Origin of the sequence: Myxococcus sp. RHSTA-1-4, assembly GCF_020037125.1 — a bacterium.
Classification (GTDB): Bacteria; Myxococcota; Myxococcia; order Myxococcales; family Myxococcaceae; genus Myxococcus.
Genome location: NZ_JAIQDG010000013.1, coordinates 115,344 through 230,686, shown reverse-complemented (window position 1 = coordinate 230,686; position 115,343 = coordinate 115,344). Strand labels below are relative to the sequence as shown.

Here is a 115,343-nt window from a genome sequence, read left to right as displayed (position 1 = left end):
GCGAACGCCTCACGGGAAATCCTCCAGTCCTCACCCGACTTCGCGGGTAGCCACAGGACAGAATGATCCACCATTCAAGGAGCCCGCTTCCAACGAAGTCAAGGCGCCCCCTTGGAGGGCGCCGCACCGCGTCAGTGCTCGCGACCGCCGTCACGGCCGTGTCGGTCGACGTAGGCGTCGATCATCCGGCGGTGACGCTCGGTAAGGAGCGTGAAGCGCACGCCGGAGCGCTCGCGCTTCGTCGACGAGGCCTCCACCCACTCCCGCACCACCTCGCCCTCGGCGTAGATGATCTCCTCGGAGCCGGGGAGCTGGAACTGGAGTCCCACGCGCTTCGCCTCGTGCTGGGGCTCGAGCAGGCGAGCGAGGCTCAGCCCCTCCGGGCTGATGTCCGCGGCCCGCGACATGTACGGCACGCCACCCATGTACTTGTTGAGGTAGATGTCGAGGGGCGCCCGCCTGGCCTTACGCTTGTCGCTCATCGCTTCGTCGCCTCCAGTGGTGCAACAGGCTGCTTCGGGGGTGATGCAACCTGGATTCACAGTAGAGGCGCGCGATGAACTCGCAAGAAAACGACCCGCTCCCGGCACGGCGGGCCGGGAGGCCTGCGCCGCCCGTGCTTTCTCGCTGCATTCTTCGCGCTTGCTTGCACCCGCGGCGGCGCTCGCCGTAATGCTGCGGCCCTCCCGTTCACCGGTTCCCATGAAAGGCGGAAGCATGCGTTCGATGTGGATGGCGGCCCTGGTGCTCGCGCTCGGCGCCCCCGTGGCCCAGGCGCAGTCCCCCAAGGCCTCGACGAAGTCCGAGCCCGCGGCCAGGACGCCCCCGGCCGCGCCCCCCGAGCTCGCCTCAGAGGACGCGAAGACCATCTACGCGCTCGGCGTCTCCGTGGGCCGGGACCTCTCCGGCTTCGCGCTCACCCCCGAGGAGGTGAAGATCCTCCAGCGCGGCATCGCGGACAGCATCGCCGGCACCGCGCCCGAGGTGGACGCGAAGGAGTACGGGCCGAAGCTCCAGGCGCTCGCGAAGTCCCGGCAGGCCCAGGCCAACACCGCCGCGCTGGAGCGCAATGCGAAGGAGCCCGGCGCCGTGAAGCTCCCCTCCGGCGTCATCTACCGCGAGACGCAGGCCGGCACCGGCAAGAGCCCCCGCGCCACCGACACCGTGAAGGTCCACTACGAGGGCCGGCTGGTGGACGGCACCGTGTTCGACAGCTCGGCCCGGCGTGGCATCCCGGTGGAGTTCCCGCTCAATGGCGTCATCCCCTGCTGGACGCAGGGGGTCGCGAAGATGAAGGTGGGTGGCAAGGCGAAGCTCACCTGCCCCGGCAACACCGCCTACGGCGAGCGCCCGCCCCCGGGCTCCCGCATTCCGCCCAACGCCGTCCTCGTCTTCGACGTGGAGCTGGTGGACATCCCCGGCGACACGTCCAAGGCGCCGTAGCGTCCGGCGCACCCGGGGCTCCATGACACCGGAGCCCCAGGCGCTCCGTCTGGCGCCGGCCTACCGCTTCAGCGCCGCTTCCGTGGCGCGCAGCAGCGGCTCCGCGCTCACCGGCGCGCCCGTGGCGTGGAGCATCCACTGGTCCGGCGTCACCGCGCCGTGCGAGGCCATCCGCTCGAACTCCGCGCCCAGCGGGCCCTTGCGGTGCAGGTGCTCCTCGATCTGGAACGCGATGAGGTGCCCCAGCGGATAGTCCGGCAGGTAGAGCGGGTAGCTGATCATGTGGCTGTAGATGCCCAGCAGCGCCGTGCCCTTCCCGCCCAGCACCGGCGCGTAGTACCGGTCCCACACGTCACGGGAGATGGCCACCACCGCGTCGCGCAGCTCCGCCGGCTTCGCGTCCGGGTGCTCGTACATCCAGTGCCACACCGCCATGTCCACCAGGGCGACGCCGGCAATCTCCCACGTCTGCCAGAAGTCGTTGAGCACCCGCTCGCGCTCGGCCGCCGCGTCCGGCCTGCCCAGGCCCAGCAGCTCCAGATCGCGCGCCTGGAACACGAAGGCCAGCGCCTCCGTGAAGGCGTTGTTGGGCACTCCCGCCAGCAGCGTGTGGTCCACCGAGTAGAGGCTGAACACCTGCTCCACGTTGTGCCCCAGCTCGTGCACCGCGATGTTGTAGCCCTTGTAGTCCATGCCCCCCTTCTCCACGCGCGTGCGCAGCCGGGGGAAGTCTCCCCGCCGCGCCGCCGGCTGCGCGTGGCCCGCACCGCGTGACGCATCCACCTGGATGCGCGCGGCCAGCCACTCCGCCTTCGCGCGCGTGAAGCCCAGGCCCTGGAGGATTCGGGGCATGTCCTTCGCGAAGGCCTCCGCCGTGGGGTAGCGCTTGCGCGTCAGCGCATCCAGCTCGGACTCCGGCCGCTTCCCTCCCGGCTTGAAGCCCGGGTACCACAGGTCCTGCGGCTCCAGCTTCCGGCCCAGCCGCGCCTCGATCTCCTTCGCCACCCGGGGCACCACCGGCGACTCCAGCACCTGCGTGAGCAGCGCCTTCACCCGCTCCTCCGGCAGCTCGCGCGCCAGCTCGAAGGCCCGGGCAATCCGAGTGGGCGCCACCGGCACATACGGGTCCGCCTTGCGCGCCGCGTGGAAGGTGTCCAGCAGCCGCGCGTAGCGCGTGTCCGGCTCCGGGGCCGCCACCGCCTTCGCCTCGCGCGCCGGCGCATCCGCCTCCACCGTCTCCGGCGGCGCCACCGTCACCGCGTTGGTGAACGGGTTCCAGTCCACTCGCGGGTTGTCGATGACGGCGGCGGGAATCGTCTGCGTGACGATGCGCTCCATCACCTGGAGGATCATCCGCTGCTTCGCCAGCCCGTTCGGGTCCGCGTAGTCCCCCTTCAGCTCGTCGCGCAGGTTCCAGTGGCTGATGAGCCGCAGCCCCTTTGGGAAGGGCCGCCCGCCGTCCGAGTCCACCAGGTGGTGCATCCAGACGTTGTACTCGGCGATGTAGAGGCTCGCGGCGGCGATGGCCCGCGACGACTCCTGCTCAATCTCCGCGGGCACCCGCCGGTTGAAGCGCGAGGCCAGCCGCGCCTCCGCCCACTGCCGCCGCGTCCACTTCGGGCCGTGCTCCATGCGCTCGGCCAGGGTGGTGAGCGGGAAGTTGAGCAGCACCACGAAGCCCACCTTCGCCCGGAACAGGTCCGACGTGACGTTGGTGGACGGGTCGTACGACGCCACCAGCGGCTCCACCGGCAGCAGCGGCCCCAGGTCCAGGTCCGAGTACCACTGCAGCTCGCGGCCCAGCTCGTTCATGTGGCCGTCGAGCTGCTCGAACAGCCGCTCCAGCCGCGCGAAGGTGGCGTCCAGCGCCTTCGGGTCCGACAGGAACTGCTCGCGGATGAAGGCCGCCGCGTCCCCGTCCTCCGGCCTCCACTGCGCCGCCACCTGGTCCACGCCGCGCTCGATGCGCGCCCGGTGCGCTTCGCCGTGCTTCGCGACCAGCTCCGCCTTCAGCGCGGCGGTATCGAACGCGGGCGTCTTCATGGCGGGCTCCTTCTCCGGGGCGGGGGCCTGTCCGCTCGTGTACGCCTCGGGAACGGAGGCGGGGCCCGGCTCCCTCAGCGCCGAGGGGTTGGAGGAGCAGCCGAGCACGGCCAGCAGGGGCAACAGGCGGGCGCGAGGGGCCCGGGGCTTCATCGGGGAGGACACGGTGGGGGCTCCAGAAACACGAAGGGTCCGACCCTGTGTGCAAGGCCGGACCCTCATGATGCATCAGGAAGTCGTTCGAACGACGCCAGCGTCAGGCCGCGCGGACGTTCTGCGCCTGCAGGCCCTTGGGGCCGCGGGTGACCTCGAACTCCACCTTCTGCCCCTCCTGGAGGGTGCGGAAGCCATCCATGTTGATGGCGGTGTGGTGGCAGAACACGTCCTCACCACCGCCGTCCTGGGTGATGAAGCCGAAACCCTTCGCATCGTTGAACCACTTCACGGTACCAGTTGCCATTTGCTTTCTTCTTCTTTCGTCACGGACGCGAAAATCCGTCGTCCGGTCCTATCGAGCGAACCCGCCAAGACCCACGCAATTTATGCGCGGTCCCGGGGAGAGTCCACCCGAGACAGTCACCAGCCGCACTTCTGGCCCTTGTTCTGCTCCTGGAGCCAGGTCCGCAGCGGGCTGAAGTAGTCCAGCAACGGGGTTGCATCGATCTGCCGGGTTCCCGTCATGGCCTGGAGCGCGTCCGGCCAGGGTTTGCTCGCACCCAGCTCCAGGACGGCCTGGAGCCGCTTGCCGGCCTCCTTGTTCCCGTAGATGGAGCACTCGTGGAGGGGGCCCTTGAAGCCGGCCGCCTCGCACATGGCCTTGTGGAACTGGAACTGGAGGATTCGGGCGAGGAAGTACCGGGTGTACGGGACGTTGGCGGGCACGTGGTACTTGGCACCCGGGTCGAAGTCCTCCTCGGAGCGGGCCACCGGCGCGGCCACGCCCTGGTACTTCTCACGCAGCGTCCACCAGGCCTTGTTGTAGTCCGCCGGCTGGGTGCGGCCGGAGAACACCTCCCAGCGCCACTGGTCCACGAGCAGGCCGAACGGCAGGAAGGCCACCTTCTCCAGCGCGTCCTTGAGCTGGAGGTTGATGAGGTTCTTGTCGTTCTTCGGCACGGACTTCAGCAGGCCCACCTGCTGGAGGTACGCGGGGGTGATGCTCAGGGTGAGCGCGTCGCCGATGGCCTCGTGGAAGCCGTCGTTGGCGCCGGCCTGATAGAGCACGGGCAGCGTGTAGTAGTACGTGTAGTAGTAGTTGTGGCCCAGCTCGTGGTGGATGGTGATGAGGTCCTCCTCGGTGGGCTTGATGCACATCTTGATGCGCAGGTCGTTCTCGTAGGTGACGTCCCACGCGCTGGCGTGGCAGACGACCTCACGATCTCGCGGCTTGGTGAACTGCGAGCGCTCGAAGAAGGTCTGCGGCAGCGGCTTGAGGCCCATGGAGGTGAAGAACTTCTCCCCCAGCTTCACCATGCGGATGGGGTCGTAGCCCTGCTTCTTCAGCTCGGAGTCCACGTCCAGGCTGGCCTGGCCGGGGAAGGGCTCCACCAGCGGGTAGATGTTGTTCCACTCCTGCGCCCACATGTTGCCGAGCAGGTGCGCGGGGATGGGCTTGCCGGCGGGCACCTTCGCCTCGCCGTACTGCTTCGCCAGCCGGGCGCGGACGTAGCAGTGCAGCTCGTCGTAGAGGGGCTTCACCTGGCCCCACAGGCGCTGGGCCTCCTTCTCGAACTCGGCCGGGGGCATGTCGTACGCCGAGCGCCACAGCGTGCCCAGGTCGTTGAAGCCGATGTCCTGCGCGCCCGCGTTGGAGATGGACACCAGGTTCTGGTACAGCGGGCGCATGGGGCGGGAGATGGAGTGCCAGCCCTGCCACGCGTCCAGCAGCTCGTCGTAGTTGCGGCTCTTCGCCATGAGCTGGGACAGCACCTCCAGGTCACGGCACTCGCCCTTGCCGTCCTTGCCGCAGTACTTGCCCTTGCCGTAGAGGCCCTCGAGCTTCGCGGCGGTGGCGGCCAGCTCCGCGCGCTTCTGGGCGTCCGCGGGCGCCGGCAGCGTCTGGGAGACCTTGAGCAGGTGCAGCATGCGCGCGGTGTCCGCGTCGAGCTGCAAGCCATCGAAGCGGCTCGCGTTCTTGATGGCGCCGTTGACGTACGCCAGCACCTCTTCGTTGACGTAGGCGGCGTTCCGCTCGGTGTCGTCGGTGATGTACGTGTTCTTGATCCACTCGGCGGTGGCCTGCTTCGTCCACAGCCGCTTCAGGTCCGCGTTGACCTTCTCGACGAACTGCTTCGCCTCTTCCGGCGTGGCCTGGGGAGCGGCGGCCTGGGGCGCGGGCGCGGACTCGCCGGTGGCCGGGGTCTCACGCGTCACTTGCGAGTCCTGGGCGCAACCCAGGAAGGCGGGCAGCGCCACGGCCGCGAGGGCCGTGCGCAGCAGGGGGTGCAGGAGGAGTTTCCGGTTCATGGGGGCGGACCGTAGAGGAACCTCCGCCCGGATGACACCCTGAAAGTAGGGCCTCCAGGCAGCCACCGCGCCCGGGGCTCTCGGTGGCTGACGTCTCACGCCGAGCTGACGCAGCGCGAAAGGGGCACGCTCCCTCCGGGGCGCGTTCCCCGGCTGATGCGATATGACGCGGGCGTGATGATCCGCTCGCGCGTCCTCGTCCCCTCTCTCGCCGCCCTCCTCTCCCTCACCGCCTGTGGCTCCACGGAGCCCGAGCCCGAGGGCTGCGAGCGATTCGACTTCCCGCTGTCGCCCCAGACCGAGGCGCGCCACCTGGAGTCGTGCAGCAGCAGCGCGTGTGGCTCGGGCGTGGACCCGTCGGAGAACCCGCCGAGCTCCGGCCTGCACTGCGGCAGCGTGGCCCGCTGCGGTGTGTATGCCGAGCCCGTCTCCCGCTGCCTCTACATCCACAACCTGGAGCACGGGCACGCGGTGTTCCTCTACAACTGCCCGGACGGCTGCCCCGAGGAGGTCGCGAAGCTCGAAGCGGCCGCGGCCTCGGTACCGGCGGGAGCCAACGGCGTGCGCCGGGCGGTGGTGGCGCAGGACCCTCAGATGCCCAAGCGCGTGGCCGCGCTGCTGTGGCGGCGCTCGTACGTGGTGGACTCGGCCGACCCGGAGGCGCTGCAGTGCCTGCTGGCGATGCAGGATGACGAAGCCCCGGAGCCGGGGCTGGCGTGCCCGGGGCTGTGAGCCAGCATCCTCCCGCGAACACCCGCATCGGCCCCCGGTCGCAGACGGAACTTCCGCCCGAGCGGTTGAATACCCGCCTGTCCTGAAGCGTTCCGAGCAGGTGTTCGGAGGCGGCTCATGGAGCAGGCGAGGCAGTTGGAATGTCGGCACCTGCCCCGGCGTGCGGCGAACAGAGCGCCCGCCGATTGTATCCAGGGTGCCATGCGAACGTTCATTCTCCGCGCCCTCGCGGCGCTGATGCTGACGCTGACTGCCCTGGCCACGGGGCCTGCCTCCGCCCAGACGGCTTCCGGTGTGCAGGGGCCCGTGCCGACAGGGCTTCCCAATCGGCTGCTCATCGGACTCTTCGAGGAGGCCGGGCAGAACTGGATGCGCGATAGCGGCGTGCCGTGGGACGTGCGCTACCGCTACTTCACCAAGGGCTGGGTGGACAACTGGGGCTGGGGCCAGCGCGACGGAAGCTGGGGCGCGGCCTTCATGCAGGAGTCGGCCACCCAGAACTTCATCGCGGCCCCCGTCTTCTACCAACTCTTCGGAGAGCCCGGTGGCGGCGAGGGCGAGTCGCTCGCCAAGCTGGGAAATGCCACGACCATGCGCGGCTACTTCAGCGACTTCAAGCTGCTGATGCAGCGCGCGAAGGAGCACGGCAGGCCCGTGCTCGTGCTCATCGAGCCGGATGCCCTGGGGCTCCTCCAGCAGCAGACGAACTCCAACCCGAACGCGTACGCCGCCGTGGCGGCCACCGGCCTGCCGGAGCTGGCGAGCCTTCCGAACACCGTCGCCGGCTGGAGCCTGGCCTTCCTCCAGCTGCGCAAGGCCGTGGGGGCGAACAACGTCATCCTCGGCATGCACGTATCCGCGTGGGCCAGCGGCAAGGACATCGCCTGCTGCTCGGTGACGGACCCGCTCCAGCCCGAGGTGGACAAGGTCGTCAACTTCCTCAAGCCGGCGGGCCTGGCGACCAACGTCACCGGCACCACCTACGACGTGCTGGTGGGTGACCCGCTCGACCGCGACGCGGACTTCTACAAGCTGACGCGCGGCGAGGACCGCTGGTGGAACGCGAGCGACACCGCGTCCATCTCCTCGCGCTCCTTCAACCGCTACGCGGAGTGGCTGCGGTTGATGAACGTGGCCACCGGCAAGCGCTGGGTGCTGTGGCAGATTCCCCTGGGCAACTCCAACCACCGCAACGTCCACAACGACGGCTCCGCGCGCGCGGGCTACCGCGACAACCGGACGGAGTACTTCTTCGGCACGCTGGGAGACCCGCACCGGAGGAAGTTCGCCAACTCGGGCGTCATCGCGCTCCTCTTCGGTGCCGGGGCCGGCGGGCAGAGCTCCTATCAGAATGACCTCGGCACCGACGGCCAGCCGTACGTCCGGAGCCGTGCCGGGGCCTTCCTGAGCAGCGGCGGCCTGACGCTGCCCGCGGTGGGCACCACCTTGCCTCTCCCCGGTGGCGGGACGGACGGTGGCACGGCTGGTGGCACCGACGCCGGCACGGGCGGTGTGGATGGCGGGGTCGATGGTGGCACGGACGCGGGGACGGATGGCGGCACGAGCGGCACGACACGTGGCTACGGCTTCGAGTCCGGCACCGAGGGTTGGACTGCTTCCGGCGGCCAGCTCCGGGCGGTGAGCACCTCCACCGCGCGCGCCTACGCGGGCACGCGCTCGCTCGCGGTGCCATTCAGCGGCACGTCCGGTACCGGCATGGCGGTGGTCCCCAACGCGTCCGTCCCACGCGGTGCGACGGTGACCTTCCGCGTGTGGATTCCCTCGGGCAGCCGCCTCACGTCCATCCAGCCCTTCGCCCTCGAAGGCGCGGCGGGCGGCTGGCGCTACACGGGACGCTGGACCGCCATCAGCAACCTCAGGACCAATACCTGGAACACAATCACCGTGACGTTGCCGTCCACGAGCACCACGCCGCTGTACCAACTGGGCGTGGAGTTCACCACCAGCGGGAGCTGGACGGGCACGGCCTACATCGACGGCATCTCCTGGTAGTCGAAGCGAAGGCTGCCCTGCCCCTTCTTCCGGAGCGGGCGGGCCCCCGGCCCAGGACGGCTCGCGTCCAGGGGCGTGAAGCTCGTACCAGGACGTGGTGACTACGGCTCCGTGCCCTTTCGACCGGAGCGCTCATGGGCCGCCACCAGGTCATCCGCGGGAAGCTCCTGGCGGCGCAGCGCCACCCGGCACACCGTCGCGCCAGGAGTGGCCTGGGACTCCAGCACCACGAACCGGGCCCCCATCCGGGCGGCTGCCGCCCGGTCGTAGGCCATCAGCCTGTGGCAGGCATGCACATCCCCGGTGCCACGCAGAGGACAGACGGTGCGGATCTCCGCATATGCCGTGGTGGCATCCACGCCCACGAGGGGGACGTGGCGGCGCGACGGGAAGATTCGCTGCCACTGCTCGCCCAGGGCCTGCGGCGAGGAGGCCTCGGTCAGTCCCCGGCGTCGCGCCACGGCTCGCCCCAACTGCCCGAGCGTCCACTCCGCCACCCGCTGCCAGCGCGGGGAGCGCGCCGCGCGTGCCGACACCCGCAACCACGTCATGAAGAGTCGCCCCGCGATTCTGCTCATGAAGCACACCTTACCTCCCCCCGGGGCTCCCGAATGAACAACCCGCCACAGCTCCTGACGGAGCCGGGGTGACAGTTCCGGGCGGCCGTGGTGTTCCACGTCCCGACGCCGGAACTGTTGGCCCTGAACCTGGGAGTCGAGAACATGGACGCAACGCACCGCGGGCACTGGGCGGGCTTATCCCTCCTCGTGACGCTCCTCACCGGATGCGGTCCGCACCTGACCGGAAGCGGCAACGTCATCGCGGAGGAGCGGGAGACCTCCGACTTCGTGGCGGTCGAGATTGAAGATGGTATCGAGGCCACCATCGTGGTGGACCCGACCCAGGCGAGGAAGGTGCGCCTCACCGGCGATGACAACCTCGTGGAGCGGCTGCGAACGGAGGTGGCCGGGGATGACACCCTTCGGATCCACTTCCCTCGGCAGGAGGTGGCCGGATGGACCTCGGACAACCCCCTGCGCGCCGAGGTGACGGTGCCGGATTTGAAGTCGCTCCAGGTCTCGGGAGGCAGCACGCTGGACCTGAGCGGCACCCTCTCCTCGCCCTCCTTCTCGCTCGAAGCCAGTGGAGGTTCCCGGGTGCGCGGGCGAGAGCTCGACGCGGAGTCTCTCCGCCTGGAGCTGAGCGGAGGCTCCGAGGCGGCCCTGGAGGGATATGCCTACCGGGTGACGAGCACGCTCTCCGGTGGGAGCAGGCTCCTGGCACGCGGACTCTCCTCCGAGGAGGCCTCGATGAACTCCAGCGGTGGCAGCACGAACGTGCTTCAGGTTTCGGACACCCTGACGGTGACGGCCTCGGGCGGCAGCACGGTCACCATCATCGGCCGGCCCACCGTGCGCTCCGAGGAGCTCAGCGGCGGCTCGACCCTGAAGTTCGAGTAGCCCTCGCCTGGGCCGCGATCCCCTTCCGGTCCGCGGCCTCCTCCCGCGCCAGGTCCACGAACGCCCGCAGCGCGGGGGAGACCTGCGCGCGGCTGGGGAAGTAGAGGAAGAGTCCCTGCACCACGGCCGCGTAGGCCTCGAGGACCACGCGCAGGGAGCCTCGCTTCAACGGCGCCGACAGCGTCGGCTCGAAGAGGTATGCGAGCCCCACTCCCGCCTCGGCCAGCTCCCGCATCAGGACCTCGTCGTTGGTGACGACGGGCCCCCTCACCGGGATGCGCCAGCTCTGCTGCCCGCGCTCCAGCTCCCACTGATAGAGCCCTCCGGTCGTCGTGGAGCGGATGCAGATGCAGTCGTGCGCCAGCAGGTCCTTCGGCTTCTCCGGAGTCCCCTTCCGTTCGAGGTACGCGGGAGCGCCCGCCACGACGAACCGGCACGCGTCGAACAGCCGCACCTGCACCATGTCGCGTTCGATGGACTCCGTCATGCGGATGCCCGCGTCGAACCCCTCCGTGACGATGTCCACGAGGCGGTTCTCCACCTGGACCTCCACCTCCACCTTCGGGTGCCGCGCGAGCAGCTTCGGAAGCAGGGGCGCGATGATGAACGGCACCGCGATGGACGGCACCGACAGCCGGACCTTGCCCGTCACCTCCCCCGGCTGGGCCGAGGCGTTCTTCAGCGCCTCGAGCGCCTGGTCCACCCCCGGCCCGGCATTCTCCAGCAGGCGCCGCCCGGCATCCGTCAGGGCCACGCTTCGCGACGTCCGGGTGAGCAGCCCGACGCCCAGGCGCTCCTCGAGCTGCCGGACCGACTGGCTCAGCGCGGAGGGTGAGACACCCAGTTCCACGGCGGCCGAGGAGAAGCTGCGCCGGCGCGCGACCGCCAGGAAGGCGTTCAAGGAATTGAGCGGGGTAAAGGCCATCTTGAAGGATTCCTAAACGGCCCATGCGGATCCTGCCAGTTTCGATGGCCGTGCGTGGGCTGCATATCAGGGGACGTTTCCAACCCGGTCCCCTGAAGGAGAGCCCATGCTCAAGACCCACGCCTATGCCGCCGCCTCCGCCGGACAGCCGCTGGCGCCATTCACATTCGAGCAGCGCGAGCCCGGTCCCCATGACGTGCTCATCGACATCCTCTACTGCGGCGTCTGCCACTCCGACATCCACCAGGCCCGCGATGAGTGGGGCGGTGCCATCTTCCCCATGGTTCCCGGCCACGAAATCATCGGGCGCGTCAGTCAGGTGGGCCAGCACGTCACGAAGCTCAAGGTGGGCGACATGGCGGGCGTCGGCTGCATGGTGGACTCCTGCCGGGACTGCCAGCCGTGCCGCCAGGACCTGGAGCAGTTCTGCCTGAAGGGCGTCGCCTTCACCTACAACGGCACCTACATGGACCGGAAGACGCCGACCCGCGGCGGCTACGCGTCCCAGCTCGTGGTCGCCGAGCACTTCGCGCTGAAGGTCCCGGAGGGCCTCGACCCCGCCGCCGCGGCGCCGCTCCTGTGCGCCGGCATCACCACGTACTCGCCGCTCCGCCAGTGGAACTGCAAGAAGGGAGACCGCGTGGCCGTGGTCGGCCTGGGCGGGCTCGGCCACATGGCGGTGAAGTTCGCCGTCTCCATGGGCGCCGAGGTGACGGTGCTCAGCACGTCGCGCTCGAAGGAGGCCGATGCACGCCGCCTGGGCGCCCACGCCTTCGAGGTCACCCGCGAAGAGGGCACCTTCAAGAAGCTGGCGGGCCGCTTCGACCTCATCATCGACACCGTCTCCGCGCAGCACGACTACAACCAGTACCTGGGCCTGCTACGGCCCCAGGGGGCGATGGTGCTCGTCGGCGCCCCGCCCGAGCCCACCCCCGTCGCCGCCTTCGCCCTCATCGGCGGGAACAAGCGGCTGGCCGGCTCCAACATCGGCGGCATCGCCGAGACGCAGGAGATGCTCGACTACTGCGCCCGGCACAACATCGTCTCGGACGTCGAGGTCATCCCCATCCAGAAGATCAACGAGGCCTACGAGCGCATGCTCAAGAACGACGTGCGCTACCGCTTCGTCATCGACCTCGCGTCGCTCAACGCCGCCGCCGCGCGGTAGGGGGCGGCGGCCCCCTCCTCCGCTCAGGTCCGCACGAAGGCGCTCGCGTCGGGAAGCCCGCTTCCCGACGTGTCCACCCCCAGGGCGGTGAGGATGCCCGCGAAGATGTCCGGCTCGTTCGAGGACACCTTGCCCGGCTCCGGCGTCCCGGTGCGTGGGTCGAAGCCGTAGGTCAGCGTGGTGAGCGGGTCGATTCCGCCCAGCACGGTGTTGCCCCGGAGCATCGGCGACAGCATCAGGAAGCCGTTGTTGAGGTCGTGCCCGGTACCGAACTCCGAGGCATCCGGGGCCCGGGAGCGCGTGCGCCCGAAGTCGGTCGCCACGTAGATCAACGTGCGGTCCCACAGGCTCTCCCCCGCCGCCTCGTCGAAGGGCTCCGCCGCGAGCAGGTCGATGAGCTTGTCCACCACGCCCATGACGCGGGCCCACATGAAGGCCTGTCCCGTGCGGTGGTCGTTGTGGCTGAAGTCGAAGGCCAGCGGCGGGTTGGCGATGCCGTTCTCTCCGCCCACGGCCACGTTGAACGAGGGCCCCAGCGTCACCGTCACCGACACCCGGTACTTGAGCAGCAGGAACGCCAGCGCAGCCTGCCCCTGCACCGGGTCCGTGAAGTAGTCCGGGAAGACCGAGCGCAGCCGAGCCGCGTCGGGAGAGCTGGACAGGCCGTACTCCGTCAGGGGAATCCTCGGCGGCAGGTTCGGCAGGATGTTGAGCCGGCTGATGAGCTCCCTCAGCTCCAGCGCCGGCTGCCCCACGCCGCGCTGCTCGTTCCACCGCCGGAGCGCCGCCGCGTTCTCGAAGGTCTGCCCGAAGACCGATTGTGCATCGAGCCCGTCGCGCGTCCGGCGGGCCAGCGCGAGGACGTCCCGCGAGGGCACGTCCTTCAGGCCCTTGCTCCCGTCGAGCCCCAGCGGCCAGAGCGACGGGTTGGTGACCACCTCGCCGTAGCAGTACGTGGGCAGCGAGGCGTCCGTGCCGCGCTCGGCGTAGCCGCCCACGCCCATGTTCACGTTGGGGATGGGGAAGCCCGAGCCGTACTGCAAGGCCACGCATTCCTGCAGCGTACGGCCGCGCCAGGCCGCGTTGCCGGTGAGGCTCCGCTTCTGGGCGATGACGTGGTTCACGGAGGTGCCCACCGACGTGGCCACCAGCATCGAGTCCCTGTGCTTGCGCACGAAGGGGAGCTGGTCCGTGTTCACCGGGATGTTGATGCTGCCGAGCTTCGGGCTGCTCACCCGCACCGCGCGGAACGGAGAGCCATCCACGCCCTGCACCTGCGCGTCCGGGAAGGTGTTGAGCCGGGACGCCTGCGCGCCCGCCTCCGAGGCGCGCACCGCCAGCAGGCTGTCGATGATGGACGCGCCCCCGGCGGCCCCCACCACGATGAGGAAGCGGGGCTTGCCGTCCCCCTGGAGCTGGCGCACACCGCCGCGCTGCTCGAGCGCCTCCGGGGTGTCGAGCGCGTCCCGGCAGCCCGACAGCAGGGGCCCCAGCACCGTCGAGCCCGCCGCGCACATCGACAGCGCCTTCATGAGTTCCCGGCGCGAGAGCCGGCCATCCTTGCGGAGCGACATGGTGTGTTCCCTCAGAAGAAGACGGACTCGGCGGAGGAGAGGATTCCGAAGCAGACCGCGGTCATCCAGTCGCGGCCCGGGCTGGGACTGCCAGCGGCCTCCACGTCCACGGAGAGCCGCACCCACGCGCCCACCTCCGTCTCCGTGGCGTCCCTCAGGAGCCCGCGCTGGTAGAGCGCGGTGATGGCGTCCCTCACCGGCTGGCCGTCGCGGCTGGCCAGCCGTCCCTGCCCGTCCAGGGTGATGCCCCGGAAGATGACGGCGGACGACGGGGCGGCGGCATCCAGGCCCACGCGCCGCGCGCAGGCCGCCAGCGCCACGCGGTCCACGGCGATGGGCGTCGTCACTCCGGTGGCCGGCAGCGGCTCGTAGAGGCCATTGCCATAAGGGTCCACGCCGCCCAGCGTGACGTTGTGGACGAAGGTGGTGCAGGGGTACTGCCCCAGCTCGTTGCAGACCTGGTCCGGGGGCAGCGAGAGCGCCGCCGCGAAGTCGAGCGTCAGGCGCTCGGGCCCCTTGAAGCGCAGGCTGTTGCGCGAGGAGCGCGCCAGGGGCGCGGGGGTTCCGGCGTCGGCCTGCCCGTCGACGGGTGGCGTTCCGGCATCCACCACCCGGGCGTCGGGCTGCTGCGTGCAGGCGGTGAGGAGCCACGCGGAGGCGAGCAGCCCCAGGCGAAGGGATTCAGGGCGCACCGTAGGCCTCCGTGCGAATCAGGTCGTGAAGCATGCGTTGCACGCTGTAGCCGTGCGTGTCCTTGAAGCGCCGCCAGGTGGCGACGAACTCGTCGTTCTCCTCGGCCGTCGGCGCGTGCCCCACCAGCAGCTTCCAGTAGTCGGTGACGGCGGAGATGGCGAAGGCGTCGCTGTCGGCGCCCACCCGGGCCCACTCCATCAGGTCGCGCACCGGCTGGCCGAAGAGGTACCCGGCCTCGGGCGTCTGGGTGATGGTCGGAGCCACGTCACTGAAGAACAGCTCCAGCCGGTCGGGCACGTAGCGCGCCGAAGCGGCGCCCGCGATGCCGTTGTAGTTCCGGAAGGGATAGCTCAGCGGATCCAGCGTCGCGTGGCAGGCCGCGCAGGCCGGCGCCTGCACACCCTTGGCGTCGTAGTCCCGGGGCTCACCGGGCACGCTGTGGAGTCCCTCCTGCTTCGCGATGTCCAACCCCAGGTACGCGCGGTAGCTCTGCGCGGCGGCGTTGCGCGGCAGCGCGGTGAACATGACGAAGGAGATGAGGCTCCACGAGGAGGTGAGATTGCCCGCCCGGCGCGACTCCTCGACGAACTGCGACGGGAGCGACGTCACCGGCGAATAGCGCGTCGGCTGCGTCTGCCGGCGCACGAAGTACTTCGCGGTCATCACCTCGCGCGCGTCGTGGCCGTCGAGCTGTGCGTACGCGTAGAGCGCGTAGTCGTCGTAGTAGTCGGCCAGGGGAATGGGCCCGGCGTCCTCTCCCGCCTTGAGCGAGCCCACCGGGCGGATCTTCGGGTGCGCCAGCTTCCAGAGCTGCCCGTTCTTGCCGCGCCAGAACTCGGTGGTGGTGCAGCGGTCCAGCTCGGAGTCGAGCAGCGCGCGCTGGCCCTCCTCGCTCAGCGCGGCGAAGGCCTTCACCTGCGCGTAGGTGGGCGACATCCCGCAGAAGTCGAGCAGCACGCGCCGGTAAGCGAATCGCGGGTCATAGCGGCACACGTCGTATTGGGAGTTCTCTCCCGTCCCGCAGAGGCCCGGCTCCACCGGCACGCTGGCGGGGTCGGCCGGCAGGGTTCCCCGCTGGATTTCCTCCAGGTTGGACGCGCTGTCCCCGTCCGCGTCCGCCGCCTCCACGGCCCGGAGCGCCGCGGGCAGGGCCATGGAGAAGTCCCCGTCGGAGAGCGGGCGCGCCGCGCCGGGCGCCAGGTGGGGCTCCAGCGAGGCACCGAACACATTCCTCTGGGGCGGCGCGGTATGACACAGGGTGCATGCCGGCTGCCGCCCGGTGCAGGCGGGCGCCGAAGGGTAGGTGTCGCAGAACACACCCGCCGCGGGAGGCTTTGCCAGCGCCTCCCCCGACAGGCAGAGTGCGGCCCCCAGAATGAGTCTTCGAAGCACGAGACCTCCTCGTGGGCGCGGTGCGCCGTTCTCGCGTATGGACACACCAACAGCGCCAGAACGGAAAAGTCTCGGTGCGCTCATGAAGAAAATCGGCCCCCTCCCCTTCCACCCCCTCCCGCCGTGACCCCATCGCCCTCCGGTTCCACCCCCGTGTCCCAGGACCGCGTGCGCGCCATCGACTGGCTGCGCGGCATCGCGGTCCTGTTCATGATCCAGACCCACGCGCTGGCCCTGCTCACGCCGGAGCTGCGCAAGAGCCTCTGGGTGGGACGCCTGCTGAAGGTGGACGGGCTGGTGGCCCCCGCGTTCATCTTCTCCGCGGGCTTCGCCACGGCGCTGCTGATGGTGCGCAGCGCGGCCGGCGGAGTCCTCCGCGAGCGCGTGCGCCGCAACCTCCGCCGCATCGGCGAGGTGCTCGCCGTGGCCACGCTCGTCAACTGGGCGTGGTTCCCGCTGCTGCGCGAGCCGGTGTGGATCCTCCGGATGGACATCCTCCAGTGCGTGGGCGTGTGCCTGCTCATCGTGCTGCCGGTGGCCGCCGCCCTGGCCTCGCGCCCGCGCGCGCTGAGCGCGGTGTCCTTCGTGCTGGCCCTGGCCGTCTTCGCCGTGGCGCCGCTGGGAGAACTGGTACAGGGCCCCTGGGCCACGCTGACGAACAAGTCCTCCTTCGCGCCGTTCCCGCTGCTGCCCTGGCTGGGCTTCGCGTGGCTCGGCGCCTTCTCCGGGACGGTGGCCGGCGCGTGGGGCCGGGCGGGGCTCATCCGGGCGCTCGGGGTGTTGGGGGTCCTGGGCTTCGCGGGGATGGCGGCGGGGGACTTCCTCTACAGCCTGTATCCGCCGCACCGCTTCTTCGTCGCCAACCCCTCGAACTCGGCCGTGCGCTTCGCGTGGGTGTGCACCGTGCTGCTCGGGCTGCTGTGGCTGGAGGGCCGGGTCCCCGTGGGCGCGGCGCCATCACGGCTGCGGCGCTTCATCGAGGTGTTCGGCACCTCGTCACTGTCCGCCTACTTCTTCCACGAGATGCTGCTGTTCTACCGGATTGGCGGCGTCTTCTCCTTCCAGCGCTTCTGGGGTGACCGCAGTGGGTGGCTCCAGTTCTGGCTGCTGCTCGCCGTGCTCATCGGCCTCACCTGGGGGCTCTGCATCGTCACCGACCGCGTGGAGCGCGTGGTGAGGCCCGCGCTCCGGGCCGTGGTGGAGCGAGCGCGCGGCGGAGGCCGGAAGACGGAAGCGCCCGCGTCACGGCCCCGGGTCTGAACGGGGCGTGCGGCCGGCCGCTCCCCCGCCCTGACGCTCATGGATGCCCGGCCCCCGGCGGATGGAGGGCCAGCGGCCGGTCCACCCGCCTCATCGTCCCGGTTGCGTCCCGGCCCCGGAATGCGCTGCCTCCATGCAGGAGGGCGGCGAATTGCGGGAGCGCCCTACCATCAGGGAGGAGCCATGTCCCTCGCAAGGTTCTGCCGGAAGACTGTCGCCGTCATCCAGCCGTCGCAGAGCATCGCCGAGGCCGCCGAGGCGATGCGCAACCGCCACGTGGGCGCGCTCGTCGTGGTGGAGGATGACCTCCGTCCGGTGGGAATGCTGACGGACCGGGACGTCGTCACCCGCGTGGTGGCCGCGCGAAAGGACGCCACCGCCGTCTCCGTGGCCGAGGTCATGACACCCCAGCCCGTCACCGCTCGCGTGGAGGACTCGCTCGACCGCACCCTCTTCACCATGCGGCAGCAGGGCGTCAGGCGCGTGCCCATCGTCGACGCGCACGGGCGTGTCGCGGGGCTGGTGTCACTGGACGATGTGCTGGTCCTCCTGGCCGCCGAGCTGGACCAGACCGCCGCCGCCGTGCGCGACAACCAGGGGCCCTGACGGCTTCGGGCCCCCTCGCCCCGCGGGGCAGGCTCAGTGCCCGCCAGCCGACAGCTTGTCGAACGCGGCGATGACCTCCGGGGGCGCCTGCACCAGTTCGATCAGCACGCCCTCGCCGCTGAACGGGAACTGCTCGTTGCCCTTGGGGTGCACGAAGCAGATGTCGAAGCCCGCCGCGCCCTTGCGGATGCCGCCCGGGGCGAAGCGCAGGCCCTGCGCCTCCAGCCACTTCACCGCGCCGGGCAGGTCGTCCACCCACAGGCCCACGTGGTTGAGCGGCGTCTCGTGGACCCGGGGCTTCGCCTCGGGGTTGATGGGCTGCATCAGGTCCACCTCCACCTTGAAGGGGCCCGCGCCGGCGGTGACGATGTCCTCGTCCACGTTCTCACGCTCGCTGCGGTAGGTGCCGTGGGGCGTCAACCCCAGCAGGTCCACCCAGAGCTTGCGGAGCGGGCCCTTGTCGGCCCCGCCGATGGCGATCTGCTGCACTCCCAGGATGCGGAACGGTCTCGCGGTCTGCATGGGGCGTCACCCTGCCAAACGGGCCCTGCCCAGACAAGGACGGCGGTGCCCCCTGGTCCGGTGCGAGAAAAAATTCACGGGAATAGACCCGATTTCGAGGGTCATGCGTTTCGAGCCGACGACCTACCTGTCGTCCTTGGAGACCGCATGACGCCGACCTCCCTGAAGCGCCGCCTTTCCCTGTGGGGAAGTGCCCTTCTCGTCACCTGCACGCTGCCGGGCTGCATGAAGCAACTGGCCCCGGAGGAGGGCTCCGACGCCCAGGTCCGGGCCACGTCGGAGGCGCGGCCGGCCCAGAAGGCGGACAAGACGGTCGACTTCGACGACGAGATTGTCGAGGGGGAGCTGGCGGCTCCCGAGCCCGCTCAGGCGCCCTCCAGGCCCATGGCCACCGGCGCCGCTGGCGCGGCCCCTGGTGACATGCCGATGGCCCTGGCGGAGCCCATGATGGCCCCGCCCCCGCCGTCCTCGCCGGCCCCGGAGATGAAGCGCCGCGAGGCGCCCGCGAAGGCCGTGGTCGGCCCGCGCATCGCGGGGATGCCAGCCCCGAAGGACGGCATGGACGCGGCGGACCTCGCCTCCTCCGAGCGCGGCAACAGCTTCGAGGCGTGGAAGCCCAACCTCTTCATCGAGACGGCGAAGGACCCGCTGTCCACCTTCGCCGCGGACGTGGACACCGCGTCGTACACGGTGGCCCGCCGCTACCTCGTCCAGGGCAACCTGCCGCCCGCCTCCGCCGTGCGCGTGGAGGAGTTCGTCAACTACTTCAAGTACCGCTACGCCCCGCCGGAGACCGGCGCCTTCACCGTCCACCTGGAGGGCGCGCCCTCCCCCTTCGACTCCAAGCGCCACTTCGTGCGCGTGGGCGTGCAGGGCAAGGTCGTCTCGCGCTCGCAGCGCAAGGCCGCGCACCTGGTCTTCCTCGTGGACACCAGCGGCTCCATGAACTCGCAGGACAAGCTGCCGCTCGCGAAGGAAGCCATCAAGATCGCCGTCAAGAACCTCAACGAGAACGACACGGTGGCCATCGTCACCTACGCGGGCTCCACGCGTGACGTGCTGCCGCCCACGCCGGCCACCGACGTGAAGCGCATCCACGCCGCGCTCGACTCGCTCCAGTCCGGCGGCGGCACCGCGATGGGCTCGGGCATGGAGCTGGCCTACCGCCACGCCGTGAAGAAGGCGTCCGGCAGCGTGGTGTCCCGCGTCGTGGTGCTCACCGACGGTGACACCAACATCGGCCCCAACCTGGGCGCCGAGTCGATGCTGGAGAGCATCCGCAAGTACGTGGCCGAGGGCGTCACCCTCACCACCGTGGGCTTCGGCATGGGCAACTACCGCGACGACCTGATGGAGAAGCTCGCGGACAAGGGCAACGGCAACTGCTTCTACGTGGACAGCTACAAGGAGGCGAAGAAGGTCTTCGAGACCCAGCTCACCGGCACCCTGGAGGTCATCGCCAAGGACGTGAAGCTCCAGGTGGAGTTCAACCCGGTGGCCGTCCGCCGCTACCGCCTGCTGGGTTACGAGAACCGCGATGTCGCCGACAACGACTTCCGCAACGACAAGGTGGACGCGGGCGAGATTGGCGCCGGCCACAACGTCACCGCGGTGTACGAGGTGGAGCTGACGGGCGACACGAAGGAGCCCCTGGCCACGGTGCGCGTCCGCGCCAAGGCGCCCAACGGCACCGAGGCCGCCGAGCAGGCCTTCCCCTTCGAGCGCTCCAAGCTGCGCCAGTCGCTGGAGGCCGCGTCGCCGGACTTCCGCTTCGCCGTGGCCGTGGCGTCCACCGCCGACATCCTCCGCGGCAACCCGGCCGCGGAGAGCTGGAGCCTGATGACCGCGCAGAAGCTGGCCGAGGGCGCCGCCAGCGGTGACGCCGACCGCAACGAGTTCGTCCGGCTCGTGACGCAGGCCCGCGCGCTGATGGGCGCGTCCGCCCGGGGGCACTGAGGCGCGAAGCACGGCTTCAGGGAATCAGCGGGGTGGAAGGTCCGGAGTCTCCGGGCACCTTCCACCCCGTTGCCGTTTCCGGAGTACACACCCGCCGCCGAATCACCGCGCCCGGGGAGAGAGGACGGCGTGGACGCAGACCGCGCTGACGGGCTTCAGGTCCTTCACGCGCACGTCACGGACGGTGTAGCCGTGGGCCTCCAAGGTCCTGGGCGTCGCCTCCGCCCAGGGCCGGACCTTCGCCTCCAGCGGCGGCTGGTGGAACAGGTACAGCGCACCTCGAGGGCCCAGCACCGCACGCAGGGCGTCCAGTGAACGCGCCGGGTCCTTGCGCAGCAGCTCCACGTTCACGGCGAACACCTTGTCGAAGCGCGCGCCGCCGAAGTCCGCGTCCTCCAGCGACACGGCCTCCAGGGTGGCCCGTCCCGATGCGAGGTGCTCGCGGTTGCGCCGGCGCGCCTGGGCAATCATCGCGGCCGAGCGATCGATGGCATGGATGCGCCCGGTGCGCAGCCGCTCACATACCAGTGAAACCGCGACGCCCTGCCCGCAGCCCACCTCGAGCAGCCGGTCCGCGGGGCGGACCTCCAGGGTCTCCACTGCCCATACGAGTCGTGCCGAGGCCGGGTTCATGGGGCTCGCAGTGTAGCGCCCCGCGCCAGTCCCGCTCAGGCGCGCTCGAAGATCAGCACGTACTGGTGTGGGAGATCCCGCTCGCCGACCTTCTTGTACCCGGCGGCGGCCATCTCCTCGTTGACCTTCTCCGGTGCGAGCTTGTGCTCCTTGCGGGGGCCGAGCGGGGAATCGACCTTGAAGTCCACCACGATCACCCGGGCGCCAGGGCGAAGTGAGCCCGCGAGCTTCCGGAAGTACTCCGGGCGCTCGCCGATGTGGTGGTACGTGTCGACGAGGAGCACGCGGTCCACCTGCTCCGGAATCTTCGCGTCGGAGGGCTCACCCAGCACCGCCTTGATGTTGCTCAGGCCCTCCTTCCGCGCGCGCTCGTCGAGGTAGCGAACCATGTCCGGCTCGATGTCCACGCCGTACACCGTCGCATCGGGATGAGCCCGGGCAATCCGCACCGGGAAGTAGCCCGTCGCCGCGCCGATGTCCGCGACCTTGCCCCCGTGAGGGATTTCCATCGCGGCAATCACCACGTCGGGCTTCTGCCACGCGTCGCGCTCAGGGTCCTCGAAGCGCGCCGCCCACTGCTCGGCGTCCTCGAAGCGGTGCGCCGCGGAGCCGCCGTGGTGATGCCCCTCCCCCGCCTGCTGATGATGCCCTTGTTCCGGTGGGGGCTGCGCCGCGGTCTGCGAGGCACAAGCGGAGACGACGAATGCCAGGGACACGAGAAGAGGGATTCGCATGTCCCCGGGAATAGCGCATGTCGAAGTGCAACAGCCACCCGTTTGGTGGTGGCCGCGCAGGACGCGAGGTCCACCCACGGGTGCTACGCGTTGGGGCGAACCATGGAGACCTCGTAGCGCCGGGTGATGATCTTGCCCGAGGCCTCGGTGCCCGCGCGGAACATCTTCCCCGTGGAGTCGTCCACGTAGAAGCGGTTGTTGGGGTTGGCGTCCGAGCCCTTGTCGGTGTGCCGCGTGCCCGGATCATGGAAGGTGTAGTACGTGCGCCCCTGCGCATCCTGGCCCTTGCCCGTGATGACCACGAAGTGGTCCGTCAGCCCGTCCGCGTTGTAGGACGCGTCCTTGTGGCTCACGCCCACCACCACCGGCTTCCCCGCGCTCAACTGCGAATCGATGTAGCTGCGCCCCTCCCTCGCCTTCTCGGGGTTCACGGTGATCTGCCCGAGGCCGTTCTCGCTCGTGGCGACCTGGATGCGCTTGTCGGGGCCCGTCACCCTCGCGCCCGTGGCCGCCGCCATCGCGGTGGCCGCCTTGAAGCATGAGGTATCCCCCGGCGTGAAGCCGTGGCCCGCCTCGTACTGACTATAAAAAGGCACCTGGACCGTCTGTGCACGGGACGCGCTCGGTGCCGTCGGTGCCGGCGGCGCCGGCGAGGCAGCGGGCGCTCCCCCCGTCCGCTCCTTCGCGAGCATGGCGAGGGCGTCCCTGGCCTCCTGCACGAAGCGGTCGGCCACGCCCTTCTGCACCTTCGGCGAGCTCCCCTGGAAGTGGACCAGCACGCCCTTTTCGTCGCGGCGGCCCCGCTCGGCGTAGACGGACTGGATGAGCTCCTCATCGCTCACCTGGGACGGGGAGCGCCCCTTGAGCGCGGCCTTGAAGATGTCATCCGCGCCGTGGGGACCATGCTGGACCGCCGTGGACCAGACCACGTCGCGCAGCGCCTTCGAGCGTGCGCCGACGTCCAACCCCAGCTTCTCGTGAAGCTCACCCGCCGCGACCTCGTAGTACTTCCCCTGGACGGCGTCGTGCTGGGCCTCGAGAAAGCCCTGGGGGTCCTTCCGTGCCAGCTCCTTCCAGGCCGCATTGAACTCCTCCGTGGCGGGCTTCTTGCCCGCGAGCGCCTGGTAGAACTGCGGGTGGGAGTCCTTCAAAGACGCCACGAACCGGTTCACCGAGCCGGACGTCGATTCGAACTGATAGGCGCCATAGGAGACGCCGCCCTTGTCCCCCTTGCCGGAGGACACCGTTGCAGGGTTCCCATTGGATTCGTGCCGGCGGCTCAGGCTGCCCAGCTCCTCTCCCACCGGCGCCCGCGTCGGGGTGAAGGAGTCCTCTCCGGCCGAGGGGCCGAGCGCCCTGCCGGAGCGCTGGGTTTGCTGGGTGTCGAAGCGATCCGGGAGCTTGAGGAGCTGCCCCTCGCGGATGCGGTCCGCATTCTGGATGTTGTTGGCCTTGGCCAACGCGGCCACGGTGACGCCGTTATTACGTGCAATGGTGGAAAGGGTGTCGCCGCTGCGAACGCGGTGACTGCTGACGGAACTCATCTGGGCCTCCTGTTAAGCGCCTCTCCACCAGTCACGTGAGCCCGAAAAAAGTCGCATGTGAATCCCGCGCACGTGGTCGCTTGCGAGCGAACGCTCGTTCCTATAGAGGCCCCTGCGAGCCATGCCTGCATCGCATGACACCTTCGAGCAGGCCCTTCAGTTCGCCGTCCAGCGGGGACGGACGGCCTGGCCGGGGCTGGCGCTCCCTCCCGAGGAGTTCCGCCGGTACCTGAGCGCGAAGCTCCCCCACGAACGGCTCGCGCGCTCCAGTGATGCCGGGCTGCCGGTCGAGGACCTGTACCTGGTCTGCGCCTGCCTCCACGGAGTGAAGGGGGCGCTGGAGGAGCTGGAGCGGGTGCTGGAGCGGGCCGCCCTCGAGGCCCGGCGCGTGGATGGCTCCCAGGGCTTCGTCGACGAGGTCCGGCAGCTCCTCCGGATCCGGCTGCTCGTGCCCGAGGGAAGCCGCCCGCCACGGCTGAACGAATACTCGGGACGTGGCCCGCTGTTGCGCTGGCTCCGGGCCATGGCCGGAGGCGTGGCCCTCAACGCCGCGCGACAGACCCGCATGAACGTGCCACTGGATGACCTGCCCCTGTCGGCCATCCTGGGCGGCGGTGCCCCCGAGCTCGAGTGGCTGAAGGAGCGCTACCTGTCCGAGTTCCAGGCCGCGTTCCACGAGGCGCTGGCGACACTGGACGCCCGCGAGCGCAACCTGCTGCGGCTGAGCTTCGGGCAGGGGCTCGGCATCGACGCCCTGGGCACGATGTACCAGGTCCATCGCTCCACCGCGGCGCGCTGGCTCGTGCAGGTCCGGGAGCGACTGCTCGAGCAGACGCGGGCGGCGCTGTCCTCCCGGCTCCAGCTCGACAGGACCCAGCTCGACAGCGTGATGCGCGCCATCCAGAGCCGGCTGGTGGCCAGCGTGGAATCGCTTCTCGACTCGAAATGAGCTTCCCTCGCATGGATTGTCTGACGGAGAGCCAGCTCGCGGATCTCGCCTCGGGTGACGCGTCCCCCGAGGCGAGACACGACATCGACGTGCACCTGGACGGCTGCGCCGCCTGCCGCGCCCAGGTCGCCATCTACCTGGAAGCGGGTGAGCCGAGGACCGAGCCTTTCAACTGGGGAGAACAGCCCACGGACGTCCTCACGGAGCGCAGAACGCCATCACAAGGCACCTTCCTCCCCCGAGGTACGCGGCTGGGGCGGTACGTGGTCCAGGAGGTGCTCGGCCAGGGCGGGATGGGCGTCGTGTACGCGGCGTACGACCCACAGCTCGACCGGCAGATCTGCATCAAGCTGCTGCGTGCCACGGGGAAGGCCGCCTCGGAAGAGCTGCTGCGGGAGGCCCAGGCCGCGGCGCGGCCGTCCCACCCCCACGTCGTCACCGTGCACGACATCGGCGTGGAGGGAGAGCGCGTCTTCCTGACGATGGAGCGCGTGGAGGGGACAACGCTGCGGGGTTGGCTGAAGGAGCGCCCTCGCGGCGTCGAGGAGATCCTCTCCTTGTTCGAGCAGGCCGGTCAGGGACTGGCCGCCGCTCATGCGGTGGGGCTCGTGCACCGGGACTTCAAGCCGGAGAACGTCCTCGTGGACCGCAACGGCGTCGCCCGCGTCACCGACTTCGGGCTGGCGCGGCTCCTGTCCTCCGGTGCGCCACCGTCGCCGCACGAGCCGGCCCCGGAGGCGCCGGCAGTGAACACGGCGCGCGGCGAGATGACGCTGCGGCTCGCCTCCCGCGTCGAGGGAACACCGGGTTACGTGGCCCCCGAGCTCCTTCGCAGGGAACCCGCCAGCGTGCGCTCGGACGTGTACAGCTTCTGCGTGTCCCTGGACGAGGCGCTCAAAGAGCAGCCGCGCGCGTCCATTCCAGCGGGCGTCCACGCGGTGATCGCGCGGGGGTTGGCGGAGCACCCGGACGCCCGCTACGGCTCGATGGGGGACCTCCTGGCGGACCTCGCGCGAGCCCGCTCGGCGAGGCCCCCGAAGCGGCGCTTCGCGATGGGAGCCGCCGCGCTGCTGTTGCTGATCGCCGGCTCGGCCCTGGCGTGGCGGCTCTGGCACGGGCCGGCGCGGAGGGGCACGGCGGAGCGCCCGACGTTGGCCGTGCTGGCACTGGACAACCGCGCGCGTGCGCCCGAGCAGGCCTGGCTCGGGACGGTGCTCGGGGAGGCGCTCACCGCCGAGCTGTCCGCGGGCGCGGGATTCCGGCTCGTGTCTCCCCAGATGGTGGCCGACCTTCGCCTCCCCGTGACGCCGTCGACCGAGACGCTCCTCCGGCTGCAGGTCGCGACGGGAGCGGAGCTCGCGCTCTCCGGCGGTTTCCGGGTGACGGAGCGTGACTCGGGCGAGCTGCTCCAGGTCGAGCTGGTCCTCCACGACGCCGCCTCCGGAGCCGAGCTGGCACGCGTGAGCGAGTCGGGAGCCAGCGTGGGTGAGGTCCTGGAGCTGGCAAGGCGCGCGGGCAAGGCGCTGCGCGAGGAGCTGAAGCTGAAGGCGCTGACGGAGTCAGAGGCCCGGGAGGCCCGGGACGCCCTTCCGCGGGGAGCCGAGGCCGCGCGTCTCTACGCCGAGGGCCTCGCGGCCCAGCGCCGGCAGGCGGTGCAGGAGGCCCACGAGCTGTTCTCCCGGGCCGCCGAGGCCGAGCCCTCGCACCCCATGATTCACGCCGCGCTGGCCCGGGTGTCCTCCGTGCTGGGGTACAGCTCCGAGGCCAGGGCCTCGGCGGAGCGGGCCATCCAGCTCTCGGGAGGGCTTTCCCGGGAGGCCCGGCTGGCGCTCCAGGGGGAGGTGCTCTCCATTGCCAAGGCCTACCCCGAGGCAGTGAAGACCTTCAGCGCCCTGTGGACCTTCTACCCCGACAACCTGGACTACGGCCTGAGCCTGGCCCGCGCGCAGACCGAGGCGGGCCAGCCTCGGGACGCCCTGGCCACGCTCGAGCGGCTCCGCCAGCTTCCCCCTCCCGCGAACCAGGATCCTCGCATCGGCCTTCAGGAGGCGTCGACACGCCAGGACATGGGGGACTTCCGCGGCCAGCTCGAGGCCACCCGCCGCGGCGAGGCCCACGCGCGGCCGCTGGGAGACACCCGGGTGCTGGCCGAGCTTCTGTACTTCCAGGCCTGGGCCCTGTTCCAACTGGGGCAACTGGACGATGCGCGGGCCTCGCATCACCAGGGCCTGGAGACGTGCGAGCGGCTCCAGCTGGACGGGTGTCTCGCGAGGGGCGCGGACATGCTGGGCGCCATGGACTTCCAGCAGGGGCGGCTCGACGAATCCGCCGAGTCCCATCGGACGGCCGTCGCCCTCCAGCGGAAGATTGGCAACGTCCGAGGTGAAGAGCAGGCCCTGCACAACCTGGCGAACACCCTGAGGCGGAAGGGGGAGCTCACCGAGGCGTTGCAGATCCTGGAGCGTCTCGTGGAGGCCTCCGCGCGGCGCAGCGCCCCGAATGACGAGATGCGGGCACGTGGCAGTCTGGCCAATGTCCTGGTGGCCCTGGGAGAGCTGCCGGCGGCCGAGACCCAGCTCGAAAAGGCGCTGACGCTCGCGCGGAAGACGGGGGAGCGGCCCGGGCTCACCGCCACGTTGATCAACCTCGGCAACGTCCACCACGGGCGCGGAGAGCTGGCGCGCGCGGAGGAGCGCCTCGTCGAGGGACTGCGCCTCTGCCGCGAAGCGGGCCTGGACGTCTGCGGGGCCTACGCGCTCGCGGGCCTGGGAGGCGTCTACCGGGACCGGGGGGACGTTCCGCGTGCCCGGCAGCACCTGGAGGAAGCACTCGTCCTCTTCCACGAGGCCCAACGCCCCGGTGACGTCAACAACGCCCGCCTCATGCTGGCGCGGCTCGCGCTCGATGAGCGGAAGCCCGCAGTGGCGGAAGCGCTGGCGCGCGAGGGACAGCAATCCTTCACGGAGCAGAAGGCGCCCGAGGCCCTCGCGGAGGCCCATATGGTGCTGGGCCAGAGCCTGCTCGCCCGGAAGGACCTGGTGGGAGCCCGGGCCGAGCTCGACAAGGCCCGAGCCGTGGCCCAGTCCGACCTCCTCCGGCACCAGTTGACGGTGGTCGAGGCACAGCTCTGGACGGCATCGGGTGAGCCTTCCCGAGCGCTCGGCGCATTCCGGGAGGCGCTCCCCTTCTTCGAGGAGAAGGGACACGTGCTCCGGGGGCTCGAGGCGCGGCTGGCGCAGGCCCGGGCCCAGGTGGCCGCGGGGCGAACGGCCGACGGGACGGAGCTGCTGCGCGTCGTCGACCGCGAGGCGAAGGCCCGGGGCGCCGGGCGAATCGAGAGGCTTGCCCGCGCTCCAGGCCGCTAGCAAAACCCAGGACTCCGGAGACGGACTGCCTCATGACAGAGCCCTGGTCCGCGGAACACGTTGTCGACGCGGCGCTCGCGCGAAAACACCGCGGCCCATCCGTGTCCCTGGACGGGCCGCGTGCACGCTTCAGTTGCGCAGCATCTGGCGCGTGGCTTCCTTGAGCTGCTCCATCAGCTCCGGCTGGCGCAGCTCGGTCATGTCACTGCGGATGGCGGCGTTGAAGCTCCAGGGGTGGCTCGACAGATAGAAGAGCTTCTCCGCGCCACCCTGCTCCACCAGGAGCAGCTTCGCCTGGGTCTGCGCCTGGATGACGACCTTCATCCGGGTGCCCGCCTTCGCGTAGCGCGCCGTCAGCCCGGCGAGCGCCGGGCCCAGGTCGGCCTGGCCGAAGCCGGCGAACTGCCAGGTGCCCTCCAGCTTCGCCAGCCACATCACCAGCCGCGCCTTCCCGTTCACCAGCACCGGGAAGTACAGCTCGTCCATCGGCGTGAGCAGCGGGGTGATGGCCTTGCCCGGCGCGTACGCCTCCAGGCCCTTCGGGTCCAGCCGGTACGCCTCGATGGGCGCGCCCACCTGGAGCTTCTGCAGCTCACCGCGGTCCTGGATGCCGAACTCCGCGAGGCCCGAGGCCTCACGCTCCAGGATGCGCTGGACCTCCTTGAGGCCGAAGGCCACCTGCTCGTCGATGCGCGCCTTGTCGGCGTCGGCGGCGAAGGAGGGAGTGCCCGCCAGGAGCGCCAGGGCCACACACGTGGAAACGAAAGTCTTCATCGCGTTCATGGGATTCACCTGTCGTTGTCCGAGGGGACTACTTGCGGATGTTCCAGACGGTGTGCGTCCAGTTCCAGCTGCTGTTGCTCTTGAAGTACGTGTACGTCACCCAGGAGGAGGTGGAGCCCGTCCCCACCGGCAGCGGGTTGTTGTACTTGACGTACTGCCCCGCATCGTCCACGCCGCGCATCACCATGAGGTGGCCGCCACCGCTCGTCCAGCCGATGCGCGGGATGAAGGGCCGGTTGTACGTGTAGATGTCCGAGAAGGACTGGGCGAACGTCAGGGGCGCGTAGGCCACGGTGCACTGGTAGCCCATGCCTTGCAGACCCGTACACGTCTGGCCGATGGTGGACGTGGGCGAGTTGGGACAGGTCGTGGTGCCGAACTCCTTCTTCACGATGTCACACTGGGTCCAGTAGCTCTCGCCCCAGTACGTGGCAATCATGTCGATGGAGGCCGCGTGGCACCACTGGTCGTACTGCTGGCCGATGAGCGTCACCGGCCGGTCGACCCACGCGGCCGAGGCCGCGCCGGACAGCAGCAGGCTGGCGAGCAACATCTTCTTGTTGAGCATGGTTTCTCTCGAAGGAGGCTCTGGGCGCACAAGCGCGCCAGCCTGTTCTTATCCCTCGTCAAAACCATGACTCAATGTAATCTACGCAAAATCCGCATTCGCTACTCAACGACGAAGGTGGTGTGGTCCACCCCGGCGTTGCCGGTGGCGGGGTCGAACGCAATCACCGTGACTTCGTAGGCGCCCTTCTGCTGCACGGACAGCTCGCCCTCGAAGGTGCTGGTCTTCCCCGCGTACTTCAGGGGCACCTGGCTGAGCGGCTTGCCGTTGTGCTTCACCGTGGCCTGCAGCTCGTACCGGCTGGAGTCCCAGAGTCCCTTGGGCTCGGTGGGGCAGCCGCACATGAGCGTGAGGTTGGCGCGGAGGGGAATGGTGAGCTTCTTGTCGCCCGCGAGCTTGAGGAACTCGTGTGCGGAGGGGGCCAGCACATCCACCACGAAGCCGGGCAGCTCCAGGATGAGGCCATCACCCTCGAGGTGCTTGCCGGGCAGCAGCCAGAGCTGGGTGGTGCTGGTGGCGAGCGCCTGCCGCTGCGCCAGGGGCCCTGACACCTCCACCGTCACCAGCCGCGGCTCGGCGAGGTCCACCGTGGCGGTGAACTTCGCGGACGCCTCGTCCGCGAGCGGCGCGCCCCGGGCTTGCGGCTGCTTCATCAGCGTCTGGGTGTTGCCGGTAGAGCCGGCGGTGACGCCTCTGGCCAGCACCTGGCCGGTCTGGGTGTCCCGGACCACGACCTGCACGCCTCCCATCGACGTCCCGACGAACTTGCCGTCCCGGGCGCGAGCCCTCACCACCAGCCGCGTGTCGGTTGCCTGGGCCACCGTGGAGGCCAACAGCAGGGTCCAGAGGATGAGGCTCCGCATGACTTGCTCCTTTCAAAAAGGTTCCAGAACGTACTCCGCGATTTCCTTGGAGCCGAAAACGAATGGAGGGGATTCATCGCGGGCCGGACACCGGCGCCAGGAAGTGAATCCTCCCGGCGCCTCCCTGGCTCCAACAGGCACCACTTCTTTTCAGGAGCCTCCCGCCATGGCCAGCACCCAGGAACTCGTCGTCACCCTGCCCGGCGGCCGCCGCATCGACGCGCGCGTCGGCAACCACGTCATCCACACCGACCAGCCCGCCAGCCTCGGCGGCGAGGACAGCGCTCCGGCCCCCTTCGACGTCTTCCTCGCCGCCATCGGCACCTGCGCGGGCGTCTTCGTCCAGGGTTTCTGCGCCAAGCGCGGCATCCCCACGGAGGGCATCCGCCTCACGCAGCGGCAGGAGTACGGTGAGGACGGCACCTTGCGCGCCGTGGACCTGGACATCCACCTGCCCGAGGACTTCCCCGAGAAGTACCGCGGCGCCGTGGTGCAGGTCGCGGAGAAGTGCTCGGTGAAGAGGGCCATCGCCGCCCACCCGGAGTTCCGGGTCCGCGCCAGCGCTGGCTGAGGACACTGCCCTCCGGTGCAGGAGCCCCCGCCTCCAATCGCGGCGCCATTTGCGGGTATGATTCCGAGCGTATGCACCCACTCCGCTCCCAGTCCCGATTCCTCCTCCTCCCCCTGGCCGCCGCCTTCCTCGCCTGTGGCGGCTGCAGCGACGACCCGTCCGGCGGCGGAACGCCGCTGGGCGAGGAGCAGCAGGGCATCGCCACGTACTACGACGCCACCGGCGCCGGTAACTGCAGCTACGAGCCGAACGGCGACCTGATGGTCGCGGCCATGAACACGCCGCAGTACAACGGCAGCGCCGCGTGTGGCATGTGCGTGGACGTCCAGGGCCCCAAGGGCAGCGTCCGCGTGCGCATCGTGGACCGCTGCCCGGAGTGCGACACCGGCCACCTGGACCTGAGCCGCGAGGCGTTCGCGAAGATCGCCGAGATGCAGCAGGGCCGCGTCAGCATCACCTGGACGCCCGTGTCCTGCGACGTGGCCGGCAACCTCGAGTACCACTTCAAGAACGGAAGCAATCCGTGGTGGACCGCCATCCAGGTCCGCAACAGCCGGCTGCCCATCCAGAAGCTGGAGTGGCGGCGCGGCACCGGCGGCTGGAACAACATCCCCCGCGAGGACTACAACTACTTCGTCAACGATAGCGGCATGGGCGACGGCAGCTTCCAGCTCCGCGTCACCGCCTCGGACGGGCAGACGGTGGAGGACACCCTCCAGCGCGTGCTCGACAACGACTCCGCCGAGGGCGCCAGCCAGTTCCGCTGAGGCCCCACCCGGGCCTCCGGAGGTCACCGGAGGCCCTACCCGCCCGGCGGGACGGCCCTACCGCCGCAGCATGGAGCGCAGCAGCTCCAGGGCCTCCGTCACGTTCTGCCAGACCTGCAGTGACTTGACGCCCTCCCCTTCGCCCTGGATGGCGCGCCGCGAGGCCCGCTCCAGGGGGAGGAGCACGCCCTCCACGAGCTCAATCTGCCGGCTCAGCTCCGCCGGAGACGGCCCGGCGACGGCCGCCCGCTGGAGCGCCTCGGCGGGCACGTTGGCCGACACGTTCACCGGCCGCTCCGCCAGCGCGGCAATCGCCCGCGAGAGCTGCTCCATGTAGGGCCCGAAGTCCGGCGCGGGCGCCGCCACGGCCGGGGCCGCCGGCTGCGCCGCCTGCACCGCCACCCGCTCCGTGAGCGCCTTGAGGAGCTGAGCCAGGTGCTTCAGGTACGGCGTCAGGTCCGTGGCCGCCGCGGAAGCCTCGGGCGGTGGAGGCGGCGGCGCGGCCTTCACCTCGCGGCCCACCTTCGCCACCTCCAGCACCGCCTCGCGCAGGGACTTCAGGTGGGGCACCACCTCCGCCGCCGGGTCCGTGCCCTTGTCGCCGCTGGAGACCTGCGACGCCGCCTGCATCACCGCGTCCCGCACCGCGCCGAGCTGCTCCTCGATGCCGCCGAGCTGGCCGGTGACACGCGCCACGGGGTCGTCCTCCTTGCCCCCCATGCGCTTCACCCGGGCGAAGCCCTGCTTGATCTCCTCCCAGCGCTTCGCCTTCTCAGGCGTCAGCCGCCCGCGCATCTCCGCCAGCTTGAGCAGGTTCTGCTCCGCCGCCGTGGTGAGCGTCTGAGATTCGCCCTGGTAGTGGTCGTCGATGAGCCGCTCCAGCTCGTCGTCCGTCATCGCCGAGACAATCTTCTCGGACAGCTTGTTCATGTTGCGGTAGCTGCCCTGCAACTTGAACGCGGGCTCCGAGCGGAACCGCTCGTCCTGCGCCGCCGAGGCGATGTACTGGAGGTTCACCTTCAGCAGCACCGACTGCGTCCGGAACATGCGCTGGAGGACGGCGATGAGCTCCTGCAGCTCCGCCGCCGCGTAGCCGTACTTCAGCTCGCCCGCGGGCACCTCCTCGCCCTGCGCCATGCGGATGAGCCGGTGCGTGTCCCCGGGGTCTCTCGTGGCCAGCGGCGCCGTCACCGGGTTGGAGGTCAGCGCGTTCTCGATGTAGCTGAGCGCGAACAGGTGCTCCTTCCCGTCGAGGATGTCACCCAGGTTGTAGGTGTCCGCGCGGTTGGCGAGCATGTCTGGAATGCGGAAGCGCTCGCCCGTCTCCGTGTACGGGTTGCCCGCCATCACGACGCAGAACTTCTTGCCGCGAAGGTCGTACGTGCGAGTGCGGCCGTTCCACACGCCTTCAATCCGGCGCTGGCCGTCGCAGAGCGAGATGAACTTCTGGAGCAGCTCCGGGTCGGTGTGCTGGATGTCGTCGAGGTAGAGCATCACGTTGTTGCCCATCTCGAAGGACAGGTTGATGCGCTCCACCTCCTGGCGCGCCGTGGCGTTGGGGGCCTCGGCCGGGTCCAGCGACTTCACGGCGTGCCCCAGCGCGGGGCCGTTCACCTTGACGAAGGTGAGGCCCAGCCGGCTGGCCACGTACTCCATCAACGTCGTCTTGCCGTAGCCCGGCGGCGACATGAGCAGCAGCATGCCCATGCGGTCCGTGCGCTTGCCCTCCCCCGCCGCGCCGAGCTGCTTCGCGAGGTTGGCGCCGATGAGCGGCAGGTACACCTCGTCGATGAGCCGGTTGCGCACGAACGAGCTGAGCACCTTCGGCGTCAGCTCCTCCAGCCGCAGCTTGCGGCGCTCGCGCTCCAGCAGGTCGCGCAGCAGCGCGCGGTAGGCCTGGTACTGGGGCACCCGCATCTGCCGGAACTCGCCCAGGCGCGACAGGAACTCGTCCAGCCGCAGCGCCAGCTTCCGGTCCTGGATGCGCGGGTGGCTGCCCAGCAGGTTCGTCACCTCGGTGGCCGTCAGCGCGCCCGCCGGCTCGCGGTCCAGCTTGCGCTCGGTGAGCAGCAGCACCGCCGTCTCCAGCGCCACGTGCGCCCACGCACCGGGGCCCTCCTCGCGCTTCGTCAGGTACGCGTCCACCCACGCGCGGGCAATGCGCAGCCGCGAGGACAGGTCCTTCTCCAGCCCGCGAAGGTCGTCCTCGAAGGCCGAGCGCGTCCCCTGCCTGTCGAGCTGCCCGAGGAACAGGTCCTTCAGCGCCAGGGCCTCGCCGCTGGTGGTGAAGCGCGGACGCTCCACGCCCAGCTCCTCCACGAGGTAGCGGCCCGCCTGCCGCGCCTCCGCGGGCGAGTGCGCCACGCCGTGCGAGGTGAGGAACGCGGCCACGCGCTCACCCAGCTCGGTGCCCAGCTCGGACATGCCGTCCACGGAGGCGAACGTGGCGCGCAGCCGGGCGAAGCTGCGCGCGCGCCGGTGGAACAGGCCCCGGCCCGCCTCGTCCGCGTCGAAGGTCCAGTACAGCGCCGCCCAGGCGCGGGGCACCGGGGCGAAGCGCAGGAGGCCCGCGCCCTGGTGCAGCCCCAGCAGCTTCTCCAGCAGGGCCGCCGCGTCCGCGTCGTGCACGCCGCGCTCGTAGCCCTCGTCGAAGCGATCCGCCGCGTACTTCCGAACCTGCTCCAGCAGCGTGCCGCCCACCGCGGCCTCGTGCAGCGCCGTCAGCGACAGGCCGCCCTTCCCGTCCTCCGCGTCCCCGAGGATGCAGGCGGCCAGGTACTCGGAGCGGTACACGTCGCGCGACTCGGAGACGAGGTGCTGCTCCCAGAGGCCGCGGTACTTCAGCAGCTCCGCGTCCTCCACCTTCTGCGCGTAGTCCGTGCCGGTGAGCTGGAGGTACAGCTCGCCGTCGCGCGGCACCAGCGTCAGCTCCAGCGGCTGCGTGTTGACGTTGAAGCGGTACTGGCCCAGCTTGATGAGCGCGTCGCCGTCCGCGAACAGGTCCTGCCTGTCGCGCAGCGCGCGCAGCGCGTCCTGCTTCGCCGACTTGACGCGGGAGAGCACCTCGTCCGCGCGCACGCTGTCCTGCAGCTCCATGAGCTGCTCGGCGAGCTGCCGCAGCTTCTGGATCATCGCGTCCGACGCGAAGTAGCCGTTCAGCTCGTCGTCCGTCTTGAACGACTTCGCCCGGCGCTGCACGCCCTGGAGGATGCGCTCCGCGGCGCTGAAGAGTCCCTGCGCGCGGCGCTGGCGCTCGTCCACCAGCGACTGCTTCCGGGCGCCGAACGCCTCCAGCAGCTCCTCTCGCTTCGTGGTGATCTGCCCGAGGAACTCGTCGAACTCGCCGAAGCGGCCCTCCAGCTCCTCCAGCAGCACCGTGAGGCGGGACAGCGCCTCGTCACAGCGCTCCGGCGTGTCCGCCTGCGTCAGCGCGCTTTCGATGCTCTGCCCCAGCAGCTTGAACTGGGCGCCGAACTCGGCGCGCTTCTCGCGGCCGGACAGCTCCTTGCGCTTCGCCCCCAGGCTGGCGCGCACCCGGTTGAGGCGGCTGAACAGCTCGGAGATGCCCTCCAGGATGCGCGCGCGGGCCAGCGGGTCTCCCACCTGGAGCCCGCCCACCACCTCGCCCAGCACCTCCAGGCCATGGGCCGTCTTGTCCACGTCCTCGCCCAGCGGCGCCAGCTCCGCCGTCGTCTGCACCGGGTCCAGCTTCGCCAGCAGCTCGTCCAGGCGCGTGGCCAGCGGCTGGAGCGCCTCGCCCTTCTGGAGGAAGTCCACGCAGGCCGCGCTGGCCTTGTCGGACGCCTCCACCACCGCCGCTTCCAGGGCGTCCACCCGCCCCAAATCCATGTAGCGGATGTCCTTCAGGGTAATCAGGTGGCCGCGCTGCTTGCGCAGGTCCGCCAGGGCCTGCATGAAGGCCTCGGCGCTGTTGAGCTGCTCGGGCTGCACGCGCAGCAGCAATTCCTCCTGCGTCTTCACCGCCTCCGCCAGCGACTCGGTGGCGCGCTTCTGGAGCGTGAGGACCTTCTCGAACTCGTCGATGATGAGCTCGGAGGTGCGGCGCAGCGCCTCGATGGGCTCCTGCAGCCCCGTCTCCGCGTGGCCCAGCCAGTAGTACGCGTCCAGCGCGCGGGTGGCCGCGGCCACCAGGTCCTCGTAGGTGCGCCGCGTGGGCTTGTCCGTCTTCGCGATGCGCTGGAGCGTCAGCGCGTCGGAGATGCCGCGCACCAGCTCCGCGTTGCCCACCTTGCCCAGGTACCCCGGGGCCGGGGGCGTGGCCGCCGCGTGCTCCGCGGAGACGAAGGGCGTCTGCCACACCTGCATGGGGTGCACGCGGGTGGGCTCGTTGGACGTGGCCCGGAAGATGACCAGCCGCCCGTCCGCGAAGAGGCTCATGCCATGGCCGACGAGGGGGTTCTGCACCTCCTTGCGCACCAGGTTGTACGGGAAGAGCACGTAGGAGCCCTCGTCGCGGCGGTGGAAGACGTACAGCACGTCCTCCCCGTTGGGCGAGCGGATGGCCCGCTTGAACTCCATGCCCTCACTGGCCGCGGCGCCGTCGAAGACCTTGTAGTCCCCCGTCTGGAGGTAGTAGCCGCCCGGGAAGACGATGCCCTGGTCCTCCGGCAGCCGCACGCAGGCCTGGCCGATGGCGTCGATGCGCACCACGTGCTGCGTGCGCGAGTTGAAGACGAGGTAGCGGTGCGCCTTCTCCCGGAACGGCAGCACCCGCAGCAGGATGAGCGTGCCCACCTGGGCCCAGGCGATCTCCGCGTCGTCGAGCGACTGGTCCGGGTCGTCCACCGGCTCGCTGTAGATGCCCATGCCGGTGGAGGTGTTGTCCTCCACCTTGATGGTGAGGTCGCCCTTCACCGTCTCCACGAACACCTGGTCCAGCACGTTGACGTGCGGATGCTGGCCGGTGACGTAGTTCTCACGGGTGGCCACCGTCCACTCGAAGTCGTGGGACGGCGGGAAGACGTGGTCTCTCTCGCCCTGGTTGTCCAGGTAGGTGGCGCGGCCCTCCACGTCCACGCTGAAGCGGAAGACCTTGATGTCGCGCAGCGACTGGCCCGTCTGGAAGATGGCCAGCAGGCGCGAGTCCAGCCTGCGGATCTGCAGGAGCTTCGCGTCCTTGTAGTACTTGTAGAGCTCGCCGAAGTCCTTCACGAAGCGCGGGTCCGCGAGGAACCCGCCGGCCTCGGTGTTGGGCACGGTGGAGAAGTCGAAGCCCTCCCCGGTCTTCACGAAGCGGTGCAGCGAGAAGACGTCGGACACCGACGTCTCCTTCTTCAGCCCGATGAAGACGTTGTATCCAAAGAGGAGGTACTCCCCGATGGCGGCGATGTCGCGCGGGACGCAGTTGTTCTCCGTGCGCACCCGCTCGTTGCCGATGACGGACAGCTCCGTGCCGCCAAAGAGCGCCTTGCGGCGCGCATTGAGGTCCGTGGCCTTCGCGCCCAGCGCGTCCGCCTGCGACAGCAGCCGCGTCCGGATGACCTCGTAGCTGCCGCCTTCCAGCGCCGCCTCGCCCGTCGTGGGCGCCGCGCCCTTGCCACCGTCAGTTGCCATGGATGTTCACCGGAAGAAGCGTAGACCCCCGCCCCGGCCCCTCTCACGAAGGGCGGAGTCACCCCCTGGGGGACGCCGGGGCGAGGGTCGTCGTACCCACCCGCCGCCACCGCTTCGTGCGCGGTGGCGGCCCTTGCTGCCCCTCTAGCCCTGCTTCTCGGACGCCGGCCGGCCGTCGTCGCCCACCAGCGCCTTGAGGTTGGCGGTGCTCGCCGCGGCGGGGCTGGACGCCATCTTGTGCAGCAGCGCGGCCACGGCCAGGTTCTGCGCGTCGCCGCTCAGGCCCGGCTTGGAGAGGATCTCCTTCAGGTCCGCCGGCAGGTCCTTCTCGCCGTTGAGGTAGCCGCCCAGCGCCTTCTTGAGGACCTCGCCATGCTCCATGGCGCCGTCCACCGCGTTGCCGAAGGAGACGGCCTTGACGAAGCGCTCGAAGAACTGGCCGTCGCCGCCGACAATCTGGAACTTCGCGTTGGCGAACGCCTTGGCCAGCACCTCGGCCTGGGCCGCGGCGATGTCCTTGCGCACGCGGATGGACTCCAGCTCCACGTCGCGCTCCTTCTGGAGGCGCAGGCGGAACTCCTCGTGCTCCTTGCCGACGCCATCCATGAGCTTCATGGAAGCGGCCTTCTCCGCGAGGCCCCGGGCCTCGGCGAGCAGCTTCTCCTGGATGGCCGCGGCCTCCGCGAGCTGCTTCTCCTTGACGGCGATGGCTTCCGCCTCGCCGCGCTTCTGGATGGCCACCGCCTCGGCCTCCTGGATGCGGGCGCGGGCCATGCCCTTCTCCTGCTCACCCGCGGCCTCCGCCAGCAGCCGCTCGCGGATGATGGCCGCCTGGGCGTGGCCCTGCTTCTCGATGGCGCCGGCCTCGGCCTCCTTCACGCGCACCTGCGCCATGCCGAGCTTCTCGGTGGCCTGCGCGTCCGCCTCCTTCACGCGGACCTCGGCCAGGCCCTCCGCGGCGGACTCGGCCTGGATGCCCTCGGACAGGCGGACCTTCGCCTTGGCCGTCTTGTCGGCGGCCTCCAGCTCGGCCTCGGCCAGGGTGAGCTTCTCCTTGGCGGTGAACTTGGCCACCTCGTTGCTGGCCTCGGCCGCCTTGATGTCCTTGACCAGCTTCTCCTGCGCCTGGGCCTCGGCGGTGATGAGCAGCGCGTCCTTCTTGCGCGTGGCCTCGGCCTTCACGCGCAGGTCCTTGATGCGCTCCTCCTCCTCCGCCACCGTCTTCTCCACGGCGATGCGGGCGCGCACCACGTCGGCGATGGCCTTCTTCTCGGCCTCCAGCGCCTTCTCCTTGTTGATGCGCTGCAGCTCCGTCTCGCGCTCGCGGTTGATGGCCTCCAGGGCGCGGTCCTTCTCCACGCGCTCGGACTCCACGCCCACCACGCGCTCGCGGTTCTTCTGGGCCACCTCGACCTGGCGGGACTTGTTCTGCTCGTTGATGAGGATCTCCTCCTCGGCCTTGATGCGCGCCAGCTGGGCCTTGGCGTACTCCTCCTGCTTCACGCGCTCGGCCTCGGCCGTCTCGCGCGCCTGGATGGTTTCAATCTCCCGCTTCTGCTTCGCGGCGGCCTCTTCACGCTGGCGCTCGAGGGCGAAGATGGCCTCGTCCGCCTCGACGTTGCGCTTGGTGACGGCCATGCGCTCGTCCTGGCGCAGCTCGTTGGTGAAGACGTTCTGCTTCGTCGTCAGCTCGGTGATCTTCCGGATGCCCTCGGCGTCGAGGATGTTGTCCTTGTCGAGCATCTCGACGGGGGTCTGCTCCAGGTAGTCGATGGCGCAGTCCTCGAGCATGTAGCCGTTGAGGTCGCGGCCGATGACGCGGACCACCTCGTCCTTGATGTCCTCACGCCGGGTGTAGAGCTCCACGAAGTCGAAGCTCTTGCCCACCGTCTTGAGGGCCTCGGAGAACTTGGCCTCGAAGAGGTTCTCCAGCGTCGTCTGGTCGGACGCGCGGGCGCAGCCGATGGACTGCGCCACCTTGAGCACGTCCTCGCGCGTCTTGTTCACGCGCACGAAGAAGGTGACCTTGATGTCCGCGCGGATGTTGTCCTTGCAGATGAGGCCTTCCTTGCCGCGACGGTCGATCTCCACCGTCTTCAGGGCGATGTCCATCACCTCGGCCCGGTTGATGATGGGAAACACCACCGCACCGGTGAAGGTGACGAGCGGCTCGCTCTTCAGCGTGTTGACGATGAGCACCTTGCCCTGGTCCACCTGCCGGTAGAGCCGGACGATGGTGAGCAGGACGCCTCCGAGTAGGACGGCGCCGACGACGATGGCGGCGAGCACAGTGAAATGATCCATGGCCATTCCTGAAAAGTGATGACAGCGGGCCTTGTATCAGGCGCCGGAGGTCCCCCGCAAAAGCCCCTCCAGCGGCGAATTCCAGGCCGCCTCCCCTCGGGCGGCCCGTGCACTTCAGCCTCGTGATTTCACCCGCGCGAGCGCCGCGGCCTTGGCCGGGTCTCGCAGTTGCTCCAGCTCTTCCGGCACCAGCCAGTCCACCGGCTCCACCTCGTAGACGTCGCGCGTGGCGTCGTACGAGAGGATCAGCGCCGGCTCTCCCCGCTTCAGCCCGTTGGGCTTGGAGCAGACGACGTTGAGGATGACACCCGCGCCGCCGTCCTCGAAGGTGGCGTGGCCGTTCCGGTCCGTCACGCTGCCGCTGGAGATGGTGCACACCCTGCCCATCAGCGAGTCACGCCCGGGCGCCTTCTTCGCCACGAAGACGGGCCGCAGCGGGCGGACGGCGAAGCCCGCGGCCACCGTGCCCACCATGAAGCACAGCAGGCCCAGCACCGCGCTGATCATCCACGCGGGCAGCGCCGCTCCCAGCGCCGCGTGCGCCGGCAGGGCGCTCGCCACCGACAGGAACCAGGAGAAGAAGGAGACCAGGCTCACCGACACCGTGAGCGGGATTCCGGCGAAGCCCAGCGCGGACAGGATGCCGCCGTCCACATGGGCGTCGTGGTCATGCGCGCCCAGCGCCTTGCCGCCGCCCTCGATGGCGCCACCCAGCGCCTTGCCACCACCCTCGATGGCTCCGCCCAGCGCCTTGCCACCGCCTTCGATGGCTCCGCTCAAGGCCTTGCCGCCGGCCTCGAAGTCGAGGTTGCCGTCCAGCAGGTCGATGCCGACCGCGCCGATGATGACGAACAGCCAGTACGTCAGCACCACGCCCAGGGCGATGGTGAAGATGGCCGTCGGGAAGGCGAGGATGGCGGTGAGGAAGGAGTCCATGCGGCTTGGGCCGGGACTCTAAACGACCGGCATTCCCGGTGAAAATGTGCCCAGGCGCTTTTCCGGCCTTTTCCCGGGCAGGCGTCCAGGCGGCGCCTGCGTTGCCGAGAGGCCCGGGGCCGGGTGGACGAAAGCCGCCCACCCGGGACGGAACCGCTCAGGCCGGGACGACCTCGACCACGCTCGGCGGCATGGTGGTGGGAGAGATGCGGGCAATCTTCAGCCCCGCCTTCCGCAGCAGCTCCGCGTACTCCGCCTCGGTGCGCTCCTGCCCGCCCACGAGGACGAGCATCGCCATGTCATAGAGGTTGCCGAAGTGCATGGCGTTGTCGCCCGGCAGCACCGTCTCCACGATGAGCAGCCGCGAGTCCGGGCGCATGGCCTCGCGGATGTTGGTGAGGATTCGCTGGGCCTTCCCGTCGTCCCAGTCGTGGAGGATCTGCGACAGGATGTAGATGTCCTGGCCCGGGGGAATCGAGGCGAAGAAGTCGCCGTCGACGACGTCGCAGCGGTCCGCGAGGTTCATCGAGGCGAGCCGCTCGCGGGCCTCCTTCGCGACGTGGGGCATCTCGAAGATGGTGCCCCGGGCGAGCGGGTGGGCTCCGAGGATATGGGACATCAGCGTGCCGGTGCCGCCGCCCACGTCCATGATGCGCTTCGCGGAGGAGAAGTCGTACGCGTTCACCACCGCCGGCGCGTTGAGCGTCTGGTACGCGGCCATGCTCCCGTTGAAGATGGCGGCGTCCTCGGGATGCGTGGACATGTAGTTGAAGAACGAGGTGCCCATGAACTTCTCGACCGAGGGCAGGCCCGTCTCCAGCGACGTCTTCAGGTCGCCCCACGCCTGCCAGGACAGCAGGTGGCCGTGCGCCCTCAGCGAGCCGTAGACCGAGCCCGGGTTGTCCTTGCGGAGCATGGCGCCCAGCTCGGTGAGCCCCCAGCGCTGGGTGCCCTCGTCCTTCACCAGCACGCCCAGCCCGCTCAGCAGGCGGAGCATGCGGCGGAGCGAGGGAGCGTGGGTGCCGCTCGCCGCCGCGAGCTCCTCCACGGTCTTCGGGTCGTCACCAATGGTGTCCGCGATGCCCAGCTCGGCCATGATCTGCAGGCATCGGGAGACCCAGAAGCCGTACACCATCTGGGTCATGATGAGGGCCGAAGGAGGCGGAGTGTTCGACGGTCGGGGGTGTTGGCTCATGAAGTCCTTCTTAGGGGGTGAAGGAACGGCATCGTTGGAACCTAAAAGGTAGGCTGTAAAACCGCCATGGGTCAGTTGGGCCATTGACCCGCTTTGTCTATCCGTGCGCACGTACACCACTCAGCGTGAAATCCTGCCTACACTGGAGTTGCGCTCACTTCGGGAGGCCCTGCTGGGCTCCCGCTTCGTGGCGCGCAGCCCGCTGATGGGCACGTTCCGCGCCAGCCGGGGCTTCGCCTTCATCTTCACCCACGAGGGCCGCGCCACGCTGGAGGCCCGGTTCCCGTTCCTCACTTGTTACCTGGCGCGGGTGTTGAATCCCGCCAGCGCGCGCGGGCTGCTGCCGTGGCGGGAGCGGCTGTGGGGGCGGGCCCCGCAACGTCCGGTACCCAACGCTTTCTACCTGAACCTGCTGCTGCTGGACGCGGGCACGGGGGTGGGCCGCCACATCGACGCGACGATGCAAGGGCCCAGCGGCGTGCCCGGCGCGACGCCCGAGTACGTGAGCGTCCTGTACCTCCAGGTCCCCGGGCGCGCGAAGGGCGGCGAATTGCGCCTGCTGCGCGATGACGCCCCGGTGGGAGAGGTGCGCCCCCGCGAGGGGCTGCTGGTCCACTTCCGAGGAGACCTCCAGCACGAGGTGCGGCCCTTCACCGGCGGTGAGGAGGGCGCGCAGCGGGCGAGCCTCGTCTGCGAGCAGTACGCGTTCCCTCCCGAGGCGCTCGCGCGAATCCCCTCCTTCCGCATCCAGTCCAAGGCGGGCTTCGCCGCGTATCTGGACGCACAACGCGAGCGGCCCGACAGCGGCCCCGCAGGTGTGTTGGAGTAGCAACCGGATTGCTACAGTCCGGGAAAACAGTATGAGAAGCAACTTCCACCGTTAGGCCCCGACGACTGAAGAGCGGCCTCCCCATTCCGGGAAGTCACCGCTCTTCATCGACACGGAGGCAGGCATGAGGTGGCAATCCCCGCTGCGGCGCTCGTGGTTGGGCGCCGTATCCACCGCTGTTGCCCTGGGTATCGGCTGCGGTCCCGCCGACACACCAGCGCCCCAGCCCGAGACGCAGGTCCCCGCCGAGACGTTGCAGGTGGAACTGGATGACGCTTTCGTCGCCATTCCCCGCACCGTCAGCGCGGAGCAGCAGGCGCGGTTGAAGCAGAAGCTGGACGGGGTGGTGTCCAATACCGGCGAGAGCTTCTACCTGGCCATCCGCAAGAGCGAGCTGGGCCAGCGCTGGTTCCTGTCCGCGTACCTGAAGCAGGCCTTCCCCGGCGCGGTGTTCTACGGCGCGGCCAGCTCGCTGGGCACGCGGGTGGTGTCGTTCAAGGAGCAGAACGGCAAGCTGTTCGTCTTCGACGTGGATGACCGCAAGACGACCAGCGACGTCTTCGACCCGCAGGTGCTGGTGGAGGCGTGGCCCATCGTCAACGACTACGGCCCCTTCAACAGCCTGCGCGGCTCCAACAGCTACATCCTGGTGGACCCGACGGCGGGCCTGAACCGCTTCGCGCTGATTGGCGAGGCGTACGGCCAGAGCGGCCTGCGCTTCGAGGTGGAGCTGAACTTCGCGCAGCGCTTCCGCCGCATCTCCGACGGCATCACCTTCGAGCAGGTCATCACGGGCTACGCGGACGTGCCGGACCCGTCCGCGCCGGACTACCTGGAGGACAACCTGCTGCGCCAGTCCGGCACGCTGGGCGTGGCCCTGCGCCGCTACCAGGAGGGCGCGGGCTACACGCCCACGCCGCTGCCTCCGCGGGAGCACTACTTCCGCAGCGAGCCGCTCCTGGTGCCCAACACCGGGCAGGTGGTGCAGACGGCCGCGAAGTGGAACATCCACCCGGGCATGAAGCCCATCAAGTGGCACATCACCGACACGGTGAATGCCGTGCAGGCCGACCCGCGCTTCAAGGACTACGACGTGGTGGGCGCGGTGAGGAAGGGCGTGGAGAACTGGAACGAGGCCTTCGGCTTCAAGGTCTTCGAGGCCGCCGTGGGTGACACCGTCGGCTTCGCGGATGACGACAAGAACGTCATCATCTTCGACCCGGACGCGTCCGCGGGCTTCGCCTTCGCGGACTGGCGCACCAACCCCAACACGGGGGAGATTCGCGGCGCCAGCGTCTACGTCAACGCGCTGTGGCTGGAGTACGCGGACGGCGAGTTCGGCGACGACGCGGCGGCGGCCCTGAAGGCGAAGCTGAAGGACGCCCGCAAGCCGCTGCGCATGGCGTGGAGCGGCCTGGAGGGCGAGCCCCTGTGCGAGCTGGCCCTGCCCCCGCTGCGCGAGGGCGCCGAGGCCCGCCACCAGAAGCTGCCCGGGCCCGCGCGGGACGCGCTGCTCACCAAGAAGCAGAAGGTGGAGCAGTACCTCACGCACGTCATCGCCCACGAGGTCGGCCACACGCTCGGCCTGCGCCACAACTTCGCGGGCTCGCTGGTGTTCGACGGCAACCCGGCCTCCCCGCGCTCCAGCTCGGTGATGGAGTACGTGTACGACCCGGACGCCATCTACCTGGACAAGCCGGCCTCGTACGACGTGCAGGCGGTGCGCTACCTGTACGGGCTGTCCGAGACGCTGCCCACCGGGCCGTTCTGCACGGACCCGGACACGCGGACGGAGCCGTACTGCAACCGGTTTGACCGGTACTCGGACCCGCTGGGCTTCTTCTATGGCCCCACGCACCAGCTCGTCATGGAGCTGCTGCTGTACGAGGTGCTCCCCTTCCCCGTGCTGGAGGGAGCGTTCGACTACTACGCGAACGCCACGCTCCAGTGGGTGCGCGCGGGCGTGCCGGCCGACCAGACGTTCGCGTACGACGTGGCCATCGGCCAGGTGCGGCCTCCGCTGGCCATGCCGCCCGACGCCGGCCCGCTGTACGGCGAGGTGGCGGATGACCTCGCGCGCCGCATCCTGTCCCGGCTCTACCTGGACCCGGCGAGCCAGCGCGACGCCTTCACCGCCACCCCGGGCGAGGACAACGCGGCCACGCCCGCGGTGCTCGCGGACATCCAGGGCATCCTCCTCAACGTGGACGGCATCCGGAGCTTCAAGTCCCGCCGGACCATGGTGGACATCCTGAAGTCCATGCAGAGCCTCCCCGCGTACCTCGCCCTGCGCGACGCGCGGGACACGCTCTCCGCGGGACTGGGCTCGCTGAGCGGCGTCGAGCGGGCGCAGGCGGAGGACCTGCTCGCCCGCGTCCAGGCGGCCCTCTCGCCGTACTACCAGTGAGCTGAGGCACGGCGCCGGGGACGGGTGTCCCGCGGGAGCACGCCCGCGGGAGCCCCTCTGAGAATCCTCTCATGAATCAAGAAGAATCAGGGATGGTGGTATTGCGCGACAGTTCTGGGCGTTTCTAGAGTTCTGTTCCGGACAGTGCGGCACACCTGCCGCCTCCAGACAGGGAGTCATGGACGCCTCGACCCTGATGGCGACCGCCGCGACCACCGCGCTGCTCGCGGTCGCGGGAGCGGTGATGCTCGTCGCGCGGCAGCGGAGGCAGGCGCGAGACACCGCCACGTGGGCCCACACGGTGGAGAGAGGCCAGCACATCCCGGCTTCGCTCCATCCGGTCATCGACCCGGACATCTGCATTGGCAGCCTCTCGTGCCTGAAGGCCTGCCCGGAGGGTGACATCCTCGGCATCGTGGACGGCGTGGCGAAGCTCGTGGAGCCGAGCCACTGCATCGGCCACGGGCGCTGCGCCGCCGAGTGCCCGGTGGGCGCCATCAAGCTGGTGTTCGGCACCAGCGAGCGCGGGGTGGACCTGCCGGAGGTGGATGAGTTCTTCGAGTCCAGCCGGCCGGGCGTGCACGTGGTGGGCGAGCTGGGCGGCATGGGGCTCATCCGCAACGCCACCATCCAGGGGCGGCAGGTGGCCGAGCGGCTCGGCCAGGTGATGGACCGGAGGCAGGAGCCGGGCGTGGTGGACGTGGTCATCGTCGGGTCGGGCCCGGCGGGGCTGGCCACGGCGCTCGGGTGCAGGGCCGCGGGCCTGTCCTTCCGCGTGCTCGAACAGGAGACGGTGGGCGGCACCGTGGCCAACTACCCGCGCCACAAGCTCGTGATGACCGAGCCCGTCGAGCTGCCCATCATCGGGAAGATTGGCAAGCGGCAGATCTCCAAGGAGGAGCTGCTCGCCACCTGGATGAAGGCGGTCGCCAGGGCGGACATCCGCGTGGAGGAGCGCACCCAGGTCACCGGCATCCTGGGCCAGGACGGCGACTTCACCGTGGAGACGAGCCAGGGGCCGGTCCGGGCGCGCAAGGTGGTGTTGGCCACCGGGCGCCGGGGCAGCCCCCGCAAGCTGGGAGCCACCGGCGAAGCGCTGCCCAAGGTGAGCTACCGGCTCATCGACCCGGTCCAGTACGAGGGAAGCCGGGTGCTGGTGGTGGGCGGCGGCGACGCGGCGCTCGAAGCGGCCATCCAGCTCGCCGGGGAGACGGACGCGGAGGTGGCGCTCTCCTACCGGGGAGACGTCTTCGGCAAGTGCCGCGACGCCAACCGCAAGAAGGTGCACGAGCTGGCCGAGCGCGGCCGCCTCACCCTGCTGATGAAGTCCCAGGTGAGGGAGATCTCCCCCGAGCAGGTGGTGCTCGAGCTGGATGGGCGGAGGACGGAGCTGCCCAACGACTTCGTCATCGTCTGCGCCGGTGGCGAGCTTCCGCTGGAGTTCCTCAAGAAGGTGGGTGTGGGGCTGCGGCGCTACCACGGCGAAGCCCCCGGTGAGGCCGCGAACAAGCCGAAGGTGCGGCGCGGAAGCGCGAAGGACGACGAGGCGCGCGGGGACCGGCGCTTCGCGTTCGCCCTCTTCACCCTGGGCGCGCTCATCATCGCCATCCTGGCGGTGGTGGGCTGGGAGTACTACGCCCTGCCCCGGGCGGAGCGGCTGAAGTCCCCGCTGCACGAGGCGCTGCGGCCGGCGGGAGTGTGGGGACATGGCGTGGGCATCGTCGCCACGCTGTTCATGCTCTCCAACTTCCTCTACGCCGTGCGCAAGCGCTGGAGCCGGCTCAAGGGCATCTCCTCCATCCGCCGCTGGCTCACCTTCCATCAGTTCGTGGGCTTCATGAGCCCGCTCGTCATCGCCTTCCACGCGGCCTTCCAGTCCAACAACCACCTGGCCACCACCACCGCGGGCTCGCTGCTCGTGGTGGTGCTGACCGGCATCGTCGGCCGCTTCGTCTACGGGCTCGTGCCCACGCAGGACGGCCGCGCCCTGGAATACGCGGACGTGGTCGCCCGCTTCGAGCGGCTCAAGGCCCGGCTGGAGCCGACGCTGGAGCAGGTGTCGGACCCGGGAGCCGTGCGCGGGCTGCTGGCCCTGGCCACCGCCCCCGCGCCCCGTGTGTGGCTGCCGCTGCTGTTCCTGCGCATGCCCTTCGAGGCCGCCTCCATCCGCCTGCGCATCACCCAGGCGCGGCCCCTGTTCCCTTCCGCCGGGGACTACCAGTCCTTCCGCGAGGACATCTTCCGGTTGTTGCGCCTGCGCACCCAGGTGGGCTTCTACACCAGCCTCAAGCGGCTGCTCGGCGGCTGGCGCGTCTTCCACGCGGTGCTCGCCGGCTTCCTGGTGCTCATCCTCACCGCGCACATCCTCCTCTCGCTGTACCTCGGCTACCGGTGGGTCTTCTGATGGGCGTCCCGCGTCACTTCGGGCGTCCGCCCCTCGCGTGGGCGCTCGCCGTCTTCCTGCTGCTGGGCGCCTCCGGGGCCCGGGCCGGGGACTTCTTCTCGCCGGGCGAGCTGGCCCGCCCCCATGCCGCGCTGGAGGGCCTGTCCAACTGTACGAAGTGCCACGAGGCCGGGCAGAAGCTCTCGCAGGAGCGCTGCCTGTCCTGCCACACGGAGCTGGCCAGCGGCATCCGCGCGGGAGAGGGCTTCCACGGCAGGATTCCCGCCTCCGAGCGCGCCTGCGAGTCCTGCCATCGCGAGCACCAGGGCCGCGAGCATGCCCTGGTGGACTGGGGGCCCCGGAAGCAGGGCGGTTTCGACCACGGCTCCCGCACGGGCTTCCCGCTGGAAGGAAGGCACTCGCAGACGAAGTGCGAGCAGTGCCACCAGCCCCGGCTCATCGTGGACGACACGCTGCGGGCCCTGCTGAAGAAGCATCCCGAGCGCGAGACATTCCTCGGGCTCGGCACCGCGTGTACGGACTGCCACTTCGACGAGCACCGCGGGCAGCTCGGAGCGAAGTGCGAGCAGTGCCACTCCCCGAAGGCGTGGAAGCCCGCCTCCGGGTTCGACCACGCGAAGACGGGCTTCGCCCTGGAGGGCGCGCACCGGAAGAAGGTGACCTGTACCCAGTGCCACTCGGCGACGCAGACGGACACGCCGCCCCCGGGCACCTTCCCCGCGCCTCGCTCGGCCACGTTCGTCCGGTTCGAGAAGCTGCCCCATGCAAGCTGCCTGGACTGCCACCAGGACCCGCACCAGAGCCGCTTCGGCGAGCGGTGTGAGAGCTGCCACACCGTGGAGGACTGGCATCAGATCCGCAACGCCCAGCAGGACCGCGCCTTCCACGACAAGACGCGCTTCCCCCTTCGCGGGCTCCATGTGGACGTGGACTGCAAGAGCTGCCACGGCCCATTCCCCGGAAGGCCGCGGCGCTTCAAGGGGCTCGCCTTCTCCACCTGCGAGTCGTGCCACGTGGATGCGCACCTGGGGCAGCTCGCCGGCGCGGATGGCCGGACACCTCCGTGCGAGCAGTGCCACTCCGTGGAGGGCTTCTCTCCCGCGCGCTTCGGCGTCGAGCAGCACGCGAAGACGCAGTACCCGCTGATGGGGAGCCACCTCGCGGTGGCCTGTGACGACTGCCATCGCGAGGAGCCGAAGCTGGCGCACAAGGCGGCCGCGGAGCGTCAGGCGCCTTCACGCAAGGGCCCCTCGCCGCGCTTCAGCCTGATGCTGTTCGACTTCCCCTCGCCTGGCGCCAGCCGGTGCGAGAGCTGCCATGCGGACCCCCACGCGGGCCAGTTCACCTCGAAGGCGGAGTGCGCCACGTGCCACCAGGTGGACTCCTTCCACGCGCTGCGCTTCCAGCACGACCGGGACAGCCGCTTCCCGCTCACCGGCAAGCACGCCTCGGTCACATGTGAGTCCTGCCATCGGACCGTCGTGGAGAAGGGCCGCGAGCTGGTGCGCTTCCGGCCGATGGAGACCGCATGTGCCTCCTGCCACGAGGACGTGCACGCGGGGCAGTTCGCGCCCGCGCCGGGCCAGCCGACCGACTGCACCCGCTGCCATGACACCGCCAGCTTCAAGCCCGCGGGCTTTGCCCACTCGCCGCCCTTCACCGACTTCGTCCTCCAGGGGAAGCACGCGGACGTGCCGTGCGAGCGGTGCCACCGCCCGGTGCAGGTGGGCTCGGGGCTCGAGGTGCGCCGCTACGAGGGCCTGCCCCGGGACTGCGCGGGCTGCCATGCCGACGCGCACCACGGGGCCTTCCAGGGGTTCCAGCCATGACCGCGCGCCTCGCCACCGTGCTCCGCTGCCTCTCCGTGCTCGCGCTGCTGGGCGCGGCACCGCCTGCTTCGGAGCCCCGGACTCCGGAGAAGGCCTTGGACCTGCCCATCCTCCCCGCGCGCCTCGCGCCCCGGGCGGAGGCCGGCCATCCGAAGACGAAGTGCGAGCTGTGTCACACGCCCTCGGGCTGGCACGACGCGCACTTCCCGCACGAGCGCACGGGCTTCCCGCTGCTGGGCGCGCATGGCGGCGTGGCGTGTCAGGCATGCCACACGCAGGGCTTCGAGGCCCCACTGCCGCGCCAGTGCTCGGGCTGCCACCGTGATGCCCATGCCGGCGAGTTCGGCCAGCGCTGCGAGGGCTGCCACGAGTCCACACGCTGGGCGGCGCCCGGGTTCAACGCGGACGCACACCGGAGGACGAACTTCCCCCTGGTGGGACGGCACGCGGTGCTCCCCTGCACGGAGTGCCATGTGGACCAGCGAGGCCCCATCTTCAGTCGCAAGACGGTGGAGTGCATCGGCTGCCACCAGCAGGACTTCGAGAGGACCCGGCTGGTGTCCGTCGACCACGTGGCGCTCGGGTTCGGCACGGACTGCCGGCAGTGCCATACACCCTGGCGCTTCCAGGGGGCGCGCTTCCCCGGCCACGACGCGTGCTTCCAGCTCAGCCGGGGCGAGCACGCCAACATCCCCTGCCAGCGCTGCCACACGTCGCTCGCGGGACTCTCCGCCACCGGAGCCTGTGCCACCCGCACCGCCGCGTGCAGCGGCTGTCACGAGCATTCCTGCTCGCGGACGGACGCGCGCCACGAGAACGTGCCCGGCTATCAGTGCAAGGACGTGAAGTGTTACGAGTGCCACCGCTTCTCGGTGCAGCAGTGAAGCCACGCGGTCCGGAGGTCGTCATGCCTGCTCCTTCCCTCCCGCGACGTCTCCTCCCCCTGCTGCTGGCGCTGGCCTGCGCATGCAGCCAGGGCTCCGAGGGGCCTCCGGCGCCCTCCGTCACCGCGCTCACCCACGCGACACATACGCCCTTCCCCATCGCCACCGGCGCGCACGCGAACGCCGACTGCAACGCCTGTCACGGTGACTTCGACACGTTCAAGCTGTTCACCTGCCTGAGCTGCCACCAGCATGACCAGGCGGTAACGGATCCGCGCCACTCGGGCGTGGCCGACTACGCCTGGGACAGCGCGAAGTGCTTCGCCTGCCATCCCGACGGCACGGCCGCGGGGGTGGACCACTCCAACCTCTTCCCCATCGGCCAGGGCACCACCCACGCGGGAATCGCGTGCGCCACCTGCCACATCGACCCCTCCAACCGGAAGGTCGTGGAGTGTACCGGCTGCCACACCGCCCCCACGACGGACCCCATCCACACCGGCGTCTCCGGCTATCAGTGGTCGAGCCCCCAGTGCCTCGCGTGCCACCCGATGGGGGAGGTCACCTCGGTCGACCACCGGCCGTACTTCCCCATCGAGGCCGGCGCCGCCCATGCGGGCATCTCGTGCAGCACGTGCCACACGGACCGCACCAACCGGAAGGTCGTGGACTGCCTCACCTGCCACACCGCCGCGACGACGGACCCGGAGCACGGCCAGGTCGGCGGCTATCAGCGGGTCTCCGCCACGTGCCTGCGCTGCCATGGCGACTCGCAGGTGAAGACCGTCTCCAGCCACCTGCCCTTCTCCATCCTCAGCGGCACCAAGCACTACAGGGATTCGTGCCTCGTCTGCCATCCAGTCGCCCGCACGGACAAGCCCTTCGCGCAGGACTTCAACCCGTTCGATTGCCTCTCGTGCCACGGCAGGAGCGCGATGGACGACAAGCACCAGAACTTCTCCACCTACCGCTACCAGTCCACCACCTGTGTGACGAGCGGCTGCCACGCCAACGGCCGGAAGCCCTGATGCGCGCCCCTGGACTCCTCCTGCTCTGCCTGCTCGCCGGCTCGGTGGTCTCCGCCGCGCCAGTCAGGAACCCGGCCGCTTCCGGGCGCGCTCGCGCCGCGTCTCGTGCGAGCAAGAACAAGAAGAAGCCTCCGAGGAAGCAGGTGCGTCCCGTCGTAACTCCCGTCCGCGCGCAGCCAGCGGACGTGGAGGCTGCATCGGCGGCCGTCACCGAGCAGCCCTCGCCGCGTGCTCGTGCGTCGCGCGACGCCGCGCCGACGTGGGGGAGCGTCACGTACGTGAGCAGCGAGCGCGTGTACCTGGACCGGGGACGGGACGAGGGGCTGGAGAAGGACGCGGAGCTGGTGCTCTCCCGCCGTGGAAGGCCCGCCGGAAAGTGCCGCATCGAGTGGGTGGCGGACCACCACGCCGCGTGCCAGGGAAAAGGCCTGCGCGAGGGCGACCGCTTCGACCTCCCCAAGCGCGAGGCGTCCGCCACCGTCGCCGCCAGGCCCCTGCCCGCCTCCACGACCGAGCTCACCCGCCGGCGTGCGCTGCTCGAATCGAGCACCCAGCCCCTCGTCGAGTACGCGTCGGGACGGACCGGGAGCTCGCGGCGCCCCGCGGTGCAGGTGGCGCTCGACCATACGAGCTGGGCGTCGAACACCGGGGGCGACTTCCATCAGGAGCGGCTGGACGTGGCGCTCCGGGGCTTCCCGCTGGGCGCGGGCTTCCGGGTGTGGCTCGATGCCAGCGCGCGGGCGTGGGCGTCGCGTCCCGAGGACTTCCGCTCGCCCTCGCGCACGGTGGCCCGGCTCTACGTGCGTGAGGGCGAGGTGACGCGGCGAGAGGCCGGTGAGCATCTCGCGCTGGCGGTGGGGCGCGTGTGGCCCTGGTACGTGCCGGGCGTGGCGATGTTCGACGGCGCCCAGCTTGGCTGGCGCAGCACGGACGGCGACTTCGAGGTGGGGGCCTTCGGAGGCGGCGTGCCGGACGCGGCGACGCTGACTCCGAGCTTCCGGCGGATGACGGCGGGTGCCTACGTGGCGGGCCAGCACGTCGCGGCCGAGGGGAGCGCGCTGCGCATGCTGCACCACGAGGCGCGGGTGTCGTTCATGTCCGCGCCCGAGTACGGCGAGCGCTTCGAGGCAGAGGGCCGGGTGCGCGCCTGGCTGGGGCGCTCCGCGGACGTGGGCGCGTGGGTGAGGCTGGGGCTGGGGGATGCCATGGCCCCCGGGGGCGTGGACGCGGCGCGGCTGGACGTGGAGGTGCGACCGTCGCAGGCATGGAGGCTCTCGGGAGGGGCGCGGTACACGGGGACGATGGCGCTCGACGTGCCTCCGCCGCTGGGCGAGCTGACGCTGTCGAGCCGGACGGTGCACGGCGACGCGACGGCCCTCTGGCAGCCGGCGCCGTGGCTCTCCGCCGGACTCACCGGGCTGCTGGTGAGGGACATCGAGACGGCGCTCTCGCGCCAGCTCGTGGGGCCGGAGGTGGGGCTCCCTCGCCTCTTTGGAGACGCGGGTGGCGTCTCGTTGGGCTACCAGGAGGAGCTGGGCTGGATGCGCGGGCGGAGCGCCCACGTCCAGGCGCTGGTGCGGCCCGTCGCGGCGCTGCGCCTGCTCGGGCGCGTGAGCTGGTTCGAGGAGGAGCCGGTGAGCGGGGCCACGGGGATGGCGCCCACGCGTGACTTGGGGATGTACGTGAGCACCGACTACGCCCCGGTGCGCTCGCTGTCCCTGCGCCTCTCGGTCCTGGCGCGCGTCGACGCCAACAACCCGGACGAGGGACTCACGCGCCCCGGAGGACTCGTGGGCCAGGCGAGCCTGGCCGGCTCGTTCTGAGCGGACCGGGGCGCCGCCTTCGAAAGCACGCCGCCGTGACAGAACCACCCCCGGGTGGATTAGCTTGCCGGCCGCGATGGCATCGAACCTCACCCTCCTGGCCGGACCTGATGCGCTGCGGCTGCTCCGCGAGCGGGGCCTGCGCGGCGATGACGTGGACGTGATTCCCGGGGCCTCCGGAGGCCCGAAGTGGCTGGTGCTGGCGGGGCTCGACCGGGCCCTGTTCGCAGGCCTCTTCAAGGGCCGGACACGGCCGCTGCACCTGATTGGCTCCTCCATCGGGAGCTGGCGGATGGCGTGCGTGGCGCAGGCGGACCCGGTGGCGGCGCTGCACCGGTTCGAGGCGGCCTACATCGACCAGCGCTATCCGGCGAAGCCTCCCCCGTCTCTGGTGAGCGAGACGAGCGCGCGCATCCTGGACGCGCTCCTGGGTGAGAACGGCGAGGAGCAGATCCTCAACCACCCGTGGGCGCGGCTGCACGTCGTGACGGCCCTGTGCCGCGGGCCGGTGGGCGTGGAGCACCCGCGCGTGCAGATGCTGGGGCTCGCGCTGTGCGCGATGGGCAACCTGGTGAGCCGGCGGACGCTGGGGCTCCACATGGAGCGCGTCGTCTTCCACACGGCGGGCGACACCAGCCCGTTCGCCGGGCTGAAGGACCTGCCCTCCGTGCACCTGCCGCTGACACGGGAGAACCTGCGTCCGGCGCTGCTGGCCTCGGGCTCCATTCCCCTGGTGCTCAGTGGCGTGCGGATTCCGGGCGCGCGGCCGGGGGTGTACCGGGATGGTGGCGTGCTGGACTACCACCTGGACCTGGACTTCGGCCCGGGTGAGGGGCTGGTGCTCTACCCGCACTTCTACCCGTACGTGGTGCCCGGCTGGTTCGACAAGTCGCTGCCGTGGCGGCGGGCCCGGCCGGCGAACTTCCGCAGGGCGCTGCTGATTGCCCCCTCCGCGGAGCTGGTCGCCCGGCTGCCCGGTGGGAAGATTCCGGACCGCGTGGACTTCGAGCGGCTCTCGGACACGGAGCGCATCCGCGCCTGGAACCAGGTGGTCTCCGAGAGTGAGCGCATGGGCGATGAGCTGCTGGAGTTGATTGCCACCGGCCGCATCGCGGAGCACATGCGTCCGCTCTGAGGACTGCGCACACGGGGCTGCTCAGACCACCACCGTCCCGAGCGTTCAGGCCCCACCCAGGTTCTTCTCCATCCAGTCACGCATCGCCGCATAGGCGAGCCCCGCCGGAGACAGCCGCAGCTTCTCCTCCGGCGGCATCTCCGCGAAGGTCCGCCGCGCCTTGTCGCTTTCGGGGATGAACACCGGGTCCCAGTGATAGCCGCCGCTCCCCCGGACGTCCGTCGCCAGCTCTCCCCTCACCTCGCGGATGATGACCTCTCGGCGCTTCCCGTCGCAGTAGCAGACGGCGCTCAGGGCGCGCACCGTCCTCGGCTGCCCCGGTGGAACCAGCCCGCACAACCGGGCCCCGAGCTTCTCCCAGAAGGGCCGAACGAGCGCGCCCGGGAGCCCCTGGAGGAAGTCGATGCAGAACGCGCCGTGCTCGACGACGACGGGATAGCGGACCGCCGCATACGCGGCTGCCGCCTTGGCGCGGATGACCCTGTCCAGGTCCACGTCGAGAATCTCGGTGATGCCGTTCCGGACCTTCAGCACCCCGACCTTCCCCGCGGGCTCGAAGACGTGCCGGGCCTCCGCGGCCTTGTAGTCGTTGGAGGTATAGTAGTACGCGGTCTTCATCTCATGGCCTCCGGTCAGGCGCCGATCCGCTGGAGGAGGTCCGCCACGCTCGCCGACTTGTCGGACGGGTCGAGCTGGATGATGTCGATGTTCCACTTCTCCAGCAGCGCGGGCTGCACCGGCCCCGCGCCATGCGTGGCGAAGAAGCACCTGCGGGGCCGCGGCGAGGCCACCGCTCCATGGCTCGCCTGCCGGAGCTGGTGCATCCGGTGCCAGATGTGCCGGATGTTCGTGTCGCTGAAGCTGTAGCCGATGAACAGGAAGCTGTGGCTGAGCAGGTCCGCGCGCAGCCGCTGGTCCGCCGGGGCCTCCAGCGCCATCCGGTCGAAGAACGCCTTCTCCGTGAGGACGATGGTGCCCCGCTTCTCCAGCGTGCCGTGGAACTTGATGACCTCGCAGCCTCCGGGGGACCTGGGCCCCTGGAAGTCCTCGAAGGACGCCAGCACGGAGACGGGCCTCCCCGCGTCCTTGAACGCTCCCTCCACGTGGAAGTCGAAGTTGGTCGTGTAGAGCGTGTGCCAACGGAGCGCGGCGAGCGCCCGGTGCGTCGGTGACGCCTTGCGGAGCGTCTCGGACTCCCTCGAGTTGAAGCCCCGCGTCATCTCGTGGACGAGGTACTCGAAGTCACCGGCGTCCTCGAAGTAGCCCGCGAGCTGCTCGAAGTCGCCGTGCAGGGTGAACAGGTCCGGCTCGAAGCCGAGCTTGCGCGCCATGTCCGCGATGAGCTCGCCCCAGTCCGGCAGGTTCAGCGGCTTGGAGAAGCCCGCCCCCAGGAAGGGGATGAGCCGGCCTTCCCGGTACTCCTTCTGGAGCAGTGGAACGGCACGCGACAGCTCGAGGACCGCCATCGACACCTCCGGGCGCGAAGCATCCCCTCCCCGCTCCGCGTTGGGAAGCCGCAAAAAGAGCGGCGGCCGGCCCCCTCGCATCAGGGAACCGGCCGCCAGAGACTTCTTCAGGGCCCCCTCCTCCAGGACTGGGGGAGGAGGCCCGTCACGTCACGACTCAGACCCGCTTGCGACGACGGCGCAGCAGGCTGAGGAGCGCCAGGCCGAGCATGCCGGCCGGAGCGCCCGCGCCCGTCGAGGAGCAGCCGCCGGTGTCCGGCGTGGTCATGGCCTCCACGGTGGCGGTGTGCGAGCCGCCACGCGCGTCCGTCACCGTCAGACGGAAGGTGAACGTGGCGCTGTCGTCGTCGAGCTCGGGCACGTCCACGTTGATCACCGCCTGGTCGGCGTTGGCCAGCGACACGGACGGGCCACCCGTCTGCTCCCACTTGTAGGTGATCGCGTCACCATCCGGATCGCCGGACTCCGAGCCGTCGAGGATCATCGACGTCTGGTTGCCGCTGAGGATGATGCGAGCCCTGGCCACCGGGACGGTGTTGTTCGAGTTGACCACCACGTCCACCGTGTCGCTCGTCGTCGCCTGGCCGTCGCTCACCGTCAGACGGAAGGTCAGCGTCTCACCGGACGCCGTGTTCGGCGCGGTGAAGGTGGCCATCGCGCCGTTGGCACCGGACAGCGCCACCGGGGTACCGGACACCTGCGTCCAGGCATAGGTCAGCGTGTCGCCCTGGTCCGCGTCGCTGGCGGAGCCGCTCAGCGTCACCGACGAGCGCTCATCCGCGGCGAGGTCCAGGCCCGCGTTCACGGTGGGCGCGCGGTTGATGTGCCGCACGTTCACCGCGACCTCCCGCTGGAGCGAGGCCGTCCCGTCGCTCACGGTCACCTGGAAGCGCAGCACGGCGTCAGCGGCCACCTCGCCCGTGGAGAAGGTGATGCGAGCGGTGCCGGCACCGTCGAACACCACCTCGTCGCCGGCCGTCTGGATCCAGGTGTAGGTCAGCGCATCGCCGTCGGGGTCGGAGGCGGTGGCCTCGACGATGGCGGTGCTGCGCTCGTCGATGGTGACGGACGAGGCCGTCACCACCGGCGCGCGGTTCACGTTGTCGATGCGCACGTCCACCGTGTCGCTGGTGCTGGCCTGGCCGTCGCTCACCGTCAGGCGGAAGGTCAGCGTCTCACCGACGTCCGTCTCCGGCGCGATGAAGGTGGCGGTGGCGGTGTCGTAGTTGCGCAGCGCCACCGCCGTGCCGGACACCTGCGTCCAGAGGTAGGTGAGCGCGTCGTCCTCCGGGTCGCTCGCGGAGCCGCTCAGCGTGACGGCGCCACGCTCGTCCGCGATGGCGTCCAGGCCCGCGTTCGCGGTGGGCGCGCGGTTGACATGGCGCACGAGCACGGTGACCAGGTCTTCGGAGGTGGCCGTCCCGTCGCTGACCGTCAGGAGGAGCACCACGCTGGTGTCGGCCGTCACCTCGGGAGCGGTGAAGGACGGCGTGAGCGTGGTGTCGCCCGTGAGGGTCACCTCCGGGCCGTCCAACTGCTCCCACGCGTAGGTGAGCGCGTTGCCGTCCAGGTCGTAGGCACTACCGGCCAGCGACACCTGCGCGCGCTCGTCCACGGCCATGTCCGCGCCCGCGCTGGCGACGGGCGCGGTGTTGCCGCACACGCCGCTGTCCGCGCAGATCTTCGTGAACGGACGGTTGGTGATGCCGGAGAAGGCAAGGTCGTCCAGCACCCAGCCCGTGTTGCCGGCACCGTTGTCGCTGCCGATACGGAACCGGATCCGCACCGTCTTGCCCGCGTAGGCGTCGCCCAGGTTCAGCGTGGAGGTGATGAACTCCGGGAAGTCCGGGGTGGTGCCCACGATGGCGCGGCGGCCGGCCAGCGGGTTGCGGTTGCCGGCGTACTGGATGAGCTCGCCGGTATACAGCGCATCACCGACGTCGACCCACGTCGCGCCATTGTCCTCGGAGAGCTCGATGACGGCGCCGTCGTAGTTGCCGTCGGCGTCGGCCTCGAAGTCGTAGGAGTGACGGAAGGTGAGCGAGAACGGCTCGGTGCTGCTCACCTGGAGCTCGGGGGACGTGAGACGGAGGTCGCTCGCGGCGCCCATGTTCGGGCCGTAGTAGGCCCGGTTGAAGTCCGAGAACTCGACGACCGAGAAGTCCGCACTGGCCAGCCTCGCGTCGTGGTCGCTGACCCAGGGCAGGTTGGCCTCGGACGCCTCCACGGTCTCCGTGGCGGTGGCCGCCGGCACCTCGTCGTAGTTGACCCTGATGTTCAGCGTCATCGACTTGTCGCTCTGGACGACCTGTCCATCGTCACGGATGGCGACGGCCACCTCGGCGCGCTGGCCCAGGCTGGCGCCGGACAGCGTCACCGGCACATGCACCGTCTCCGTCGCGCCGACCGGGATGGCCGGGAAGTTGACGAAGCCGCGGTTGCCCATCTTCACACCCGGGGTGGTGGACACCACGGTGGCGCTGGTCGCGGCCGCCTCGGAGGAGCCCTTGTTGGCCACGGTGATGGCGATGGTGCCCGTCTCGCCGTTGTCCAGGATGCCGTCCGCGTCACCCGGGGTCGCCACGGAGTCCTCGTAGGCGACGGAGACGAGCTCCACGTCCACGCCCAGCACGTAGCTCTCCACCACACCCGAGTGGTCGGTGGAGTAGCGGTCCGGGGCCACCGCGCCCACGCCCATGCCGCGCCAGGCGAAGGCCGCCCAGAAGCGCTGGAAGTCAGCCGGGTCGTTGGCGAGCACCGCCGCGAGGATGGCGTCACGCGCCTCCAGGTAGGTGGGCGACGGGGGCGTCAGCTTGTAGCCGTTGACGATGTAGCTCTTCATCCGGTCCTGCGCTTCCTGGAACGGATGCGCCCGGAGGAGCGACACGTAGCACTCCCACAGCGTGGAGGCCCAGATCTCACCGGAGTTGTGGACCTGCGAGTTGACGCCCCCCGGAGCGAAGGGGGTGGTCGTCGGCAGCGCCACGCCGTTCATGATGTGGCGGAAGCGCAGCGCGTTCTTGTCCTCGTTCACCGAGTAGGCACCACGGCGGATGCCGTAGAACGACGAGTCCGGCGAGATGCCGCGCGTCGCGTACTCGGCCATGGCGTAGACGCCGGTCCAGTCGGGATTGGACGGGACGTCGATGTCCTCCGCGCGCACCGTCATCAGCAGCGCGTGGAAGTCCGCCCAGCCCTCGCCCATGGCGCGGCCCTGGTTGTTGACCAGACCGGACCCGTTCGAGATGAGGCGGTTGCTGATGTAGTGGCCCCACTCGTGCGCGACGATCTGGTTGTCCACCGTGCCGTCGACGCCAATGGTGGGACCGCGGAACATGCGCGCGGTGACGCCCTCGGCGAGCGCGCCGCGCAGCCGGGCGCCGTCCGCCTGGGTGACGAGCAGCGAGGGGATGGTGATGCCCGAGGCCGTGCCGCCCATGTCGACGATGAAGCGCGGCGTGTTGTCGGCGAGGATGAAGCCGATGGCGCCCGCCGCCTGGACGACGGCGGCCTTGACGGCGAAGCCGCACGTGCCACGGTCGACCAGGGCGAACTTCCCGGCGACCTCCGCCGCGTTGGTGAGCGGGGTGCAGGCGTCGGTGGTCGACGGGCCCGAGGCGTTGGACTCGTCCAGGGCCGCCACCACGTCGCCGGTGGCGTCGAACGCCTGCGGACCGAAGCCCGCGGCGATACCCGTCAGGTAGTCACCCGCGATGGAGGCGGGCGCGGTCACCGTCACGCGCGCGTTGCGCGGGCCGGTGAAGAGGTACATCTGCATGCGCGGGGACGCACCGTCCGCCGGCGTGGACATGTTGGCGTTGTTGATGTTGGTGTAGTCCTGCGCCTGCGCGTGGATGGGGTCGTTGCCCAGACCGCCGCGGCCGTAGTTGTCGGCCTGCGCGTTGCCCGAGGCCTCGTCGAAGCCCGTGTCGTAGTACCAGTCATGGAGCCAGTTGTTCATGAAGAACAGGCTCGTGGTGGCCGCGGCAATCTGCTCGGCGTTGGCGTTCGGGGCGATGTCGAAGAGCATCGTCCGGTCGAACACGCCCGGCGCGGTGGCCGTGGGGCGCAGGTCGCCCTCGCTGTAGTAGTCCGGAGCCACGAGGTCCGCGTACGCGTCCACGTTGTTACCGGTGGTCACCGTGGCGCCGTTCGGGAGCCAGGGGTCTCCGTGGCTGAAGGGAGCGCTCTCCAGGGTGACGAGGGCGGGCGGGACGTAGGCCGGGCGGAAGCCGTTCGGGCTGCCCGTGGGGTGCGGCGTGGCGGCGGCGGCGCCCGTGGGGCCGTCGTGCGGGGTGTACGGCGGCGTGGTGTCCGCGAACACGCGGTAGCTGAACTCCGCGTGCGCCGTCAGGTTGTTGCGCAGCAGCAGGCTGCCGTCCGCCGCGGAGATGACGTAGGCGTAGTAGTCCGAGTCATTGCTGTCCGGGGCGCCGGTGTTGAGCTCCACGTAGTACGCGGGCACGAGCGCGGTGGGCAGCGGGAAGAGCACCTGCTTCACGCGGGCCGGGATGACCAGGCCCTGCGCCAGCGGGCGGGCGTAGGTGGCGAGCGTGTAGTGGGAGTACGCGCCCGTCTCCTGCTTGATGTTCGTCCTCGCCAGCAGGCTCGGATCCAGGTCGTTGCCCGTCAGGTCCTTGTACGCCACCGAGATGGCCCGGGTGGCGGGGAGCTTGAAGTGCAGGCGCGCCTCGGGCGCGGTGTTCGAGACCTGGTTGGACAGCGAGCCGGAGATGGCCACCAGCTCGTTGTCGCGGTTGAGGAGGAGGTTGAGGTTCTGGCGGAAGACCTCGATGCCGCCGGCCTCCTGCGCCATCTTCACGACCTTGACGCCCTGGCGGTTCTGGCTGACGGAGACCACCTTGGCGCCCGCGGCCTCGAAGGAGCTCAGCCCGAAGAGGGCCGCGTGGTCCTGGACCTGCGCCAGCGCGGCCTGCTCGGGAGCCATGCCCGCGAACTGCGCGCGGAGGCTCGTCTGCGCCGGTGTCTTGTGGGCCCAGATGAACGTGGGCGAGCCCGTGCGCTCGTCACGGTGGGCGACGCGCGCGCCCTTGACGGGGTTCACGGGCTTGAAGCCAGCGGAAGCGCGACCCGAGGGCTTCGCATCCTGCAGTGCATCGTAGTTCGGCAAGGTCCGAGCAGCGGCACCGGTTCCAGACAACACCAGCGCCAGGCCGGACAGCGTGGCAACCAACCTTCTCACGTGGGGGAGCTCCCGTGGACGACGATGGGGGAAGGAGCCACTTCACGACCCGGAGGTATCCCGGCACCCACGCCGGAATGCCCGGTCACGCTTGGGTGGCCCCCAGGTGACGAACTGTCACCTGTGGGAGAGATTAGTGCCCTTACTAATGTCGGTGGAAAGGCGACACGGGCGTTTTTTCCCAGCGCAGCGCATAATTCCGTGATTACGGCTGGTTAGCGCGGCTGTCCGAGGAAGAACCCCTTGCACGCGGAGTGCCGCCGAGCTGGAAATCCGGGTTGGCGCGACGCACGGGTCAGGGCCGCGCCGTGGCCGATGTCTCCGCCCACGGGTCTCCCAGCGGGCGAAGTCTTGCCTGGAGGTACTCGCGCACCGTCACGGGGTGGAGTCTCGCGTGCTCGGTGCGTGCCGCGTGGCGCAGCCGTCCCCTCCCGGAGAGCTGCTCGAGCAGTCCCCACTGGACGAGGAAGTCGCGCGAGGAGTCCGTCGCGGACTGCTCACGCGCGAGGTGGCGGCGCAGGTCCTCCAGTGTCCCGCGGTAGATGCGCTGGAGCGGGTGGCCCCTCAGTTCCTCGTAAACGCGCGACACCTCGTTCACCGTCACCACGTCACCGGTGAACTCCAGCGTCCGGTTCTCCGCGCGGCGGTCCACCACGGCTTCGGCGACGAGCCGGGCCACGTCCGCCATGGCCGTCAGGTCGAACGGCTCATCACCGGTGCCCCAGTACGCCGCGTGGCCCCGCTCCAGGTCGAACACCCGCGCGAGCGGCGACAGCGCCACTTCCATGAAGGTGCCACACAGGATGAACGTGTGCCGCACCCCGCTGCGCACGACGGCCTCCGCGACCTGCCGGTGCATGGCCAGCGGCGAGTCCTCGAACGCTCCGGCCTGGAAGAAGTCGAGCGAATAGTCGGAAGGGATGAAGCGCATGACACCGTGCCGGCGGGCCGCGTCCAGCAGCCGGAGCTGCCCGTCCACCATGACCTCCGGTCCACCGCTCACGGCGGAGATGACGGCGTCCACGCCCTCGACGGCGGAGTCGAGCGAGCGTGAGTCCTGAAGCGAGCCCTCCACCAGCGTCACGCCCTGGTCGGCGAGCCCCGTGAGCGACTCGCGGCGCTTGCCCGGGCGCACCAGCACATGGAGGTGGATGCCGGGCCTCACGAGCAGCGCCGAGGCGAGCTTCCCCCCGAACCTCCCCGTGCCGCCTACCAGCAGGACGTGTGTGGCCTCCGTGTCCATGGTCCTCTCCTCCCTCGCCAGCACTCCGGCGCCCTCGGCGGATACGCCCGCGACGGGCCCCTACCGGGAAGATGGAGCGCGATGGCGGGTATGCCTTCGAGGAGGACTCGAGGGCCGCTGGTCCCGACGGGGGCCGGGCGGGCCTCCAGGCGTCCGCCGCGCGTGAAGCACCGAGGCGGGAGGAGGCTGAAAAGCAATCGGCCCGGCCATCCAGGAGGATGACCGGGCCGATCCGAGTTGCGGGGGCAGGATTTGAACCTGCGACCTTCGGGTTATGAGCCCGACGAGCTACCAGGCTGCTCCACCCCGCGTCATGTTGTCTTCAACCACGGCGACCCGGTCTTCATTCCTACCGGGCTTCTTCGGTACAGCGAGTTGCGGGGGCAGGATTTGAACCTGCGACCTTCGGGTTATGAGCCCGACGAGCTACCAGGCTGCTCCACCCCGCGTCAGAGGCGTCAGCGGCGAGGGGTTAGTACCGCCCCCCGCCTGGAGCGTCAACACCTTTCTCCGGGCTGCTCTCCGAGGAGATCAGCACCGGAGAAGACGCGCGCTACTTGCGCATCTTGTTGAGCAGGTCGGCGAAGGTGCCGAAGCCCTTCTTGCCCGCGCCCTGCGGCTGCTGCGACTTCTGCCAGGCCTCCACCTCGGCGCGCTCCTCGGCGCGCACGGCGGCGGTGACGGACAGGCGGATCTTCCCGGACGGGTCGATGTCCAGGACGGCCACCTTCACCTCCTGGCCGAGCGAGTAGTGCTTGCGCAGGTCGGTACCACGCTCGGTGCCCGTCTCGCTGGCGGGGAGCAGGCCCTTGCCGCCCGGGAAGACGAGGAAGACGCCGTAGGGCTCGATGCGGTCCACCTTGCCCACGACGACCTGGCCCACCTTGGGACGGGGCGCGGCGGGCTCACGGGCCTTGGCCGGCTCGGCGGCGGCGGGCGCGGGACGCTCCTCGGGAGGACGCTGCGCCTCCTCCTCGGAGATGCGGCGCAGGCCGATGCGCTTTTCGTTCGCGTCGATCTTCTCGACGGCCACCCAGATGACCTCACCCTCCTTCACCACGTCGCGCGGATGCGCGATGCGGCGGTCGCTCAGCGCGGAGATGTGCACCAGGCCGTCCACGCCCGGACGCAGCTCCACGAAGGCACCGAAGGGCTGCAGGCGGACGACCTTGCCCTGGAGGCGGTCGCCCTCCTTGATTTCGGAGATGGCCTTCTTGAAGGGGTCCTCCATGCGCGCGCGCATGGACAGGGTGATGCGCTCCTTCTGCTTGCTCTTGTCGGGCGAGTTGGGCTGCGCGGGCTCCATGCGCAGGATCTCCACCTCGACCTCGTCACCGGCGTTGACCACCTCGCTCGGGTGGCCGACGCGCGTGTACGAGAGCTCGGAGACGGGAATCATGCCCTCCACGCCGCCCAGGTCCACGAACACGCCGAAGTCGCGCACGCCGGAGACCTTGCCCTTGACGACCTTGCCCTCGCCCAGGTTCTTGCGAGTCTCCGCCGCCAGCCGCTTCTGCTCCTCTTCCAGCAGCGCGCGGCGCGACAGCACCACGTTCCTGTCGCGAACCTCGGTGACGCGGAACTGGAGCTTCTCGCCGATGAACTGATCCGGCTTCTCCACGAAGCGCAGGTCGAGCTGGCTGATGGGGCAGAAGGCGCGGATGTCGCCGATGGCGACCTCGACACCGCCCTTGTTCACGCTGAGGACCATGCCCTCCACGGGCATGCCGGAGGCGCGGGCCTCGGCCAGCATGGCCATGGACGCGCTGCCCTTGGCCAGCGCGCGGCTGAGGAGGATGCCCTTGGCGCCCACCTCGATGACGTGGGCCTCGAGGCTGTCACCCACGCCGAAGCGGAGGATGCCCTCGTCGTCCTTGAGCTCGCGAAGCTCGATCATCGCCTCGCTCTTGGCGGACCCCTCCAGCGAAACGAACGCGGTGTCCGCGCCGAGCTGGAAGATGGTGCCCCGGACCTTCTCGCCCACGCGCACGCCGCGGCGACCCGGGGTTCCGCCCTCCTTGGCCTGCGCCTCGAACATCTCGGCGAAGGACTGGGACTCGGGAACCTCCTCGTACAGCGCGCTGGAGGGAGCGGGCGTCGGCGTCACGGGACGGGGCGCGGGAGCCGGCGTCGCGGCGGAGGCCTCGGCGGCGGCGCCGGTCTGCTCGGCGGTCGCGGTCGCGTCGGCGGGCTTGTCACCCACGGGGCCGCGCGTCTCGATGGCGCCGGAGGCGCGCTTCACGACGACCATGGGGCCGGACGGACGGCGCTCACCGCCACCGCGGCGCTCGCCTCCCCTCTCGCCACCGCGATCACGAGGCGGACGGTCGCCACGCGGCGCCCCCCCCTCGGGACGCGGCTGCGTCTCGCGACGCTCGCCGCCACGCTCACCCCCGCGGCCTCCTCCGCGCCCACCCCGGTCCCCCTCGCCACGGCCAGCGCCCCCGGAGGGGATGCCGAGCATCACGTCGCCGAAGGTGGCCTTCGGCTTCTTGGGACCCATCCCGCCCGGACCGCCAGAATTGGAACCGTTCTTCTCGTCGCTCACTGCGGAGACCTTCCTGAGACGTATTCAGCCCTGACTTCCCGAGAAGCCGGGCCCTGTGAAAAAGGCGGCGCACTCTACACGCGCGCCATGTCGGGAGGAAGCCAGATGACACGGGCGCGATGTGGGCCGTTGCCTCGTCCATAACCGGAGGCAGCGCGTCACAACATCCCCACCGGGTGTTTGCCATCCCAACCAGGTGTCGCCCGGCCCGTCAGGAACCGAGTATTCGCGGGCGTTTAGCGCACCAGCCGGAGCTTGCGGCCGACCTTGCGGAACACGGCGCCGGCCTCGGGGATGCCCATGGCCGCGGCCAACCCGAAGTAGACGGCGCCGAACGGGAGGGCCACCGCCACGAAGCCCAGGACCGGGTGCAGCCGGGGGGGCGCGAGCACCCCTCCCCCCCACTCCACCGCCACGCCCGGCATGGGGCCCAGCAGGGAGGTGAGCCCCCACCGCACGGCCAGCGCCACGAGCCCGGCCACGATGGCCGCGCTCCACAGCCGGGGCAGCAGCCCCTCGGGCATTCCCACCGGGCCCACCTGCTTCACCAGCTTGTGCCTCAGCAGGCCGGCCTCCAGCCACGCCACGAGCCCGCTCGCCAGGGTGAGCCCCAGCGCGCCCAGGTGCTCGGGCAGGCCCAGCCAGCCGGGCAGGTGCAGGCCCAGCACCCAGGCGCCCAGCGTGCCGGTGGCCACGCGCACCACCGCGAAGCGCAGGGGCGTCTTCGGGTCCTTCAGCGCATAGAAGGCGGAGGCATAGAGGCGGCCCACGGTGGAAGCCACCAGGCCCACCGCCGCCCCCATCAGCAGGTACCAGAGGTAGCGCGAGTCCGCCGCGTCGAAGCGGCCCGTCTGCAGGAGCGCCGCGGCCACCATGTCCCCCAGGAAGAGGAAGGCGGCGGCGGAGGGCACCACCCAGAAGGCGATGCGGCGCGAGCCGGCGCCGATGCGCTCGCGCAGCTTCGCGGCCACGTCCTGGCCCTCGCCCGTGGCGCGGGACATCTCCGGCAATTCGGCCGCGGACACCGCCATGCCGAAGAGGCTCACCGGGATGAGGTAGATGGTCTGCGCGTACACCAGCGAGGACAGCGCGCGGTTGGAGATGAGCGACGCGAAGGCGGTGTCCACCCACGCGCTGAACTGCACCACGCCGCGCCCCAGCACCACCGGCCCGAAGTTCCGCAGCACCTGGCGCACGGCCTCGCCCGCGAGCGACAGCGTCGGACGGAAGCTCCCCAGCAGCGTCAGCACCGTGGGCACCTGCACCGCGAACTGGAGGAAGCTGCCCAGCACCACGCCGTAGGCCAGCAGCTCCACCAGCCGCTCCTCGCCGTAGCGGCCGCCCGCGGCCACCAGCGTGAGGATGATGACCAGGTTCCACACCACCGGCGCGAGGTACGACAGCAGGAAGCGCCGGTGGCTGTTGAGGATGCCCAGGCACCAGGCGCTCAGCACCAGCAGGCCCGTGCCGGGGAAGAGGATGCGCACCACGGTGATGGCCAGCTCGCGCGCGTGGCCCTCGAAGCCGGGGGCGATGGCGTCCACGAAGAACGGGGTGAAGAGCATGCCCGCCGCCACCAGCACCGCGCTGGCCAGCGACAGGAGGCCGAACACCGCGCCCGCCACCCGGTCCGCCTCCTTCGTGTCCCCGCGGCCCAGCAGCTGCGCGTACACGGGGATGAACGAGCCGGAGAGGACGCCCTCGCCGAAGAGGTTCTGCAGGAAGTTGGGGATGCGCAGCGCCGCCTTGAAGACGGCGGCCGCCTCCGCGTTGCCCAGGTAGTGCGCGAAGACGCGCTCGCGCACCAGCCCCATCAGCCGCGAGGCCAGGATGCCGGTGGCCACCAGCAGCGCGCCCCTCCCTCCCGAGCGCGGGGGCCGGGATGGCGCGGGGGGCGGCGGCGGAGATACGGGCGTGGAGGTGGTCACCAGGGCGCGGACTCTACGCGGGCCGTTGAGTGGCATGAAGCGCGAAACCCACCCACCCTGTTTCACTTGACGGTCCCGCTCCAGGTTGCCAGGGTCCAGTGCCAATGGCCGGAACCCCCGACAGCGATCTGGACGACGTGGCGCGCATCCGCCGCGTCCTGGCACGCGAGCTCGAGACCATCAACGAATACGAGGCGTTCGCACGGGCCTCCTCGTCACCCGAGGTCCGCGCCTTCTTCCTCCACCTGGCCGCCGAGGAGAAGGAGCACGTCTCCGAGGCCGTCCACATGCTCCGCACGCTGGACAGCGGCCAGGACACGCACTTCACCAAGCCCTTCGTGCCCGGGCACTTCGAGGCGGCCGCCGGCGGGGCCGGAGCGCCCGCCGCCCCGGCTCCGGTGGACCATGGGCCCCCGGCCGCTCCGCCCCGCCCCGCCGTCTTCGGCCGCAATGGCCCGCTTCCGGCTGAGCCTCCCACCGCGCTGCCCCCGCAGCGCCTGATGTATGGCCTGCCCGCCCCGCCGCCCGCGGTGGACTCCCATCCGCTCACCATCGGCTCGCTCCGCCGGGGTGGAAGCGGCGGTGGTGGCGGTCGCTGATGTTCCCCTCCTCTCCTTTTGTTGAATCCCCTGGAGAACACTCCGATGCCTGACTTCCTTGGACATGCCGAGAACCCCCTCCGCGAGGAGGAGTGGGCACGCCTGAATGAGACGGTCATCCAGGTCGCGAGGCGCTCGCTGGTGGGCCGCCGCATCCTGGACATCTACGGCCCGCTGGGAGCGGGCGTGCAGACGGTGCCCTACGACGAGTTCCAGGGCGTGTCCCCGGGCGCGGTGGACATCGTCGGCGAGCAGGAGACCGCGATGGTCTTCACCGATGCTCGCAAGTTCAAGACCATCCCCATCATCTACAAGGACTTCCTGCTGCACTGGCGCGACATCGAGGCCGCGCGCACGCACAACATGCCGCTGGACGTGTCCGCCGCCGCGGGCGCCGCCGCGCTGTGCGCACAGCAGGAGGACGAGCTCATCTTCTACGGTGACGCGCGCCTGGGCTACGAGGGCCTGATGACGGCCAACGGCCGGCTCAGCGTGCCGCTCGGGGACTGGACGGTGGCGGGCGGTGGCTTCCAGGCCATCGTCGACTCCACCCGCAAGCTCAACGAGCACGGCCACTTCGGCCCCTACGCCGTGGTGCTGTCGCCGAAGCTGTACTCGCAGCTCCACCGCATCTACGAGAAGACGGGCGTGCTGGAGATCGAGACCATCCGGCAGCTCGCGTCGGACGGCGTCTACCAGTCCAACCGCCTGCGCGGAGACTCCGGTGTGGTGGTGTCCACCGGCCGCGAGAACATGGACCTCGCCGTGTCCATGGACATGGTGGCGGCGTACCTGGGCGCCTCACGGATGAACCACCCGTTCCGCGTGCTGGAGGCGCTCCTGCTGCGCATCAAGCACCCGGACGCCATCTGCACGCTCGAGGGCCCCGGCGCCGCCAACGCGCCGCCCGCCCCCACGCACCGCCGCTAGCCCCAGGAGACGACTGGCTTCCCATGGCGAAGGTCCTGGTGATCGACGACGAGGCGAACCTCCGCAAGGTGCTCGCCGCGATGCTGCGCCGGGACGGCTTCGACGTCACGGTCGCGGAGAACGGCGAGCAGGGGCTCGCCGAGTTCCACAAGAACGGCGCGGACATCGTGGTGACGGACCTGGTGATGCCCAAGGTGGGCGGCATGGAGGTGCTGAGCACCGTCCGCGCCGCCAACCCGGACGTGCCGGTCATCATCATCACCGCGCACGGCACGGTGGACTCCGCGGTGGACGCCATCAAGGCGGGCGCCTTCGACTACATCACCAAGCCCTTCGACCAGTCGGAGCTGTCCTCCGTCGTCGCCAAGGCCGCCAAGACGAACGAGAGCGCACGCCGCTCCGTCCGCCCGGACCTCAAGGCGCGCGCCGCCATCATCGGCGACTCGCCGCAGATTCAAGAGGTCTACAAGATCATCGACAAGGTGGCGGACACGCCCTCCACGGTGCTCATCACCGGGGAGAGCGGCACCGGCAAGGAGCTGATCGCCACCGCGCTGCACGGCGCCTCCAGCCGCCGAGACAAGCCGTTCATCAAGATCAACTGCGCGGCCATCCCCGCCACGCTGCTGGAGAGCGAGCTGTTCGGCTACGAGAAGGGCGCCTTCACCGGCGCCGTCACCTCCAAGCCCGGCCGCTTCGAGCTGGCTGACGAGGGCACCCTCTTCCTGGACGAGATTGGCGAAATCCCGGTGGAGATGCAGGTGAAGCTGCTGCGTGCGCTCCAGGAGGGCGAGTTCGAGCGCGTGGGTGGCATCAAGACGACGCGTGTGGACGTGCGCCTGGTGGCCGCCACCAACCGCGACCTGCAGGCGGAGATTGAGGCCGGCCGCTTCCGCAAGGACCTGTACTACCGGCTGGCGGTGGTGCCCATCACCCTGCCCGCCCTGCGCGAGCGCCGCAGCGACATCCCCATGCTCGCGCGGCACTTCGTGGAGAAGTACAACCGCCGCCTCAACAAGAAGATCGAAGGCATCGCGGACGATGCCATGGCCCTGCTCCAGGGGTACTCCTGGCCGGGCAACATCCGCGAGCTGGAGAACCTCATCGAGCGCGTGCTGCTCTTCGCGGACGGGCCCCTCATCACCCCGAAGGACCTGCCAGAGCCGATTCGCGGAGGAGCGGGCCAGCAGGCGGCCGCCGCGCCGGCGGCCCCCAGTCCCTCCATGGAGGTGCCCGCGGGCGAGGTGGGGCTCAAGGACATCGTCCGGATGAAGGCGGCCGAGCTCGAGCGCGACCTCATCGTGAAGAAGCTGGAGGAGACGGGCGGCAATGTCACCCGGGCCGCCCGCCTGCTGCAGATCAGCCGCAAGTCGCTCCAGACGAAGATGAAGGAGTTCGGCTTGCGTGACACCACACCGGACGGGCAGGAAGACGGCAACGACGAGTAGCTGGCGCGGGGGCGAAATTTCCCCGCGCGCGCGTCGGTTTCGCGCCCGCCCACTCTTCTTTTCAAAACCCAGGGAGCTTGCATGCGGCCGAACCTTCCCACCCTCGGTGCCCCTCCGAAGCGCAGTCCCTTCGGACCGGTGGTCGCCGTGTCCCTCATCCTCGGCGGTGCCGCCGGCGGCGTGTGGTGGTGGAAGCAACGGATGGCGAGCGCCACGCAGGAGACCGCCCAGGCCGCCCCCGAGGCGGCGGACGCGGGAGCCGTGGCTGCCGCGCCCGTTGCTCCGCCCGCGCCCGTGGACCCCGTGAAGGCGGCCGGTATGGAGCGCGCCTCGGTGCGCATCGACGGGCCGCTGGAGACGGCGCTCAACGCCGCCGCCGGCCCGGACATCGGCCCCGCCCTGGCGCAGGTGGTGACGCGCACCCTGGTGTGGTGGGTGGAGGTACCCGGGGAGATCCTCCGCGGCGACACGCTGGACGTGCTCTACCAGCGCCGTGAGAACGAGGAGCCCCTGGTGCACGCCGTGCGCTTCACCAGCGGCAAGCTGGGGAAGACGATGAGCGCCTACCGCTACCAGGCCGAGGGCGAGGCCAACGCCCGCTACTACCTGCCCGGCGGTGACGAGCTGGAGCTGCGCCTGGAGAAGTCGCCCATCGACGACTACGAGCAGGTGACGTCCCTGCTGCGCGACGGCCGCCGTCACAAGGGCGTGGACTTCCGCACCCCGGTGGGAACCCCCATCAAGGCGCCCTTCAGCGGCGTGGTGAAGCGCAAGAACTGGAACTTCGGTAGCAACGGCAACTGCCTGGAGCTGGTGGAGACAGGCGGCCGGGGCCGGCGTGCCCTCTTCCTGCATCTGGACGCGGTGGACAAGAGCATCAAGCCCGGCACGCGCTTCTCGACGGGCCAGGTCATCGGCGCCAGCGGCAACACGGGCCGCTCCTTCGCCCCCCACCTGCACTATCAGCTCATGACGCAGGATGACCGGGTGCTGGACCCCTTCGACCAGCACAAGACCTACCGCCGGTCGCTCTCCACGGCCAACAAGGCCCTCTTCGAAAACGAGGTCCGCCGCCTGGATGGGCTCCTCGGGACCTCGGTGGCCGGCAAGTAATTGCCACCCGTTTCTTGACACTCCTCCGACGGCGCGGCTAGCTGGAAGCCCCCCGGGCTTGCCGGAAGGCCCGAGTGATTCGTCGTCGGAGGTCGGATGCACAGGCTTCGCGCCGTACTTGCCGCGCTGACGCTGGGCGCGCCGTTCGCCGCCAGCGCGGCGGATATCACCCGGATTGCGTCGTCCTTCGAGGACGATGACCCGTTCGACCTCTTCATCGACGTGGGCTTCGAGCGCACCCAGACGCGCGCGAAGATCGTCCGGGAGGTGCTCGGTACCGTCCCCGAAGACCCCGGCGCGCGACCGCTGGAGTCGGGGCTCTGGTACAAGGGCGTGGACGCGAGGCTCAACATGAGGCTGGCCTTCGGCCTGTACCGGGACCTCGAGTTCTCCTTCACCCTGCCACTGGTGTTCCAGCAGAACGAGCGGTGGGAGTACACGTCCGAGGCGTCGAACGACAACTCTGCTGTCATCAACACGTGCGTGGACGCGAGCGGCGTGCCCATCTCGGGCTGCACAGACGAGACCAATGGGGACGTGCGCCTGTTCGGCGTGGCACAGGAGAGCTTCCGCGGCGGCCTGGGCAACATGCACTTCGGGCTGGCCTACGCCTTCTTCAATCAGGAGAAGGACGAAACCAAGCCCACGTGGATTGTCGGCCTGGACTACGAGGCCCCCACCGCGAAGCAGCGCGACCCGAGCGTGGACACCACGGACCCGGACAACCGCGGCAACATCGGTGACCGCGTCCACAAGTACCAGATCTACACGGCCCTCTCGCGCCGCATGGGCGTGGCCGAGCCGTACTTCAAGGCGCACTACACCATCCCCGTGCGCGGCCCGGGCATCTACTCCAACTGCGACCAAGAGTTCACGAACCCGGGCAACCTGGGCGCCCCGGACAACTGCGGCGACGGCCCGTGGACGCGCAAGGAGACGGGCATCAAGGCGCCGCAGCACCTGGGCATGCTTTTCGGCCTGGAGCTGGTTCCCTTCGAGAAGCCGCAGAAGCACCAGAAGTTCGCCCTGGACGTGCGCGGCATCGGCAACTACGTGGGCAAGGGCCGGTACTACAACGAGCTGAGCTCGGCGCTGCGCAAGCTGCTCAGCTCCGAGGACTACTTCCAGGTGGGCGGCATGCTCGGCGTCAACGCCCAGGCGGCCGAGTCCTTCACCATCCGCGCGGCCGGCACCTTCCTCTACAACACGGACCACACCCTCACCGCCGAGGACATTGGCCAGGACCTCGACGGCGCGGACGGCGTGAACGTGGAGCCCGGCTCGCCCGAGCTCAACCCCACCTTCGACTGGCGCTATGACCTGGTGTCCCGCCGCTTCCGCGCGGTGGAGAGCACCACGTTCCGCTTCGACCTGAGCGCCACGTTCAGCTTCTAGCGGACAGGCCGGGGAGCCAGGCCACGAAGTACCTGCCAGCTCAGCAGCAAGAATTCCCTGGCAAGAGGAACGAGGCCAGAAGCGGCGGGAGAAGACTCGCGAGCCCTACGTCAGGGCTCGCGTCTTTTCAGCGGTTCGCCGGGCACAGCCACGGGGCAGCAATGCGCACGGCATTTGACAGTTTCGCCCCGGAACGCGCCGTTGCCCTGGAGCAAATCCGCTCTCCTTGTCGGAGATGAGCCATGCGGCGCTTGGGTTTCCTGCTCGGGGCGTATCTGGTCCTGGCCCTACTGGGGTGCGGACATGGCGAGCCACACACCCGTCCCCATGCAGTAGAGCCCTGGCCGTCAGAGGCTGAAGGCGTACGGGTGAAGGGCAGCTCGGCACATGTGCGCATCCTGGCGCTCATTGCCCGGGGTGAGTTCGCCGAGGCGCAATTGCTCATCTCCGAGGCGAGCGCCGCGGGGCTCATCTCCAAGGAGCTGGCGACGCGCCACCTCCACCGCATCAGCGTGCTCACCACCAGGCTTGGAGACATTCCCGCCACCCTCCAGCGCGCGCCGGACTTCCCATCCCAGCTCAAGGACTACACCCTCTTCCAGATACGGCGGATGCTGGAGACCCGGGATTTCAGCCTGGCCACCTCCGCGCAGCTCCGCATGGCCGTCAAGCTCATCGAAGACCAGAAACGCTTGATGGAGAAATGAGCGTGGCCATGGACTCTTCCCGGCTTGAAGCACTCCTCGCCCGGCTGAAGGCCGCCCGTGACGCGGGGGGCGGCCAGCGCGGCAATGCCGAGCAGCTCCGCCTGCATCGGGAGCTGGTGAAGGACTGCCCCGCCCTCACCCCCAACCTGCTGGCGCTGGCACGCCTTGTCCTCACCACCGAGGAGCCCGGCGTGGACGCCGAGGCTTCTCTCACCGAGGCTGAGGGCCTGCTGGAGATGGCCGTCCAGGCCTCGGAACGAAGCGCTCCGGCGCTGCTTGAGCTGGCGTACTTCCTCGATGACATCCGGGGCCGTGAAGACGAGGCTCTGCGTCTCATGGAGGAAGGCGCCGCGCGTGCGCTCCAGTCCCTGGAGGACGCCTGGGCTGGGCTCCTCTTGCGGTACTCGCTGCGCGAGCAGCTACCGAAGGCGCTGGAGCTGGCCGTGCGGGCCGAGCAGCTCTTCCCGGCATCAGAGCGCATCCAGGACGCCGTGCAGTCCGTGCGTGAGAGTGCGCTCCGGGCCGGGCTGCTTGCCCCCCCCCGGGACTGACCTGCGCGACGGGGCGGGCGCCCTTCGAGGACCTGTTCTCCGAGCTGGACACCCACTTCGTATGCCCGCCTCTCCCTCCTGGCATGTAAGCCAAGCCCTGCTCCCTTCCCCCCGCGAACTCATCGCTTCAGCGAAAGCCCCAGCCGGTACACATCCTGACCGGCCCACCCCGCGCGGCGGGCCAGCTCGGTGCTCAGCGCCTTGAGCTTCTCGCCGCGCCCCAGTCCCTCCTCCAGCGCCTTGCGCAGCTCGTCCTCGGACCAGCGGCGCTCCCCGGTGCGGCCCTCCACCAGCACCACCACCTCGCCCCGGGCCTCCTCCGCCGCGTAGCGCGCCGCCAGCTCCGACAGCGTGCCCCGGGCGAACTCCTCGTGCAGCTTCGTCAGCTCCCGCGCCACGCACGCGCGCCGGTCTCCCCAGGCGTCCATCAGGTCCGGCAGCGTCTCCGCCAGCCGGCGGGGGGACTCGTAGAGCACCAGCGTGGCGGACAGGGACGCCACCTCCTCCAGCATGGCCCGGCGCTCCGCCCCCTTGCGCGGGAGGAAGCCCAGGAAGTGGAAACGGCCCGTGGGCAGTCCGGACGCGCTCAGCGCCGCCACCAGGGCCGTGGGGCCCGGAATGGGCACCACGTTCAGCCCCCGCTCCAGCGCCTCCGCCACCAGCTTCTCCCCCGGGTCGCTGATGGCGGGGCTGCCAGCGTCGGTGACGAGCGCGCAGTCCTCGCCCTCGGCGATGCGGTCCAGGATGCGCCCGGCGCGCTGGCCCTCCGCGAAGGCCGGCAGGCTGACCAGGTCCTTCCCGCCAATGCCGAAGTGGTCCAGCAGCACCCGCGAGTGCCGCGTGTCCTCACAGGCGATGAAGCGCACCTGCCGCAGCGTCTCCAGCGCGCGAGAGGTGATGTCTCCCAGGTTCCCGATGGGCGTCGCCACCAGGTAGAGCGTTCCAGCCATGGCGTCCTCTCACATGCCCGCGTCGAAGGCGCCGGGGATGTGCTCCACGGTGGCGCGCTCGCCGCGCCCCACCACCGAAATCACGTCGAAGCGCATCATCCGCTCGCGCAGGTCATGTGCGAAGAGATAGTGCAACGCCGCCTTCACCACCCGACGCTGCTTGGCGAAGGACACGGTGTGCGCCGGGTCTCCCCACACGGCCGTGGAGCGCATCCGCACCTCCACGAAGCACACCACCTCCCCGCGCTCCGCTACCACGTCCAGCTCCCCGTAGCGGCACGTCCAGTTGCGCGCCCGCACCCGCCACCCCTGGGCCTCCAGGAAGCCCACCGCCGCCTCCTCCGCCGCATTCCCGTACTCCCGCCGCTCCCACGGCGCCGCCCGTCCCATGCACCCTCCCCTGGCGGTCCTCCGCCATGGAGGGAATCCGCCGAGTCGGCCTACACGTTAACGGTGCCGTCCGACATCTGCGCGAAGCCAGGATGCGAAGTGACGTGCAGCACCTGCGTCAGCGTCCCCAGGTGCTTGAGCATGCGGGCGATGAGGGGCAGCTTCACCTCCTCCACGCCGGCGAAGACGTCCTCCAGCAGGAAGGGCCGCTTCACTCGGGCGCTCGCCTTCTCCACCACCGTCATCCGCAGCGCCAGGTAGTAGAGGTCCAGGTCCTTCGGCGGCAGCTCCCCCACGGGGATTCGCTTGCCGGGCGCGAGCGCGAAGCCCCGCCCTTCCTTGTCCCACTCGACGCCCTGGTAGCGCCGGTCCGTGAGCGCGGTGAGGTACTGGACGCAGCGCTCCTTCAGCATCCCCTGCACGGACAGCACGTCCGTGGTGAAGACGTCCGCGGCCTGGGACAGCAGCACCGGCGTCGGATCCTCCAGCGCCTCCGCCGGGGCCGGGGTGCCGTCCGCGCTCGGAGCCGCGGCCGGGGGCGGCGCCTTGGCCAGGGCGATGGACTCCTTCACCCGGGCAATCTCCCGCTCCACCTCGCGGACATCGCGCACGTACGAGCCCTTCTGCGCCAGCTCCGCGTTGAGCGCGTCGAGCTGCTCCTTCAGCGCCTGCCGCTGAGTGACGGCCGCAACGTAGTCCGGGTCCGCCTCCATGGCCTGGAGCTGATCCTTCAGCTCCACCACGCGCGCCCCCAGCAACTCCTTGCGCTCCAGCATGGGCGCGATTTCGTCCAGGCTCTCCACTCCAAGCGCCTTCTGCGCCATGCGCAGCGGAGCGGCCTCGGCATCGAACTCGTCCAGGATCTTCTTCTCCCGGGACTCGAACCGGTTCTCCTTGCTGCCGTGCCGGGACGCCTTCTGCAGGTCGTCCACGTGGCGCAGCGCCATGAACGCGGCCACGCCGAAGGCGGGGATGTCCAGCAGGGCCAGGTAGCGGAAGGTGTTGTCCACGCCGAGGCCCAGCCCGAGCCCCAGCGCGAGGAAGAGGATGCCCGCGCCCAGGCCCGCCCAGAAGACGCGGTTCTCCTTCAGGGGCTCCACGTAGGCGGGCACCGCCTGCGCCTCGGCGTCGCGGTCCGCGTTGAGCCGGGCCAGTGCGTCGTCCCGCTTCGCCACCACCTTGGGGTAGCGCTGCACGCGGGCCAGGATGTCCTGCGGCAGCCCGAGCGACTCCGGCGTGGGCGCGGCGCGCCACGCGGCCTCCGCCTCGGAGATGGCCACCTTCAGCCCGTCGGTGCCCTTGAGCCGCTGCTCGGCGTCGAAGACCTGCGAGGACAGGCCGTCCACCTTGAACTGGAGCTGGTCCACCTCCGCGGCGGACACCCGCTCCTGTTCCAGCGCGCGCAGCTTCGCCTCCGCGGCCGAGATGTCCTCCGCGGGAGCCACCGTGGCCGCCGACGCCAGCGAGGGGAACTTCCCGGACGTCTTGGGGTCCTGCTTCGCCGCCGCGGCCTTGCGCGGGCGCCTCGAGGGAAGCTGCCCGAGCTGCAGGCAGTACACCTGCTCGAAGGTGGTGCGCGGCGGCAGCCCCGCCTGGCCCCGGAGGAACTGGCTGATCTCCGACGAGTCCGAGGACACCAGCTCCGGCTGCTGCGTCGTCTTGTTCATCCGGTGCAGCGTCCCGGAGCCGCCCAGCTCTCGGAGGATGCGGTACGTCACCCCGTCCACGCCAACGAAGGTGAGGGCCGCCTTGCCCGACTTCGCCCCCGGCGCCATGAAGCTGGCGTCACCGCCGCGCCCGTCGGCGAAGAGCAGCGCGAGCGACAGGCCCGCCAGGGGACTGACCTCGGCCGAGGGCGGCTTGAGGACGAGGTACCCGGCCTTGAGCGCGAAGCGCCCCGCTGGAGAGAAGCCCCGGACGTTCTGGACGGCGACTTCGGCGAATTGCATGGCTCCCGCAGTCTAGCGCACATGAAAAAAGGAGCGCCCGGGATCGGACGCTCCTTTTCATGACAGCAGGCCAGCCCCTGGGGGCAGGCAGGCGATCAGGACGCCTTGGCGGCCTTCTTGCCGGCGGTGCCCGCCGCACCCTGAGCCGTGGGCTCCTCCTGCACGTCGACGCGGGCGGCCTTGCCCTTCAGGTCGCGGAGGTAGAACAGGCGGCTGCGGTTCACGTCGCCGCGCGAGAGGACCTCGATCTTCTCGTAGCGGGGGCTGTGCAGCGGGAAGATGCGCTCCACGCCCACGCCGAAGGACATCTTGCGGACGGCGAAGGTCGCGCGGTGGGCGCGGCCGCTCAGGCGGATGACGACACCCTCGAAGGCCTGCACGCGCTCCTTGTCGCCCTCCTTCACCTTCCAGTGGACGCGCACGGAGTCACCAGGCCGAAAAGGGGTGACGTCCTGGCGCAGGAACTTGGCCTCGACGTGCTGAATGGCGGCGTTACGCATGACGGACTCCGGAAAATCGGAAACTTACGCGCAGGGCGCGTGAAAGAGCGGGCCGTACTACCAGAGAGAGCGGGGTCGGACAAGCCCACTGATGCCCAACCCGCATGGAACGCACAAGGTTACAGCTCTTCCTCCCGCCGGGCCAGCAGTTTCTGATCGGCCGTCGAGAGCGCCAGGCGGGCGAACAGGTCCGGACGCCGCTCCCGGGTGAGGACCAGCGACTTCCAGCGCCGCCAGCGGGCAATCCGGGCATGGTCCCCGGACTGGAGGACGGCGGGCACCTCGGCCCCCCGGAAGACGGGCGGGCGGGTGTACTGGGGGTGCTCCAGCATTCCCTCCTCGAAGCTCTCCGTGACGGACGAGTCCACGTTGCCCAGCACTCCGGGCACCAGCCGCGCCACCGCGTCCACCACGGCCAGGGCGGCCACCTCTCCGCCCGTCAGGACGAAGTCCCCCAGGGACAGCTCCCCGTCCAGGTACGCCATCACCCGCTCGTCCACGCCCTCGTAGCGGCCGCACACGAGGATCAGCCCCGCCTCGTGGCGCACCAGCTCGCGCGCCGTGGCCTGGGTGAAGGCGGGGCCCCGAGGGCTCATCAGCAGCGCCCTCGCGCCCGGCAGGCGCGTCCGCGCGGCTTCAATGGCGGCCACCAGCGGCTCCGGCTTCATCACCATGCCGGCCCCGCCGCCATAGGGCGCGTCGTCGGTGACGCGGTGCTTGCCCTCGGCGTACTCGCGCACGTCGGTGACGGTGATGGACAGCAGGCCCTTCTCCTGGGCCTTCCCGAGGATGCTCGCCCCCAGGTACCCGGACACCATGCCGGGGAACAGCGTGAGGATTTCAACGGGGAACGGCGGGCTCATTCCCCGTCCCCGGAGCCCTCGTCCTCACCGCCCGTGGAGCCGGCAGCGGCGGCGGCGCGGGCCGAGCCCGGACGCCCCACCTCCTCGTACTCGGGCGGGCGGATGACGATGCGCCCGGCGGCGATGTCCACGGAAGGCACGAACTCGTCCGCGAAGGGCACCACCAGCTCCGGGCGCTTCGGCGCGCGGATGACGAGGTTGGGCACCTCGCCGGTGGCCCAGATCTCCTCCACACGGCCCAGCTCGGCGCCGGACTCGTCCACGGCGGTGAGCCCCACCAGGTCCCCCTGGAAGAACTCGCCCTCGGCCGGGGGCTCCAGGTCCTCGCGGAAGACGAACACCTTGGCGCCCACCAGGGCCTCGGCGTCGGTGCGGGACTCCACGCCCTCGAAGCCGACGATGTTCTCCTTGGGCGTGGGGCGCACTTCCTCCAGGAAGAGCTCGCGCTCCTCGCCGGCGCGGGTGCGCACCAGGACGCGCTCGACGACGTCGAGCGCCTCCGAGGCCGGATCGAACGTGCGGATGGCCACCTCGCCGTGCAGCCCGTGCGCTCGCGCCACGTAGCCGAGCTCGAGATGAGGCTGGGGCGTCACCGCGAGGCGTCCGGTGCAGCGGGCGGCGGCGCGGCCGCGCCATTGGGCGCGCTGGCCGCATTGCGCCGGTCGTCGAGGATTTCCAGGCGGACCTTCTGCCCGGACTTCTGGGCGGCGGCGCCGAGCAGCGTCCGGAGGGCGTTCACGGTGCGCCCGTCACGGCCGATGACCTTGCCGACGTCCTCGGGGGCGACCTTCAGCTCATAGAGCCGGGCGCCGTCCGCCTCGGACACGCGCAGGCCGACCTGGTCCGGTTGATCGACCAGGGCCCGCGCCAGATAGGTAAGAAGCTGCTCCACGTCCACTCAGTGAAGCGCGGCTCAGACCGCGGGAGCGGCCGACTTCGCCTTCGCGGCGACCTTGATGAGGTCCGCGACCGTCTCGGAAGGCGTCGCGCCCGTCTTCAGCCAGTAGTTCAGCCGCTCCTCGTTGAACTCCACCTTGGGGGGCTCGAGGTTCGGGTCGTACGCGCCGACGGCCTCGATGAACTTGCCGTCCCGGGGGTTACGGGAGTCGGTGGCGACCACGTGGTAGTACGGCTTCTTCTTGGCGCCCGCGCGGGCGAGACGGAGGACGACGGACATGAGGTGCTCCAACGTACAAGTAACAGCTTGAGGAAAGGGGGGCGCTCTTACCGCCGCCCCCGCGGGATTGTCAAGGAAGCTCGGGACCTTATGTCGCGCCCTCGGCGGAGGCGGCCTCGCCACGGTTGGCGAGCTGCCCGCAGGCCCCGGCAATGTCCCGGCCCCGGTTCCTGCGGATGTAGGCGGCGATGTGGTGGTCGGCGAGGATGGCGCGGAACTGCTCCGCCCGCTCCTCCCCCGTGGTGTGGAACCCCAGCCCGGGGTTCTCGTTGTACGGGATGAGGTTCACCTTCACCGGGATGTCCTTCAACAGCTCGATGAGCCTGTAGGCATCCTCGTCGGCGTCGTTGAAGCCCTTGATGAGCACGTACTCGAAGGTGATGCGCCGGCCTTGCCGCAGCGGGAACTTCCGGCAGGCGTCCAGCAGCGCCGCGATGTTCCACTTGCGGTTGACGGGCATCGTCTTGTTGCGCTGCTCGTCGGTGCTGGCGTTGAGGGAGATGGCCAGCTTGACGTCCGTCTCCTGGCCGAAGCGCTCGATCATGGGCACCAGGCCCACCGTGGAGACGGTGATGTGCCGGTGGCTGAAGTTGGGCCCGTCCTCGGACTGGAGGATGGAGAGCGCCGTCTTGAGGTTCTCGAAGTTGTGCAGGGGCTCGCCCATGCCCATGAACACCAGGTTGCTGAGCGGGCGGAGCGTCTCCAGGCCCTCATTCTTCCGGACCTCGCGGTTCACCGCGTGCACCTGGGCCACGATTTCGCCCGGGGTGAGGTTGCGCTTGAGCCCCATGGTGCCCGTCATGCAGAAGCCGCACGCCATGGCGCAGCCCACCTGGGTGGACACGCACAGCGTCTTGCGGTCCTCGGAGGGCATGTAGACGGACTCGATGTAGCGGCCGTCCCGCGTCTTCCACCGGTACTTGATGGTGCCGTCGGTGCTGCGCAGTTCCAGGTCCTTCAGCAGCGGGACGATTTCCGCCACCGCCTTGAGCTTCTCGCGCAGGGCCTTGGACAGGTCCGTCATCTCGTCGAACGAGGTGGCGCCGCGCTGGTGGAGCCAGCGGTAGATCTGCGGGGCTCGGAAGGCGCGCTCGCCCAGCGTCTCGGTGACGAAGCGGGTGAGCGCCTCCAGCGACAGGCTGGCCACGTCCACCAGCCTGGCGGGCGCGGGCGCCGGAAGCGGCTCGGTGACAGGCAGGGATGTGGCGGAGGTCTCGGACATCGTCGTCGGGCTTTGAACGGTAGGACCGAAGGCGTCCCTTCCCACACCTGGGCACGGCAAGTCAAAGGAGGGCTCGCTCCCCTCCCCGCCGGGTGGACGCTTCCAGGGCCTTCTCCAGGGCACTTCCTGGAAAGAACAGCGGCCCGGCCCCGCGCCTTCTCAGGCGTGGATACCGGGCCGCCGCTCTCGAGAGCGGGCCCCGCGAGGGGCCGGCCGGCTACTTCTGGTACGGGTAGGGCTGGATCTCGGTCTCCCGGAAGAAGTACGCGATCTCGATCTTCGCGTTCTCCAGGCTGTCCGAGCCGTGCACCGTGTTCTTGTCGATGCTGGTGGCGAAGTCCTTGCGGATGGTGCCGGGGGCCGCGTTGGCGGGGTTGGTGGCGCCCATGATGTCGCGGTTCGCGAGGACGGCGTTCTCACCCTCCAGCACCATCAGGACCACCGGGCCGGAGATCATGAACTGCACCAGGTCCTTGAAGAAGGGCCGGGCCTTGTGGACGGCGTAGAAGCCCTCGGCCTCCTTCTGGGAGAGCTGCTGCAGCCGGATGGCGACCGGCTTCAGACCCTTCTCCTCGAAGCGGCTGATGATCTTCCCGATGACGCCCTTCTCCAGACCGTCCGGCTTGATGATGGACAGCGTGCGCTCGATGGCCATGTGACTGGCTCCTTGTTCTCGTTGGGGTTTAGCGCTTCTTCGGAGCGCCCCGCTTGAGGGCCTCCTGCAGGGTGGTGCCCAGCTCGGCGGGGCTGGCGGCCATCAGGAAGCCCGCGGCCTCCATGGCCTTCATCTTCTCCGAGGCCGTGCCCTTGCCGCCGGAGATGATGGCGCCGGCGTGGCCCATGCGCTTGCCCGGGGGCGCCGACTGTCCGGCGATGAACCCGGCGATGGGCTTGGTGAACTCGCGGGCCACGTACTCCGCGCCCCGCTCCTCGGCGTCGCCGCCGATCTCACCAATCATGATGACCGCGTCCGTCTCCGGGTCGGCGTTGAAGAGCTTCAGCACGTCCACGAAGTCGGTGCCGTTGACCGGGTCGCCGCCAATGCCCACGGCGGTGGACTGGCCCAGGCCGAGCTGGGTGAGCTGGTGCACGGCCTCGTACGTCAGCGTGCCGGAGCGGGACACCACGCCGATACGGCCCGGCTTGTGGATGTGGCCCGGCATGATGCCGATCTTGCACTTGGCGCCCGGCGTAATCACACCCGGGCAGTTGGGGCCGATGAGGCGCACGCCCGGCTTGCCCTGCAGGTAGCGCTTGGCGCGCACCATGTCGTTGACGGGGATGCCCTCGGTGATGGTGATGATGAGGGAGATGCCCGCGTCGGCGGCCTCCATGATGGAGTCGGCGGCGAACGGCGGCGGCACGAAGATGACGGAGGTGTTGGCGCCGGCCTGCTTCACGGCGTCAGCCACCGTGTTGTAGACGGGGACCTTGCCCTCGAAGTCGGTGCCGCCCTTGCCCGGAGTCACACCGGCCACGAGCTTCGTGCCGTACTCCAGCATCTGCTTCGAATGGAACGAGCCCGCCGAGCCGGTGATGCCCTGGCAGACCACCTTCGTGTTTTCGTTGACGAGGATGCTCATGGCGTTCCTTCAGGAAAGTGTTGGAGGTGGCCGGACTACTTGATGGCAGCGACGGCCTTCTCCGCCGCCTGCCGCAGGTTGTCCGCCGGGGTGATGGCAAGGCCGGAGTTGCGCAGCAGCTCCTTGCCCTTCTCCACGTTGGTGCCCTCCAGCCGGACCACGAGCGGGACCTTGAGCTGGACTTCCTTGGCCGCGGCGATGATGCCCTCGGCGATGACGTCGCACTTCATGATGCCGCCGAAGATGTTGACGAGCACCGCCTTCACGGCCGGGTCGGCGAGGATGAGCTTGAAGGCCGCGGTGACCTTCTCCTTGCTCGCGCCGCCGCCCACGTCCAGGAAGTTGGCCGGGGCGCCGCCCACCAGCTTGATGGTGTCCATGGTGGCCATGGCCAGACCCGCGCCGTTCACCATGCAGCCGATGTTGCCGTCGAGCGCGATGTAGGCCAGGTCCCACTCCTTGGCCTGCGTCTCACGGGGCTCCTCCTCGGCGAGGTCGCGGTACTCCAGCAGGTCCTTGTGCCGGTAGAGCGCGTTCTCGTCGAAGTTCACCTTCGCGTCGAGCGCCACCACGCCGCCATCCTTCAGGATGACCAGCGGGTTGATCTCCACGAGCGCGGCGTCCGTCTCGACGTACATCTTGTAGAGCGACGAGCAGAACTGGACGAACTTGTTCACCGTGGGGCCGGTGAGGCCCAGGCCGAAGGCCAGCTTGCGGCCCTGGAAGTCGCTGAAGCCCACCGCCGGGTCCACCGCCTCGCGGAGGATCTTCTCGGGGTGCTTCTCCGCCACCTCTTCAATCTCCACGCCGCCCTCGCGGGAGGCCATGAAGGTGATGCGGCTGGTGGCGCGGTCCAGCGTCACGCCCAGGTACAGCTCCTGGCCGATGGCGAGGCCTTCCTCGATGTAGACCTTGTGGACCGTCTGGCCCTCGGGCCCGGTCTGGATGGTCTTCAGCTTCATGCCCAGCATCTGCTTGGCGAGGTCCTTGGCCTCGGCCGGGCTCTTGGCGAGCTTCACGCCACCGCCCTTGCCGCGGCCGCCCGCGTGAATCTGGGCCTTGACCACGACCACGGGCGTGCCGAGCTCCTTGGCGGCGGCTTCCGCCTCATTGGGCGACAGCGCGAGGATGCCCTTCGGCGTGGGCACGCCGTACTTCCGGAAGATTTCCTTGCCCTGGTACTCGTGGATCTTCATCGAGGCTCCGGTGGAGACGAGGGAGACAGCCTGTAAGAGGCGTCAGCGCCGCGCCCTCATTGCGCAGAAACCGACGGATGGCAAGACTGTTTGACCCCAGGTGTAACCGCCCCCAGGGGGCCGGTGCTCAGCAGATAACCAGGAATGTCCGCCAGGATGAGCCCGGCTTCACGGCCGAGCGGCGGCCGGGGGGCCGGTATGGAGCATCTCCGCGGGCGTTCGATGGGAAGGGACGGGCGCCCGTCCCCTGCCCTGCCCCACCCTGGAGCCCGCCCATGTCCCTCCGTCCGTGGCGCCTGCTATGGCTGTGCCTTCTCGTCGGGGGACCTGCCCCCGGCCTCGCGGCGGAGGTGCCACGGGCCCCGGATGCGCCGCCGGTGCTGGCCGCGAAGGAACGGACGCGGATCATCGAAGCGGCCATCGCCCAGGTACGGGCGCGCCACTACTCGCCGGACAAGGCGGTCATGGCCGAGAAGATGATGCGCTCCCGGCTGAAGCGCGGCGATTACGACGCCATCACCGATCCACGTGAGCTGGCCCGGGTGCTCTCCGAGCACCTGGCGCGGGATGGCCAGGACGCGCACTTCTTCGTCCACTACAGCGCCCAGCCCCTGCCCCGGAACCTGCCCCTGCCGTGGGAGCCCGCGTCTTCGGAGGCGGAGTCGTTCCTGGCCCAGCGCGAGGAGCGCCGGCGGCGCATGTACCTTCGCGAGGCGTATGGCATCGGCCGCGTAGAGCGGCTGGCGGGCAACGTCGGCTACCTGCGGCTGGTGAGCATGCCCGACGTGAAGTTCACCGGTGAGGCCGCGGCGGCGGCCATGCGGCTGCTGTCCGCCACGGACGCGCTCATCATCGACCTGCGTGGCAATGGCGGCGGTGACACCCGGTTGTCGGCGCTGTACCTGGGCTGGCTGCTGCCGGAGCGCACACACGTGCTGGACACGCTGTGGAAGGGCCGCCCGAAGGAGCCGCTCCACACGCCCGCGCCCCCGCCCGCGGGCCGCTACGGGGATGACAAGGAGGTCTACGTCCTCACGGACGGGGACACCTTCTCCGCCGCGGAGCTGCTCGCCTACGACCTCCAGGCGCGCAGTCGGGCGCGGGTGGTGGGCGAGGCAACGCACGGTGGCGCCAACCCGGGCGTGGCCCTCCCCATGGACGAACACTTCATCGTCACCGTGCCCATGGGGCAGACGGTGCACGCCGTGACGAAGACGAGCTGGGAGGGCGTGGGCGTGAAGCCGGACATGTCCGTACCGGCGGCGGACGCCCTGCGCACCGCGCACGTGGCCGCGCTCACCGCGCTGGAGAAGCGCGCGGAGGAGCCGGCGCAATTGGAGGAGGTCCGCGGGGCGCTGGAGTCGCTCGGCGCGGGCACGAAGCCGTAAGCGCTTCGCGCCTGGGCGGAGCTCCCGTGCCGCGGGGGCGTGAACGACGACGGCCCGCCTCACTGCGGCGTGCGGCCGGCTCCCTCCCGGGCCCCGGGGCCTGAAACGGCGGCGGCCCGCCTCACTGCAGCGCCGCAGCCGGCTCCCTCCCGAGCCCGGAAGTGCGAAACGGCGGCGGCCCCGCCCGGCGCCTCGGAGGGACGCCAGCACGGGGCCGCTTCGCTTCGAGAGCGAGGGAACCGACGGCCGGACTACCCCGGACCGCCGTGGCTCTTCTGCTCCTCGTCCTTGAAGAAGATGTCCTTGATCATCACCTTCGTCACCTCGCGGTTCATCACCGCGATGGACGTGGTGAGCGGAATCTCCTTCGGGCAGACCTTCACGCAGTTCTGCGCCTTGCCGCAGTCCTGGATGCCGCCCGGGCCCATCAGCCCCCGGACGCGCTCCTCGGACTGCATCTTGCCCGTCGGGTTCATGTTGAACAGACGGGCCTGGCTGATGGCCGCCGCGCCGACGAAGTCGTTGTCCAGCGTCACCTGCGGGCACGCCTCCAGGCAGCTTCCGCACGTGATGCACGTGGACAGCACGTACATGACGGACTGGTCCTTCGGCGACTGGCGCGGGCCCGGCCCCAGGTTGTGGGTGCCGTCCACCGGAATCCAGCCCTTCACCCGCTTGAGCGCGTTGAACATGCGCTCACGGTCCACCGCCAGGTCCCGGACCACCGGGAACTTGCTCATGGGCTCCAGGGTGATGGGCTGCTCCAGCTTGTCGACCAGCGCCGAGCAGGCCATCCGCACCCGGCCGTTGATGTTCATCGCGCAGCTTCCGCAGACCTCCTCGAGGCACGCGGCGTCCCAGATCACCGGAGGCACCCGCTTGCCCTCCACGGTGACGGGGTTGCGCTGGATCTCCATCAGGCACGAGATGACGTTGGCGCCCTTCGTATAGGGAACCTTGAACTCATCGAAGTGACCCGGCTTGTTCGGATCGTCCTGCCGCCAGATGCGGAAGGTGACGGTCTTGTTGGTGACGGCTGATGCCTGTGCAGTGTCCATGTGGGTAGACCCTTCACTTCCAAATCAGTTACGGCGGCCCGCGATGCCCCGCGGGCCCACCAGAAGATGAGTGCCCCTGCTCAGGCGTACCAGCGGGGTTCGGGCTCCAGGACCGGCGTCGGAATCTCCTCGTAGGAGATCTGCGGCCCCTGCTCGCTGTGCTTCGCGATGGTCGTCTTCGCCCACTTCTCGTGGCGCTTGCGCCACAGCGCCATCCAGTCGGCGTCCTCGCGCGGGTCCTTCGTCTTCGGCTCCGGCAGGGAGAACTCCGGCTTGTAGTGGGCGCCGCGGCTCTCGTCGCGCAGCAGCGCGCTGGTGGCGATGACCTCGCCCAGCTCCAGCATGTTCCAGAGCTGGTTGGTGTACGACAGCGCGCGGTTGGCCACGTTGCCGGTGTCCAGCACGTTGACGTTCTTCCAGCGCGACTTCAGCTCGCGGATCTTCTCCACCGTCTTCTTCAGCCGGTCGTTGTACCGGACGACGGTGCAGTTCTCCGTCATGATGTCGCCCAGTTCGCGGGCCAGCGCGTACGGGTTCTCCGCGCCGTTCATCTTCTTGATGGTGGCGAACCGGTCCTCCCAGTAGCGCTTCGCGTCCTGGAAGTACTTCTCCGGCATGGCCGCCGCGCTCGTGCTCTGGCTCTTGGCGAAGGCCGCCATGGCCGGGCCGCCAATCATGCCCGAGTAGATACAGGACAGGAGCGAGTTGGCGCCCAGGCGGTTGGCGCCGTGGAACGCGTAGTCCGCCTCACCCGTGGCGTACAGGCCGGGGATGTTGGTGGACTGGTTGACGGGGCTGCCCTCGAGGGGCGTCTGCGTGCGCGAGTCCGCCTCGAACCGCACGTACAGGCCGCCCATGGAGTAGTGCATGCCCGGGAAGATGACCATCGGCGTGACGCGCGGGTCGTCTCCCACGAACTTCTCGTAGATCTCCATGACGCCCTTGATCTTGGCGTCCAGCGTCTTGGCCGGGATGTGCGTGACGTCCAGGTAGACGCCGTCCCTGCCACCGATGCCCATGCCCAGGTCGCGGCAGACCATGAAGATCTCGCGCGTGGCCACGTCGCGGGGCACCAGGTTCTTGTACTTGGGGTACTTCTCCTCGAGGAAGTACCAGCGCTCGCTCTCCGGGATGTCCCGGGGGCCGCGCGGGTCGCCCTTCTTCCGGGGCACCCAGACGCGGCCGCCCTCGCCGCGCACCGACTCGCTCATCAGGCGCAGCTTGTCCTCTCCCGGGATGGAGGTGGGGTGCACCTGGATGAACTCGCCGTTGGCGTAGATGGCGCCTTCCATGTAGGCGCGACCCGCGGCGGTGCCGGTGTTGATGATGGAGTTGGTGGAGCGCCCGAAGACGATGCCCGGACCGCCCGTGGCCAGGCACACGGCCTCCGCCGGGAAGGTGCGGATCTCCATGGTGCGCAGGTCCACGGCCACGCTGCCGATGACGCGCCCACCCTCGTCCTTCACCGTGCCGAGCCACTCCCAGTACTCGTACTTGGTGACCTTGCCCTCGGCCTCGTAGCGGCGAACCTGCTCGTCCAGCGCGTACAGCAGCTGCTGGCCGGTGGTGGCGCCCGCGAAGGCCGTGCGGTGGTGGAGCGTGCCGCCGAAGCGGCGGAAGTCCAGCAGGCCCTCGGGGGTGCGGTTGAACGTCACCCCCATGCGGTCCAGCAGGTAGATGATGCCGGGAGCCGCGTGGCACATGCCCTTGACGGATACCTGCTCCGCCAGGAAGTCGCCGCCACGCAGCGTGTCCTTCACGTGGATGTCCGGGTGGTCACCCTCACCCTTGGTGTTCACCGCGCCGTTGATGCCTCCCTGGGCGCACACCGAGTGGGAACGCTTGACCGGGACGAGCGAGAGCACATCCACCTGGTGACCCGCCTCCGCGAGCTTGATCGTCGTCATCAGCCCGGCGAGACCGCCGCCCACCACCGTGAACCGCGCTGCTGCTGCCATCATCGTCTCCTTGACTGCCGGACGCCGGACTCTGCCGTCGTGAGCCGACGCGCCGAATGACGCGCCAGGGCCCGGACATCCCGTGCGAGATCTACAGGCTAGATAACTTGGTGAAACTCCGCCGCAATGAAGGTGCCGGGCAGGATAAGCCCGCGTCATTCGCGGCATCAGGCACAGGGCCCGCCGGTCCTCCCGGCGGGCCGCATGCGCCCGGAACGGACTACAGCGTGACCGAGTCGACCGTCTTCTTCACCGACTGGAAGGACTTCTCCAGCTCGGCCTTCTCCGCGGCGTTGAGGTCCACGGTGATGACCTTCTCCACGCCGCCCGCGCCGATCTGCACCGGGGTGCCGAAGAAGTAGCCGCTGATGCCGTACTGGCCCTCGAGCAGGGCCGCGGCCGGCAGCACGCGCTTGCGGTCGAAGATGTAGCTCTCCGCCATGGCGATGGAGGACGCCGCCGGACCGAAGTACGCGCTGCCCGTCTTGTACAGGCCCACCAGCTCCGCGCCGCCCTCGCGGGTGCGCTTGATGATGGCGTCCAGCTTCTCCTTGGGCAGCAGCTCCGTCAGCGGCACGCCGCCCACGGTGCTGTGGCGCACCAGCGGAACCATGTCGTCGCCGTGGCCGCCGAGCACCAGCGCCTCCACGTCACGGATGGAGCAGCCCAGCGCCTCGGCCACGAAGCACTTGAAGCGGCTGGTGTCCAGCACGCCCGCCATGCCGGCCACCATGTTCTTCGGAAGGCCGGAGATCTTGTGGAGCGCGTACACCATCGCGTCCAGCGGGTTGGCCACGTTGATGACGAAGGCGTCCGGGGCGTGCTGCTTGATGTTGCCCGCCACGTCCTTCATGATCTTCAGGTTGATCTCGAGCAGGTCCTCGCGGGACATGCCCGGCTTCCGCGGCACGCCGGCGGTGATGATGATGACGTCCGAGCCGGCCACGTCCTTCCAGTCCGTGGAGCCGGTGACGCGGCAGTCATAGCCGTCCACCGCGGAGAGCTGGTTGATGTCCAGCGCCTTGCCCTTGACCATGCCCTCGGCCGCGGGGATGTCGTACAGCACCACGTCGCCGAGCCCCTTCTGCACCGCGAGCAGCGCGAGGTTGCCGCCGATCTGGCCGCCGCCGATGAGGCCAATCTTCTTCTTGCGATTCTGAGCCATGGATTCGCCCTCTCTTTCGTTCCCGGCTGGGAACTACATGTTCTTGATGATGGCCTGCCCGAACTCGGAGCACTTCACCTCGGTCACCCCGCTCTGCCCCTCCTGCTTCATGAGGCGGGCGAAGTCGTAGGTCACCGTCTTGTTGGCGATGGCGCGGTCCATGCCCTTGATCATCAGGTCCGCGGCCTCGTGCCAGCCCAGGTGCCGGAACATCATCTCGCCGGAGAGGATGACCGAGCCGGGGTTCACCTTGTCCAGGTCCGCGTACTTCGGCGCCGTGCCGTGCGTGGCCTCGAACACCGCGTGGCCCGTGACGTAGTTGATGTTGCCGCCCGGGGCGATACCGATGCCGCCCACCTGGGCCGCCAGCGCGTCCGACAGGTAGTCGCCGTTGAGGTTCAGCGTGGCGATGACGTCGAACTCGTCCGGACGGGTCAGCACCTGCTGCAGGGTGATGTCCGCGATGGAGTCCTTGACGATGACCTTGCCGGCGGCCACGGCGGCCTTCTGCTCGGCGTTGGCGGCGTCCTCACCCTTGGCCGCCTTCGTCACCTCCCACTGGTCCCAGGTGTAGACCTTGTCACCGAACTCGCGGGCGGCCAGCTCGTAGCCCCACTTGCGGAAGGCGCCCTCGGTGAACTTCATGATGTTGCCCTTGTGGACCAGCGTGACGCTCTTGCGCTTGTGGTCCACGGCGTACTGGATGGCGGCGCGGATGAGGCGCTCGCTGCCCTCCTGGGAGACGGGCTTGATGCCCAGGCCGATGTTGGCGGGGAAGCGGATCTTCCCAAACTCCTTCGGGAACTCCTGCTTCAGCAGGCCGAGGAACTTCTCCGCGGCCGGGGTGCCGGCCTCGAACTCGATGCCCGCGTAGATGTCTTCCGTGTTCTCACGGAAGATGACCATGTCCACCTTCTCCGGCGTCTTCACCGGGCTGGGGACGCCCTTGAAGTAGCGTACGGGCCGCAGGCAGACGTACAGGTCCAGCATCTGGCGCAGCGCCACGTTCAGGGAGCGGATGCCACCGCCCACCGGCGTCGTCAGCGGGCCCTTGATGCCCACCAGGTACGTGCGGAAGGCCTCGACCGTCTCGTCCGGCAGCCAGTTGTTGACCTGCTTGAAGGACTTCTCGCCGGCCAGCACCTCGTACCAGGCAATCTTCTTCTTGCCCTTGTAGGCCTTCTCGACGGCGGCGTCGAAGACCGCCTGGGACGCGCGCCAGATGTCGCGGCCGGTTCCATCGCCCTCGATGTAGGGGATGATCGGGTGGTCCGGCACGGACAGCTTGCCGTTCTGCAGGGAGATCTTCTCTCCGGAAGACGGGGGCGCCATGGGCGTACTCCTGGAAGGTGTGACCGTGTAAGAAGAGGCGCGGGATAGTCGAAAACCCGCCCCCTCCCGTCAAGGAGTTTGGCCGCCTGCATGGCCTGCAGGACGTTGGCGGCACTTATCGGAGCCAGCGGCGCGACATGGGAGCGATGCCGGAGCGCGCTCATGACGCGAGCGCACGCGGGGCGCACGTCCCATCCGGCGGTGAACTGAAGGGAGAAGCCACGGAGGGCCGGCGAGAGCGCCGCTCCCCTCCGGGAAGCTGGGCCCGCCAGGATGCGGGCCCCCGTTGCGCCGCTGGATCAGCGGCGGGCGCGGGCTACCAGCTCGACAGGCCCGGCGCGGGCAGCTCCACCGTGACGGTGATGCCCGAGGCGGCGCCGCGCGTCACCTCCAGGGTGCCACCCACGGAATCCACCAGCTCGCGGGCACGGGCCAGGCGGCGGTGCAGCGGCCCCACCAGCATGGGCGACAGGAAGACGGCCTTGGCCTCGCGCTCCGACAGCGAAGCCCCCGGCGCCACCACCTGGAAGCGCGGGCCCACGTCGCCGAAGTCGTCGGGCTCATCCACCATCAGCCGGATGCCCTGCCCGTTCGACGCGTCCGCGGCGTGGGCCAGCAGCAGCAACAGCACCTGCTGCAGCCGGCGGCTGCTGACGCGCGTGGGGACCGGGTCCTCCGGCAGCGCCAGCGCCACCTCTATACCGTGCAGCCGGCGCGTGACGCCCAGCAGCTCCAGCGCATCTCGCGCCGCCGCCGCCACATCCACCCGGAAGACCTCCGGAACCTCCACCGACTCCAGCGCCGCGATTCGCGCCGGGGCGTTCTGCTCCGGCTGAACGCCCACCGACTGCGTCCCACCCGTGGTGCTCACTGCCGCGCTCATCCCGCACCTCCCTCAGACCGACGGGAACCACTCTAACGGACAGGTCTGACAAACTCCATTCCACTACGAGAAAGTACGGACACCGTGCCCAAGTTGTGACATTACAGTTGCGCGACATCTTCGCCGTGTTGTTGTCCACTGTCTGGCAGTGCAACTCGTGGGACTCGGAGAGAGAACCTGTCATCCCCGACCCACGGCCCTACCTTCCCGCCAGCCAGAAAACAGCACGGCTGGATTCTTTCGGTTTGACTGTTCCTTCTGAATCCGTATGATACGGACCTATAGCGATTCGCCGCCGACTGCAGCGCCGCTGGAGCAGGGAGGGACTGTTGTGCTTGCAACTTCGACTTCCGCATCAGGCGTTCCTCAGCACCGGAGAAAGGGGTTCCTGCCTATGGAAGGGGGAAGTCCGACCTCCACCAAGCGGAGCTTGGAGTTCGTCAGCCGCGACGCGCTGTTCAATGTGATTCCGCTCCCGCCGGCCGAGGCGGCCCTGGATGACTCGGGTTACTCGCTGCACGGCACCGGGCCGGATGCCATCACCTGCTCGCTGGGCACGCCGGACGCCACCATTGGAGAGGTGACGCGGCTGTCCCCCACCGTGGTGTGGGTGATGCCCCGGGGCTCGGTGGACACCTCGGAGCCCCGTACGATGCCGGTGTACCTGTCCGGCTGCGGCGTGACGCTGGGCCCCATCCGCGGCGCCTTCATCCGGACGGACGCGGAGACGGCGAACGCTCCGGTCGGCCTGCAGCTGGTGGGTGTGACGCTGGAGCAGGGCCGGCAGATTCTCTCCCTGCTGGCGGACGCGCTGAAGCGCGGCGTGGCGGAGCCGGCCGCGTCGGTGCTGCCGGTGCAGGACACCATCGAGCAGGCCGAGCGCATCCGCTCCATCCTCGTGGCCATCTGCGCCTCCGGAAACAAGGGCGTGCTGCGCCGCATGGGCCGCACGGTGCGCATGGTGCTGGAGCGGTTCAACCCCGCCACCTCGCAGCTCGAGTGGCGGACGGATGAGTCGGTGACGGAGTGGGGCGAGGCGCCCTACGACATCGACGTCATCGGCTACAACAGCGCGTACCGGATGAAGCTGGACGCGGGCACCACCGACGGTGACCGGCTCTTCACGCCGCTGCCGGAGCAGCTCTTCCGCATCCGTCACCGGTGGCACCGCCGCGTGCCGGCCCCCGCCGGCGTCAGCGTGAGCTTCCACCACCCGCTCTGGCGGGAGCTGGGCGAGCTGTCCCGCGAGGTGGTGGACCTGTCCTTCTCCGGCATGTGCATCCGCTGCCGGCCCGAGGACCTGATGTTCCCGGGCCTGTTGCCGCCCCTCCTCGAGCTGCACACCGACAACGACCAGGTCATCAGCCTGCGCGGGGAGATCCGCTACGTCAGCAGCGTGCGCGCGGACGGCACCGTCCTGTGCGGCCTGAGCGTGCTGCCCTACTCCTCCGACGAGGCGCGCTGGGTGCGCTTCGTGTCCCAGGCGGCGTCCCCCAACACCCGCACCAGTGAGAACCTGGAGGACGGGCTGTGGGACCTCTTCACCCGCTCCGGCTTCTTCAGCCTGGCGGGCAAGTCCGCCGAGGAGTTCGAGGAGCTGCGCCTGGCCTTCCGCAACATGGCGAAGAAGGCCGCGGAGATTCCCCAGCTCTTCTGCCAGGCGGTGTGGCCGTCCGAGCGCGGGCTGGAGGCGACGCTGTCCTTCATGAAGCCCTACCGCCACGCGTGGATGGGGCACCAGGTCGCGAAGCGCCCGGGCAAGCCGCCCTCCAACGTGTCGGAGCCGGGGCAGATCATGCGCGACCTGTACATGCGCACGTTCGAGCACCCGCAGAGCGATCCGGACTTCAAGTGGGTGGTGGCCTACGTGGAGGCCCTCAACCCGTGGATCGCCAAGGCGCACGTGCGCTACGCCGAGCGGCAGATGGCGACGGGCTCGGGCCTGGCCTTCACCCGCAAGGTCCACATGCTCGACGTGCTCACCCACGAGCTGACGGGCCGCACGCACGAGGGCATCTCCGTCGGCTCCGCCACGCCGAACGAGCTGACCCTGCTGGCGGACACCATCGCCCGCACGCGCCCCGACTGCTACGTGGAGGCGCTCGACTTCACCCGCGACCGCATCGACCTGCGTCCCGTCCAGGCGCGCTGGAAGGAGTTCGGTCTGGAGCGTGAGCGGGAGATCCTCGTTGCCCGCCGCGGTGGCATGCCGGTCGCCGCCGTCGTCCTGGAGATGGGCCAGCTGGGCACCAACCTGTACAGCCTGCTGGACATGGCCCGCCTGTTCTCGCTGACCGAGGCGGGGCCTTCCACCTATGTCGCGCTGGTCGATGCCGCCCGCCGTTGGTACGCCGCGCGCCGTCGCACTTCGTTCCACTATCTCTGTGAGGACGAAGGGGGGGATTACGTGCAGGAGTCCGGTATCCACGCGGGGCCTGATCCGTACATGTGGATCATCTCCTCCAAGCTGATCCCGGACTTCCTGGAGCACATCAGTGAACTGACGATCGGGCGCCGCAGCGCGCTCACCACCACTCGCCAAGGGTAGAAGACATGAGCAAGAAACTCGTTGAGGAGCTGTACGCCCCCCACGTCAAGGAGGCGCGCGAGCGGCTCCTGACGGACCCGTCGCTGAAGTCCCTCCTGGACCCGAACGTGGACCCGGCGTTGATGGAAGGTTTCCTCATCCAGCTCAACTCCCTGGGCGTGTACATGACGGAGCCCGTGGACGGGTGGATCCGCCGCGCGGGTGAGGCCACGGTGAAGATGGGCCTGACGGACGTGGGCAACCAGCTCATCACCCACGCCAAGCACGAGGCCGGCCACCACCTGATGATGGTCGAGGACACCAAGACGCTGGTGGCCCGGTGGAACGAGCACCGCTCTCCCAAGCTGGACGCCGAGGCGCTGCTGAACCAGGCGCCCACCCAGGCGATGAAGGACTACCGCGCCATCCACGAGGAGACCATCGTCGGTCCGTTGCCCGCCGCCCAGGTCGCCATCGAGTACGAAATCGAGAACCTGTCCGTGGTCTTCGCGCCCGGCCTGATGGAGCAGGCGAAGCGCGTGCTGGGCGACAACATCATGGACTCGATGTCCTTCGTGAAGGAGCACGCGGAGCTCGACGTGGGCCACACCGCCCTCAACGAGCTGATGCTGGGCAAGCTGCTGTCGCAGACGCCGGAGAAGGCGGACGTCATCGGGAAGACGGGCGCCAAGGCGCTGAACATCTACCTGAACTTCATGGCCGACTGTGTCGAGCGCGCCGGGCAGATGATGAAGTCCGCCGCCGCCTGAGCACGCGCACCACTTTCGACGCCTGATGTCACCGGGGCGCCACGGGCATGAGTTCCGCCCGCGGCGCCCTTTGCGTTTCCGCTCGCGAGGCCGGAGCGTGCCGCCTCAGCCCGCTCGCCGCACGGCTCCGCGGCCCCGGCGCGCCAGCGGACGGACGCGGCCCCGGAGCGACGCCTGGAGTTGGCCCAGGTCACCGCCGCCCGCCGTGCCGTACACGTAGCGGTCCGGACGGAGCACGACGAGGTCCGCCCCGTACCGCGCGAACCAGGCGCCCAGCCGGCCCTCCACGTCCACCACCACCTCCGGACGGGTGGAGCCCGAGCGCTCCGCCGCCGACACCTGCAGCCAGCGTCCTCCCAGTTCCGCCGCCATGGTTCTTGCCTCGCGTTGCGCCTCCAGCGAAGCGCCGGGACGCGTCAGCACCACGAAGCCCTCTCCCAGGACGTCGTCCAGCGGGGCGTAGCTCCCGTCCGGCAGTTCCACGCGCGGCTGCGGGAAGTAGGTGCCCTGGGGCGAGTCCTTCTTCTCGCGGCGGGGGCTGACGAAGAAGCCCTGCTCCAGCGCCACCATCGGCTTCACCTTGTACTGGCGGATGAAGTCCCCGGTAACGGGCAGGTGGTAGAGCACCTGGATGAGCGCGTTGCGCGCGCGGGCCAGCACCCGGCCGCCCGTCATCATCACCCGCCCCATGGCGTCCGAGCCGCGGATGATTTCCGCCACGTGCGCGCGCCGCTCCTGCTCGTACGTGTCCAGCAGCGACGCGTCCGCCGCGCCCCCGAGCACCAGGGCCAGCTTCCACGAGAGGTTCGCCGCGTCCCTCAGGCCCGCGCAGAGCCCCTGCCCCAGGAACGGCGGCATCAGGTGCGCGGCATCCCCGAGGAGGAACGCCCGCCCCACCCGCCACTTCTCCGCGAGGCGGCTGTGGTACGAGTACACGTTGGCGGAACGGACCTTCACCGTCGCCGGGTCCAGGTAGGGAGCGATGAGGCTCCGCACGGACTCGGGCCGGCGCACGGCCTCCAGGTCCTCGTCCGGCGCGAGGATGATGTCGAAGCGCATCTCGTCCTTCGCCGTGCGGGTGATGAAGCCCCGGCGCTTCGGGCCGCAGAGGTACGCGGTGAACTCCGGATCCGGCGAGGCCGTGGTGATGGTGATGGCGAGCGAGTGCTCCAGCGCCGTCGTCCCCTGGAGCTTCAGCCCCAGCTTCCGGCGGGTGGCGCTGTGCGCGCCGTCGCAGGCCAGCAGGTAGCGGGCGCGCACCGTGGAGGTCTGCTCGCTCGCGCACTCCTTCACCCGCGCGGTGATGCCCTCCGCGTCCTGCACGAAGGACTCCACCTCGTGGCCACGCCACAGCTCCACGTGCGGGTAGCGCTGCATGCCCCGGTGCAGCGCCGCCTCCATTCGCGGCTGCTGGAAGAACGCGCCCACGAAGTGGCCGAAGGGCTTGTCCACCTTGGTGAAGTCCACCTCGGCGAGGCAGCGCAATTCATCATCCAGGTACTGCAGGCGCCGGCACGGGAAGAAGCCCGGATCCAGGTCGCCCACCAGGCCCGCGGACTGGAAGATGCGCTGTGCCTCGTCGTCCAGGCTGATGGCGCGGGACTGGGTGTTGGGCAGCGGCTCGCGCTCGATGACGAGGGTGCGGACTCCATGCTGCCCCAGCAGGTTCGCGGCCATCGCTCCGACAGGTCCACATCCGACGATGATGACATCAACAGACTCTGGAGCCATGTCCGTCTCCCGTTGTGTATGTACCGAGCTGCTTTGCCTTTGAGCCGCGTCCCCCCTTGCCCTGGGAGATAGAGATATCGACACAACCTGCCCCCTCACCACATCCTCTCCCGTCCGCCATCCCCTTCATCTATTTGAACGCGGCCGGTGAAATTCCTTGCATGTCTGAGTTTCGTTCCCGGGGAAAAATTGCCGCGCCATCCGGCATGTCTCGCGTCCCGGTTCAGGGTGACGCCACACCCCGAGGTGGGCTCAGCTCGACCCTGTTGTCAGTCTATTCCCGACAGGCTTCACAATTGCGCCCAGGCGAGATCATCGGGCGCGCATCGGCTCGAGGGCGGCAGTGCTCGTCACGCGCCTTTGACGGAGAGGTGGCGAGAGAGCATCCGGCTGCCGGTCAACACGACTGCTCCGCGACATGAGAGGCCCTGTCTGGAAACCAGCACTGACGCTCCACTCCAACGCAGGGCGTCGTGATTTCCGGGGCTCGGGGTTGTTGGATGGGGACTCACGCAGTCCCCCCTCAAGGAGCACACAGATGGAATGGTTCGAGTTCCCGCGTTGGTCCCCGGAAGTGGAGCGGCAGTTGACGATGCAGGCCGCCCGGCTGGGCGCGGCCATCAACCGGGGAGCCGTCCCGGGCCGCAAGCCCGGCGCCAGCGCCACCGTGGCCGCGGCGTACCGGCTGAACACGATGCTGCGCGAGTACCCGCGCACCAACCCCTGGGGCCACCCCACCTCCGAGTGCTGAGCCGCTCGCGCACCTGAGCCCGGCCCGCCCCTCACCGAGGAGGGCGCCAGGGCACGGCGGCGCGGTGCACGGCACGGGAGACCGGCCTGTGGAGCCCCACCCGCCCTCACCCGAGGGACGGGAGCGCGGCCCCCGGTCTCGACCTTGACTCCAGAATCAGGTCGCGGAGCGCTGGCGGAGCACGGCGCGTTCGACCTTTCCCATGGCGTTGCGCGGCAGCGCGTCCACCCAGGTGAAGCACGCGGGAGTCTTGAAGCCCGCGAGCGACTCGCGGCACCACGCCGCCAGCGCCTCGGCCTCGGGCCGTGGCTGCCCGGAGCGCGGCGCGAGGAAGGCCACGGGCACCTCGCCCCAGCGGGCGTCCGGCACGCCGACCACCGCGGCCTCCTGCACCGCCGGGTGGTTGGCGAGCACCGCCTCCACCTCCGCGGGGTAGATGTTCTCGCCACCGCGGACGATGAGGTCCGTGCGCCTCGACAGCACCGTGAGCCGTCCGCGCGCGTCCAGCACGCCGAGGTCCTTCGTGTGCAGCCAGCCGTCTCGCAGCGCCTCACGCGTGGCGTCCGGACGCCTCCAGTAGCCCGCCATCACCGTGGGCCCGCGCACCTCGATGTCGCCTTCCTCGCCGGGGCCTCGCACCGTGCCGTCCCCTCCGACGATGCGAACCTCCATGCCGGGCAGCGGCGGTCCCGCGGTGCGCCCGTCGGCTTCGGTGGGACGCTCGGTGGTCACCTGGGAGCAGGCCTCCGTGAGGCCGTAGGTCTGCAGCGCCACCAGTCCCGCCGCCCGCGCCCGCTCCAGCAGCGGCACCGGCACCGGGCCTCCTCCGATGAGCGCGAGCCGGAAGGACGGTGGCACGGGCCGGTCGGCGCGCGCGTCCAGGACCCGCTCCAGCGTGGTGGCCACGAGGCTCGCGTGGGAGATGCCCTCCCCGTCGATGGCGCGGTTGACGGCGTCCGCGTCGAAGCGGTCATGCAGCACCAGGCAGCCGCCCTCGTAGGCCGTGCGCGTCAGCATGGCCAGCCCGCCCACATGGAACAGGGGCAGCGTGCCCAGCCAGCGCGGCGCGGGGTGCGCTCCCAGGTTGGCCGCGGAGGCCCTCTCGGAGGCCCGGAAGTTACCCTCTGTCAGCACCGCCCCCTTGGGCCGCCCCGTCGTTCCGCTGGTGAAGAGGATGACCCGGGGCGCGTCCTCCGCCAGGGGCGCGCACGTGGGGGATGGTGAGGAGCCGGCGAAGGACTCCAGGGGCTCGGCGCCGGGGAGCCGCTCCATCAGCGCGCCCAGGGCCAGGGTGAGGCGCGGGGCCACGTCCTCCGCCAGGGGCGCCAGTTCGGCCCGGGTGAGGCGTGCATTGAGTGGCGCCAGCACCGCGCCCAGGCGGCCCAGGGCCCAGAAGAGGAACACGGAGGCGGCGTGGTTCGTCGCCAGGAGCGCCACCCGCTCACCGGCTCCGACGCCCCGGGCCTCGAGCGCCGCCACCCACCGGGCCACCTCGGCGTCGAGCGCGCGGTAGGTCCACGAGCGGCCGGCGAACGTGAGTGCCTCCGCGTCCGGGTGCCGTCCGGCGCCCTCATGGATGGGGCAGCCCCAGGCCTCACGCCGGCCTCCTTCCATTCCACCTGCTCCGCTCATCGGCGCGTCAACCCACCCTCTTCATCCCACGAGCTTCGGGTCCAACCCGAGCCCCGGCGCCTGCGGCAGCCGGATGTGGCCATTCACCGGCCGGTATGGGTGCGCGGGAGGCTCGTTCGCGAACAGGCGCCCCACCGCGAGCCCCGACGCGAGCGCTCCCGAGGGCAGCGCCGCCGCCAGGTGCGTCGCGCCCGCCCGGGCCACCACTCCGTCCAGCGAGCTGGTGACGTAGGACTGCATGCCCAGCCGCGCCGCGCGCATCGCCACCACGAGGCATGGCAGCAGTCCACCCAGCACCATGGGCTTGAGCACCACCGCACCCACCGCCGGGCCTCCGCCCATCAGCGGGTCCACCGCCAGCAGGGCCCGCAGCGCCTCCGGCGAGCCGAGCGACTCGTCCGCGGCCACGATGCACGGCGCCCGCCGCTGCACCCGCCAGAGCGCCGCCAGGTCCTCCGGCGGCGTGGGCTGCTCCACCAGCTCCAGGCCGTACCAGCCCAGCTTGTCCAGCGCGCGCTTCGCGTCGGGCTCGGACCAGCCGCCGTTGGCGTCCAGCCGCAGCTTCACGTCCGGCCCCACCGCCTCGCGCACCGCCTTCACGCGCTGCTCGTCTTCCTCCAGGGGGCGGCCCGCCACCTTCAGCTTCAGCGTGCCGTAGCCCTCGGCCACCGCCTTGCGAGCCTCCTCCGCCAGCGCCTCCGGCCCCTCCGCGCCCAGCAGCGCGTTCACCGCCACCTCCGGCCGGGCCTCCTCCGCCAGCAGCCAGCACAGCGGCACCCCCTGCCGCTGCGCCAGCAGGTCCAGCAACGCCAGCTCCAGCGCGTGCTCCGCGGCGGGCATCGGGCCTTCCGGCGTGGGCTGGCGGGAGCGGATTCGCACGCCCTCGCCTCGCGCCACGGCCGGCGGAAACGGGGACAGCGTGTCCTCGATGGCGCGCACCGAGTCCCCGAGGAACTGCCCCTTCAGCGCGGACAGCCAGGCCTCCAGCGTGGTGCCACAGTCCGCCAGCGACTCCGTGCCGAACTCCGGCAGCGGCATGGCCTCGCCGAGCCCCACCCGCCCTTCCTCGTCCTCGAGCCGCACGCGGAAGCCCTCGCGTGCCGGGTAGGTGCCTCGGGCCGTCTTCAATGGCTGGAGCAGCTCCAGCCGCAGCGGGGTCAGCGTCGCCTGGGCAATGCGCATGGATTCACATCATCGCAGGTACAGCCCCAGTGCGAACAGCAGGCCGTAGACGAGCTGCAGCCGCGCCGTCCCCCCCAGGGCCGGGTTCAGGGCCGCCCCCTGCGCGGTCATCATCAACCTCAGGGGTGGTACCGCCAGCGGTAGACTCAGCAGGGCCAGGAAGACCCAGGGGCTCGCCAGCCCCAGCGCGTACATGGCGAAGGGCGTGGCATAGGAGAGCACGAGCAGCAGCACGTACTCCGCCCGGCCCATGCCCGTGCCGAAACGCACCACGAGTGTGCGCTTGCCCGCCTTCACGTCCGTGCTGGCGTCACGCTGGTTGTTGGTGACGATGAGCATGGTTCCGATGGCACCCACGGGTACCGCCGCCCACCACGCCGCCGGGTCCACCGTGCCCGCCTGCACGTAATAGGTGCCCGTCACCGCCACCAGCCCGAAGAAGATGAAGACGAACACATCGCCCAGGCCGTGGTAGCCCAACGGGAAGGGGCCGCCCGTGTACGCATAGCCGCACAGCAGCGACGCGAGGCCGATGGCGATGATGGGCCAGCCGCCCACCACCACGAGGTACAGGCCCACCGCCGTGGCCAGCCCGAAGCACACGGCCGCGCCCGCCAGCACCGTGCTCGGGGAGATGAGGCCGCTCTGCGTCACCCGCTGGGGGCCGAGCCGCTCGTGCGTGTCCGCCCCCTTCTTGAAGTCGTAGTAGTCGTTGATGAAGTTGGTGCCAATCTGGATGAGCACCGCGCCCAGCAGCGCCGCCAGCGCCGGCAGCGCGCGCCCCACGCCCAGGCCGAACGCGAGCGCCGTGGCCACCATCACCGGCACCAGCGCCGCCGTCAGCGTCTTGGGCCGGGCCGCCATCACCCAGTGCTTCACGCCCGGACGCGGCTTCACCGCCTCGGGGCTCACTCCCGGAACCGACGTGCTCACGGGCTCACCCTCTCCGCGCCCGCCACGGTGGCGGCGGGGCTGTCGAACTGCGGGGCCTCGTACCAGGGCGTCTGGAGGAAGCCCAGCACCTCGCGCGCGTACTCCTCCGGCGCTTCCAGGTGGGGCGCGTGGCCGCAATCCGCGAAGGCGTGCCGCCACACCACCGGCAGCTCCGCGGCCATGCGGCGCGCCGTCTGCGTGAACTTCTCGTCCCTGGCCCCCGTGAGCAGCAGCGTGGGCAGCCGCTGGGCATGCAACTCCGGCCAGTAGTCCGGTTGCACCCCCAGGCCCAGGCACTCCAGCGCCCCGGCCAGTCCCTCCGGCGTGCAGGCGCGGCGGCGGGCGCGCAGGGCATCACGGCGCTCGGGGGGCAGGTTGCGCAGGCCCTCGAACAGGGGCAGCGCTTCCCAGCGGTCCACGAAGGCGTCCACGCCCCGGGCACGGATGAAGGCCGCGAGCTGTGCGTCCGCCTCGCGCCGGGCCGCCCGCTCCTGCCGGCGGTGCAGGCCCGGCGAGCCGCTCTCCATGATGAGCCGGCCGAAGCGGTCCGGCGCGCGCACGGCCGCCGCCAGCGCCACCCGCGCGCCCTGCGAGTACCCCAGCAGGTCCACCGTGCCCTGCCCCAGCCCGTCCACCAGGGCCACCAGCGCGTCCACCGTCTCCAGGAAGCCGTCGCGGCCCGTCCTGGACGGCAGCGGCGTCTCGCCATGTCCGGGCAGGTCCACCGCCACGGCGCGCACCGCCCGGCCCAGCAGGGGGCGCAGGTGGTCGAAGGAGTGCCGGCTGCCGGTGAAGCCGTGCAGCAGCACGAGCGCCCGGGGGCCGTCGCCCCACGTCTCATATGCCAGCGTCACGCCCATGGTCCTTCTCCCAGTGCGGCAGCCATCCGCGCATAGAGCTGCCGGTGCTCGTCCACGGTGGAGGCCCGGTCCACCCGCGCCTCCACCAGATGCAGGCCACCCTCCAGCCCGTCGCGCACCGCCGCCCGGAGCGCCGACGGCGTCGCCGGCCGGTGCAGGCGCGCCCCACCGAGCGCCGCCGCATGGGCCAGGTCCACCCCGTGCGGGGTGCCGAAGAGGGACTCGAACTCGTCCGGCTTCGCCGCCTGGGCGATGGGCAGGAACGAGAAGATGCCGCCACCGTCGTTGTTCACCACCACCACCGTGAGCGACACGCGCGCCCGCGACGCGGTGACGAAGGCGCCCACGTCGTGCAGCAGCGCCAGGTCGCCGGTGAGCAGCACCGCCGGCCGGCCCGCCGCCGCGGCCACGCCCAGCGCGCTGGAGACGATGCCGTCGATACCGTTGGCCCCGCGGTTGGCCAGCACCCGCAGCGGCACCGCGCCCGCCGGCGCGAAGGCGTCCACGTCGCGGATGGGCATGCTGCTGGACACGAAGAGCGGCACCCCGGCCGGCACTGCCGCCACCACCTCGCGGGCGATGCGCGGCTCGTCGAGCACGTCGGGCCGCTCCGCGAAGGCGGCCTCCAGCGCGGCGCGCGCCAGCCGCTCCGCGCCAAGGAAGCCCTGGGCCCACTTCCCCGCCCCACGCGACAGGCCGCGCGCCAGCACCTCGCAGGCCGCCACCGCCGAGCCCTCCACCACCAGGGCCGCGCGGTGCGCCGGGTCGAACAGCCCACCGCCATCGCTGAAGAGGACGATGTCCGCGCCGGACGCGTCCAGCCACTGCTGGGGCACCTTGGGCGTCAGCCCGCCACCAAAGCGCAGCACCAGGTCCGGGCGGTGTGCCTTCACGAAGGGCGCGTGGCGCAGCAGCGCGTCGTAGTGGGACACGGTGAGTGGACCGCCGCCGAAGCGCGCCTGCGAGGTGGCCTCGGCCAGCACCGGGTAGCCCGTCGCCAGCGACAGCGCGCTGATGGCCTCGGCGAACCCGTCCGCCTCGTCGCGCGGGCCGCAGACGATGACGCCCCGCTCGGTGGCGGCGATGCGCCGGCGCACGTCCTCCAGCGCGGCCGGGTCCGGCGCGGGCGCGGGAGGGACGATGCGCGTCAGCGGAGCTCCGGGCCGGCCCGCCTTCACCAGCGCGGACAGGCGCTCCGCTCCGAAGGGCTCGGCCGTCGGCGCCAGCGGCTCACGGAAGGGCACGTTGAGCTGCACCGCCCCTCGCGGCGCCCGCATCGCGGTGGCCACGGCGCGGGCGGCGGTGGCGCGCAGGTGGCCCAGGGCCACGTCACTCGCCTCGGGCAGGCCCAGGTCCGCGAAGAGGCGCGCGTGCTCGCCGTAGAAGCGCGCCTGCGGCACCGTCTGCGGAGCACCCCACCCTTGCAGCTCCAGGGGCCGGTCCGCCGTCAGAATCACCAGCGGCACGTGCGACAGCGCCGCCTCGATGACCGCCGGGTAGAAGTGCGCGCCCGCCGTGCCGCTGGTGGCCACCAGCACCACCGGCGTCCGGGACTGCTTCGCGAGCCCCAGGGCGAAGAAGCCAGCGCTCCGCTCGTCGATGACGGACCAGGTACGCACCCCCTCCGCCCGCGCGCACGCCAGCGCCAGCGGCGACGAGCGCGAGCCCGGACACACCACCGCATGCCTCACGCCCCCGCGCGCCAGCTCCTCCAGCAACGCGCGCGCCCACAGCACGTTGAGGTTAGCGTCGGACGACATCCCCGCCTCCCAGCGCCCGCAACATGGCCAGGCTCTTCATCTCCGTCTCACGCCACTCGGCTTCCGGGGTGGAGCCCGCCACCAGGCCCACGCCCACGAACAGCCGCGCCTTCGCCCCTCGCACCAGCGCCGAGCGCAGCCCCACCATCAGGTGCGCGCGCTTCGGCCCCACCCAGCCCACCGGCCCGGCATACCAGCCGCGGTCCAGTCCCTCGTGCTCCACCAGGAAGGACAGCGCCCGCTCGCGCGGGGTGCCGCCCACCGCCGGCGTGGGGTGCATGGCCGCCACCACCTGCGCCGCGGTGATGCCCTGGCGCAATTCCGCGCGGATGCCCGTGCGCAGGTGCACCACGTTCTTCAGCGTCAGCAGCGCGGGCTCCGCGTCCGACGTCACCCGCTCCGACAGGGGCCGCAGCGTCGCGAGGATGTAGCGCACCACCGCGTCGTGCTCGCGCAGGTCCTTGTCGTGTCCCCGCAGCCCCTCGGCCTGTCCCGGCGCCGCCGTGCCCGCCAGGGCCTCCGTCCGCAGCACCGCCCCATCGACATGGCACAGCGTCTCCGGCGTGGCGCCCAGGAAGCACGCCCCGTCCGGCGCGCGGAAGAGGAAGGTGGCGCAGCGTGGGTTCTGCTCCCGCAGCCGCGACAGCACGTCCACCACGTCGAACGGCGCCGGGCCCTCCGCGTCCAGCGAGCGCGCCAGCACCACCTTCTGAAGGTGGCCCGCGGCAATCGCCTCCAGCGCCCGGTTCACCCGAGCCTCGAAGGCGGGCTTCGACGAATCCAGCGCCAGCGCCACCGGCGCGCCCCGAGGGTGCCGGTAGCCGTCCGGGAAACACGCGCGCACCCGCTCCAGCCGCGAGCGCACCGCGTCCTCGCCACCCCGCCCCTCCGGCGCGAAGGCCGCCACCTTCAGCCCGCCGCCGTCGCGCCACACCAGCACCTCCGGCAGCGTCCAGCGCGCCAGTCCATGTGCGTCCCACGCGCCGTCCGGAGCACCGGTGGCGCCGAAGCGCATCCCGCCGAACCAGGGGCCGGGCATCGTCCCGGGCGCCTCGCCCACCCACCGCAGCGACAACGTGCCCAGGGACGCCAGGGCCGCGGGCACCTGGGCCGGGTCCGTGGGGGCCACCACCGCGGCCTCGCCCCACCCCGCCACCGCCTCCTGGTCCAGCGGCCGCTCCCAATAGATGGATGGAACGCCGAGCACGTCCGCTCCCGCCAGCGGATCCCCCACCGCCAGGGGCATCATTCCGGCCACCCAGCGCTGGCCCTCAACGGGATTGAGCGTCTTCATCAGCGGTCCTCATCGGTGATTGCCGCGCAATCACCTTCGGTTGTCTTCTAAGCCATCTCGGCTATACATGCACCAAGGAGTTCAAAACCTCTTGAACTCCATGAATTGGAGGGTCCGTGGGAGGCGAGCGGCCAGACGAACCCGCACCGGCGGTGTCGGGGCGAGACACAGGGACGCTGCGTGCGCACCGCGCCTCGCGACCCGAGGGCACGCGGGTTCGCGTGGGCACCGTGGAAATCGGCGGCCCGGGCTTCGTCGTCATGGCGGGGCCGTGTGCGGTGGAAGGTTCGGAGCAGGTGGAGCGCGCCGCCGCCGCGGTGGCTTCCGCCGGAGCGCATGTGTTGAGGGGCGGCGTATTCAAGCCTCGCACCAGCCCCTACGCCTTCCAGGGCATGGGCGAGCCGGGCCTGCACGTGCTGGCCGAGGCGGGGCGCCGCCACGGAATGCCCATCATCAGCGAGGTGATGGAGCCGGCGCAGCTGCCGCTCATGGAGGAGTCCACGGACATCCTCCAGGTGGGCGCGCGGAACATGCAGAACTACTCGCTGCTGCGGGCGCTGGGGAAGGCGCGCAAGCCGGTGCTGCTCAAGCGGGGCCTGTCGGCCACGCTCCAGGAGTGGCTGCTGGCCGCGGAGTACATCCTCGACGGCGGCAACGAGCAGGTGATGCTGTGCGAGCGCGGCATCCGCACCTTCGAGACGGAGCTGCGCAACACGCTGGACCTGGCGGCGGTGGCCTGGGCGAAGCAGCGCTCGCACCTGCCCGTCATCGTCGACCCGTCGCACGCGACGGGCGTTCCGGAGCTCATCCTCCCCATGTCGCTGGCCGCGGCGGCCGCCGGGGCGGATGGACTTTTGATTGAAGTCCACCCCCGGCCGGAGCAGGCAATGTGCGATGGCCACCAGGCCCTGACACCCGAGCGCTTCCAGACGTTGATGCGCCGGCTGCCAGCCGTGCTAGGAGCGGTGGACCGACACCTTTGGAGGCCGGACAGTCCGGCCCAGGTCGCGAGGGCGCGATGAGCACTGAAGTCCGTCAGATGTTTTCCTCCATCGCTCCGCGGTACGACGTGACGAACGAGGTCCTCTCGTTCGGCGTCCACCGCCTGTGGCGTCGGACCGCCGTGCGCCTCAGTGGAGCCAGGGAGGGCAGCAGCGTCCTCGACTGCGCCACCGGCACGGGCGACCTGGCTCTGGCCTTCAAGCGCAAGGTGGGCCCCACCGGCCGCGTGGTGGGCACCGACTTCTGCGCGGAGATGCTGGAGCCCGCCCCCGCCAAGGCGGCGAAGGCCGGCCTCCAGGTGGAGTTCCAGGTGGCGGACGCCATGGCCCTGCCCTTCGCGGACGACTCCTTCGACGTGGCCTCCATCGCCTTCGGCATCCGCAACGTGGATGACCCGGTGAAGTGCCTGAAGGAGATGGCGCGCGTGGTGCGCCCCGGCGGGCGCGTGGTGGTGCTGGAGTTCGGCCAGCCCACGGGCGCCTTCGGCGCGCTGTTCCGCTTCTACAGCAAGACGGTGATGCCGGCCGTGGGCGGGCTGCTCACGGGCAACCGCGCGGCGTACGAGTATCTCCCCCGCACCTCCGCGGCCTTCCCGGCCGGGGACAGGTTCCTGGGGCTGATGGAGCAGTCCGGCGGATACTCGGAGCGGGCCGCGCACCCGCTGACGTTCGGCACCGCCTACGTCTATGTCGGCACCGTCCGCTGAGGAACGGCAAGTCCTCGTCGAACGCATTCTCGACTCCGTGGACCCCCGGCTCGCGCCGGGGTTGAGGGAGGCGCTCGCCCGGCCCGGGCCCGCGCTGCTCCCCGCTCCCGGGCAGACGGTGGCGATTGGCGGCCATCGGAGCGCGGGCAAGTCGCGGCTGCTGCCCCTGGTGGGCCGGTTGCTCGGGCGGACGGGGTTGGACCTGGACGCTCACCTGGAGCGCCTCCACGGCCGCCCGCTGCGCACCTGGGTGGCCGAGGCTCCGGCGGAGTTCCGCGCCGCCGAGCGCCGCGCGCTGCTGGAGCTGCCGCCCGGAGGGCTGGTGTCCCTGGGAGGCGGCTTCCTGTCCCACCACGCCGACGCGCTGGAGGGACTCTTCACCCTGCTGGTCCCCATCAGCTTCGACACCTACCGGGAGCGCCTGCTCAGGGACCGGACGCGCCCGCGCCTGCGCCCCGAGCTCTCGCTGGAAGAGGAGCTGTCCACCGTGTTCCATGAGCGCGAGGCGCTTCACGCCCGCGTCCCCACCGTGGCCCTGGTGGACTTCCTCCGGGGCTGCCTCACCTCCGAGGTGCCTCCGTGACGCCCGCCCGGCGCGTCGTCACCCTGCCCCCCACCGTCCTCGGCCTGGACGCCGTGCACTTCGCGCGGGAGTGCCAGCGCCGTGGCGCCGACGTGCTGGAGCTCCGCACGGACCTGCACGCCCCCGACGCCGTCGACCTCCAGGCGCTCGCGGCCGTGCTCCCGCTGCTTGTCTCCGAGCGGGGCAAGCCCCTGCCTCCCGCCTGGGTCTCCGCCGCGTGGCGGGTGGACCGGGACTTGAAGGACGCGACGGGGCGGCAGGGCTCGCTCGAGGCACCAGCCGGAAAGCTGCTCGCGTCGCACCACGCGGAGCGCCAGCTCTCCACCACGGAGGCCCTGCGGCTGTGGGAGCGCGAGCTTCCCCCGGACGCCCTGGTGAAGCACGTGGAGCCCATGCACGGCCCGGAGCACATCGGCACCCTGCTGGAGACCCAGCGCCTGCTGATGGAGCGCTTCGGCGTGACACGCGTTACCGTGCTCGGCATGGGCGCCGTGGCGCTGCCGGCGCGGGCCGTGCTGGCCCGGAAGAACGTGCTGGACTACGTGGCCGCGGGCGGCTCCTGGGCGGCGGCGCCCGGGCAGCGCCTGCTCGACGACGCCGTCCGCGAGCTGCGCGGGGCGGACCGCCTGACGCTGGAGCCGCCGCTCCGCCTCGGCATCCTCGGGACGTCCATCGTCCACTCGCGCTCGCCGCGCATCCACAAGCAGCCGTTCGACCGCATCGACATCCCGGAGGATGGGCCCGTCGAGACGCTGGTGGACTCGCTGCTGCCGTACTACGCGGGCTTCGCCGTCACCAGCCCCTTCAAGCTCCGGCTCGCCCGGCACACGCGCTCGCCGCTGGAGGCCATCAACACGCTGGTGCGCCGGGGCTCCCGCTGGGAATCCTTCAACACCGACACCCACGGCGCCCGCACGGTGCTGGAGCGGCTCGGCGCGAAGGAGGCCTTCGTGCTGGGGAACGGGGGCGCCACCTCGGCCCTGCGCACCGTGGCCGGCGAGGACGGCGTCAGCCTGCGCGTCCTCCGCCGCGCCGACATCGGAGAAGTCCTCACGGGGGCCGGCGTCTGGACGTGGCCGGACCGGGTGCCCCCTCCGGAATCGCTGCGATTCGAGCGCGCTCGTGTCGCGGTCATCGCATACGGTGCCCCGGGCCGGCGCATCGCCGCGGAGATTTCCCGCCGCGGGGGCACTCCGGTCATGCTGGGCGCGGCGTGGTTCGTCGCGCAGGCCCGGCGGCAGCGCCAGCTCTGGGAGTCCGCGACATGAACACGTTTGGCACCCTCTTCCGGTTGACGACCTTTGGCGAGAGCCACGGGCCCGCGCTCGGCTCCGTCGTGGACGGCTGCCCCGCCGGCGTGCCCCTCACCCGCGAGCAGATCCAGGTGGCCCTGGACCGCCGCCGCCCGGGCCAGTCCTCCATCACCACCGCCCGCAGCGAGCCGGACCAGGTGGAAATCCTCTCCGGCGTCTTCGAGGACAAGACGCTCGGCACGCCCATCGCCGCCATCGTCCGCAACACCAACCAGCGCTCGGGTGACTACGACAAGCTGAAGCAGGAGGACCGCCCCGGCCACGCGGACGCCGTGTGGCGCGAGCGATTCAAGCACCGCGACCACCGGGGCGGCGGGCGCACCAGCGGACGCGAGACGCTCTGCCGCGTCATCGGCGGCGCCATCGCCGAGGCGTACCTCGCCCGCGACCTGCCCTCCATCCGCACCGTCGCGTACGTGTCCCAGGTCGGCGACCTCGTGGCCGCCGTGCCCCCGCCCGGGCTCACCCGCGAGCAGGTGGACGCCCATGCCACGCGCTGCCCGGACGCCAACATCCGCGACGAGATGTCCCGCCGCATCCTCGCCGCGAAGGAGGCCGGTGACAGCCTGGGTGGCTCCATCGACGTGCGAGTGGAGGGCCTGCCCGTGGGCCTGGGCGAGCCCATCTTCGGCAAGGTGAAGGCGCTCGTCGCCCAGGCGCTGGGCAGCATCGGCGCCGTCACCGGCGTCGTCTGGGGGCCGCCGGACCTGCTCCAGCGCATCGGCCAGCCGGGCACCGTCTTCCACTCCGTGAAGGACGCCTACGGCGGCATCCAGGGCGGCCTCGCCAACGGCGAGCCCATGCAGGTGCGCGCCTTCTTCAAGCCCCCCGCCACGCTGATGGACCACGCGAAGGGCGGGCGCCACGACCCGTGCATCATGCCCCGCGCCGTGCCCGTGCTGGAGGCGATGGTGTCGCTCGTCATCGCCGACCTCGTCCTCCAGATGAACGCCCGGCCCCACACGCCATGACGACCGACTTCCTTCCCCCGGGCGCCTACCGTCCCACGAACGACCGCTGGGGCACCTTTGCCCGCCTCTCCGCGAGCCTGCCCGAGGGCAGCGTGGCCGTGGTGGACCGCACCGTGGCGAAGCTCCACCCGGGCCTCGTCCCCGCGCTGGAGGCCCGCCGCCCCCGCGCCATCGTCCAGCTCACCGGCGGCGAGAGCGCCAAGACGTTCGCCGCCCTGGAGAAGGTGCTCGCCGCGGGGCTGTCCCTGCCGCGCTCCGGCACCCTGCTGGCGGTGGGCGGAGGCACCGTGGGCGACGTGTCCACCGTGGCCGCGCACCTGCTCAAGCGCGGCGTGCGGCTGGTGCAGGTGCCCACCACATTGCTGGCCGCGGTGGACAGCAGCCTCGGCGGCAAGGGCGCGGTGGACCTCACCGTGAAGGGGCGCGTGGTGAAGAACCCCGCCGGCGTCTTCCACTACGCGGAGGAGGGCTGGCTGTGCCCGGAGTTCTTCTCCACCCTCTCCGCCACGCAGGTCCGCGAGGGCTCGCTGGAGGCGTGGAAGATGGTCATCAGCCTCGATGCCCCCCTCTTCCGCCGCTACGTCCGCAAGCCACCCGAGCTGAACAAGCTGGTGAAGGACGCGCGCGGCCTCAAGGAGCGCGTCTGCGGGCAGGACCCGTACGAGCACCAGGGCCTGCGGCGCGTGCTCAACTTCGGCCACACCTTCGGCCACGTACTGGAGAGCGTGTCGCGCTTCAAGCTGTCCCACGGTGACGCGGTGGGCCTGGGCATGCTGCTGGCCCTGGACGTGGGCCGTCATCTGGGGGTGACACCCGAGCCCGTGGCCGTCCAGGCCGAGGAGGCCCTCGCCAGGGGCCCCGGCGTGCTCGGCCGCGAGCGGGCCGCCGCCCTGCTCGGCCGCGCTCCCATGCGGGACGTGGTGACGCTCCTCGGCGCGGACAAGAAGGCGGGCGCCGCCGGGGAGCTGCGCATGGTGCTGCTGACGGCCATCGGCGCCACGGAGGTCCGCGACGTCGCCGGGTCCACCTGGCGCGCGCTGTGGCCCGCCTGGACGAAGGGGAAACGCCCATGAGCACGAGCACGTCCCGCATCCTCGTGGACCCTCGCGGCCTTCGCGCCGCGCCGCTCACCCCGCCGGTGTCCAAGTCGGACGCGCAGCGGGCGCTGGTGCTGGGCCACCTCACCGGCGCCTGGCCGCTGCCGTCGGTGCAGGCCGAGCCGGACGAGGACCTTCCCGCGGACGTGCGAGTGCTGCGCCGGGGCGTGGAGGCCCTGCGCCTGCCCCCGGGCCCGGCGCGGGACGTGGACTGCGCGGACGGCGGCGCCCCCTTCCGCATCCTCACCACCCAGGCCGCGGTGACGCCCGGCGCCCACGTGCGCCTGACGGGCACGCCCCGCCTGGGCGAGCGCCCCCATGGCCCGCTCTTCACCTCCCTGCGCGACGCGCTCGGGCCCGCGGGGCTCACCCTCACGGAGGGGACGCCCTGGCCGGTGGAGCTGCGCGCGCCCGGGGACACCACGGGCGTCCCTCCGGTGTTCCGGGTGCCGGGAGCCCAGAGCAGCCAGTACGCCTCCAGCCTGCTGCTGGGCTGCGCGGCGCTGTACCTGCGCGAGCGCCGCGCGTGGAGCGTGGAGATTGAAGGCCCGTTGACGAGCGCCGGCTACCTGGAGCTGACGGTGACGTGGATGAAGCGCTTCGGCTTCGTCCTCGAGGAGTCACCTTCCCGTTACACGGTGTCCGGGTACGTGGCGCCCCCCGCCGGCCCCTCGCTACCGGGGGACTGGTCGTCGCTGGGCTACCTTCTTCTCATTTCCTGGAAGGCGGGCGGCACGGTGGAGCGGGCGGACACGGGCAGCGCGCACCCGGACGACGCCATCCTCCGCCTGATCCAGCAGGTGGGCCTCCGGGCCGTCCCCGCGGGGGCGCCCTACACGTTGAAGGTCGAGGGGCGGCTGGCCGGCGGGCTCCGGGCCTCCGGCAAGGAATGCCCGGACCTGCTGCCCACCCTGGCGGCGCTCGCGTGTGTCCTCCCGGCCCCCTCCACCCTCACGGAGGTGGGCATCCTCCGCGTGAAGGAGAGCGACCGCCTGGAGGGCATCCGCTCCCTCGTGGCGGCCTACGGAGGGAGCACGGACCTCCAGGGCGAGACGCTCGAAATCCGCCCTCCCCCCGCCCCCCCCGCGCGCTTCGCCATGGACAGCCGGGGCGACCATCGCCTGGCGATGACGGCCGCCACACTCTGTGTGCTGTCCGGTACGCCCCTGGTCCTCACCGGCCCCGAGTGCGTGGAGAAGAGCTTTCCCGGCTTCTGGCGCCAGCTTGCACGCACCGGCGTCCATATTTCCCAAGAGGCATAAGGACCATCAGTGTCCGCCCCCCGGACTTATCGTTCTTTTTTGTTGAAAGCGCTCCGCGCCCTGTGAAATCTCCGCCCCATGGCCAAGGACACGCTGACGATCACCGACAATCGGACCGGGAAGACCTACGAAATCCCGATCGAGAACGGCTGTATTCGCACCAATGCACTCCGCCAGATCAAAGCGAGCGAAGATGACTTCGGTCTGATGGGGTACGACCCGGCGTTCCTCAACACAGCGAACACCAAGAGCGCCATCACCTTCATCGACGGCGACAAGGGCATCCTGGAGTACCGCGGCTACCCCATCGAGCAGCTCGCGGAGAAGTCCAGCTTCCTGGAGGTCGCCTACCTCCTGCTGAACGGCGAGCTGCCGACGCAGAAGGAGCTGGAGCAGTTCATCCACCTCGTCACGCACCACACCTACGTGCACGAGAACGTGAAGAGCTTCATGGACGGGTTCCGCTACGACGCGCACCCCATGTCCATGCTGGGCTCCACGGTCGCCGCGCTCTCCGGCTTCTACCCGGACGCGAAGAACATCAAGGATGAGCGCAGCCGCCGCATCCAGATCACGCGCCTCATCGCGAAGATGCCCACCATTGCCGCGTTCTCCTACCGGCACAGCATGGGCCTGCCGTACATCTACCCGGACAACGACCTGTCCTACGTCGCCAACTTCCTGGCGATGATCAAGCGCATCGGCACCACCACCTACAAGGTGCACCCGGTGCTGGAGCGCGCGCTCGACGTGCTCTTCATCCTCCACGCGGACCACGAGCAGAACTGCTCCACCACGTCCGTGCGCACGGTGGGCTCGTCCGAGGTGGACCCGTACTCCGCCGTCACCGCGGGCATCGGCGCCCTCTACGGCCCGCTGCACGGCGGCGCCAACGAGGCGGTGCTCCGCATGCTCCGGGAGATCGGCCACGTCTCCAAGATTCCGGAGTTCATCAAGTCCGTGAAGAGCGGCGAGGGTGAGAAGAAGCTGATGGGCTTCGGTCACCGCGTCTACAAGTCCTACGACCCGCGCGCCAAGGTCATCAAGCGCGTGGCGGACGAGGTCTTCGAGGTCACCGGCAAGAACCCGCTGCTGGACATCGCCATCGAGCTGGAGCGCATCGCCCTCGAGGACGAGTACTTCGTGAAGCGGAAGCTGTACCCCAACGTCGACTTCTACTCGGGCCTCATCTACGAGGCGATGGGCTTCCAGGTGGAGATGTTCCCGGTGCTCTTCGCCATCCCCCGCACGGTGGGCTGGTGCGCGCAGTGGGAGGAGATGGTCAAGGACCCGGAGCAGAAGATTGCCCGCCCGCGCCAGGTGTACACGGGCGCCAAGCGCCGCGACTACGTCGCCATGGACAAGCGCGCCGCGAAGTAGGCCGCGCCGTCAGGGCCCGCCTCGCGCGGGCCTGAAGTGAGAAGGGGCGAGGGACCGGAAGGTTCCCCGCCCCTTCTGCTTTCCCGGGCCATGGAGCCGCGGCCCACGGGAGGGAGCCGCCCTCCCCTGCCGTTGCCGCGTGTCAGCCCGCCTGGGCCGCGTCGTGCTTCGGCTCCGCGTAGAGCGACTCGATGATGGCGGCGTACCTGGCCTCCACCACCTTGCGGCGGACGCTGAGCTTGGGCGTCAGCTCGCCGCCGTCCACGGAGAACTCCTTCCCAATCACCGCGAAGCGCTTGATGGTCTCGAAGCGGGAGAGCTTCGGGTTCACGTCGCGCTCCACCGCGGCCTGGAGGAGCTGCTGCAGGCGCGCGTCCTGCGCCAGCACGGCCGGGTCCTCCGGCCAGCCCTTCTCCTTCGCCAGCTCGCGCGTCTTCTCCGCGTCCAACACCAGCAGGGCCACGAGGTAGTTGCGCCGGTCGCCCACCACCAGCGCGTTGCCCACGCCCGGCAGCGACTTCAGCAGCTCCTCGATGTTGCCCGGCGCCGTCTTCTTCCCGCCGGAGGTGACGATGATGTCCTTCTTGCGGCCGGTGATCTGGACGTAGCCCTCCGCGTCCAGCTGGCCCACGTCACCCGTGTGCAGCCACCCGTCCTCCAGCAGCTCCGCGGTGGCCGCCTCGTTCTTGTAGTAGCCCATGCAGACGTTGCCGCCGCGCACGAGGATTTCCCCGTCCTCGGCGATGCGGAGCTCCACGCCCAGCATCGCGCGGCCCACCGAGCCCAGCCGGGTGTGGTCCTCGGTGTTGACGGTGCCCGGGCCCGTCACCTCCGTCATGCCCCACACCTCGTGGAGGACCATGTCGATGGAGGCGAAGAAGTCCAGCACGTCCCGGCCGATGGGCGCCGCCGCGGTGGCGAAGAACTCCACCCGGTCCATGCCGATGCGCGCCTTCAGGGGGGCGAAGACGAGCCGCTGCGCCAGGCGGTAGCGCGCCTCCAGCAGCAGGGGGAGCCGCTCGTGGCGCATGTGCCGGGTGTGGCGCTCCAGGGCGATGCCGCGGGCCCACTCCACCAGCTTCCGCTTCATGGGGGGCTGGGCGTGGAGCCCGGCCTCCGCCTTGGCCTTGAACTTCTCCCACACGCGGGGCACGCCGAAGAAGAAGGTGGGGTGCACCTCCTTCAGCGTCTCCGGCATCGTCTCCACCGACTGCGCGAAGTACACCTGGGCACCAATCATCAGCGGGCAGTGCAGGGAGATGATCTGCTCGGCGATGTGGGACAGCGGCAGGTAGGAGATGAGCGAGGGCGGATTGTCCCGGCCGAACTGCACCGACTCCACGAGCTGCCGCGCCGTCCACACCAGGTTGTGGTGGCTGAGCATCACCCCCTTGGGGTGGCCGGTGGTGCCGGAGGTGTAGATGAGGGTGCCCATCGCCTCGGGCTCGAGCGCGTTGACACTGTCCCAGTAGGGCCCCTCGTCCACGCCGGTGCCCCGGGCGAGCACGTCAGCGTACGTCAGCACCCCCTCCGGGAGGGGGGACGGCGCGTCCATGACGATGAGGTGGCGCAGCTTCGGCAGCCGCTGGCGCAGGGCGAGTCCGGTGCGCAGGTGCTTCTCGTTCTCCACCACCAGGATGCCGGCCTCGCAGTGGCCCAGGATGTACTCGAGCTGGTCCACCGAGCTGGTGGTGTAGAGCCCTACCGGTACGCCGCCCATGGCGATGGTGCCCAGGGCCGCCACGTGCCACTCCTCGCGGTTGAAGCCGAGGATGCCCACCGGCTGCCCCGCGCCGGCCCCCAGGGCGTGCAACCCCAGCCCGAAACGGCGCACCCGCTGCGCGTACTCGGCCCACGAGGTAGGCACATAGGCGCCACCCTTGCGCGTCCACATGGCCGGCAGCTGCTCCTGCTGCGTGGCCCGGTCGTGCAGCGCATGAACGACGGTCTTCGGTAGTTCCATACCCAAGAGGCTAATGGATGCGTACCGGCGCCCGCCAGCCGTGCGCGCGTCTCTGACGTTGACAGCTGGATGGAGTGCTTTGTATGCCGCGCCCGACCATGAGCATCGACTTCACCTGCCAGAAGTGCGAGGCGAGCTTCGAGCTGGACGCCCAGGACCTCATCGAGGGCACCGAGAAGATCGTCTGCCCCCACTGCGACGCGAAGGCGCCCGCGAACTTGACGGAGGACTTCGTCGCGGCGCTCTCCGAGATGCGCGCGCAGATCGCCGCACTGGACAAGAAGTTCGCCGTCTCCATGACGCTCGAGTCCGTCGACGTGGAGGACACGCTCGACGACGATGACGTCGACGAGGACGAGGAGGAGTCGGACGAGGACGACGACCTCGACGAGGATGAGGACGAGGACGTCGACGACGACGAGGACTACGACGACGAGGACGAAGAGGACGACGACCGCCGCTGAAGGTCGCCTGCCCGCCCTCCAGCCCGGTGAGCGCCGACGCGCCACCGGGCCGGCCACGCCCGGAACGGCGCCCTCCCGGGGGGGACCCGGGTGCGTAGGTTAAGGGTGTGAAAACGCCCAACCGCGCCACCCTCTTCGTTGCTCCTCTCTCCGCAATCGTGCTGGCGCTGGGAGGGCTGCTTCTCCTGCCAGCTTTCAGCTCACAGGGTGCCATCGCGGCGTCCGTCACGAGCGCGGCCGGGGAGCCCTGCATCACCAACGAGGGGGACGACCCGAAGGCGTGCACCGAGCTGGTGGACCTCGAGGTCCAGGACGTCGTCCCGCTGATGGAAGCGCAGACGCACGCCGTCGTGCTGACCACCAAGGACCGGGCCATCGTCCTGCCCGTCTTCGTGGACGAGGCCTCGGCGGTGTCCATCGCCTTCCGGTTGGCCGAGAGGGCCCCGCCCCAACCGCTTGCCCAGGACCTGCTGGACGACGTGGTGAAGCAGCTGGGCGGACGCGTCACCGAGGTCCGCATCGACGACCTGCGCGACAACATCTACTTCGGCCGCCTCTTCCTGGAGCAGGGCAAGCGCAAGATGACGCTGGACGCCCGCCCCTCGGACTCCATCGCCATGGCGCTCACCAGCCACGCCCGCATCCGCGTCACGCGCAAGGTGCTGACTCTGGCCGGCATCAGCCGCGAGGAAATCGAGAGCCTGCAGGAGGGCGGCCCCGGCGTGGGCGGCAGCGGACCGGGGGACCTGATGGAGGAGCCCGCCCCCATGCCCATCCCCGGCCTGCCCGGCGCTCCGGACTCCCAGCCGCCCATCGACATGGACATGGAGTCCATGCCGCCGGGCCACCCCACCCTCACGCCCAGGGGCACGGGCAAGGAGATCGAGCTCTAGCGCACGGGCCCTCCCCGGGAACTGCCAGACTCGGACGCAAGAAAGCCCGGCCCCCCCTCCCAGGGAAGCCGGGCTTTCTCTCTCCAACGTCGAGAGCACGCAAAGTGGCCACGAGGGCACGCCGGTGCGGCGGGCGCCTCGTGTAG

General features: G+C 70.2%; 93 protein-coding genes and 2 tRNA genes (1 of these 95 only partly in view). 41 read left to right on the top strand and 54 right to left on the bottom strand.

Annotated elements, in window-relative coordinates:
* Both K8638_RS19480 and K8638_RS19475 read right to left on the bottom strand, forming a co-directional pair.
* On the bottom strand, positions 1-13 hold the 5' portion of the coding sequence (locus tag K8638_RS19480) for a hypothetical protein (protein ID WP_223756061.1). It extends 797 nt beyond the left edge of the window; the window shows 13 of its 810 coding nt (coding positions 1-13); its start codon is at positions 11-13; its stop codon lies beyond the left edge, outside the window.
* Between the two features lie 118 nt (positions 14-131).
* Positions 132-482: a PilZ domain-containing protein gene (locus K8638_RS19475; RefSeq protein ID WP_223756060.1), complete on the bottom strand. Its 351-nt coding sequence runs from the start codon at positions 480-482 to the stop codon at positions 132-134.
* Between the two features lie 235 nt (positions 483-717).
* Here K8638_RS19475 and K8638_RS19470 point away from each other — a divergent pair, with 235 nt between their 5' ends.
* The gene (locus K8638_RS19470) at positions 718-1,443 is read left to right on the top strand and encodes an FKBP-type peptidyl-prolyl cis-trans isomerase (protein ID WP_223756059.1); all 726 of its coding nucleotides are present in this window, start codon (positions 718-720) and stop codon (positions 1,441-1,443) included.
* 60 nt (positions 1,444-1,503) lie between these two features.
* On the opposite strand, the gene K8638_RS19465 is transcribed toward K8638_RS19470, so the two are convergent.
* The 3 genes from K8638_RS19465 to K8638_RS19455 all read right to left on the bottom strand — a co-directional run bounded on the left by K8638_RS19465 (position 1,504) and on the right by K8638_RS19455 (position 5,952).
* A complete protein-coding gene (locus K8638_RS19465) occupies positions 1,504-3,486 on the bottom strand; it encodes a hypothetical protein (protein ID WP_370644039.1) in 1,983 nt (660 codons plus the stop codon).
* 256 nt (positions 3,487-3,742) lie between these two features.
* Positions 3,743-3,946 (bottom strand): cold-shock protein, encoded by a 204-nt coding sequence (locus tag K8638_RS19460; RefSeq protein WP_223756057.1) that lies wholly within the window; start codon positions 3,944-3,946, stop codon positions 3,743-3,745.
* 116 nt (positions 3,947-4,062) lie between these two features.
* On the bottom strand, positions 4,063-5,952 hold the full coding sequence (locus K8638_RS19455) for a M2 family metallopeptidase (protein WP_223756056.1): 1,890 nt from the start codon (positions 5,950-5,952) through the stop codon (positions 4,063-4,065).
* Between the two features lie 156 nt (positions 5,953-6,108).
* On the opposite strand from K8638_RS19455, the gene K8638_RS19450 reads away from it, so the two are divergent.
* Together K8638_RS19450 and K8638_RS19445 are read left to right on the top strand one after the other, a co-directional pair.
* Complete coding sequence (locus tag K8638_RS19450) at positions 6,109-6,684, top strand: DUF3105 domain-containing protein (protein ID WP_223756055.1); 576 nt, start codon at positions 6,109-6,111, stop codon at positions 6,682-6,684.
* A 201-nt stretch (positions 6,685-6,885) separates the two neighbouring features.
* Positions 6,886-8,697: a carbohydrate binding domain-containing protein gene (locus tag K8638_RS19445; protein WP_223756054.1), complete on the top strand. Its 1,812-nt coding sequence runs from the start codon at positions 6,886-6,888 to the stop codon at positions 8,695-8,697.
* 101 nt (positions 8,698-8,798) lie between these two features.
* Here K8638_RS19445 and K8638_RS19440 read toward each other — a convergent pair whose 3' ends face one another.
* Positions 8,799-9,275, bottom strand: coding sequence for a hypothetical protein (locus tag K8638_RS19440; protein ID WP_223756053.1), 477 nt, complete (start codon positions 9,273-9,275; stop codon positions 8,799-8,801).
* A 144-nt stretch (positions 9,276-9,419) separates the two neighbouring features.
* Here K8638_RS19440 and K8638_RS19435 point away from each other — a divergent pair, with 144 nt between their 5' ends.
* Positions 9,420-10,157, top strand: coding sequence for a head GIN domain-containing protein (locus K8638_RS19435; RefSeq protein WP_223756052.1), 738 nt, complete (start codon positions 9,420-9,422; stop codon positions 10,155-10,157).
* Here the strand turns inward: K8638_RS19435 and K8638_RS19430 are convergent.
* Positions 10,126-11,082: a LysR family transcriptional regulator gene (locus tag K8638_RS19430; RefSeq protein WP_223756051.1), complete on the bottom strand. Its 957-nt coding sequence runs from the start codon at positions 11,080-11,082 to the stop codon at positions 10,126-10,128. The two genes, K8638_RS19435 and K8638_RS19430, sit on opposite strands and share 32 nt — an antisense overlap.
* Before the next feature lie 106 nt (positions 11,083-11,188).
* On the opposite strand from K8638_RS19430, the gene K8638_RS19425 reads away from it, so the two are divergent.
* Positions 11,189-12,250: an NAD(P)-dependent alcohol dehydrogenase gene (locus tag K8638_RS19425; RefSeq protein ID WP_223756050.1), complete on the top strand. Its 1,062-nt coding sequence runs from the start codon at positions 11,189-11,191 to the stop codon at positions 12,248-12,250.
* A 23-nt stretch (positions 12,251-12,273) separates the two neighbouring features.
* On the opposite strand, the gene K8638_RS19420 is transcribed toward K8638_RS19425, so the two are convergent.
* From K8638_RS19420 to K8638_RS19410, 3 genes are read right to left on the bottom strand one after another with little or no spacing between them, the layout of a single operon-like run.
* Positions 12,274-13,824 (bottom strand): DUF1501 domain-containing protein, encoded by a 1,551-nt coding sequence (locus tag K8638_RS19420; RefSeq protein ID WP_223756049.1) that lies wholly within the window; start codon positions 13,822-13,824, stop codon positions 12,274-12,276.
* 11 nt (positions 13,825-13,835) lie between these two features.
* Entirely contained in the window at positions 13,836-14,516 is a 681-nt protein-coding gene (locus tag K8638_RS19415) for a hypothetical protein (protein ID WP_223756048.1), read from the bottom strand.
* Positions 14,506-15,909 (bottom strand): hypothetical protein, encoded by a 1,404-nt coding sequence (locus tag K8638_RS19410; protein ID WP_223756047.1) that lies wholly within the window; start codon positions 15,907-15,909, stop codon positions 14,506-14,508. The genes K8638_RS19415 and K8638_RS19410 overlap by 11 nt, the downstream gene beginning before the upstream one ends.
* 153 nt (positions 15,910-16,062) lie before the next feature.
* Between K8638_RS19410 and K8638_RS19405 the strand changes: the two genes are divergently transcribed.
* Positions 16,063-17,169, top strand: coding sequence for a heparan-alpha-glucosaminide N-acetyltransferase domain-containing protein (locus tag K8638_RS19405; protein ID WP_223756046.1), 1,107 nt, complete (start codon positions 16,063-16,065; stop codon positions 17,167-17,169).
* A gap of 183 nt (positions 17,170-17,352) precedes the next feature.
* Positions 17,353-17,775: a CBS domain-containing protein gene (locus tag K8638_RS19400; RefSeq protein WP_223756045.1), complete on the top strand. Its 423-nt coding sequence runs from the start codon at positions 17,353-17,355 to the stop codon at positions 17,773-17,775.
* 33 nt (positions 17,776-17,808) lie between these two features.
* On the opposite strand, the gene K8638_RS19395 is transcribed toward K8638_RS19400, so the two are convergent.
* Positions 17,809-18,297, bottom strand: coding sequence for a VOC family protein (locus K8638_RS19395; protein WP_223756044.1), 489 nt, complete (start codon positions 18,295-18,297; stop codon positions 17,809-17,811).
* A gap of 147 nt (positions 18,298-18,444) precedes the next feature.
* Between K8638_RS19395 and K8638_RS19390 the strand changes: the two genes are divergently transcribed.
* On the top strand, positions 18,445-20,253 hold the full coding sequence (locus K8638_RS19390) for a von Willebrand factor type A domain-containing protein (protein WP_223756043.1): 1,809 nt from the start codon (positions 18,445-18,447) through the stop codon (positions 20,251-20,253).
* 102 nt (positions 20,254-20,355) lie between these two features.
* Here the strand turns inward: K8638_RS19390 and K8638_RS19385 are convergent, their stop codons facing one another.
* The 3 genes from K8638_RS19385 to K8638_RS19375 all read right to left on the bottom strand — a co-directional run bounded on the left by K8638_RS19385 (position 20,356) and on the right by K8638_RS19375 (position 23,164).
* Positions 20,356-20,853, bottom strand: coding sequence for a class I SAM-dependent methyltransferase (locus tag K8638_RS19385; RefSeq protein ID WP_223756042.1), 498 nt, complete (start codon positions 20,851-20,853; stop codon positions 20,356-20,358).
* Positions 20,854-20,921: 68 nt separating this feature from the next.
* Positions 20,922-21,620 (bottom strand): class I SAM-dependent methyltransferase, encoded by a 699-nt coding sequence (locus tag K8638_RS19380; protein WP_223756041.1) that lies wholly within the window; start codon positions 21,618-21,620, stop codon positions 20,922-20,924.
* Between the two features lie 83 nt (positions 21,621-21,703).
* Entirely contained in the window at positions 21,704-23,164 is a 1,461-nt protein-coding gene (locus tag K8638_RS19375; protein ID WP_223756040.1) for a LysM peptidoglycan-binding domain-containing protein, read from the bottom strand.
* A 121-nt stretch (positions 23,165-23,285) separates the two neighbouring features.
* On the opposite strand from K8638_RS19375, the gene K8638_RS19370 reads away from it, so the two are divergent.
* Together K8638_RS19370 and K8638_RS19365 are read left to right on the top strand one after the other, a co-directional pair.
* Positions 23,286-24,113: a hypothetical protein gene (locus tag K8638_RS19370; RefSeq protein WP_223756039.1), complete on the top strand. Its 828-nt coding sequence runs from the start codon at positions 23,286-23,288 to the stop codon at positions 24,111-24,113.
* 11 nt (positions 24,114-24,124) lie between these two features.
* Positions 24,125-27,478, top strand: a complete 3,354-nt coding sequence (locus K8638_RS19365; RefSeq protein WP_223756038.1) for a serine/threonine-protein kinase — start codon at positions 24,125-24,127, stop codon at positions 27,476-27,478.
* 129 nt (positions 27,479-27,607) lie between these two features.
* On the opposite strand, the gene K8638_RS19360 is transcribed toward K8638_RS19365, so the two are convergent.
* The 3 genes from K8638_RS19360 to K8638_RS19350 all read right to left on the bottom strand — a co-directional run bounded on the left by K8638_RS19360 (position 27,608) and on the right by K8638_RS19350 (position 29,692).
* The gene (locus K8638_RS19360) at positions 27,608-28,252 is read right to left on the bottom strand and encodes a hypothetical protein (RefSeq protein ID WP_223756037.1); all 645 of its coding nucleotides are present in this window, start codon (positions 28,250-28,252) and stop codon (positions 27,608-27,610) included.
* Between the two features lie 37 nt (positions 28,253-28,289).
* Positions 28,290-28,829 carry a papain-like cysteine protease family protein gene (locus K8638_RS19355; RefSeq protein WP_223756036.1) on the bottom strand — a complete coding sequence of 180 codons (540 nt, stop codon included), beginning with the start codon at positions 28,827-28,829 and terminating at the stop codon, positions 28,290-28,292.
* A 101-nt stretch (positions 28,830-28,930) separates the two neighbouring features.
* On the bottom strand, positions 28,931-29,692 hold the full coding sequence (locus K8638_RS19350; RefSeq protein WP_223756035.1) for a hypothetical protein: 762 nt from the start codon (positions 29,690-29,692) through the stop codon (positions 28,931-28,933).
* Between the two features lie 166 nt (positions 29,693-29,858).
* Here K8638_RS19350 and K8638_RS19345 point away from each other — a divergent pair, with 166 nt between their 5' ends.
* Positions 29,859-30,263 (top strand): OsmC family protein, encoded by a 405-nt coding sequence (locus tag K8638_RS19345; protein WP_223756034.1) that lies wholly within the window; start codon positions 29,859-29,861, stop codon positions 30,261-30,263.
* A 71-nt stretch (positions 30,264-30,334) separates the two neighbouring features.
* Positions 30,335-31,030: an expansin EXLX1 family cellulose-binding protein gene (locus K8638_RS19340; RefSeq protein WP_223756033.1), complete on the top strand. Its 696-nt coding sequence runs from the start codon at positions 30,335-30,337 to the stop codon at positions 31,028-31,030.
* A 57-nt stretch (positions 31,031-31,087) separates the two neighbouring features.
* Here K8638_RS19340 and K8638_RS19335 read toward each other — a convergent pair whose 3' ends face one another.
* The 4 genes from K8638_RS19335 to K8638_RS19320 all read right to left on the bottom strand — a co-directional run bounded on the left by K8638_RS19335 (position 31,088) and on the right by K8638_RS19320 (position 41,039).
* Entirely contained in the window at positions 31,088-36,604 is a 5,517-nt protein-coding gene (locus tag K8638_RS19335) for a DNA repair ATPase (protein WP_223756032.1), read from the bottom strand.
* A gap of 144 nt (positions 36,605-36,748) precedes the next feature.
* Complete coding sequence (locus K8638_RS19330; RefSeq protein WP_223756031.1) at positions 36,749-38,914, bottom strand: hypothetical protein; 2,166 nt, start codon at positions 38,912-38,914, stop codon at positions 36,749-36,751.
* A gap of 108 nt (positions 38,915-39,022) precedes the next feature.
* Positions 39,023-39,844, bottom strand: a complete 822-nt coding sequence (locus K8638_RS19325; RefSeq protein ID WP_223756030.1) for a hypothetical protein — start codon at positions 39,842-39,844, stop codon at positions 39,023-39,025.
* A 157-nt stretch (positions 39,845-40,001) separates the two neighbouring features.
* Complete coding sequence (locus K8638_RS19320; protein WP_223756029.1) at positions 40,002-41,039, bottom strand: acetylserotonin O-methyltransferase; 1,038 nt, start codon at positions 41,037-41,039, stop codon at positions 40,002-40,004.
* 103 nt (positions 41,040-41,142) lie between these two features.
* Between K8638_RS19320 and K8638_RS19315 the strand changes: the two genes are divergently transcribed.
* From K8638_RS19315 to K8638_RS19280, 8 genes are all read left to right on the top strand, one after another.
* Positions 41,143-41,868 (top strand): 2OG-Fe(II) oxygenase, encoded by a 726-nt coding sequence (locus K8638_RS19315; protein WP_223756028.1) that lies wholly within the window; start codon positions 41,143-41,145, stop codon positions 41,866-41,868.
* Between the two features lie 124 nt (positions 41,869-41,992).
* Complete coding sequence (locus K8638_RS19310) at positions 41,993-44,275, top strand: zinc-dependent metalloprotease (RefSeq protein ID WP_223756027.1); 2,283 nt, start codon at positions 41,993-41,995, stop codon at positions 44,273-44,275.
* 178 nt (positions 44,276-44,453) lie between these two features.
* Positions 44,454-46,679: an NAD(P)-binding domain-containing protein gene (locus K8638_RS19305; RefSeq protein ID WP_223756026.1), complete on the top strand. Its 2,226-nt coding sequence runs from the start codon at positions 44,454-44,456 to the stop codon at positions 46,677-46,679.
* The gene (locus K8638_RS19300) at positions 46,679-48,508 is read left to right on the top strand and encodes a cytochrome c3 family protein (RefSeq protein WP_223756025.1); all 1,830 of its coding nucleotides are present in this window, start codon (positions 46,679-46,681) and stop codon (positions 48,506-48,508) included. Before K8638_RS19305 ends, K8638_RS19300 begins: the two co-directional genes overlap by 1 nt.
* On the top strand, positions 48,505-49,392 hold the full coding sequence (locus K8638_RS19295; protein ID WP_223756024.1) for a cytochrome C: 888 nt from the start codon (positions 48,505-48,507) through the stop codon (positions 49,390-49,392). The genes K8638_RS19300 and K8638_RS19295 overlap by 4 nt, the downstream gene beginning before the upstream one ends.
* 23 nt (positions 49,393-49,415) lie before the next feature.
* The gene (locus K8638_RS19290; protein ID WP_223756023.1) at positions 49,416-50,420 is read left to right on the top strand and encodes a hypothetical protein; all 1,005 of its coding nucleotides are present in this window, start codon (positions 49,416-49,418) and stop codon (positions 50,418-50,420) included.
* Entirely contained in the window at positions 50,420-52,243 is a 1,824-nt protein-coding gene (locus tag K8638_RS19285; protein ID WP_223756022.1) for a hypothetical protein, read from the top strand. The genes K8638_RS19290 and K8638_RS19285 overlap by 1 nt, the downstream gene beginning before the upstream one ends.
* 76 nt (positions 52,244-52,319) lie before the next feature.
* Complete coding sequence (locus K8638_RS19280; protein ID WP_223756021.1) at positions 52,320-53,378, top strand: patatin-like phospholipase family protein; 1,059 nt, start codon at positions 52,320-52,322, stop codon at positions 53,376-53,378.
* A 45-nt stretch (positions 53,379-53,423) separates the two neighbouring features.
* On the opposite strand, the gene K8638_RS19275 is transcribed toward K8638_RS19280, so the two are convergent.
* From K8638_RS19275 to murJ, 8 genes are all read right to left on the bottom strand, one after another.
* Positions 53,424-53,996, bottom strand: coding sequence for a non-canonical purine NTP pyrophosphatase (locus tag K8638_RS19275; protein ID WP_223756020.1), 573 nt, complete (start codon positions 53,994-53,996; stop codon positions 53,424-53,426).
* A 14-nt stretch (positions 53,997-54,010) separates the two neighbouring features.
* A complete protein-coding gene (locus K8638_RS19270) occupies positions 54,011-54,844 on the bottom strand; it encodes an SIR2 family protein (protein WP_223756019.1) in 834 nt (277 codons plus the stop codon).
* A 157-nt stretch (positions 54,845-55,001) separates the two neighbouring features.
* Positions 55,002-60,047, bottom strand: coding sequence for a myxosortase-dependent M36 family metallopeptidase (locus tag K8638_RS19265; RefSeq protein ID WP_223756018.1), 5,046 nt, complete (start codon positions 60,045-60,047; stop codon positions 55,002-55,004).
* Between the two features lie 295 nt (positions 60,048-60,342).
* Positions 60,343-61,290 (bottom strand): aromatic alcohol reductase, encoded by a 948-nt coding sequence (locus K8638_RS19260; RefSeq protein ID WP_223756017.1) that lies wholly within the window; start codon positions 61,288-61,290, stop codon positions 60,343-60,345.
* A 237-nt stretch (positions 61,291-61,527) separates the two neighbouring features.
* Positions 61,528-61,601: transfer RNA gene (locus tag K8638_RS19255), tRNA-Met, on the bottom strand.
* Between the two features lie 64 nt (positions 61,602-61,665).
* A tRNA-Met gene (locus tag K8638_RS19250) sits at positions 61,666-61,739 on the bottom strand.
* A gap of 104 nt (positions 61,740-61,843) precedes the next feature.
* Positions 61,844-63,793, bottom strand: a complete 1,950-nt coding sequence (locus K8638_RS19245) for a S1 RNA-binding domain-containing protein (RefSeq protein WP_223756016.1) — start codon at positions 63,791-63,793, stop codon at positions 61,844-61,846.
* A gap of 281 nt (positions 63,794-64,074) precedes the next feature.
* The gene (gene murJ, locus K8638_RS19240; RefSeq protein ID WP_223756015.1) at positions 64,075-65,766 is read right to left on the bottom strand and encodes a murein biosynthesis integral membrane protein MurJ; all 1,692 of its coding nucleotides are present in this window, start codon (positions 65,764-65,766) and stop codon (positions 64,075-64,077) included.
* A gap of 104 nt (positions 65,767-65,870) precedes the next feature.
* Here murJ and K8638_RS19235 point away from each other — a divergent pair, with 104 nt between their 5' ends.
* The 7 genes from K8638_RS19235 (at position 65,871) to K8638_RS19205 (ending at position 72,509) form a co-directional block, all read left to right on the top strand.
* Positions 65,871-66,365 carry a ferritin gene (locus K8638_RS19235; protein ID WP_223756014.1) on the top strand — a complete coding sequence of 165 codons (495 nt, stop codon included), beginning with the start codon at positions 65,871-65,873 and terminating at the stop codon, positions 66,363-66,365.
* Between the two features lie 45 nt (positions 66,366-66,410).
* Positions 66,411-67,295: an encapsulin nanocompartment shell protein EncA gene (encA, locus tag K8638_RS19230; protein WP_223756013.1), complete on the top strand. Its 885-nt coding sequence runs from the start codon at positions 66,411-66,413 to the stop codon at positions 67,293-67,295.
* 23 nt (positions 67,296-67,318) lie between these two features.
* Positions 67,319-68,743 (top strand): sigma-54 dependent transcriptional regulator, encoded by a 1,425-nt coding sequence (locus tag K8638_RS19225; RefSeq protein ID WP_223756012.1) that lies wholly within the window; start codon positions 67,319-67,321, stop codon positions 68,741-68,743.
* Positions 68,744-68,824: 81 nt separating this feature from the next.
* Positions 68,825-69,856: a M23 family metallopeptidase gene (locus tag K8638_RS19220; protein ID WP_223756011.1), complete on the top strand. Its 1,032-nt coding sequence runs from the start codon at positions 68,825-68,827 to the stop codon at positions 69,854-69,856.
* Between the two features lie 96 nt (positions 69,857-69,952).
* On the top strand, positions 69,953-71,251 hold the full coding sequence (locus K8638_RS19215) for a hypothetical protein (protein ID WP_223756010.1): 1,299 nt from the start codon (positions 69,953-69,955) through the stop codon (positions 71,249-71,251).
* A gap of 368 nt (positions 71,252-71,619) precedes the next feature.
* A complete protein-coding gene (locus K8638_RS19210; protein WP_223756009.1) occupies positions 71,620-71,958 on the top strand; it encodes a hypothetical protein in 339 nt (112 codons plus the stop codon).
* 8 nt (positions 71,959-71,966) lie between these two features.
* Complete coding sequence (locus tag K8638_RS19205; protein ID WP_223756008.1) at positions 71,967-72,509, top strand: hypothetical protein; 543 nt, start codon at positions 71,967-71,969, stop codon at positions 72,507-72,509.
* A 119-nt stretch (positions 72,510-72,628) separates the two neighbouring features.
* On the opposite strand, the gene rsmI is transcribed toward K8638_RS19205, so the two are convergent.
* From rsmI to sucC, 12 genes are all read right to left on the bottom strand, one after another.
* Positions 72,629-73,459, bottom strand: a complete 831-nt coding sequence (gene rsmI, locus K8638_RS19200; RefSeq protein WP_223756007.1) for a 16S rRNA (cytidine(1402)-2'-O)-methyltransferase — start codon at positions 73,457-73,459, stop codon at positions 72,629-72,631.
* Between the two features lie 9 nt (positions 73,460-73,468).
* Positions 73,469-73,849, bottom strand: coding sequence for a YraN family protein (locus K8638_RS19195; protein WP_223756006.1), 381 nt, complete (start codon positions 73,847-73,849; stop codon positions 73,469-73,471).
* A 50-nt stretch (positions 73,850-73,899) separates the two neighbouring features.
* The gene (locus K8638_RS19190) at positions 73,900-75,798 is read right to left on the bottom strand and encodes a chromosome segregation protein SMC (protein WP_223756005.1); all 1,899 of its coding nucleotides are present in this window, start codon (positions 75,796-75,798) and stop codon (positions 73,900-73,902) included.
* A 95-nt stretch (positions 75,799-75,893) separates the two neighbouring features.
* The gene (gene rplS, locus K8638_RS19185; RefSeq protein ID WP_223756004.1) at positions 75,894-76,298 is read right to left on the bottom strand and encodes a 50S ribosomal protein L19; all 405 of its coding nucleotides are present in this window, start codon (positions 76,296-76,298) and stop codon (positions 75,894-75,896) included.
* Positions 76,299-76,417: 119 nt separating this feature from the next.
* Positions 76,418-77,161 (bottom strand): tRNA (guanosine(37)-N1)-methyltransferase TrmD, encoded by a 744-nt coding sequence (gene trmD / locus K8638_RS19180; protein ID WP_223756003.1) that lies wholly within the window; start codon positions 77,159-77,161, stop codon positions 76,418-76,420.
* Positions 77,158-77,754 carry a ribosome maturation factor RimM gene (gene rimM, locus K8638_RS19175; protein ID WP_223756002.1) on the bottom strand — a complete coding sequence of 199 codons (597 nt, stop codon included), beginning with the start codon at positions 77,752-77,754 and terminating at the stop codon, positions 77,158-77,160. The genes trmD and rimM overlap by 4 nt, the downstream gene beginning before the upstream one ends.
* Positions 77,751-78,059 carry a KH domain-containing protein gene (locus tag K8638_RS19170; RefSeq protein ID WP_223756001.1) on the bottom strand — a complete coding sequence of 103 codons (309 nt, stop codon included), beginning with the start codon at positions 78,057-78,059 and terminating at the stop codon, positions 77,751-77,753. The genes rimM and K8638_RS19170 overlap by 4 nt, the downstream gene beginning before the upstream one ends.
* Before the next feature lie 15 nt (positions 78,060-78,074).
* Complete coding sequence (rpsP, locus tag K8638_RS19165) at positions 78,075-78,338, bottom strand: 30S ribosomal protein S16 (protein WP_223756000.1); 264 nt, start codon at positions 78,336-78,338, stop codon at positions 78,075-78,077.
* Between the two features lie 88 nt (positions 78,339-78,426).
* Positions 78,427-79,560 carry a 23S rRNA (adenine(2503)-C(2))-methyltransferase RlmN gene (rlmN, locus tag K8638_RS19160; protein ID WP_223755999.1) on the bottom strand — a complete coding sequence of 378 codons (1,134 nt, stop codon included), beginning with the start codon at positions 79,558-79,560 and terminating at the stop codon, positions 78,427-78,429.
* 217 nt (positions 79,561-79,777) lie between these two features.
* Positions 79,778-80,215: a nucleoside-diphosphate kinase gene (gene ndk / locus K8638_RS19155; protein WP_223755998.1), complete on the bottom strand. Its 438-nt coding sequence runs from the start codon at positions 80,213-80,215 to the stop codon at positions 79,778-79,780.
* Between the two features lie 28 nt (positions 80,216-80,243).
* Positions 80,244-81,143 (bottom strand): succinate--CoA ligase subunit alpha, encoded by a 900-nt coding sequence (gene sucD, locus K8638_RS19150; protein ID WP_223755997.1) that lies wholly within the window; start codon positions 81,141-81,143, stop codon positions 80,244-80,246.
* A 35-nt stretch (positions 81,144-81,178) separates the two neighbouring features.
* Entirely contained in the window at positions 81,179-82,339 is a 1,161-nt protein-coding gene (sucC, locus tag K8638_RS19145; RefSeq protein ID WP_223755996.1) for an ADP-forming succinate--CoA ligase subunit beta, read from the bottom strand.
* 275 nt (positions 82,340-82,614) lie between these two features.
* On the opposite strand from sucC, the gene K8638_RS19140 reads away from it, so the two are divergent.
* Entirely contained in the window at positions 82,615-83,727 is a 1,113-nt protein-coding gene (locus tag K8638_RS19140) for a S41 family peptidase (protein ID WP_223755995.1), read from the top strand.
* A gap of 251 nt (positions 83,728-83,978) precedes the next feature.
* Here the strand turns inward: K8638_RS19140 and sdhB are convergent, their stop codons facing one another.
* The 5 genes from sdhB to K8638_RS19115 all read right to left on the bottom strand — a co-directional run bounded on the left by sdhB (position 83,979) and on the right by K8638_RS19115 (position 90,123).
* Positions 83,979-84,785 carry a succinate dehydrogenase iron-sulfur subunit gene (gene sdhB, locus K8638_RS19135; RefSeq protein ID WP_223755994.1) on the bottom strand — a complete coding sequence of 269 codons (807 nt, stop codon included), beginning with the start codon at positions 84,783-84,785 and terminating at the stop codon, positions 83,979-83,981.
* A gap of 80 nt (positions 84,786-84,865) precedes the next feature.
* Positions 84,866-86,743, bottom strand: a complete 1,878-nt coding sequence (gene sdhA, locus K8638_RS19130) for a succinate dehydrogenase flavoprotein subunit (RefSeq protein WP_370644038.1) — start codon at positions 86,741-86,743, stop codon at positions 84,866-84,868.
* Between the two features lie 220 nt (positions 86,744-86,963).
* On the bottom strand, positions 86,964-87,908 hold the full coding sequence (gene mdh, locus K8638_RS19125; RefSeq protein ID WP_223755992.1) for a malate dehydrogenase: 945 nt from the start codon (positions 87,906-87,908) through the stop codon (positions 86,964-86,966).
* 33 nt (positions 87,909-87,941) lie between these two features.
* Positions 87,942-89,240, bottom strand: coding sequence for an NADP-dependent isocitrate dehydrogenase (gene icd / locus K8638_RS19120; RefSeq protein ID WP_223755991.1), 1,299 nt, complete (start codon positions 89,238-89,240; stop codon positions 87,942-87,944).
* Between the two features lie 316 nt (positions 89,241-89,556).
* Positions 89,557-90,123 (bottom strand): sensor histidine kinase, encoded by a 567-nt coding sequence (locus K8638_RS19115; protein ID WP_223755990.1) that lies wholly within the window; start codon positions 90,121-90,123, stop codon positions 89,557-89,559.
* Between the two features lie 430 nt (positions 90,124-90,553).
* Between K8638_RS19115 and K8638_RS19110 the strand changes: the two genes are divergently transcribed.
* Both K8638_RS19110 and K8638_RS19105 read left to right on the top strand, forming a co-directional pair.
* The gene (locus K8638_RS19110; protein ID WP_223755989.1) at positions 90,554-92,671 is read left to right on the top strand and encodes a hypothetical protein; all 2,118 of its coding nucleotides are present in this window, start codon (positions 90,554-90,556) and stop codon (positions 92,669-92,671) included.
* 5 nt (positions 92,672-92,676) lie between these two features.
* Complete coding sequence (locus K8638_RS19105; protein ID WP_223755988.1) at positions 92,677-93,420, top strand: hypothetical protein; 744 nt, start codon at positions 92,677-92,679, stop codon at positions 93,418-93,420.
* A gap of 105 nt (positions 93,421-93,525) precedes the next feature.
* On the opposite strand, the gene K8638_RS19100 is transcribed toward K8638_RS19105, so the two are convergent.
* The gene (locus K8638_RS19100; RefSeq protein WP_223755987.1) at positions 93,526-95,151 is read right to left on the bottom strand and encodes a bifunctional 3-(3-hydroxy-phenyl)propionate/3-hydroxycinnamic acid hydroxylase; all 1,626 of its coding nucleotides are present in this window, start codon (positions 95,149-95,151) and stop codon (positions 93,526-93,528) included.
* A gap of 538 nt (positions 95,152-95,689) precedes the next feature.
* On the opposite strand from K8638_RS19100, the gene K8638_RS19095 reads away from it, so the two are divergent.
* The gene (locus K8638_RS19095; protein ID WP_223755986.1) at positions 95,690-95,902 is read left to right on the top strand and encodes a hypothetical protein; all 213 of its coding nucleotides are present in this window, start codon (positions 95,690-95,692) and stop codon (positions 95,900-95,902) included.
* A 156-nt stretch (positions 95,903-96,058) separates the two neighbouring features.
* Here the strand turns inward: K8638_RS19095 and menE are convergent, their stop codons facing one another.
* The 6 genes from menE to K8638_RS19065 are packed head-to-tail and all read right to left on the bottom strand — an operon-like array spanning position 96,059 to position 103,563.
* Positions 96,059-97,516, bottom strand: a complete 1,458-nt coding sequence (menE, locus tag K8638_RS19090; RefSeq protein ID WP_223755985.1) for an o-succinylbenzoate--CoA ligase — start codon at positions 97,514-97,516, stop codon at positions 96,059-96,061.
* A gap of 39 nt (positions 97,517-97,555) precedes the next feature.
* Positions 97,556-98,716 (bottom strand): mandelate racemase/muconate lactonizing enzyme family protein, encoded by a 1,161-nt coding sequence (locus K8638_RS19085; protein WP_223755984.1) that lies wholly within the window; start codon positions 98,714-98,716, stop codon positions 97,556-97,558.
* A 9-nt stretch (positions 98,717-98,725) separates the two neighbouring features.
* Positions 98,726-99,649, bottom strand: a complete 924-nt coding sequence (locus tag K8638_RS19080) for a 1,4-dihydroxy-2-naphthoate polyprenyltransferase (RefSeq protein ID WP_223755983.1) — start codon at positions 99,647-99,649, stop codon at positions 98,726-98,728.
* Complete coding sequence (gene menH / locus K8638_RS19075; RefSeq protein WP_223755982.1) at positions 99,646-100,509, bottom strand: 2-succinyl-6-hydroxy-2,4-cyclohexadiene-1-carboxylate synthase; 864 nt, start codon at positions 100,507-100,509, stop codon at positions 99,646-99,648. The genes K8638_RS19080 and menH overlap by 4 nt, the downstream gene beginning before the upstream one ends.
* Entirely contained in the window at positions 100,500-102,269 is a 1,770-nt protein-coding gene (gene menD, locus K8638_RS19070) for a 2-succinyl-5-enolpyruvyl-6-hydroxy-3-cyclohexene-1-carboxylic-acid synthase (RefSeq protein WP_223755981.1), read from the bottom strand. Before menD ends, menH begins: the two co-directional genes overlap by 10 nt.
* The gene (locus tag K8638_RS19065; RefSeq protein ID WP_223755980.1) at positions 102,253-103,563 is read right to left on the bottom strand and encodes an isochorismate synthase MenF; all 1,311 of its coding nucleotides are present in this window, start codon (positions 103,561-103,563) and stop codon (positions 102,253-102,255) included. The genes menD and K8638_RS19065 overlap by 17 nt, the downstream gene beginning before the upstream one ends.
* Before the next feature lie 116 nt (positions 103,564-103,679).
* On the opposite strand from K8638_RS19065, the gene aroF reads away from it, so the two are divergent.
* The 8 genes from aroF (at position 103,680) to K8638_RS19025 (ending at position 111,877) form a co-directional block, all read left to right on the top strand.
* A complete protein-coding gene (aroF, locus tag K8638_RS19060; protein ID WP_370644033.1) occupies positions 103,680-104,585 on the top strand; it encodes a 3-deoxy-7-phosphoheptulonate synthase in 906 nt (301 codons plus the stop codon).
* Positions 104,582-105,271: a bifunctional demethylmenaquinone methyltransferase/2-methoxy-6-polyprenyl-1,4-benzoquinol methylase UbiE gene (gene ubiE, locus K8638_RS19055; RefSeq protein WP_223755979.1), complete on the top strand. Its 690-nt coding sequence runs from the start codon at positions 104,582-104,584 to the stop codon at positions 105,269-105,271. Before aroF ends, ubiE begins: the two co-directional genes overlap by 4 nt.
* Before the next feature lie 37 nt (positions 105,272-105,308).
* Entirely contained in the window at positions 105,309-105,854 is a 546-nt protein-coding gene (locus K8638_RS19050) for a shikimate kinase (RefSeq protein WP_223755978.1), read from the top strand.
* Positions 105,851-107,122, top strand: coding sequence for a shikimate dehydrogenase (locus K8638_RS19045; protein ID WP_223755977.1), 1,272 nt, complete (start codon positions 105,851-105,853; stop codon positions 107,120-107,122). Before K8638_RS19050 ends, K8638_RS19045 begins: the two co-directional genes overlap by 4 nt.
* Positions 107,119-108,138 (top strand): chorismate synthase, encoded by a 1,020-nt coding sequence (gene aroC, locus K8638_RS19040; RefSeq protein WP_223755976.1) that lies wholly within the window; start codon positions 107,119-107,121, stop codon positions 108,136-108,138. The genes K8638_RS19045 and aroC overlap by 4 nt, the downstream gene beginning before the upstream one ends.
* Complete coding sequence (locus tag K8638_RS19035; protein WP_223755975.1) at positions 108,135-109,211, top strand: 3-dehydroquinate synthase family protein; 1,077 nt, start codon at positions 108,135-108,137, stop codon at positions 109,209-109,211. The genes aroC and K8638_RS19035 overlap by 4 nt, the downstream gene beginning before the upstream one ends.
* Positions 109,208-110,497 carry a 3-phosphoshikimate 1-carboxyvinyltransferase gene (locus tag K8638_RS19030; RefSeq protein WP_223755974.1) on the top strand — a complete coding sequence of 430 codons (1,290 nt, stop codon included), beginning with the start codon at positions 109,208-109,210 and terminating at the stop codon, positions 110,495-110,497. Before K8638_RS19035 ends, K8638_RS19030 begins: the two co-directional genes overlap by 4 nt.
* A gap of 78 nt (positions 110,498-110,575) precedes the next feature.
* Complete coding sequence (locus tag K8638_RS19025) at positions 110,576-111,877, top strand: citrate synthase (RefSeq protein WP_223755973.1); 1,302 nt, start codon at positions 110,576-110,578, stop codon at positions 111,875-111,877.
* A gap of 142 nt (positions 111,878-112,019) precedes the next feature.
* Here the strand turns inward: K8638_RS19025 and K8638_RS19020 are convergent, their stop codons facing one another.
* Positions 112,020-113,840, bottom strand: a complete 1,821-nt coding sequence (locus K8638_RS19020; RefSeq protein WP_223755972.1) for a long-chain fatty acid--CoA ligase — start codon at positions 113,838-113,840, stop codon at positions 112,020-112,022.
* An 83-nt stretch (positions 113,841-113,923) separates the two neighbouring features.
* Between K8638_RS19020 and K8638_RS19015 the strand changes: the two genes are divergently transcribed.
* Together K8638_RS19015 and K8638_RS19010 are read left to right on the top strand one after the other, a co-directional pair.
* Positions 113,924-114,304, top strand: a complete 381-nt coding sequence (locus K8638_RS19015) for a hypothetical protein (protein ID WP_223755971.1) — start codon at positions 113,924-113,926, stop codon at positions 114,302-114,304.
* Positions 114,305-114,411: 107 nt separating this feature from the next.
* Positions 114,412-115,197, top strand: coding sequence for a bifunctional nuclease family protein (locus K8638_RS19010; RefSeq protein ID WP_223755970.1), 786 nt, complete (start codon positions 114,412-114,414; stop codon positions 115,195-115,197).
* Positions 115,198-115,343: the final 146 nt, after the last annotated feature.

Coding starts and splice junctions, on each gene's coding strand:
- K8638_RS19475 (WP_223756060.1), bottom strand. CDS start 482: ATGAGCGACAAGCGTAAGGCCAGGCGGGCGCCCCTCGACATCTACCTC.
- K8638_RS19470 (WP_223756059.1), top strand. CDS start 718: ATGCGTTCGATGTGGATGGCGGCCCTGGTGCTCGCGCTCGGCGCCCCC.
- K8638_RS19465 (WP_370644039.1), bottom strand. CDS start 3,486: ATGAAGACGCCCGCGTTCGATACCGCCGCGCTGAAGGCGGAGCTGGTC.
- K8638_RS19460 (WP_223756057.1), bottom strand. CDS start 3,946: ATGGCAACTGGTACCGTGAAGTGGTTCAACGATGCGAAGGGTTTCGGC.
- K8638_RS19455 (WP_223756056.1), bottom strand. CDS start 5,952: ATGAACCGGAAACTCCTCCTGCACCCCCTGCTGCGCACGGCCCTCGCG.
- K8638_RS19450 (WP_223756055.1), top strand. CDS start 6,109: ATGCGATATGACGCGGGCGTGATGATCCGCTCGCGCGTCCTCGTCCCC.
- K8638_RS19445 (WP_223756054.1), top strand. CDS start 6,886: ATGCGAACGTTCATTCTCCGCGCCCTCGCGGCGCTGATGCTGACGCTG.
- K8638_RS19440 (WP_223756053.1), bottom strand. CDS start 9,275: ATGAGCAGAATCGCGGGGCGACTCTTCATGACGTGGTTGCGGGTGTCG.
- K8638_RS19435 (WP_223756052.1), top strand. CDS start 9,420: ATGGACGCAACGCACCGCGGGCACTGGGCGGGCTTATCCCTCCTCGTG.
- K8638_RS19430 (WP_223756051.1), bottom strand. CDS start 11,082: ATGGCCTTTACCCCGCTCAATTCCTTGAACGCCTTCCTGGCGGTCGCG.
- K8638_RS19425 (WP_223756050.1), top strand. CDS start 11,189: ATGCTCAAGACCCACGCCTATGCCGCCGCCTCCGCCGGACAGCCGCTG.
- K8638_RS19420 (WP_223756049.1), bottom strand. CDS start 13,824: ATGTCGCTCCGCAAGGATGGCCGGCTCTCGCGCCGGGAACTCATGAAG.
- K8638_RS19400 (WP_223756045.1), top strand. CDS start 17,353: ATGTCCCTCGCAAGGTTCTGCCGGAAGACTGTCGCCGTCATCCAGCCG.
- K8638_RS19395 (WP_223756044.1), bottom strand. CDS start 18,297: ATGCAGACCGCGAGACCGTTCCGCATCCTGGGAGTGCAGCAGATCGCC.
- K8638_RS19390 (WP_223756043.1), top strand. CDS start 18,445: ATGACGCCGACCTCCCTGAAGCGCCGCCTTTCCCTGTGGGGAAGTGCC.
- K8638_RS19380 (WP_223756041.1), bottom strand. CDS start 21,620: ATGCGAATCCCTCTTCTCGTGTCCCTGGCATTCGTCGTCTCCGCTTGT.
- K8638_RS19375 (WP_223756040.1), bottom strand. CDS start 23,164: ATGAGTTCCGTCAGCAGTCACCGCGTTCGCAGCGGCGACACCCTTTCC.
- K8638_RS19370 (WP_223756039.1), top strand. CDS start 23,286: ATGCCTGCATCGCATGACACCTTCGAGCAGGCCCTTCAGTTCGCCGTC.
- K8638_RS19365 (WP_223756038.1), top strand. CDS start 24,125: ATGGATTGTCTGACGGAGAGCCAGCTCGCGGATCTCGCCTCGGGTGAC.
- K8638_RS19360 (WP_223756037.1), bottom strand. CDS start 28,252: ATGAAGACTTTCGTTTCCACGTGTGTGGCCCTGGCGCTCCTGGCGGGC.
- K8638_RS19355 (WP_223756036.1), bottom strand. CDS start 28,829: ATGCTCAACAAGAAGATGTTGCTCGCCAGCCTGCTGCTGTCCGGCGCG.
- K8638_RS19350 (WP_223756035.1), bottom strand. CDS start 29,692: ATGCGGAGCCTCATCCTCTGGACCCTGCTGTTGGCCTCCACGGTGGCC.
- K8638_RS19345 (WP_223756034.1), top strand. CDS start 29,859: ATGGCCAGCACCCAGGAACTCGTCGTCACCCTGCCCGGCGGCCGCCGC.
- K8638_RS19340 (WP_223756033.1), top strand. CDS start 30,335: ATGCACCCACTCCGCTCCCAGTCCCGATTCCTCCTCCTCCCCCTGGCC.
- K8638_RS19335 (WP_223756032.1), bottom strand. CDS start 36,604: ATGGCAACTGACGGTGGCAAGGGCGCGGCGCCCACGACGGGCGAGGCG.
- K8638_RS19330 (WP_223756031.1), bottom strand. CDS start 38,914: ATGGCCATGGATCATTTCACTGTGCTCGCCGCCATCGTCGTCGGCGCC.
- K8638_RS19325 (WP_223756030.1), bottom strand. CDS start 39,844: ATGGACTCCTTCCTCACCGCCATCCTCGCCTTCCCGACGGCCATCTTC.
- K8638_RS19320 (WP_223756029.1), bottom strand. CDS start 41,039: ATGAGCCAACACCCCCGACCGTCGAACACTCCGCCTCCTTCGGCCCTC.
- K8638_RS19310 (WP_223756027.1), top strand. CDS start 41,993: ATGAGGTGGCAATCCCCGCTGCGGCGCTCGTGGTTGGGCGCCGTATCC.
- K8638_RS19305 (WP_223756026.1), top strand. CDS start 44,454: ATGGACGCCTCGACCCTGATGGCGACCGCCGCGACCACCGCGCTGCTC.
- K8638_RS19300 (WP_223756025.1), top strand. CDS start 46,679: ATGGGCGTCCCGCGTCACTTCGGGCGTCCGCCCCTCGCGTGGGCGCTC.
- K8638_RS19295 (WP_223756024.1), top strand. CDS start 48,505: ATGACCGCGCGCCTCGCCACCGTGCTCCGCTGCCTCTCCGTGCTCGCG.
- K8638_RS19290 (WP_223756023.1), top strand. CDS start 49,416: ATGCCTGCTCCTTCCCTCCCGCGACGTCTCCTCCCCCTGCTGCTGGCG.
- K8638_RS19285 (WP_223756022.1), top strand. CDS start 50,420: ATGCGCGCCCCTGGACTCCTCCTGCTCTGCCTGCTCGCCGGCTCGGTG.
- K8638_RS19280 (WP_223756021.1), top strand. CDS start 52,320: ATGGCATCGAACCTCACCCTCCTGGCCGGACCTGATGCGCTGCGGCTG.
- K8638_RS19275 (WP_223756020.1), bottom strand. CDS start 53,996: ATGAAGACCGCGTACTACTATACCTCCAACGACTACAAGGCCGCGGAG.
- K8638_RS19270 (WP_223756019.1), bottom strand. CDS start 54,844: ATGGCGGTCCTCGAGCTGTCGCGTGCCGTTCCACTGCTCCAGAAGGAG.
- K8638_RS19260 (WP_223756017.1), bottom strand. CDS start 61,290: ATGGACACGGAGGCCACACACGTCCTGCTGGTAGGCGGCACGGGGAGG.
- K8638_RS19245 (WP_223756016.1), bottom strand. CDS start 63,793: ATGGGTCCCAAGAAGCCGAAGGCCACCTTCGGCGACGTGATGCTCGGC.
- K8638_RS19235 (WP_223756014.1), top strand. CDS start 65,871: ATGGCCGGAACCCCCGACAGCGATCTGGACGACGTGGCGCGCATCCGC.
- encA (WP_223756013.1), top strand. CDS start 66,411: ATGCCTGACTTCCTTGGACATGCCGAGAACCCCCTCCGCGAGGAGGAG.
- K8638_RS19225 (WP_223756012.1), top strand. CDS start 67,319: ATGGCGAAGGTCCTGGTGATCGACGACGAGGCGAACCTCCGCAAGGTG.
- K8638_RS19220 (WP_223756011.1), top strand. CDS start 68,825: ATGCGGCCGAACCTTCCCACCCTCGGTGCCCCTCCGAAGCGCAGTCCC.
- K8638_RS19215 (WP_223756010.1), top strand. CDS start 69,953: ATGCACAGGCTTCGCGCCGTACTTGCCGCGCTGACGCTGGGCGCGCCG.
- K8638_RS19205 (WP_223756008.1), top strand. CDS start 71,967: ATGGACTCTTCCCGGCTTGAAGCACTCCTCGCCCGGCTGAAGGCCGCC.
- rsmI (WP_223756007.1), bottom strand. CDS start 73,459: ATGGCTGGAACGCTCTACCTGGTGGCGACGCCCATCGGGAACCTGGGA.
- K8638_RS19195 (WP_223756006.1), bottom strand. CDS start 73,849: ATGGGACGGGCGGCGCCGTGGGAGCGGCGGGAGTACGGGAATGCGGCG.
- K8638_RS19190 (WP_223756005.1), bottom strand. CDS start 75,798: ATGCAATTCGCCGAAGTCGCCGTCCAGAACGTCCGGGGCTTCTCTCCA.
- rplS (WP_223756004.1), bottom strand. CDS start 76,298: ATGCGTAACGCCGCCATTCAGCACGTCGAGGCCAAGTTCCTGCGCCAG.
- trmD (WP_223756003.1), bottom strand. CDS start 77,161: ATGAGCCCGCCGTTCCCCGTTGAAATCCTCACGCTGTTCCCCGGCATG.
- rpsP (WP_223756000.1), bottom strand. CDS start 78,338: ATGTCCGTCGTCCTCCGTCTCGCCCGCGCGGGCGCCAAGAAGAAGCCG.
- rlmN (WP_223755999.1), bottom strand. CDS start 79,560: ATGTCCGAGACCTCCGCCACATCCCTGCCTGTCACCGAGCCGCTTCCG.
- ndk (WP_223755998.1), bottom strand. CDS start 80,215: ATGGCCATCGAGCGCACGCTGTCCATCATCAAGCCGGACGGTCTGGAG.
- sucD (WP_223755997.1), bottom strand. CDS start 81,143: ATGAGCATCCTCGTCAACGAAAACACGAAGGTGGTCTGCCAGGGCATC.
- sucC (WP_223755996.1), bottom strand. CDS start 82,339: ATGAAGATCCACGAGTACCAGGGCAAGGAAATCTTCCGGAAGTACGGC.
- K8638_RS19140 (WP_223755995.1), top strand. CDS start 82,615: ATGTCCCTCCGTCCGTGGCGCCTGCTATGGCTGTGCCTTCTCGTCGGG.
- sdhB (WP_223755994.1), bottom strand. CDS start 84,785: ATGGACACTGCACAGGCATCAGCCGTCACCAACAAGACCGTCACCTTC.
- sdhA (WP_370644038.1), bottom strand. CDS start 86,743: ATGGCAGCAGCAGCGCGGTTCACGGTGGTGGGCGGCGGTCTCGCCGGG.
- mdh (WP_223755992.1), bottom strand. CDS start 87,908: ATGGCTCAGAATCGCAAGAAGAAGATTGGCCTCATCGGCGGCGGCCAG.
- icd (WP_223755991.1), bottom strand. CDS start 89,240: ATGGCGCCCCCGTCTTCCGGAGAGAAGATCTCCCTGCAGAACGGCAAG.
- K8638_RS19115 (WP_223755990.1), bottom strand. CDS start 90,123: ATGAGCGCGGCAGTGAGCACCACGGGTGGGACGCAGTCGGTGGGCGTT.
- K8638_RS19105 (WP_223755988.1), top strand. CDS start 92,677: ATGAGCAAGAAACTCGTTGAGGAGCTGTACGCCCCCCACGTCAAGGAG.
- K8638_RS19100 (WP_223755987.1), bottom strand. CDS start 95,151: ATGGCTCCAGAGTCTGTTGATGTCATCATCGTCGGATGTGGACCTGTC.
- K8638_RS19095 (WP_223755986.1), top strand. CDS start 95,690: ATGGAATGGTTCGAGTTCCCGCGTTGGTCCCCGGAAGTGGAGCGGCAG.
- menE (WP_223755985.1), bottom strand. CDS start 97,516: ATGGAAGGAGGCCGGCGTGAGGCCTGGGGCTGCCCCATCCATGAGGGC.
- K8638_RS19085 (WP_223755984.1), bottom strand. CDS start 98,716: ATGCGCATTGCCCAGGCGACGCTGACCCCGCTGCGGCTGGAGCTGCTC.
- menH (WP_223755982.1), bottom strand. CDS start 100,509: ATGGGCGTGACGCTGGCATATGAGACGTGGGGCGACGGCCCCCGGGCG.
- menD (WP_223755981.1), bottom strand. CDS start 102,269: ATGTCGTCCGACGCTAACCTCAACGTGCTGTGGGCGCGCGCGTTGCTG.
- K8638_RS19065 (WP_223755980.1), bottom strand. CDS start 103,563: ATGAAGACGCTCAATCCCGTTGAGGGCCAGCGCTGGGTGGCCGGAATG.
- ubiE (WP_223755979.1), top strand. CDS start 104,582: ATGAGCACTGAAGTCCGTCAGATGTTTTCCTCCATCGCTCCGCGGTAC.
- aroC (WP_223755976.1), top strand. CDS start 107,119: ATGAACACGTTTGGCACCCTCTTCCGGTTGACGACCTTTGGCGAGAGC.
- K8638_RS19035 (WP_223755975.1), top strand. CDS start 108,135: ATGACGACCGACTTCCTTCCCCCGGGCGCCTACCGTCCCACGAACGAC.
- K8638_RS19030 (WP_223755974.1), top strand. CDS start 109,208: ATGAGCACGAGCACGTCCCGCATCCTCGTGGACCCTCGCGGCCTTCGC.
- K8638_RS19025 (WP_223755973.1), top strand. CDS start 110,576: ATGGCCAAGGACACGCTGACGATCACCGACAATCGGACCGGGAAGACC.
- K8638_RS19020 (WP_223755972.1), bottom strand. CDS start 113,840: ATGGAACTACCGAAGACCGTCGTTCATGCGCTGCACGACCGGGCCACG.
- K8638_RS19015 (WP_223755971.1), top strand. CDS start 113,924: ATGCCGCGCCCGACCATGAGCATCGACTTCACCTGCCAGAAGTGCGAG.